We start from the raw sequence: 115,343 nt of genomic DNA on the forward strand, positions 1-115,343 counted from the left end.
TACGAGCGACAAGCAAGCAGGGAACATTAATATATAATCATTATCATTTTTATTTTGAATAATAATTAGGCGGCGCAATTCCATGCCTTGCCGCCCTCTTTCCATATTCCGGATCGATGAAACAAGCCGCAGAAATCGCCTCCCCCGTACATGGCGCCGCACAGCGTGCGCGCCATCACAATCGCCGCGCCGACCTGGTGCGCTGGCTGCGCAAAACACATGGCTGGTTCGGCCTGTGGGGCGCGCTGTTGGGGCTGATGTTCGGCTTCAGCGGCATCTGGCTGAATCATCGCGCCGTGCTGAAACTGCCGCCCGTGGCGCAGCAGCGCAGCAATACGCAGATCAGCCTGCCCGATACGCTGCCGGCCGACCCCGAGTCCCTGGCGCGCTGGCTGCAGCGCGAACTGGAAATGGACAGGCCTCCTTCCATACGCGTGGAACGTGCAAGACCGGTGCCCTGGGCACAGAAATCCGAAGACGCTGCGGCCAAGCCGCTGATGCAGCCGGAACGCTGGACATTCCGGTTCGGCAGTCCGCATTCCAGCGTCACGGTCGACGCCTGGGCGGGCAACCGCTCGGTCAGCGTGCACCGCCTGGACAACGGAGTGATAGGCACGCTGATGAACTTGCACAAGGGCGTGGGCATGAGCGCGCCGTGGATCCTGCTCATCGACACGCTGGCCGGTTCGCTGATTTTCTTGTCGCTGTCCGGCGTGCTCCTGTGGGTACAGACCAATCGCCGCAGGACGGTAGGCACGACGATACTGGTAGTTTCCGCCGTAGCGTTGCTGGCACTCGCCCTGCCCCGCCTTTAGCTTAGGCCGCCGGATCCGTACGGCTGGCGTGGCCGGTTTCGATATGGCCGGCGTAGCGCCGTTCGTAGGCCGCGTCCTGCACTACCGACACGCCTATGTCGTACCAATGGTGGCTGCGGACGATGTCCCAGCGCGTGGTGTAGGTGGCGCCAGGCAGTAGCGTGAATTCGCGCGGCGCTTGCCCGTAGGCCAGATCTTTCAGTACCAGGGACAGGGGCGCTGGCCCGCTGTTTTTCAGTTCCAGCGAGAAGCCGTCTGCGCGCCCGCCCCGCCCTTTCTCTTCTTGCGTGCCGGCGTCGCGCTGGCGGATCCGCAGGTGGCGTGCCGGGCTGTCGGGCCGCAGGCTGCCGCGGTGGATGCGCACATAGCCGTTGGGCCCATATACGCTCCAGTCATAGCTGGCGGCATCGCTTGCGGGCGGCAGCAAGTCTTCCAGCTGCTTGCCGGCCTCCAGTGTGTAGCAACGCGGCGCCAGCCCCGCCGCCCGCGACCGCACCCACAGGCAGACCCCTTGGCGCCCGCGATTGTCGAAACGCAGGCGCAGGCCGTCCCTGCCCGCGGCGACGTCGTCGGCCACGTGCAGGTCGTATGGCAAGGCCCGGGCCGGGCGTGTGCCCGGCTCTTGCGGATGCGGCGCGGCGGCGCCCGCCTCGGGCACGCTGGGCGGCTGCAGGGTATTGCACTGTTCGTCGGCCATGGCCTGGTAGCCGCGGGTATCGGGCAGTGAAGGCGGCCTGCCGTCGTGCCGGGAAAAATCCAGCGCCGCGCCCAGGTCGCCGCAGACCGCGCGGCGCCAGGCGCTGATGTTGGGTTCGCGCACACCGAAGCGGCGCTCGATGAAGCGAATCACCGAGGTGTGGTCGAACACCTGGGAACATACATGGCCGCCCTTGGACCAGGGCGACACCACGGTCATGGGCACGCGCGGGCCCAGGCCATAAGGCAGGCCGTCGGCCTTGTAGCGCGGCTTGTGCTCGGGGTTCACCACCGTGTGCAGTTCGTCGGCCACGGCCACGGTGCTCTTGCCCTGCCCGGGGCCGGCCGGAGGGCTGGGCGGCACCATGTGGTCGAAGAAGCCGTCGTTCTCGTCATAGACCACGAACAGCACGCTGCGGCTCCAGACGTCCGGATTGGCGGTCAGGGCGTCGAGCACCCGCGAGATATAGCTGGCGCCATAGGCCGAAGTCCACTTGGGGTGTTCCGAGTAGGCGGCCGGCGGCAGCAGCCACGATACCTGCGGCAGGCGGTCGTCATGCACGTCGCGCGCGAATTGCTCGAGCGGGCGCGCCGTCATGGCCCGGCGCCGCAGCGGCGAGCCGGCGGGCGCTTCGATGTAGGCGCGGAAATTGGCCAGCACGTTCAGGCCGAAATTACCGTTATAGGGGTCGTACGGGTTCGTGCCCTCTTGATAGACTTGCCACGAAACGCCCGCCTGCTGCAGGCGCTCCGGATAGGTCGCCCATGTCAGCGCCGGCAGGTAGGGCCGCGTCACCGGGTCGTAGTTGTCGATCAGCGGGCCACCTCTCTTGCCGCTCGGGTCGTTGGTGCCCGTCATCAGGAACATGCGATTGGGGTGCGTGGAACCCGGTATCGAACAGAAATAGTGGTCGCAGACGGTAAAGGCATCGGCCAGAGCATAATGAAACGGGATGTCCTGGCGCAGGTGATAGCCCATCGTCATATCGGTCTTGTAGCGCGGCCAGCGGTCGTAGCGCCCGCCATTGAGCGCGGCTTGCGTCTTGCCCCACGAGTGGTTCAGGTCGCCTACGCACTGGGCGCTGGTGGTGTGGGTGTCGAGATGGAACGGCGCAATACTGCCCTGCCCCGGCTGTTGCCGCGGCTGCTGCCACACCGGCGCCCCGCCCGGCAGCTCGACGGGAAAGCGGTCGCCGTAGCCGCGCACGCCGCTCAGGTGCCCGAGATAATGATCGAATGCACGGTTCTCCTGCATCAGCACAACGATGTAGCGCACGTCTTCGATGGTGCCGCGCCCGGCGTGCGCCGGAATCGCCATGGCCTTGCGTATGGATTCGGGCAGCGCATCCAGGGCGGCGACGGACGCCGCGGCTGCGCCGGCGCGCTTGAGGAATTCCCGTCTGCCAGGGTGATTCATGGTGCGGGATTAGGGCCTGCCGGCCCTAAATCTGTTCGTAGTGTTCATAGTGCCTGCCGATGTCCTGCGCCTGGCTTTCGACATTGTCCACGCGTGCGCCAGGCGGCCCGACCAGCAGCCACGACAGCATGCGGTCGACCTGGTCGTGCGGGCCTTGCAGCAGGGTCTGCACCGATCCGTCGGCGTTATTGCGCACCCAGCCGGTGACGCCGAGCAGGTGGGCCTGGCGCACCGCGGCGGCGCGGAAGCCCACGCCCTGAACCCGGCCGGTAATGCGTACGTCCAGGGTCTCGAGGGCATGATCGCTAGTCAGGTTTTTCATGGCGCAAGTATAAGAGTTCGGCGGCCTCGTGTCGCCTCCGGCTCGATGATTTTTCCTGCCGTATTTTCTGGCTGCCGCCGGCCATGCTGCGGTATGCCCAAGGCACCCTGTTCAGGATGACGCGTCGAGCCACAGCAGGCCGAAGCGCCGGTGCTTGTCGGTCCATACCGGGCCGCTGCGCAAACCGGCCCGTGCGGCCAGCGCATGCAGGCCGTCGATCGTGAACTTGTAGGAGTTCTCGGTGTGCAGCGTCTCGCCTTCGACGAATTCGTAGCGCTGCCCACAGACGTGCACCTGCTGCCTGCGCAAGCTCATCAGGTGCATTTCGATGCGCTGCTGCCCGGCGTTGTAGAAGGCGCTGTGCGCAAAACCCGCAGGATCGAAATCTGCGCCCAGCTCGCGATTGGCGCGCTTGAGCAGGTTCAGGTTGAACGCCGCGGTCACGCCTTGCGCGTCGTTGTAAGCGGCGTGCAGCACTGCCGGCGCCTTGACCAGGTCGGCACCCAGCAGCAGCGCGCCGCCGCGCAGCAGCGCTGCCGCCTGCTTGAGAAATCGCAGCGCCTCGTCGGGGCGCAGGTTGCCGATGGTCGAGCCCGGGAAAAAGCCGATGCGCCGGGCGCGGCGGCTGAGCCGGCGCGGCAATCGCAGGCTCTTGGTGTAGTCGGCCACGACAGGCCGGACATCGAGCCCGGGATAGTCCTGCTGCAGGCGGTGCGCCGCGGCGGTCAGATGTGCGCCCGAGATGTCTATGGGCAAATAGCGTCCGGGCAGCCGCATCGCATCGAGCAGCAGGCGGATCTTGGCCAAGGAGCCGGCGCCGAATTCGACGATCTCGGCCCCGGCATCCATGTGCCCGGCGATCTCGGATGCGTGCGCCGACAGCAGCCCGAGCTCGCAGCGGGTCAGATAATATTCGGGCAGCTCGCAGATGCGGTCGAACAAGGCCGAGCCGGCCGCGTCGTAAAAATATTTGGGCGAAAGCTGGCGCGGGCGCTTGGCCAGCGCCGCCGCCAGATCGAGGGCGAATTCCGTGTGTTGTGCCGAGTTTGCGACGGGCTCTTCGGCCAGCTCGGCTTCTTTGAGTTGCGGGTAGCTGTGCATCAATCGTCCTTGGCCAGGCGCAGGCCGGAGAATTGCCAACGGGCCTGCGGAGGGAAAAAATTGCGATAGGTGAGCCGGCCATGGCCAGGCGGCGTGGCGCAGCTTGCGCCGCGCAGCACCAGCTGCCCCACCATGAATTTGCCGTTGTACTCGCCCAGCGCGCCGGACTGTGCGCGAAAGCCCGGATAGGGGTCGTAGGAAGATCGCGTCCACTGCCAGACACTGTCCGCCGCCTGGCTGAAGCCCGGCTCGCCGGCGGCGGCCTCCCATTCGAACTCGGTCGGCAGGCGCGCGTCCGCCCATTGGGCATAGGCGGCGGCCTCGTAGAAGCTGATCTGGCTTACCGGTGCGCCGGGATCCATGGCCTGCAGTCCGCCCAGGCCGAACACTTCCCAGCCGCCCGGCTGCGGCGCGGGGGCATCGTCTTCATTGAGCCAGTACAAAGGCGCGCGCCAGCCTTCGGCCCGCACCCTGGCCCAGCCGTCGGACAGCCACAACGATGCGTCCTGGTAGCCGCCATCGGCGATGAACTCGGCGTACTGGCCGCAAGTGACCAGCCCGCTGTCCAGCAGATAAGGGCGCAACAGCACCTCGTGGCGCGGCGACTCGTTGTCGAAGGCAAATTCGGCGGCCTTGTCGGCGTGGCCGATGGCCGCCACGCCGCCGGGCCGGCTCAGCCAGCGCCGCGGCGGCGTGCGCCCGGCCGCCCGTGGCGACGGCGCCTTGCCCGCAGGCAGATAAGCCGGCCGCCAGGGATTGCACCACAGCACATGCAGAATGTCGGTCAGCAGCAATTCCTGGTGCTGCTGCTCGTGCTGCAGGCCCAGCACCAGCAGGCGTTCGATCTGCGGCCGCTGCGCCGCGGGGCCGTCGAGCAGCAGCTGGCGTACGCCGGCGTCGACATGGCGCCGGTAAGCGTGGATCTCGTCCAGCGCGGGCCGGGTCAACAGCCCGCGGCGCGGCCGCGGATGGCGCGGCCCGAGCGCCTCGTAGTAGGAATTGAACAGGTAGAAGTAGCGCGGGTCGTAGGGCCGGTAGCCGGGGCTGTGCGGACAGAGCACCATGGCTTCGAAGAACCAAGTGGTATGCGCCAAATGCCATTTGGTGGGGCTGGCGTCGTCCATGGACTGCACGCATTGATCTTCGGCCGACAGGGGCGCGGCCAGCTCGAGGCTGCGGGCCCGCACCTGCGCGTAGCGCTGTTGCAGCGGGCTTCGCGCGGTATGCGGCAGGCCCGCAACGGGCATGTAGCGGGTATCGGTATCGGGTGATAAAACATCCGGCATGGCCTGGTCTCCACGATCCATACACGGCCGCAGACGGCCCGGACGGGCGCGTGCCGTGTGCTTTTCCATTAAAACACGCAATGCCTGCTGCGGTTTTTCCATACGTAACCACCTTGATCAGATCGGCGCAAATCCGGCTGCACGCCGATGGCCGCATGCCCACAAATGTCGGGCCGGGTTCTTCACAGCGGCCTGGATCTGGGGCAAACTCGCGGCAGTAGCCCTTCCCCCACATCGCCAGGCCAACCTAACCCATGCACGCGCTGCTCGCCTACATTGCCCTACACCCCGTAGGGGCGCTGCTGGCGGTGTTCCTGGTGGCATTCATGGAATCCATTGTGCTGGTGGGCACGCTGGTGCCGGCCGGCGTCACCATGTTTGCCGCCGGGGCATTGATCGGGGCCGGCGCGCTGGACATGTGGACGACCTTGGGTATCGCGGCGCTGGGTGCGATCGGCGGCGATGGCCTGAGCTACGAGGCGGGCCGCCGCTGGAATGCGCAGATCCGCGCCTGGAAACCCCTGGCCCGCCGCGCCGCCCTGATAGAGCGCGGCGAACAGTTCGTGCGCGACCACGGCGGCAAGAGCATACTTTTTGCGCGCTTCATCGCGCCGGTGCGCGCCATCGTGCCTTTCCTGGCTGGCACGGCATGCATGCCGCGCCTGCGCTTCTACGCAGTCAATATCGGCTCGGCGCTGGTCTGGTCGCCTACCCATATTCTGCCGGGCGTGCTGTTCGGCGCTTCGCTGCAGGTAGCGCGGGCAGTCAGCGGACGCATCGCCGCGCTGCTGCTGCTGACGGTGGCGCTGGCATGGTTCGTGGCATGGCTGGCGCGGCTCGCGGCGCGCGGCGGCGCGCCCGTGCTGCGCGGCTGGCGGGATGCGCTGCTGCGCTGGGCCAGCCGCAGCCCGGCGCCGTACGGACGCCTGCGCCGCTATGTGCGCGCGGTGATAGATCCGTCGCGGCCCGACTCGCGCACGCTGCTGTTCTGGATACTGGTGCTGGGCGGCGGCAGCCTGATGTTCCTGCTTACCGCCCGCGGCGCGGTCACGGCCCATTGGTTCACGGGCATAGACATGTCGGTGCTGAACCGCCTGCAGGCCTTGCGCACCTGGCCGGCCGATCAGGCCATGGTGGCGATCACCGAGATGGGCGGAGTGCGCATGCGCGTGCTGGTGGTGGCCGCCATGACGCTGTGGCTTTGGGTGCGCGGCTGCCGGCGCACCATGCGCTACTGGCTGGCCCTGGCGCTCGCCACGGAAGCCACGATACGCGCGCTCGGCCTGCTGATCGACCGCCCCGCGCCGCTGGGCCTGCCGGCGGGCCTGGCGCACGTATCGTTTCCCAGCGGCCATGCCACGTCCAGCATCATCCTGTACGGCTTCCTGGCCTACCTGCTGGGCCGCAATGCCAAGCCCTACGTGCGCGCCACCCTCGCCGCCTGCGCCACCGCGGCCATCGTGCTGATCGGCGTATCGCGCCTGTACCTGGGCGCCTACTGGCTTTCCGATGTCGTGGCGGGATGGAGCATCGGCCTGGTCTGGCTGGCGCTGGCGATTATTCTTTATACCCGCCGCCAGGTTCATGAATTCATACACCCGCGCGCGCTGGCCGCAACACTGGCCGTAGTATGCGCGGCCGGGATTTCATGGGTTTTCTCGACCCGCTCGACGGCCGATCTGGCGCTGTACACGCCGCCCTTGCGCGTCCAGGCGATCAGCCTGCATCAATGGACGGATAGCGAATGGGACAAATTGCCGGCTTATCGGCTGGAGCTGCGCGCCCATCGCGACGAACGCTTCCTGCTGCAGTGGGCGGATTCCGCGCCGGAGATCGAGCGTGCGCTGCAGGCTGGCGGCTGGCTGGCGGCGCCAGCCTGGTCGGTGCGTAGCGCGCTTACCTGGCTGCTGCCCAGCAGCGACGTGCGCGAACTGCCCGTGCTGCCCCGCTACGACCAGGGCAGCAACGCCGCCATGACGTACCTACGACCCAGCCGCGACGGCCACGGCCGCATAGTGCTCAGATTGTGGCGGTCGAATTATGTGCTGGAAACGCCGCAGCGCCTACGGGAAATTCCCGTCTGGTACGGCGCGTTCTACGACGAGCGCTTCGCCAAGCCGGCGCACCTGTTCCTGCTGGGTATCACCCATGGCGTCATGGCGCCCGAGGCATTCCTGCCGCTGCTGCCTCCGGGCTTGCGGACATTGCGGCGGCCCGACGACGCGTCAGCGCAGTCCCAAGCCCCGCGACAGGCTGCCGCAACAGCCCCCGGCCCCGCGATGCAGCGGCGGGCCAAGCCTCCGGCCGCTGCATCGCGGGGCCGCAGCGTCGAACCGGCACAGAGAGGCACAACGATTTTGGTGATGCCGCAAGAAGCGCAGCAGGGCGTGCATTAGGGTCTGTTCACCCTAACAAGGATGGCAGTTGCGGCCACCCCCGAGGATGAAAGAGGCTTCTTTCACATTAAAAGGGGAGCCGCACTGGTGGGCCCGCTGTAGCCGGGCGCGGCAAGCGGAAAGCCCGGACACGGATCATCAGGCGGGCGGCGCGCTTTGCGGAATGGCTGCGGCGGCCGGGCCGGGCGCGGACTTGAGCCGCTCGCGCCATTGCCGCGGCGAAACGCCGTAGCGCTCTCTGAACATCTTGCCGAAGGATGAGTGATCGGTAAAGCCGCAGGCGTAGGCAAGCACGCCAACCGGAATCTGCGAGCTGGAGTCCTCGATGAGCCGACGGGCGCGTTCCAGCCGCAGCTCGCGCAGCACGGCGTTGACCGTGGTGTCTTGTTCCGCGAAAACCCGATACAACTTGGCACGCGACCAGCCCAGCGCGCGGGCCAGCGCCTCGGCATTGAAATTGGGCCGATGGCCGTGCGTTTCGATGGCCTGCAAGGCCATCGAAAACAGCGCCGGACAGCCATCACGACCGCGGCCCTGCAGCACATTGCCCAGCAGCAGCAAAGCCATATTCATGCAGATATGAAACATGCTGGCAAGATCGGCGCTGCCCAGGCTGGCGGCCTGGCGGTCGAGCAGCTCCATCTGGCTGCGCAGGAATGGAGCCACGCTGCTGTCGTCGAGCGGAGCGCAGGTGCCCAGGCGCTGCAGCCCTCCGCGGAAGGCGCGATGCAGTTCACTGCGCGGCAATCCCAGATGAATCGCCGAACCGGCACTCCAGTGCGGCGCGTACTCGGGGCCCGAGCAATTGAGCAAATACAAGGCGCCTTGCGCGAGATGCACGACGGTATTGCCGCGATCATGCAGTGCCAGGGGGCCCTGGCGAACCAGAACCAGCGCCGCCTGCCCGGAATCGGCAGCGACCGGCGTCGCCGCACCGTGCTTGCAATAAACAACCCTGCCGTAGACGCCCGTCAAGCGTATGCCGCTACCATGGAAGCTATATTCCAGGCTGCCGGCCTCGTGCTCGAAGCCCGCAGCCGGCGCCAGCCCGTGGTTCGCCGCGCCGGGTTCCCGGCGCTCCGCTTCGTGGCCAGGGCCTGTGATATACAGACCTGACACTGTCATTATCTCCTCCGTGCCCCTTTGACCGACGCTGTCGAGTTCGGATAGTGAGAAATCCGCCCTGCGATCCCCGTGGCATGGAAAGCGCCCGCTCAGCAATCCGATGCCAGACCCAAGCTAGTTATAGCGCTTTACAAACGCTTGCGGCGCCTTGCCTATGGCCTGGCGCAAAAATCTTGCGCCGGGCTCCGTCGCTGCATGTGCTTGAAACGTAAAAACCGCAAGCAACGCAGCCAGGCAGGAGGATGATAAAAATAGTAAAAGCCCGGCCTCAAATTTGCCACTGTTTTTTGTCTTTTCCGCCGGGTGCCGGGCGGGTGCCGGCGGCCGGATCCGGCGGGGAACCGGGCGCGGCTGCTCCCAGGCGACGCAATGGCAGGCCGGCCAGCACATTGGCCTCTATGGTTTCGAGCGACATGCGGCGGGTCTCGGGCAGGAAAACCATGCAGACAGCCAGCGACAGCAGGCAGGCCAGCGCGAAAATGCCGATGGTGGCGGGCAGGCCGATGGCCTGTACCACCGTCAGGAAAGTGAAGGCCACCAGGGCGTTGAAGATCCAGCTCACCGCCGAGGCTGCGGCAATGCCCTGTTCACGAATCGCGCTGGGAAACAGCTCGGCCATCAGCACATAGGGCAGCGGCCCCAGGCTGATGGCGAAGGCAATGATGAATACGGCCAGCCCGCACAGCCCCGTCCAGGCCCAGCCCCAGGACGCTGCGGCGACCACCGCTGCCAGCCCCAGCACCATGGCGGCCGAGCCGCCGATGAGCAAAGGCCGCCGCCCCGCCCGATCCACGGCATACAAGGCAACCATGGTGGCCAGAAAGTTCACCAGGCCGAGCCCGAAAGTGGCGGCGAGCGCGGCCGTCCCCGCAGCGAAGCCCAGAGTTTCGAAAATGCGCGGCGCGTAATACAGAATGCCGTCTATGCCGCTCAGGTTCTGCAGCACGAACAGCACACTGCACAAGATCAATACCGGCATGGTGCTGCCGCGCCGCAAATGACTGTCCCGATCCGTTCTGGAACCTGTCGAGCCGGCTGCGGCATTAGCGGCATCGGTGTCGGCGGCACGAACTGCCGCTGCAGCGGTACCAGCGCCATGCGCCGCGCCGGCGGCCGCGGCAATCGGCTCGCCCTGGCCGACCTCGTCCAGCAGTTGCAGGCGCCGCCCGGCCTCGCGGGCCTCTTGGGAGCGGCCGCGCGCGGCCAGCCAGCGAGGGCTTTCGGGCAGCAGCAGCGTACCCAGCGTCGCCAGCACCGCGGGCAGCAGGCCGCAGGCAAGCACCAGGCTCCAGTGCAAATCGGGGGCGAAAGCCAGGGCCACACTGTAGGCGATCAATATGCCCGCGGTAACGGCCAGCTGGAACAAGGCCACCACCCCGCCGCGCCTGGCCGCCGGCGTGGTTTCCGAGGCATACATGGGCACGACCATGGACGAGAGCCCCACCGACAGCCCGATCAGCACGCGCGCGGCCACGAACCATCCGAGATCGGGGCCGCCCCATATGATGGCGTAGCCCGCCAGGGCCAGAACCGCGCATAGCAGCAGCGCCGGCCGCCGGCCGCGCCGCCGGGTCAAGGGGCCTGCCAGCACGGCCCCGGCAAAGCAGGCAAGAATCAGCACGGCCACCAAGCCCTGTTCGCCGTAGATACTAAGTTGGAACACCTGCTTGAGTGTGTCGAGTACTCCGGCGATGGACGTGATGCCGAAGCCGAACAGTACTCCGAAGCAGACCACCAGGAATGAAACCTTGTATAGGGGATCGAATTTCAATTCCGGGTTCCTTGAAAGATTCCGCCACAGGGTGCCAGGCGAGCCTGAATCATTTTGCAATACTAGCGCGCTACTCTGATCGGGCGCGAGATGGCCTTGGCGTGGCAACACTTACCGAGACGCCAAGACCAAAAAAAGAGACTCATAGCCTAACCGCTGGCCACGCGGCGAAAATACACTTTGTGACATTCCTGCACGTAGCCTCGATGGGCAGCGTGGGTTTATTCAACTAATTCGCAGCAATTACCGAGCCCAGGAGGCCAACATGGATGCGGCGCACCTTACAGACACGACTCCCGCGGCGGCGCAAGACGCCGATCGTCTGGCGATAGACGGCGGAACCCCGGTACGCAACCGGCCCCTGCCCTGGGAGTTCCCCGGGGCGCACTGGATAGGCGAGGAAGAGCTGGATCTCGTCACCCGGGTGGTCAAGGCGCGCAGCCCGTTCCGCTTCTATGGCCTGGATGCGCAAAAAATGGTCGACACGCTGGAACAGGAATGGTGCGCGGCGTTCGGGCACCGCCATGCCCTGGGGGTGTCCTCGGGTACGGCCGCCCTGGCCATCGCCATGTGGGCGCTGGATCTCGGCCCCGGCGACGAAGTGCTGGTGCCGGGCTACATGTGGGTAAGCTGCGTGTCGGCCGTGGTGCGCAGCGGCGCCATCCCGCGCCTGGTGGACATCGACGACACCTTCTGCATCGACCCGCAAGACCTCAAGCGCAAGATCGGCCCGCACACCCGCGCCGTGCTGTGCGTGCACATGAGCGGCGCGCCGGGCAACATCGCCGAAATTGCCGCCATCTGCCGCGAACACAAGCTGGCGCTGGTGGAAGACTGCGCCCAGGCGGCGGGCGGCAGCTCCCAGGGCCGTGCGGTCGGGCGCCATGGCGACATCGGCATCTTCAGCTTCCAGCTCAACAAGAACATGACCTCAGGCGACGGCGGCATGGTGGTCTGCGAGGACGACGCCCTGTTCCGCCGCATCGTGGCCCTGCACGACCTCGGCTACCCGCGTACCGATGCCGGGCGCCTGGACACCACCGATGCCAGCACCCAGCTGTGGGGCATAGGCGCGCGCATGTCCGAGCTGGCCGGCGCCATGGCGCTGGCACAGATGCGCAAGCTGCCGGCCATCGTCGCCGCCATGCGCGGCGCCAAATGGCGCATCCGGGAGGCGCTGGAAGGCACTCCGGGGCTAAGCTTCCGGCACGTACCGGATCCGGCCGGCGATACCGGCGCGACGCTGCTCATGGCCCTGCCCGACGAGGCCCGGGCGCGCCGCTTCGTCGAGGCGCTGCGCGCCGAAGGCATCAACGGCCCGCAAGGCAGCCTCACCTGCATCACCATGCGCGAATGGGGGCTGCACTGGTATTCGAATATACCCAGCCTGGTGCACCGCCGCTCCAACAGCCGCGACGGCTATCCCTGGACGCACCCGGCCAATGCCTTCGGCCAGGAATACGACTACGCGCTCGGCGCGCTGCCGCGCTGCGACGACCTGCATGCCCGCGGTGCGCTGATGGCCATAAGCTCCAACCTCGGCGACCAGGACGTCGACGACATCATCCGCGGCATCCGCAAGGTGGCTCGTGCGGTTCTTCCTTGACGCCGCGCCCATGACGCAGATTCCCCTTCTCCAACCCACGCCAGGAGAGCCCTCATGATTTATTTCGTAGCGGCCATAGCCGGCATTGCAGGTATTCTGTTCGGTTTCGACGAGGGGGTGATAGCCGGCGCGCTGCACCTGCTGCGCGCCCACTTCCACATCAGCCCGCTGGACGAAGGGCTGATGACGGCCGCCGTGCCGTTCGGCGCCCTGTTCGGCGCCCTGGCCGCCGGCCCGGCATCAGAGCGCTACGGCCGGCGCGCCATACTGCTGGCCGCCGCGGTGCTGTTCATTATCGGCGCCCTGCTCTCGGGGCTGGCCACCGCGGTCTGGATGCTGAGCGTGTCGCGCCTGTGCCTGGGGGTGGCGGTGGGCATGGCCGCCATGGTCGCGCCGCTGTACATTTCCGAAAGCGCCCCGACGGCGATCCGCGGCATGCTGGTGTCCATCTATCAGTTGGCCATCACTCTGGGCATACTCGGCGCCTACATCGTCAATTTCGCCATGGGCGAGGCCTGGCGCTCCATGTTCATGATCGGCGCCGTGCCCGGCCTGGCCCTGCTGCTGGGCATGCTGGTGCTGCGCGACACGCCGCGCTGGCTGATCCTAAAGGGGCGGCGCAGCCAGGCACAGGCGGCCCTGGCGCGGCTGCGCGGCACCGCGCCGGGCGACCCCGCGATCGAGTCCGAGCTGCGGGCCATCGACCAGGCGGCGCAAAGCGATGCCGGCCACACCGCCCGATGGTCGGATCTGCTGGCGCCCCGGGTGCGGCCGGCGCTCATCGTCGGCATGGGTCTGTTCCTGCTGCAGCAGCTCAGCGGCATCAACGCCGTCATCTACTACGCGCCGACCATCTTCAAAGAGGCCGGCTTCGGTTCCAGCGCCACCCAGATCCTGGCCACGATAGGCATAGGCGTCGTCAACGTCGGCATGACGCTGGTCGGCATGGCGCTGATCGACCGCATCGGCCGGCGCAAGCTGCTGTACATCGGTTTTGTCGGCACGGCGCTCAGCCTGGGCATGATCGCCCTGGGTGCGGCCACCCAGGCGCCCTGGCTGGATATGCTCGCCGGCATCGGCATGGTGATATACATTGCAGCCTTTGCCGCCAGCATCGGCCCGCTGCCCTGGGTGATGATGTCCGAGATCTTCCCCCTGCACGTGCGCGGCCTGGGCATGAGCATTACCTCGCTGGCGAACTGGGCCTTCAATTTCCTGGTGGTGTTTTCCTTTCCGGTGCTGGTGTCCTCCATCGGGCTGGGCGGCGTATTCACGATCTACGCGCTGGTCTGCGTGGCCGGCCTGGTGTTCACTGCCAGGCTGGTGCCCGAGACCAGCGGCATGTCGCTGGAAGAAATCGAACGCCACCTGATGTCCGGGCGCCCCTTCCGCCAGCTCGGCACGGCGGCCGCGCCGCAGCCGGCCGGCGGCGCCACGGCTTCCGACGACACCTACGACACCGCGCAGCATGCGGCGCTGGTCGATGCCCTGATCCTACTCAGTCCTTATCACTCCAGCCTGCAGCCCATGGCAGCGGACATCGCCCGCATCGCCCAGGAAAACTGGCAGATCCGCGCCGCCCTGCAGGCGGTCTCGGCACGCTGCGACTTCGGTCACTCGGGACGGCTGCGCCGCGCCGACCTCGGCGCCGAGGCCGACGCGCTGTTTTCCTTCCTCGATCACATCTACTATGCATCGTCCAAATTCCTGGGCTCGGTGCAGGAATGGCCTCTTGGAGAAAAGCGTGGATAAAACACCCGAGTGCGAGGTATGCATTGTCGGTACTGGAGCAGGTGGCGGGCTGCTGGCCTACGAGCTGGCACGCGCCGGCGTGCGCGTCGTCTCCGTCGAGCAAGGGGAAATGCTGCCCGCCGACCAGTTCAAGACGGTCATGCCTCCGGGCTCGAGCAAGGATTTCGGCATAGGCCCGGGCACGGTATGGCCCAGCGACCCGCACGACAGCCTGTTCATCCACCCGCTGTTTGCCGATGGCGCCACGGGCTCGACCGCCCGGCCGGCCGGCGGCTTCCAGCACTTCCAGGTGCTGGCCGTCAACGGCCTGCAGAATCTCTGGAACGGCGTCAGCGTCAGGTTCTCCGAAACCGACCTGGCAGGCTGGCCGCTCGACTATGCGGCGCTCGCGCCCCACTACAGCGAGGTCGAGCGCCTGATCACCGTGTGCGGCACCACGGAAAACATCCCCGAGCTGCCCGACGGCGTATACGTGCCGCCCAAGCCGCTGCGGCCGGCCGACCAATTGATCGTGCAGGCAGTGCGCCAGCTCAATGACCCCGACTCTCATGCCATTCCCAACCGCAAGGCGATCAACACGCGCGGCGGCATGGCCACGTCCTGCATCTCGACCGGCGTCTGCACCTCGGGCTGCCCGGTGGGCTCGGTCTACAAATTCTCGGCGCGCCTGCTGCCCGAAATCCAGAACCTGCCCAACTACGAACTGCGCACCGGGGCCAAGGTGCTGCGCGTGCTGCGCGAGGCGGGCGACAACCAGGCTTCGGGCATCGAATACCTGGACACGCACACCGGCCAACGCCACACCCTGCGCTCGCGCATCGTGGTGCTGGCGGCCGGCGCCGTCGAGACCCCGCGCATTCTGTTCAATTCCGCCGACGCCGCCGCCCCGGGCGGGCTGGGCAACGGCAACGACCTGCTGGGCCGCGGCCTGCAGGACAACCCCAAGGTGGTACTGTCGACCTCGCTGCGCAAGCTCTGGGGCAAGCACCGCGACTATGACATCGGCTACGGCGACCTGCTGATCCTGATGTCGCGCGGCAAGCTGCCCGACGGCTCCACCTTCCCTTTCATCGGCCACGCCATACACGGCATTCCCGACGTGCCGCATTATCTCGGCTCGATGAAGGCTTTTCCCGCCTTCGTCAAAGAACGGCTGGCGCGCATGATGTTCCACAGCTACGTCACGCTGGGCCTGTTCTGTGCCGGCGAGGCCACGCCCGGCAACCGCGTGCGGCTGGCCGACAGCGTCGACAAATACGGCGTGCGCCAGGTTCAGGTCGATTTTTCCGTACCAGAATCGGCGCAGGCCAGCATGGACTCGATGATGGCCTGGGGCCGCAAGATCCTGCGCTCGGCCTCGGCCACCCTGATGCACACCACCCGCGACAACAGCGGCACGGGCATCCACTACGCGGGCACCACGCCGCTGTCGGGCGACCCGGCCAAGGGCGTGGTCGATGCAAGCCTGCAAAGCCATGAAGTCGCCAATCTGTACATTTGCGACGGCGGGGTCATCCCGACGCTGCCGGACAAGCACCTTACGCTGACCATCATGGCCCTGGCGCACCGCCTGGGCGGGCACCTGCAAGAAAAGATTCGGGTGTAGGATATCGCGGCGGGCCCGGCCGTGCACATGGCCAAGCCCGCCTACGCGCTGCCCTGCGATGCCGGCAGCCCGATCCGAACCAGGTGGCACGCCGCGGCCAGGCCCAGCCCGCACGGGCCTGGCGGCATGCCGTCCAAGGAGCCCTCGCCATGCCACGCAAAACCGCCAGCGACTTCCCGCCCGCCGTCCTCAAGCTTTTCGATTCCTACATCCACGGCATCATAGGCCGCCGCGAATTCCTGGAACGCGCCGCGCGTTTCGCGGTGGGCGGCTTCACGGCCGCCGCCATGCTTGAAAGTCTCAAGCCCGATTATGCGCTGGCCGAGCAAGTGCCGCGCAACGACCCGCGCATCCACACGCAATATCTGAGCTATGAGTCTCCCAAGGGTTCGGGTACGGTGCGCGGCTACTTCGCGCTGCCGGCGCACCCCCAGGGCAAGCTGCCCGGGGTGCTCGTGGCCCACGAGAATCGCGGGCTGACCCCCTATATCGAAGACGTGGCGCGGCGGCTCGCCCTGGCCGGCTTCGTAGCCTTTGCGCCGGATGCGCTGACCTCGGTCGGCGGCTACCCGGGCAATGAAGAACAGGCCATCAAACTGTTTGCCGGCCTGGATCCCGCCAAGCGCATGGAAGACTTCGTGGCCGGAGCGAAATACCTGGAAGGCCGCCCCGAATGCACCGGCAAGATCGGCGCCGTGGGCTTCTGCTATGGCGGCGGCGTGGTCAATATGCTGGCGGTGCGCCTGCCCGAACTGGCCGCCGCGGTGCCGTTCTACGGGCAGCAGCCCAGCGCCGCCGAAACCGCCCATATCAAGGCGCCGCTGCTGTTGCATTATGCGGGCCTGGATCAGCGCATCGACGCCGGCTGGCCCGCCTACGAGGCGGCGCTCAAGGCCCATGGCGTGCGCTACCAGGAATACATGTACCCGGGTGTGCAGCACGGCTTCCACAACGACACCACGCCGCGCTACGACCAGGCGGCCGCCACGCTGGCCTGGTCGCGCACCATCGAGTTCCTGAACAAGTACCTGCGATCCTGAACGCTCTAGCGCAGAAACTTCTTTTCGATTTCGCGCATGTGCGCATCGCCCTGCAGGGCGATGATGTCTTTCACGCTGGGCAGCGCGGCGTCCACGCCCTGGATGCCGCCGTCGCGGCGGATCTGCGCAAACACGCTGCGCATGGCGCCCACGGCGGCGCGGATGGCATGGTTGCCGTAGATCACGATGCCCACCTTGCCGGTGGCGGCGATATCCGCCTCGGTCAGCTGCGGATAAGCAGTGGGCACCAGCACCAGCGGAATGCGCCCCGACCAGCCCGCTATGAAGGCAAGAATTTCGTCGGGCGTCTTCTGCTTGGAATGGATCAATATGGCATCGGCGCCCGCCTCTTGGTAGGCGTGGGCGCGCTTTTGCGCTTCTTCCTGGCCCAGGCCGGCGATAAGGGCCTCGACCCGGGCGATGACGACGAAGCCCGGGTCGCGCCGCGCCTGAGCCGCCGCCTCGATCTTGCCCTGGAATTCTTCGATGCGCACCAGTTCCTGCCTGCCGTCGGCACGCAGGCTGGTGTCCTTGGGAAAGGTCTTGTCCTCCATCACCACGGCCGAAGCGCCCGCGGCCTCGTACTGGGGGATGATGTAGTTGACGGTTACCGCGTTGCCGAAGCCCGTGTCGATGTCGGCGATCAGCGGCGTGTCTACGGTGGCGGCGATGGCCCGCATCATCTCCAGGTGCGTGCCCATGGGCAGGATGCTGGCGTCGGGCACGGCATGGCTGGCCGAAAGCTCGAAGCCGCTGCCCCAGATGCCATCGAAGCCGGCCTCTTGCGCCAGCCGCGCCGCCATTGGGTTGTGCGCTGCCATGGCGGTGAACAGGCGGCCTTGCGCGAGGGCCTGTCGCAATGTCTGGTTCTTGTTGGTATTCACTGCTGCTCCTGATGTGAGGCCGCTGCGCGGCGGGCGGCGCGATATGCACTGCATGCCCCGAGGCCGAGCGCCACAAGCCATGTACCTCTGGCTACATGCCCCGGGGTACGCCCCTGAGCGACGCGCGGCGGACTGCGCGCTCCGGATTATGCGCCCCGGGCTACGCGCCGCGAACGTTTACATGGAAAGCAAAATGATATCGCCAGCCTCGGGCCATGGCTACCCGGCAGCACGCAGCCGGCAGCGCACGGCCGGCGACGCGCGGCAAAAAGAAACCGGCACCGTCCCCGAGGAACGGCGCCGGCTGGCGCCCGTGCACCTTGCGGCCTGCGGCCGCATGGGCTCATCGTGTCAAGCGCGCCCGGCGGCTACGGCATGCGCACCGGGTCGCGCAAAACTTAGTTCAGCGTAATGTGGCGCTCGCGTATCACGCCGCCCCACTTCTGCTGCTCCTGGTCGATGAAGGTGCGGAACTGCTCGGGGGTGTCGCCCATAGGCTGCATGCCCAGGGAATTGAGCTTGTCCGCCACCTGCGGGTTGGCCAGTGCCTTGCGTATCGACGCGCTGAGCTTGTCGACGATGGCCTTGGGCGTGCCGGCGGGCACCACCACCGCCTGCCAGGTGTAGGCGGTAAAGTCGGGCAACCCGGCTTCGGCGAAGGTCGGCACATCGGGCAGCGCGGAACTGCGCTTGGCCAGCGGTATGCCCAGCGCGCGCAGCTTGCCGGAACGGATCAGGGGCGCCGAGGCCGACAGGTCGGCCATCATGAAGTCGACCTGGCCGCCTATGACGTCCTGCAGCGCCTGCGGGGTACCCTTGTAGGGCACGTGCGTTTCCTCGCCGTGGATCTTGGCCAGGAACAGCTCGGCGGCCAGATGATGCGGGCTGCCGTTGCCGACCGAGCCGAAGCTTAGCTTGTTGGGGTTTTTCTGGATGTAGCTGACGAGTTCGGCCAGGTTCTTCACCGGCAGGTTGGGACGCACCACCAGCACCATGGGCAGGCGCACCAGCGTGCTGACCGGCGTGAAGTCCTTGTTGGGGTCATAGGCCAGCTTGGGGTACAGGTTCGGGTTCAGCACCAGCGTACCCTGGCCGGCCGTCATGACGGTGTAGCCGTCAGGCGCCGAACGGCGCAGTTCCTGCGAGGCAATAATGGTGGCCGCCCCCGGCTTGTTCTCGACCACGATGCTGGCGCCCAGATCCTTGGACACCAGTTGCGCCACCAGGCGCGTCGAGACATCGCTGCCGCCGCCGGCCGTGTATGGCACCAGCCAGCGGATCGGGTGATCGGGCCACGCCGCCTGCACCGGCGCCGCCAGGGCCGCGGCCCCCGCCGCCAGCGATATGCCGCCACACAATTTCAACAGCGTACGGCGCAGATTTCCCCTGGGCTTCATATTGTTCACATTGAGCTCCTGTATGCGCACGGCCGCTGAGCCGGCCATGCATAAAAAATTAACACATTAATCATTAAAGTTAACATATTAATTAAAACTTGGGTACCGGGTGTTATCCCGGGGTTCGATCCGGGAACCATACAGGCCCGCCTGCAACACGACGCCGGCCGCCGGCCGCGGGGCGCTATCATTGCGTACTGGCGCGCCGGCCCATCCAGGATCGGGGCCGCGCGCCCTCTTTTCCGCCGCGATCCCGGTGCAACGAATAGGAGCCCGCATGGAAGGTGCGAGCGTGCTGTGGCTGGCCCTGATCTACCTGACCGCCGGCGTCATTGCCGTACCTTGGGCGCAGCGCCTGGGCCTGGGCTCGGTGCTGGGCTACATCGCCGCCGGCGTGATCATCGGGCCGTTCGCGCTGCACCTGGTCGGCGACCAGACCGGGATCAGGCATTTCTCGGAATTCGGCGTGGTGATCATGCTGTTCCTGATAGGCCTGGAAGTGCGCCCTTCTTTGCTCTGGAGCATGCGCGGGGCGTTCTTCGGCCTGGGAACCAGCCAGGTCGTGGCCACCGGCCTGGCGCTGGCCGGCACGGCCATGCTCTTCGGCCTGCCATGGCGCGCATCGCTGGCGCTGGGCTTCATCCTGTCGCTGTCGTCGACGGCGATCGTGCTGCAGATATTCGAAGAAAAAGGCTTGCAGCACACCACGGCCGGCCGGGCAAGCTTCGGCATATTGCTGTTCCAGGATGTCTCGACGATCCCGATGTTCGCCGCCCTGCCGCTGCTGGCGCTGAACACCGCGACGGCGCCCGCCGCGCAACAGGGCCAGGGCTCGGGCCTGCTCGAGAGCTATCCGGGATGGGTGCACGCGCTGGCGGTGCTGGCGGCGGTGGCCGTGGTGATCGGCGCCGGCCGCTATCTGGCGCGGCCCGCGTTCCGCTACATCGCGCGCACACGCTCGCGTGATATCTTCACTGCGGCCGCGCTGCTGCTGGTCATCGCCGTGGCGCTGCTGATGGAGACCGTGGGCCTGTCGCCCGCGCTAGGCGCGTTTCTCGCCGGCATGGTCATGGCCGACAGCGAATTCCGGCGCGAGCTGGAAGGCGACATCGAACCGTTCCGCGGCCTGCTGCTGGGCCTGTTCTTCATCTCGATAGGCGCCAGCATGAATCTCGGCCTGATCGCGACCCGGCCACTGGCGCTGGCCGCCTGCGTGCTTGCGTTGATCGTGATCAAGGCCGCGGTGGCGTTCTGCGTAGCGCGCGCATTCCGCATGGGCGGCCGCGCCGCGGGCTTGACCGCCGTGGCCCTGGCACAGGGCGGTGAATTCGCCTTCGTGCTGCTGGGCATTGCCGCGGCGTCGAACATCCTGACGCCCGACCAGGTTGCGCTGGCCACCGTCACCGTGGCGATTTCCATGGCCCTGACCCCGCTGCTGCTGATCCTGTATGAACGGCGCTGTGCCGCCGGGCTGTCGTCCGCCCCAGAGCCCGAGAACGAGGCCTTCGACGACACGCCCGACGTCATCGTCGCCGGCTTCGGGCGTTTCGGCCAGATCGCGGCGCGCCTGCTGCTGGTCAACGGCTTCAAGACCTCCACGCTCGAGGCTAGCGCCGAACAGGTGGAGCTGGTGCGCCGTTTCGGCCGCCGCGTCTACTACGGCGATGCGACCCGCCTGGATTTGCTGGAGGCCGCGGGCGCGGCGCAAGCCAAGGTGCTGGTGGTGGCCATAGACGACCGCGACCAGGCCGAAAAACTGGTCGAACTGGCTCGGGCTCATTTCCCGAACCTGCAGATACTCGCACGCGCCTACGACCGCAGGCACGCCTACCGGCTGCTGGACAAGGGCGCCGAGGTGGTGGAACGGGAAACCTTCGAGGCCGGCTTGACCCTGGGCGCGGAAGCCCTCAAGGCGCTGGGCTTCAAGAGCGTGCAGGCGGCCCGCGCCGCGCGCCTGTTCCGGCGCCACGACGAGAACATGTTCCGCGCCTTGGCGCCGCTTTGGCGCGACGAAGAGCGCTTCGTGGTGGCCAGCCGCGAGAGCAGCGAACGCATGAACGACCTGCTTGCCGCCGATATCCAGGAAATGCTGCAGGAATCCAGCGCCAAGGACGCGCCGCCCGCGGATTCCGCCGCCGCAGTCTAGAAGCGGGGTCAGGCCTTGTTCGACACCAGCATGGCCACGCCCAGGCCCATCACCAGCGTTCCGCCCACGGCCCCGACCGCCTCGTTGCGCCGGCGCGAGCCGCTCAGCCAGTTCCGGGCCCGCGTGGCGGCCAGGGCCCATACTATATCGGTGCACAGGCCCACCGCCACCGGCACGATCGCCAGCAGCAGCATCTGCGCCGTAAGATGCCCGGCTTCCGGGTGCACGAACTGCGGCAGGATCACGGCAAATACGATCAAAGCCTTGGGATTGGTCAAGCCCACCCAGTAGCCCTGGCGCGCGGCCAAGGCCAGGTCGCGCGTGCCGCCGGCGCCGGCCAGCCCTGGGCCGATGGCCTTGCGCTCGCGTATCGCCTTGTAGCCCAGCCAGATCAGCACCAGGGCGCCCGCGATTCTCAAGGCGGACAGAAAGGCCTCGGACTCGCGCAGCACCAGGCCGACGCCGCAGGCGACCAGCACCGCCACCGTATAGACGCCCAAAGAATTGCCGGCGACCGTAGACAGCGCGCTCGCCCTGCCGTAGCTGAGCGCCCTGCCGACAATGAACATGACGCTGGGCCCGGGCACCACGATCAGCACGATGCAGGCCAGCGTGATGGACAGGATCTGGTCGACACTGACCATGCAGATCTCCTTAGTGTCTTCTATTTAGCCAACGCCGCCGCCCCGGTCTCGGCCTTGGCCGACAGCACCGGCGCCTGGAAGGGCCCACTGGGCACGATGCCCGGCGGCAGGCTGTTGAAGGACTCGCCGCCGTCCGCGGCGGGCGCCGGCAGCAGCCTGGGCGCATGCCATTTTCCGCCACTGCGGGCCCACAGCCAATAGTCTTGCCTCGAACCGGCGCTGCGTCCCGCCACATAAAGCGTATCGCCTATGGTGCGCAGGGCGGGGGCGGAAGCAATACCCGAACCGAGGCTGGTGACCGCGCCGCCTTCCAGCAGCCACACAGAACCGTGCTCGCGCGCCAGCGCCGCAACCACCACCGCACCCATCGGGCTCAGGCCTATGGCCGGGCGCCCCACATAAGCGATGCCCATATCCTCGGGCGCGCGCCAGGCTTGGTCGGGGGTGCCGGCACGCAGCTGCGTCAGGCCCAGCATGTGGCCGGAACGGCCGTCGCGCGCGTACAGTTGTATGAGCCCGCGGGCATTGCGCCGCGCGGCCAGGCCGCCCGACACCGTCACGCCGCGGATGCGGCTCCACGCCGCCCAGCGCCCGCTGCCGTCCTGCGCTTGCCAGGTAGCCCACAGCCCGCCCTTGCGGTCGGCGGCGAAAACGGCCGGATCGCCGTTGGCGTCCAGCGCCAGCGCCGCGTCCCGCAAGGCGTCGGCAAGAACGGGCAGCCGGCTCCAGCGCCACGGCTCTACAGCGTCGGCCTGCTGCCGAACGGCATAGTGGAAGGCGCCGTCGTAGCCCATGGCCAGCAGTGTGCTGCGGCCCGCGGCGCTATGCGCCACCAGCGGCAGCTCGACCAGACGCGGCCCGGCCAGCATCTGCCAGGCGGCCCAGTGTCCGCCGGAAGCGCGCGCCCGCGTCCATAAGCGCCCGTTGGCGCCGCGCACCAGGATCTCGACCGTGCCGTCGAACCGATTGTAGATGGTGGAGCTGCCCGCCACGCGCCCACCCAGCGCGAGCCAGCGCCCCAGACGCGAATCGCGCACATTGGCCGCCGAGTTGATCTCGCCGGTGGCGCACAGCACATAGCCGCCGGCAGGCTCCGCGGCCAGGGCCGGCGCCAGGGTGTGGCGGATCACGTAATAGGTGCGGCCCACCCAGGACAGCGCCGGGCCCAGAGGCTCCTTGCAGCCGATCGGGCCCTTGGCACAATAGCGATAGTCGTCCCAGGCGTAGTGGCGGAAGGCGCCGGTCTTGCCGGCCACCTCGGCCAGGGTCAGGTTGCGGTGGCGCTCTTGCGTCGGGTAGTCGACATAGGCGACTTCGGCATACGTGCCCGGCGCCCGCGCCATGGCGGCGCGCACCAGGCGCGCGCTGGCGATATGGTCGGGGTGGTCGTGGCCCACGCAGCGCCAGCACAGGCGGGTGTACGGAATGGCGACGGTGTCATCCATGTGCCGGATATCGGTGGGACGATAATCGCTTATGATCGCCGCCAGCGTATCCACCAGCCCCGCCCGGTCATAGGTTTCCACATAGGGGCCCAGCGATTGCGCGGTCGTGCCCGGCTCCGACTCGGCGCGGCTGAGCGGCGTCAGGCTGCCCCAGCCCTTGCCCAGCCACGGATCCTTCAGGCGCATGTATATCATCGAGACGCGCGGATTGCCGTTCAGGAAGACGTGCGCCAGATGCCGCCCATCCAGCGCCAGCACATCCTCGGTCCAGCTGTTCGGGGTGCCGGCGATATAGGCATAGGCGGCGCGCACGCCGCGGGCGCGGCCCATCATGTAGCCTATGCCCTCGCCGCGCTCGGCCGCGGTCAGGTAGACCACCTGCACGCAGCCGCCGGCATGGATGGTGGCCTGGATGTCGGGATTCATGAACAGCAGGTCGTCGTCCTGGTGGGCGACGAACACCAAGTCCCGGATGCCGTGGCAATCGGCGGCGGCCTGGGCCGCCCTGGCGGAAACGTGGATACAGACACAGGCCAGCGCGCCGCAGCAGGCGGCGAGCCATCGTCGAAGACTCACAGGAATCCTTTGTGATCAGCGCAGCCGCAAGCACGCCGCGGCACGGGCGGGCGCGCTTGCGGCCTGTATGGCGCGCGCCCCGCAAGCATGGAAGATGCGGCGGCTGTGATTTTATGCCTAAGCGGCGCGCTCGGGTATCAATCCGTTACGGGCCGCTTTGCCAAAACCCGGTGCTACGGCAAAAAAGCAACACACGCCGCCCGCATGGGCCAGGCGGCCAACGGCAACTTCGGGGCTCAGGCAATACCCGACGCCACGCGGGCCCGGACGGTGGCATATCGCCCTCGGGCGCCGCGCGGTATTTCAGCGCGGCAAGGGCTGCACGTGAGCCTCTGGCGTACCCGACCAGCTCAGCTGGTAGGCGGCGGCACGCCGCACGTTGCCGACCAGGGCCGGGCGGAAGCAGGCCAGATTGGTGCCTCCGGGACGCCGCACGCTGGGGTAGACAATGCCCATGGAGCCGAGTTCCAGCAAGTATTCCGCCAGGGCCTGGGAGGCGATATAGCTGCCCGGATCCAGGCAGTCGGCACAGGCTGCAGCGTTGCGCAGATCATGGAAGTCGCTGCTGAAGTCCGCCAGCAGCGCCTGGTAGCTGACCGTATCGTGGAAGTAGTCGATTTCCTGGTATTCCACGGTTTTATGGAATATGACCTCGGCCAGCGCCGTTTCGATCTCGAAAGAGCAGTACCAGCAGCCGCGCTCGCCGCTGTTGAAGCGGCTGCCTTCGGGGCGCGGATAGGTGTAGGCGGCGTTGATGATGCGAAAATTCGGCACGCCGAACACCAGCTCGTCCACGCCTATGCCGGGCAGGCCGCCGCGCTCGCCGGCCAGGCGTTCGTTGGTGGCGTTGTCCAGGTCGAACAAATCGGCCAGATGCGCGGCGTCATCCGACAAGGGCTCGAGCACCGAGTCTTCCTGGTCGGCGAAGCGCGAAGGCAGCAGCCGGCAGGTGTCGTAGCGGCGCAGCAGGACGGTGGGCGGTGTATGCACGGGGCCGCTACAGGCCGCCGCGGCGGGCGTCGAGCAGCTTGCGCACCATCTGCATGGCCAGTATGCCGCCTTCCTGCATATAAGCCAGGGGCGTGCGGCCGGCAAAGACCGCATTGCGGTTGGGCAGGTTGACCCAGCGGTCGGCCAGATCGTCGCCGTACAGAATGTGCAGCGCCTTGTAGATGCCGATCAGGTAGGAAATGCGGGTGATGCGGTCGACCTCGAGCACGCGCGCGGGCTTTTTCTTCCATTCGTAGAAGGCGCTAGCCGACAGGCCGCCCAGCAGGACACAGGCGTCTTCGTCGCGCAGCGACCAGGCGCGCGCCAGCTTGAAGAACCCCTTGAGCGCGGACGCCGACAGGCGCTCGCGCGCCTCGCGGGTGTTGAGGTCTATTACCTTGGCCGGCTCGAACCGGCTGACCGGGTATGCATAGGCAAGGTTCATGGTGATTTCTCCGTATGTGGATATATTACACTCCATATCTGGAGAAATAAAGCCTGACCCAGCGTGTGCGTACCCGCCGTCAGGGCCGCGCCAGGAGCACCACGCCGGCTATGATCACCGCACAGCCCAGCAGGCGCCCCGGCCCCACTTTTTCCTTGAGGATCAGAAAGCCCGCCAGTGTGCCTATCATCAGCGACATTTCGCGCAGCGGCGCGATCTGGCTGACTTCCCCGCCCTGGCGCAGGGCGTACAGCACCAGAATATACGCCAGCGGAGACAGCAGCCCGACGATGAGCGCCGGCAGCCATTTGCCGCGCATGCGTTCCCAGTACAGCCTGCGCCGCACCCAGGCGTCCGGCGCCATCATCATGGTGATCGTCAGGCCGGTGCACCAGTCGAGCACCACCGGCGAGATGCGCAGGTTCTTGACGCTGTAGGCATCGGCAACCGTGTAGCAGGCGATCAGCACGCCCACCAGCAGGCCCCAGCGCACGCCTGTCCAGGCACGCGGCTGCTTGAAGATACTCAAATTGCCTTGCGTGGCGATGAGCAGCACGCCGCCCACCACACAGAACATGCCGGCCACCTTGCCGACCGAGGGCGTGTCGCCCAGCCATAGATAGGCGCCCGCACTGGCCAGCAAAGGCCCGGTGCCGCGCGCGATCGGGTACACCACGGACAGATCGCCCACTTGGTAGCCGCGCTGCAGGCACAGGCCGTAGCCCAGGTGGATGACGGCGCTGAGCACGATGAAGCCGACCGCCGCGACGCTCCATACCGTGGCGCCGACCCACAGCTCGTACACCACCCACGGCGCCAGCAGCAGCGTCGAGCAAACCCGGTAGCCGAGCACGAATGCGGCGCCGCCCGAAGACGCCCGCTTGGCCAGCAGATTCCATGTAGCGTGGAATACCGCCGACAGAAAAATCAGCGCAAAGACTTGGGCGGACATGCCGCGGCGCGATCGCTGCGGCTACAGGATGTCTTGCAGCACGTCCGCGGGGCGGCACAGCCGCGTGCCGCGCCCGGTTACGACAAAGGGCCGGTTGATCAGCACCGGATGCTCGAGCATCGCCGCGACAAGCCGCTCGTCGTCGACAGCCGGATCGTCCAGCTTCAGTTCCTGGTACAGCGCCTCTTTGCTGCGTACCGCCTGGCGCACGCTAAGCCCGGCATCGGCGATCAACCGCAGCAGCTCGTCGCGGCTGGGAGGCGTTTTCAGGTATTCGATGATTTCGGGGTTTTCGCCGTGTTCTTGAAGCGCCTGCAGCACGGTGCGCGAAGTTCCACAGCGGGGGTTATGGTAGATGCGGGTCATGGATTCGGGGCGTAAATTGCTTTTAATGGATATACAATGGATAGCATGGCAGCCGGCCTCGCCGGCCCATGAACAGCGGCCCGGCGGCGGGTGTCGGCATACGGGCGGAGCAGCAGGCAGGCCAAGTGCAACGCAAGCCTCATAGTAGCCCAATCCGCTGCGCGCCATCGGGAAGCCGCCATGGATTCACGGCGGGCAAGGCTCGGCGCTGGCCGGCAAGGCGGCCAGCGCCGAGGCAAGCAAGCCGCGCAGCGCCAGGCCGCTTGCTATTGTTTGCCGCCAGCACGCAGCGCCTGTTAAAGTGTGCGTGGCCCAACCCCGACCTGGCCCAGGGTTTTCAGGTACTCGCCCACGCGCAGGCGAAACAGGCGGCCGGACGCACCGGCAACCTGGTGCGCCGGCATTGCGCATAGGCGCGGCCCCCAAGGATCGTACGAATGAGCCCGATGACAACAACCCGCCCGATGGCCGCCACGGCATCCCGCGCACGGCCAGGCCGCTGGCTGCTGGCGCTCGCCGCAGTCGGCGTGCTGGCCGGCTGCGGCGGCGGCCCGGCCCAGAACATATCCCTGATTCCAGGCAACCAGATCGAGGCGCAGAGCCGCCGCGACGGGCTGTTCGTCCAGCCCGTCAAGTGGCAGCACACCAAGCCGGGCTGCCAGGGAGAGTGTCCCAGCATCAAGCTCGAATCCCTGGTGTTTCCCAGCGTGCCGCGCCTGACGCAGCTGGTGGATCACGCCCTGGCCATGATGACCGGCGTCAATGCAAAGCGCATCCCGCCCTATTCCACGGTGGCGGGCTACGAAGAGTATTTCTGGAAAACGGCGGCGCCGCGCGACTCGACGATGCTGTCGGCCAAGGCGCGCTACCGCAGCAAGTACCTGACCGTGATCGAGCTGGACACCTGGCAGTATCTCACCGGCGCGGCGCATGGGCTTTCCGCGACCCAGTTCCTGAACTGGGACAACAGCCGCCAAGGGGTACTGAGCCTGGATCAGGTGCTGCTGCCCGGCAAGCATCAGGCCTACGTCGAGGCGCTGCGCGCCGCTCACCAGCGCTGGCTTGCGAGCAATCCCGATGCCCGGCACGACCCGGCCACCTATAACAGGCTGTGGCCGTTCCAGCCCAGCGACAACTACGCGTTCAGCGACGACGGGCTGGTGGTGAAATACGATTCGTACCAGATCGCCCCTTATTCCGCGGGCCAGCCCGAACTGCGCATCCCGTATGCGGAACTGGCCGGGATCCTGAAGCCCGAGTACTTACCTTCGGCGTCCCGCTAAGGCCTAGCTGAAGCCAGCTAAAGCAAGTTTGGCTCAAGTGTTTACCGGGTTTTCGTGGCGCTTGCCTAACGAGGATGGCAGTTGCGGCCACCCCCGAGGATGAAAGAGGCTTCTTTCACATTAATGCAATGCTTCGAAGCATGTAAATACCTGAACTGAAAATGTTCTAAAGCCTCGTTAGGGCCGGCACTCGGCGGCGTGCCCGTTGCCGGCCAATACGAGGCCGTGCCCGGCGGCAAGATACGGTTCAAAGCCTGGGTACGCTCAAAGCCTGGGTACGCTCAAAGCTTGGGTACGCTCAAAGCCTGGGTATGCTCAAAGCTTGGGTACGCTCAAAGTCCAGGTACCCTCAAAGCCTGTACGAGGCGGCGGCCCCTGGCTGGCGCCGCGCGCCAGGCGGCGCGCCTGGCGCGGTTTCGGGTTTCAGTTCGGCACCGGCTTGCCGGCATTGTCCTCGGGGCTGAAATATTTGGCCGTCGAGTTCTCCGAGCCTGCCCCCTGCCCGGCAGACGCAGGCTGCGCTTCCTGCTGCGCGGCAGGCGCGGCGCCGGTCGGCGCGACACCGCCGCCGGGCACGCCAGCCTCACCCGGTGCCGTGGCGCCTGCGCCGTCCCCGGCCGGGGCACCGGCCGGCGCCTGCCCCGCCTGCCCGGCCGTATCGCGCGCGTGCTGCGCGGCGCGTTCGGCCAGCGTCTTCTGGATAAGCGCATGCAGATGATCCGCCAGCTCTTCGTGCTTGCCCAGGCGCGCCCAGTCGGCCGCGTCGTGGCCGCCCATGTTCTGCACGATGGGCACCGCGCCCTTATCGAGCAGGTATTGAACGACGGGCTGGCTGCCGGAAAACGCCGCCATCATCAGCGCGGTGGTGCCGTCGGGCGACGGCGCATCGATAATGGCGCGATGCGCCACGAGCATCTGCACAGTGTCCAGGTGCCCTTTCGAGGCAGCGTACTGCAAGGGCGTCCAGCCCAGCCGGTTGACCTTGGCGCCGCGCGCGATCAACGCCTCGGCGCGCCGGGTCTGGCCCACCACCGCCAGATACATCAGCGGTGTCTCGTTATTGATATTGGTGACGTTCACCTTGGTGCGGCGGTCGGCGGCCAGTACGTCGTAGACGTGCCAGGCGCCGTCGCGCACGGCCTGCATGATGGCCGGCTGGCCCTTGGCGGTAACCGCGTTGGGATCGGCGCCCTGCGCGAGCAGGGTCTTGATGTCCCCGGCGCGGTCATTGGCGACGTCGACCCACCAGTCCGCAGGCACCGCGGCTGCGTGCGCGGCCGCACACAGCGCAAGGCCGGCGCAGGCCAGCATAGCCTTGTCCCATTTTGCCCAAACCGTTGCCACATGGGGAATCTTATAAATATTCATAATAATCAATATATTACAAATTAAATTTAAACTACTTTATTTAAAGTGAATTATTTAAAATAAATTATTTAAAGTAATTTCTAGAGAGCAAATCATCAAAGAACAGCCAGCAACGCCAAGCAACAGGCCGGGGATGCCGGCACGTCGGCACGTCGGCACGTCGGCACGTCGGCACGTCAGCACGTCAGCACGTCAGCACGTCAGCACGTCAGCAGCACATGATAAGCCTCAAAGCCATCTGCTAATGAAATAATTTACTTTAGATTAATTTTCTATCTTATTGAATAATTTAAAAAAATTATCAGTGGAATATTTTGCGACTTCGGCTACGGGCATCTCTCGCAGCTCGGCGATCTTTTCCGCCACGTGTATCACTTTTGAAGGATCATTCAGTTTGCCCCGATGCGGCACCGGCGCCAGATACGGGGAGTCGGTCTCGATCAGCAGGCGTTCCAGCGGCAGCTTGCGAGCCACGTCCTGCAAGGCCGCGGCATTCTTGAATGTGACGATGCCCGAGAGCGAAATATAGAAATTCATCTCCATGGCGGCTTGCGCCACTTCCCAGCTTTCGGTGAAGCAGTGCATCACGCCGCCGCATTCGGCCGCCCCCTCTTCCTGCATGATGCGCAAGGTGTCGGCGCTGGCCGAGCGGGTATGGATGATGAGCGGCAGACCGCTGGCGCGGGCCGCGCGTATGTGGATGCGGAAGCGTTCGCGCTGCCATTCCAGCGGCTCGGCCAGGCGAAAGTAATCCAGGCCGGTTTCGCCAATGGCCACGACCTTGGGCGTGCGCGCCAGGCGCAGCAGCTCGTCCAGGGTCGGCTCGGTGATGTCTTCGTAGTCGGGGTGCACGCCCACCGAGGCATGCAGCTGCGGGTGCGCATCGACGATTTCCATCAGCCCGGGCCAATCTTCCAGGTTGACGCTGACCACCAGGGCGCGCCCGACATTGTTGTGCCGCATGCGCTCCAGGATGCTGGGCAGGTCGCGGGCAAGATCGGGAAAATTCAGATGGCAATGGGAATCGACGTACATGCAAGGCTCGGAAGGGGGGCGGAATACGGCCGCCTGGGCTTGCCTCGATTTTAACCCTCAGGCCGTGATTCCATTTTTAAACCGACCCTGTGCTCAGGAACAGGCTCCAAGCCTCGCTCGCCCCCGCCCCAAAGGGCGGGGTTTGCGCCCTGGCTCGCGATCCGCTTGGCTTGCCGTACCGGGTGAGCTGCCTGCGCTGCGCTTACGCGTTCACGATTGAGTTTAGGAATGGAATCAGGGAATCAGGCGCCCGATGCGCAAGCCTGCGCCACGCGCTGCAGCACGGCGTGCGCGAACAGTTTGGCATTGAGCGGGTGCCCCGCCAGCGCACGCTGCTGGCCAAGCCATCTGCCGGTTTCGCCCAGGCTGGCGAGATCCGCATGCTCGGCCGCGCGGCGTATGCCTTGTTCCGCCTGTGGAAAATAGCGCAGGGGCGCGGCGGAGGCAGCCAGCAGCAGATCCAGGAGCAGCCGCTGCAGGGCATCGATCCAGACGGCGGGCGCCTCTTTTTCGAGCTCGTCGGCCAGCTCGCCGATATCGGGCGCATGGCCATGCGCCAGTGCCGCGATCAGGCGTTCCAGCCACTGCGGGCATGCCGCTGTGCGGCTGCGCGCGAGCTCCAGCGCCGCCAGCGGTGCGCCACCCGCCGCCGCCAGCCAGGGTTCGGCCTGAGCCACGCCCTGCCCGGCCAGCCAGGCCAGCGCCTCGTCCCGCGCGGGGACGGCCAGAGGCAGGCGCCGGCAGCGCGATACCAGGGTAGGCAGCAGGCGGTCGGGTGCGTCGGCGACCAGCAGGAAAACCGTGTGCTCGGGGGGCTCTTCCAGCACCTTGAGCACGGCGTTGGCCGAAATCGCGTTGAGCGCCTGGGCCGGATACAGCACCGCGACGCGCCAGCCGCCGCGGTGCGTGGCGGTGTTGAACCAGGAATGCAGGGCGCGCAGCTGATCGACGCGTATGTAGCGCGACGGCGCCGTCTTGGAAGCCGTTGCGGCCTCTTCCTCGGCCTCGCCGCCCTCTTCCACGGCCACGGCATCGGGGCGGATGCGCCGCAGATCCGGATGATTGCCCGCAGCCACCCATAAGCAGGCCGCGCAATGGCCGCAGGCCAGGCCATGCCGGGGCGATTCGCACAGCAGGCTGGCGGCGCCCGCCAGCGCGAACTGCCGCTTGCCCGTGCCGGCCAGCCCGTGTATCAGCCAGGCGTGCGAGAAGCGTTCTCTGCCGGCGAGCCAGGCGCGCGCCGCATCGGTCTGCCACGGCAAGAAGGCGGGAATGGCGCTCATGGGCGTGCGCTCCGCGCCCGCCACCCTGCGGGAAGAGACGCGTGTCTTGCGGGCAGCGGCGCGTATCCCGAGGGCATAAGCGCACGTCCCGCGGACGGCCAGGCGTACGGCCCGTTCATGTACGCTCCCGCCAGTCCCGCAGCAGGGCCTGCAAGTCTTCGGCCAGCTCGCGGCGCACCATCTCGATGGAGCGGGTGGAATCGATGATGTGTATGCGTTGCGGACACTCGCGGCCGCGTTCGTGATAGGCCTGGCGCGTACGCTCGAAAAAAGCGCCGTTCTCGCGTTCGAAACGATCGGGCTCGCGCGCGCCCGCCCGCCGGCCGCGCGCCACCTCCAGCGGCACGTCGAACAGCCAGGTGCGGTCGGGCTGCAGATGGGGATGCACCCATTGTTCCAGCACGCGGATCGGCTCTGCGCCCAGCCCGCGCCCACCGCCCTGGTAGGCGTAGCTGGCGTCGGTATAGCGGTCGCACACCACCCAGTCGCCGCGCGCCAGCGCCGGCTCGATGACCTGCTCTATGTGCTCGCAGCGGGCGGCGAACATCAGCAGGGTCTCGGTCTTCAGGTGCATGGGCTGCTCGAGCATCATGGCGCGCAGCGCCTCGCCCAGCGCCGTGCCGCCGGGCTCGCGGGTGGCGACGACCGGCAGGCCCTGGCCGCGGATCGCGTCGACCAGCCATTGCACATGCGTGCTCTTGCCCGCGCCGTCCAGGCCTTCCAGGGTGATGAAACAACCGCGTCGATTCTGCATCAGCGCCCCGACTTCAGTATGTATTTGGACACCGCCCGATTGTGTTCCGGCAGGTTTTCGGAAAACTCGCTGGAGCCGTCGCCGCGCGCCACGAAGTACAGGTACTTGCTGACCTCGGGCTGCACCGCCGCCATCAGCGAAGCCCTGCTCGGGCTGCAGATCGGCGTGGGCGGCAGGCCGGCGCGCGTATAGGTGTTCCAGGGCGTGTCGGCGTTCAGGTCGGCCTTGCGCAGCTTGCCCTGATAGGCCGCGCCCAGCCCGTAGATGACCGTGGGGTCGGTCTGCAGCGGCATGTGCAGGCGCAGCCGGTTCATGAACACCCCGGAGATGCGCTTGCGATCGGCGACGTTGGCGGTTTCTTTCTCGATGATCGAGGCCAGGATCAAAGCCTGGTACGGAGACTCGATCGCCAGGCCGGGATCGCGCTCTTTCCAGACCGAGGCCAGCAGTTGCTGCTGCGCCTTGTAGGCGCGGCGCAGTATGTCGAAATCGCTGGAGTCGGGCACGAACACATAGGTGTCGGGAAAGAACAGGCCTTCGGGACTGCTTTCCGTGGCGCCCAGGCGCTTGAGCAGCTCGGCGTCGGAAACATCCTGCAGGGTGTGGCGTATCTGCGGGTTGTCGCGCAAGGCCTGGCGTATGCGCTGGTAGGTCCAGCCCTCGACCAAGGTGATGCGTGTCTGGGTCATTTCGCCGCTGGCCATGCGCGCAAGCAGCGTCAGCGGCGTGTCGCCGGGCTCGGTTTCGTAGGCGCCGGCCTTGATCAGCTTGTCGCTGCCGCTGGCGCGGGCAAGCCAGACAAAGGCCTCTTCGTTGATGCGTATGCCCGCCTTGCGCATGGCCTGGGCCACGGCGCGCGGCCGGCTGCCCACCTCGACCAGATAGTCGATGCGCGGCGCGGCAAGCTCGACGGGGCTGTGCGCCCAGTGCCAGGCCGCCCAGCCGCCCGCGGCCACCAGCAGCACGCAGGCCAGCAGCCCGTAGAGGAATATCGATGCGACTTTCTTCATTGTCTCAAGTGTAGCCCGGGCTCGATGCGTGGTCATGGCAGCGCCGATCCGGCAAGCCCGCTATCATAATCGCTGTACCCCTTTGTGTCTTTTAGATGTCTTTCCCATGCCTGCCGATACGAACCTCCACACTGCAAGCGCCATCGGCGCCCCGAACGCTCCTTTCTTTTACTGCGCGCGGCTGCGCGATCTGGCCGTGATCGAGATAGCCGGCGCCGACGCGGTCTCCTTCATGCACGGCCAGCTCACGCAGGACGTGGCGGGCCTGCCCGCCGGGCGCGCGGCGCTGGCCGGCTATTGCACGCCGAAGGGACGCCTGCTGGCCACCATGGTCTTGTGGCACGCGCAGGCAGGCAGCGAACCGCCCAAACTCTACGCCATGGTAAAGGCCGACATCGCCCAGGCCCTGGTGAAACGCCTGTCCATGTACGTGCTGCGCGCCAAGGCCAAGCTGCGCCTGACCGCCACACCGGTCACCGGCCTGCTGCCCCGTGGCGAGGCGCAAGGCCCGCTGCCGGCATCCGAAGCCGCAACAGGGCTCGATACGCCATTGCCGCCCGCGGCCGAGCTGGCGGCATTGCCCGCCGACCCGCAACCCTGGGCCGTAGTGTCCGGCGCCGCGGGCTTTTTTATCGCCGCGCCGACCGCCCCGAACCACGGCCCGCGCTGGTGGTGGATCGCCACCGAGCCGGGCGATGCGGCGGCCGGGCTGCCGCCGGAAGAACCGGGCCAGGCCGGCGCGGATGGCGCCTCGGCCGGCACGCTGGCCGAGGCGTGGCGTGCGCAGGACATTGCCGCGGGCCTGCCGTGGATATCGGCCGCCACCCAGGACATGTTCATTCCCCAGACGCTGAACCTAGACTTGATCGGCGGCGTCAACTTCACCAAAGGCTGCTATCCGGGGCAGGAAATCGTGGCGCGCAGCCACTACCGCGGCACCGTGAAGCGACGCATGGCCGGCGGCCGGGTCGCCACGGCTCTAGCGCAGGCCGCGCAATTGGCCGGCCGCGACACCTACGACGCCCAGCGCCCGGACAGCCCCTGCGGCCGTGTGATCGACGCCGCGGCGAACGCGGGCGCGACCGTGCTGCTGATGGAAGTGCAGCTGGCCAGCCTGGACGACACCGCCTACCGGCTGGAAGCCGCCGACGGGCCGGCGATCGCGCTGCAGGCGCTGCCTTACGAGATCGCCCCGGCCGAACAGGGCTAGGGCTTTTTTTTGGTTCAGGCCTCTACACCCTTCGAGGCATTGCACCAGGCCAGAGCCACGAAAAATCCCTGAACAGTCAAGCTCAAATCGCCCTAGCGCGTTTTTGGTTCAGATGTTTACACCCGCCGCGCCTTTAAAGGCGCGGCATCAGGTATGCCGTGAAAATTCGGTAAACATTTGCACCGAATTTGCCCCAGAACCTGCCCGCAGGCACGAGGCCGCGGCCGCGCTTATTTCTTGTACAGGCCCAGGATGCTCGAGAAATCCAGCGGCCCGTTGCCCGCCGCGCTGTGCAGCGAATACAGGTTGCGCGCCAGCTCGCCCAGCGGCGTCGAGGCCCGCGCATGCAGCGCCGCCTCGGCGGCCAGGCCCAGATCCTTGAGCATCAGGTCCACGCCGAAGCCGCCGGCATAGCCCTTGGACGCGGGCGCCTGCTCCATCACCCCCGGCCAGGGGTTGTACAGCTCGGTGGCCCAGTTGCGCCCCGAACTTTTCGAGATGATGTCCGACAGCACCTTGGGATCCAGCCCATTGGCTACGCCCAGGGCCAGCGCCTCGGCGGTGCCCGCCATCAGGATGCCCAGCAGCATGTTGTTGCAGATCTTGGCGAGCTGTCCCGCCCCGGCCGAGCCGGCGTGAAAGATGTTCTTGCCCATCTTTTCCAGATAAGGCCGCGCCGCCTCCAGCGCCTCGGCCTCGCCGCCGACGATGAAGGTCAGGGTGCCTGCCGCCGCGCCCGCGGTGCCGCCCGACACCGGCGCATCGATCATGCGTATGCCGCGTTCGGCCGCGGCCTGCGCCACCTTGCGCGCCGACTCGGCGGCAATGGTGCTGCACTCGATTACCAGCGTCGTGGGCGCGATGTGCGCGAGCAAATCGGTGTCGCCCAGATACAGGCCCTCTACGTGGCGGCTGGCCGGCAGCATGGTAATGGCCACGTCGGCCCCGGCGACCGCCGCGCGCGCGTCCGGCGCGGACTGCGCCCCGGCGTCGGTCAATGCCTTGACGGCCGCCGGCACCAGGTCGAATACCACCAGCTCGTGGCCGGCCTTGAGCAGATTGAGCGCCATCGGGCTGCCCATGTGGCCCAGGCCTATGAATGCAATACGGCTCATGTTGTCTCCTTGTGTGCAAAACAATGGTTGCGGGCTCGAGCCCGCGGATTGGATAGGCTCGGGCTTGCCTCGGCGCCCTGTCGCTGTTTATCCGGTTTGTGGCCGGGCTTCCAGATCCGCAAGCGGATGCGCCTGCCGCGCCGGCCAGGGCTGCTTAAAGAAGCGCTCTACCCATGCGGGCGTAGCATCGGCCAGCCGCGCCGGATTCCATTTCGGGCTCTTGTCCTTGTCTATGAGCAGCGCGCGTATGCCTTCGCGGAAATCGCCTTCGACGCCGCAGTGCAACGACACAATGTATTCCTGGCGGAAAGCGTCGGCCAGCGACAGCAATTGGCTACGCCGCAACAGCTCGAAACAGAGCCGTGCCGAGCCGGGCGAACCGGCCCGGTGGGTTGCCGCGGCGCGCTGCAGCCACGGATCGTCGGACGCTTGCAGATCGGCGATGTAGGCGCTGATGGCGGCCAGATCCGCCCCGTCGCAGGCGTTGTTGATGGCCTCGTAGTGGCGTTGCAGCGGCCCGGATTCTTGCGCTGCGAGGCCCGCGCCGGCCTCGCGCAGCACGCGGCCCAGCTGTATGTCGGCGGCCCTGCGCTCGCCTGGCCAGTCCAGCGCCCGCAGTTGCTCGAGCACTTGCGGCCACGACGCCGCGGGCAGCACGTAGTCGGCCAGGCCCAGCATGCGCAGATCGCCCGCGCCCAGCTGGGCGCCGCTCAAGGCGAGGAAATTGCCGATGCCGCGCGGCAAGCGGCTCAGCATCCAGGTGCCGCCCACGTCCGGAAACAGGCCGATGGTGATCTCGGGCATGGCGAAACGCGTCGTTTCCGTGACCACGCGATGGCTGGCGCCCATCATCAGGCCAACGCCGCCGCCCATCACGATGCCGCTACCCCAGCACAAGACGGGCTTGGAATAGGTATGGATGTGGTAGTCGAGCCGGTATTCCACCTCGAAGAAGCGGCGCGCATAGGCGTTGTCCCAGGCGCCGCCGGTGTTTTCCTGCATGGCCTGGTACAGCCCGTGCAGGTCGCCGCCGGCGCAAAAGGCCTTGCCACCGGCGCCGGCCAGCACCACCATTGCAATGGCGGCATCGTTTTCCCACAGCGTGAGCTGCTCTTGCAGCAGCTCGCACATTTCCAGCGTCAGGCCATTGAGCGTCTGCGGCCGGTTCAGCGTCGCCACCCCTATGCGCCGCTGCCCTGCGCAGGCCAGCACCTCGAACTGCACCGCGGAATTCATCGTATGTCGGCTCCTTTTTCCAGCACCTGGCGCGCGATGATGACGCGCATGATTTCGTTGGTGCCTTCCAGTATCTGGTGCACGCGGCTGTCGCGCACCAGGCGCTCCAGCGGGTAGTCTTTCAGGTAGCCATAGCCGCCATGGATCTGCTGCGCATCCAGGCAGACCTGGAAGCCCAGGTCGGTGGCCAGGCGCTTGGCCATGGCGCAATACGTGCCGGCCTGCGGGTCTTGTGCGTCGAGCCGGGCGGCGGCCAGGCGCACCATCTGGCGCGCGGCGACGATGTGCGTGAGCATGTCGGCCAGCTTGAACTGCAGGGCCTGGAAGTCCGCCAGCGCGTGCCCGAACTGGCGCCGCTCGCCCATGTAGCGGCGCGCCGCGTCGTAGGCGCCCTGGGCGGCGCCCACCGAGCAGGTGGCGATATTGATGCGCCCGCCGTCCAGCCCCTTCATGGCGAAGGCAAAGCCCTGCCCTTCCGCACCCAGCAGGTTTTCGGCCGGAACCTCGACGTTCTCGAAGCTGATCTGGCGCGTGGACTGGCTGTTCCAGCCCATTTTGTCTTCCTTGCGCCCATAGGTGATGCCGGGCAGGCCGGCCGGCACCACCAGGGCCGAAATGCCCTTGGGCCCGGCGCCGCCGGTGCGCGCCATCACCACCAGCACGTCGGTGTCGCCGGCCCCGGAAATAAAGGCCTTGGAGCCGTTCAGCACATAAGCATCGCCGCGCTTCTCGGCGCGCGTGGCCAGCGATGCGGCGTCCGAGCCCGCGCCGGGCTCGGTCAGGCAATAGGAGGCGAGCTTCTCGCCGCTGCACAGTTGCGGCCCCCAGGCCTGGCGCACGGGCTCTGTGGCCCACGAGCCTATCATCCAGGTGGCCATATTGTGGATGGTCAGGAAGGCGGTGGTCGAAGGGTCGTGCGCCGCCATTTCCTCGAACACCAGCGTGGCATCCAGCCGCGGCAGTCCCAACCCGCCTATGGATTCCGGCGCGTAGATGGCGCAGAAGCCCAGGGCTCCGGCCTGGGCGAAGGCGTCCCGCGGAAATATGCTCTCGGCATCCCAGCGGGCGGCGTTCGGCGCCAGCTCGCCGGCGGCGAATTCGCGCGCCGCCTGGACGAAGGCCTGCTGTTCGTCACTGAGGCGAAAATCCATGGCTTGTCTCTTCCTTGTTCTTGGCGGCCCGGGAGAGCCCGGGGCCGTTCAGTTACGCCGTCCGTGCAGGGCCGGCTGCTGCGTTTTACTATATCATCCGGCGCCCTTCCCGGCGGCCCGTTTATGGGCGGCGCGGCGCCGGCGCGACTCTTGCGGATCGAAATCCAGCGGCCGATAGATTTCCAGGCGATCGCCGTCCTGCAGCACGTGTTCCGGCGCACAGGCGCGGCCATACACGCCGATCGCAGGCAGGCTGGATGCGTAGCCGGGATGGCGGCCAGCGTGGCCGCTGGCCTCGAGCGCCTGGGCGGCAGTGGCGCCGGCCGGCAATTGCAGCGCCACGCGCCACACACCGCCCGGCGCGGCGTATACGACCTCGATATTGATTGTGGCGGCAGCGCCTTCAGCCATAGCGGGACTGGGCGCGCTGCGTGAAAGAGTCGATGAAGCTGGTGGCGATGCGGTTGAATACCGGGCCCACCACGGCCTCCAGCGCACGGCTGGAAAACGCGTATTCCATGGTGTAGATCACCTTGCAGGCGTTTTCCCCCAGGGCCTTGAATTCCCAGGTGCCCTTCAGCGCCGAGAACGGGCCGTCGACCAGATTGAAGGTGATCAGGCGCGGATAATCGTGTTCGTTGCGGGTGCTGAACGACTGCTTGATGCCGGCAAAGCTGATGATGATCGAGGCCTGCATGCCGTGCTCGTCGCGCGCGCGCACCTGGGCGCCGCCGCACCACGGCATGAAGTCGGGGTATTTTTCGACGTCGGCCACCAGGTCGAACATTTGTTCGCAGCTATGGGGAACCAGGACTGAGCGTTGTACAGTGTGCATCGAGCAAGGTTAATCGATAGAATGTCCTGATTTTACCTTCTCCGGACGCAGCACCCCTGCGCAGTACCGTTTATATGAGCATAGTCGAGAACCGCAAGGCCAGCCACGATTACTTCATCGAAGACCGTTATGAAGCGGGGCTCGTGCTCGAGGGCTGGGAAGTCAAGGCCATACGCGCCGGGCACGTGCAGCTCAAGGAAAGCTACGTCATCGTGCGCGACGGCGAGCTGTGGATCATAGGCATGCACGTCAGCCCCCTGCCCACGGCCTCGACCCACATCCACCCCATGAACACCCGCAGCCGCAAACTGCTGCTCAAGGCCGAAGAAATCAGCAAGCTGATCGGCAAGGTGGAACAGCGCGGCTATACCCTGGTGCCGCTGAATCTGCATTACCGCAACGGCCGCGTCAAGCTGGATTTCGGCCTGGGCCGCGGCAAGAAGCTGCACGACAAACGCGACACCGAGCGCAACAAAGACTGGGCGCGCGAAAAAGAGCGGATCATGAAGCACGACACGCGCCGCCGCGACGACTGATACGGGGTTGCGATCGCAAAGATAACGGTGTTGCTTCGCCTTGCCGTACTATTTGTACTGTCTGCGGCTGCACGCCTTGTTCTCTTTGCGATCGCAAGCCCGGATGATTCAAGCCCCTGGCCCGCTGCCCTTGACCACCGCCATGGCGGTGGCGATCAGCCCGCCCATGTCGGCGAGGTTGGCCGGCAGTATCAAGGTATTGCCCTCGCGCGCCACATTGCCGAAAGCCTCGATGTACTGCTGGGCGACCTTCAGGTTGACGGCCTCTATGCCGCCGGGGTGGCGCACCGATTCGGCCACTTGCGTGATCGCCTTGGCCGTGGCCTCGGCCACCGCCAGGATCGCCGAGGCCTCGCCCTGGGCCTTGTTGATCTGGGCCTGTTTTTCTCCTTCGGAGCGCGCGATGAACGCTTCGCGCTCTCCGGTGGCGATGTTGATCTGTTCCTGGCGCCGCCCTTCGGAGGCCGCGATCAGCGCGCGCTTCTCGCGCTCGGCCGTGATCTGAGCCTGCATGGCGCGCAGGATCTCGGCCGGCGGCGTCAGATCCTTGATCTCGTAGCGCAGCACCTTGACGCCCCAGTTCACCGCCGCTTCGTCCAGGGCGGTGACGATGGTGCTGTTGATGATCTCGCGCTCTTCGAAGGTGCGATCGAGTTCCATCTTGCCGATGACCGAGCGCAGCGTGGTCTGCGCCAGTTGCGTGATGGCCGAGATGTAGTTCGACGAGCCGTACGAGGCGCGCATCGGGTCGGTTACCTGGAAGTACAGCACGGCGTCGACCTGCAGCTGGGTGTTGTCGCGCGTGATGCAGACCTGACTCGGCACGTCCAGCGGGATTTCCTTGAGGGAATGCTTGTACGCTACGCGCTCGATGAAGGGAATGACGAAGCCGGCGCCCGGCGAAAGCGCACGATCGAACTTGCCCAGGCGCTCGATGACCCAGGCATGCTGCTGCGGCACGATGGCAATAGTCTTGACCACGACGACAAAGACCAGCACCACCAGCACGATCAGGACTATGGTGGAAATATCGAGTTCCATGCTTATCACCTCTTGAGTGTGCCCCGCGCGCGGCAAGCCCCCGCAGGCGCCGCGTACGAGTTCAATGTGTAGGGTTCTCGGGGCTTAGCAGCAGCGTGGCGCCCTGTACCGCCACGATGCGGTGCGACCCGGCCTGCCTGGCCGCACCTTCTTGCAGGCGCACTTGCCAGTAAGCGCCGCGATACCAGACCCGCGACGTATCGTCGGCCGACCAGGACTGCACGTCCACCACCTGGCCGATGTCGAGATTGACGTCCTGGTTGCTGGCCGCGTCGACTTCCCGCTTCTTGAGCACGCCGGTCTTGCGCAAAATGGCCAGGCCGACCAGGGTAACCAGCGCCACCGCCAGAATCTGCCCCGCCAGCTGCGAACCCAGCAAGGCCGCCACGCCGCCGGCGGCCAGGCCGAAGGCGAACAGCAGCAAATAGAACGTGCCGGTCATGGCCTCGCCTATCAGCGCCAGTATCGCGAACCCGAACCAGAACCACATTGCATCCCCCTGTGCCCAGCACTGCGCGGCCGCGGCCACGCTCCAATCGATTATAGGCGCCTTCGGCATGAGCCCTTCCGCAGGGGCCGCTGCGGTGGACGCCGCGGCTGCGACCGGCTGTTCCTGCTGTGCCGGGTCGCACTGCTCCTGGCCATAGTGCGCCGCCAGCCCACGCTGCCATGCGCCATGGATCAGGCGCCACAACGAATTGCAAAGCGCCGCCGGCATCCACGCCTATTCACGCACATCCACGCGAGTGAATTTACATTAAATATCAATCCGTGCGGCGATACACCCCTATACTTTTCAGCAAATCTTCCGAGCCATGTCTCATGCTAACAAGGAGTTGCCATGTCCGTCCCACGCACCCTGAATCTACGCCCGGCCTGCTGGGCCGCCCTGTTGCTGTTCGGCGCCGCATCGGTCGCGCAGGCGCAGCTGCTGGATTCCGTCAAAGGCGCGCTCGGCGGCCAGCAAGGCTCCAGCGCCTCGGGCAGTTCGGGTGGCGCCTCTTCGCTGCTGGGCGGCCTGGGCGGCAGCCTGGGCGGGCAATCCATGCCTTCGCTAAGCTCGGTGGGCACCGGCAATATCACCGGAGTGCTGACCTATTGCGCCAAGAACAATTATCTGGGCGGCGGCGATGCGTCCAGCGTGCAGAACAAGCTGCTGGGCCAGTTGGGCGGCGCCAAGTCGGCCCAGTCCGACGCAGGCTACCAGCAAGGCCTCCAGGGCATACTGGGCGGCAACAGCGGCCAGAAGGTCGACCTGGGCGGCGGCGGGCTCAAGCAGCAAATCACCGACAAGGTCTGCGAGCAGGTACTGCAGTACGGCAAATCGCTGCTGTGATGTAATTCCGTTTCTAAATCGATCGTGAACGCGAAAGCGAAGCGCAGACAGTACACCCGGTACGGCAAGCGAAGCTGACAAAGTGCACAGTTGATTTAGAAATGGAATTAGCTTCCGCGGCTGTCCCGCCCGATGCGCTTGGGTCTATCGACCCTGCCCGGCATGCGTCGCGTTGGCGCGCATCCCCAACGCCCGCGCTGCCCCGCGGGCACTACTCCGATAGATGCACCCGACGGATGCGCCGATTTCACACAGGTGTGCCAGGCAAGCCAGGCGCCTGGGCTGCGCTCAAGTCAGCTCGAAGCCTTCCAGCTCCAGCAGCGCCAGCTTGCGCGACAGGCCGCCGGTATAGCCGGTAAGCAGGCCCGAATGCGACAGCACCCGATGGCACGGAATGATGATGGTGACGGGGTTGCGCCCGACGGCGGTGCCCACCGGCCGGCCGTGACGCTGCGACAGGCCGGCATCGCGGGCCACGTCACCGTATGAAACCGCCATGCCGTAGGGAATGCGCAGCAGCGCGCCCCAGACACGTTTCTGGAAGTCGGTGCCCGATACTTCAAGGGGCACATCGAAGACCCTGAGCCTCCCGGCAAAATACTCATCGAGCTGGCGCGCCGTCATGTCGAACAGCGCGGCCACGGCCGGCGGCGTATCGGCCTGCAGCATGCGCAGTTCGGCCGCCTTGGGCGCGGCGCTCCGGCTACGCTCGGGCGCTGTGTCGAACAGATCCGCGGTCTTGCCGGGGCGGGCCCTGAAGCCGCGTATGGGCCGGCCTTCATGCTCGCCCCAGGCCGGCCCCCCCGCGGTGGGCTGAACCGCCGGCAAGCCGTCGACCACCGGGCAATCGGACTGCCCCACGAAATACAGTCCGGCCAGGCCAGTGCCGTTCGCGCACAGCAAGATGGGGCCCAGCGGCGAACTGAGCTGCGCATGGAACATTCGATGCTTCTCCATTATGAAAACGCCCGCGGGCATAACACCTTGCGGTATGCCGCGCCCGGCCATGGCCGGGGTTTGTCGTCGCCGCGGCCTGCCGCGAAGTGCCGGCCCGTCGACGCGGCATCTGTCGATGGCTGGCGGCCGTTCAATGCAGCTTGACCCGCGGTGCGCCGCGCTTGATGAGCAGCCGCCCGATGGCCAGCATCGCGGTGCGCAGCCCTCCAAGCAAGGCGAAATGATGCATCAGGTGCAGGCTCATGTACATGAAGCGCGCGAACAGCCCCTCGATGAACAGGCCCTTGCCGGTCAGCACCCCCATGAGATTGCCCACCACGCGGCTATGCCCCAGCGACACCAGCGAACCGTAGTCCTTGTAGCGGAAGGCGCGGCCGCCCTGCGGCAGCGCGGCGCCACGGATGCGGGCCGACAGTTCCTGCAGCAGGAAATCCGCCTGCTGATGGGCGGCCTGGGCGCGAGCCGGCACGAACCTGCCCTCGCCCCAGGCCAGCTCGATGCAGTCTCCCAGGGCATAGACCGACGCGTCGCTGGTGCGCAGGGCGGCATCGACCACCAGCTGGTTGCGCGCGTTGCTGCGCAGGCCCAGGCCGGAGAGAAATGCCGGCGCCTCGATACCCGCGGCCCAGACGCACAGATCGGCCGGATAATCGCGGCCCTCGCTGTCGCTCAAGCCATCGGCCCGCACTGCGGCGATGCGCACTCCGGTGCGCACCTGGATGCCGCGCTCCGTCAGCAGATTATGGGCGGCCGTCGAGATCTTTTCCGGCAGCGCCGAGAGAATGCGCGGCGCGCCCTCCAGCAAGGTGATGTGCAGGTCGCGGGCCGGATCGAAATCGGCCAGGCCGTAAGAAACCACGTCGGCGCAGGATTGCGCCAGCTCGGCCGCCAGCTCGACCCCTGTGGCGCCGGCGCCGACGATGGCTATGTTCAGCCCCCGGCTGCTGCCTTGCGCGTGCGCCAGCTCGCGCAGCAGCCTGAGACGGAATTTCTCGGCCTGGGCGGTGGAATCTATGGCCAGCGCGAACTGGCTGGCACCCGGGGTGCCGAAGAAGTTCGACTTGCTGCCCACGGCCAGTACCAGGGTGTCGTAGGCCAGATCGCGGGCCGGGTACAGTTCTTCGCCCTGCGCGTCGCGCACCGCCCCCAGGCGGATGCTGCGCGCCTGCAGATCGGCGCCCAGCATCTCGCCGCGCACGAACTGGAAGCCGCGGCTCTTGCCCAGCATGAAGTAGGAAAGGCCTTCGCGGTGGATGTCGAGTGTGCCGGCCGCCACCTCGTGCAGCGAAGGCTTCCAGATGTGGAAGGCCGCCAGGTCGACCAGGGTCACGCAGCGCGGCCCGAAACGCCCGCCCAGCTTGGCGGCCAGCTCCAGGCCCCCCGCCCCGCCGCCGACGATCACTACCCTGTGTGCATGAGCTTGCATAAGCCCTACCCCGAGAGCAAAACCGCGCGGCACATGCCGCGCGGCCCCGCCGCAACTTCAGGCGGCGTCTTGCTGCAGCGACTTTTCTTCTTGCGCCAGGCGCTGCCAGGTATCGACCACGGTGTCGGGGTTGAGCGACATCGACAATATGCCTTCGTCGCGCAGCCACAGCGCCAGATCGAGATGGTCGCTGGGCCCCTGGCCGCAGATCCCCACGTATTTGCCGGCGGCCAGGCAAGCCTTGATGGCGCGGTTCAGCATGAACTTGACGGCCTCGTCGCGCTCGTCGAAATCGGCCGCCAGCAGCTCCATGCCGGAATCGCGATCCAGGCCCAGCGTGAGCTGGGTCATGTCGTTCGAGCCGATGGAAAAGCCGTCGAAATACTGCAGGAACTTGTCGGCCAGCAGCGCATTGGACGGCACTTCGCACATCATGATCAGGCGCAGGCCGTTCTCGCCGCGCGCCAGGCCGTGGCGCGCCAGCAGCTTGACGACCTTGTCGGCCTGCTGCAGCGTGCGTACGAAAGGCACCATGATCTCGACATTGGTCAGGCCCATGTCGTCGCGTACTTTCTTCAGGGCCTCGCATTCCATGCGGAAGCATTCTTCGAACTCGGCCGAGATATAGCGCGAGGCGCCGCGGAAGCCCAGCATCGGGTTTTCTTCCTCGGGCTCGTAGCGCGAGCCGCCCACCAGCTTGCGGTACTCGTTGGACTTGAAGTCGGACAGGCGCACGATAACCGGCTTGGGGTGGAAGGCCGCGGCAATGGTGGCCACGCCCTCGGCCAGCTTTTCCACGAAGAAGGCGCGCGGGCTGGCATAGCCGCGCGCCGCCGATTCCACGGCCTTCTTCAGGTCGCTGTCGACGTTGGGATAATCGAGCACCGCCTTGGGGTGCACGTTGATATTGTTGTTGATGATGAACTCGAGCCGCGCTAGGCCGACGCCCTGATTGGGGATCTGTGAGAAATCGAAGGCCAGTTGCGGGTTGCCGACGTTCATCATGACCTTGACGCCGATCTCGGGCATCTGGCCCCAGCGGACTTCTTCGATTTCGGTCTCGATCAGGCCGTCGTAGATGCGGCCCTCGTCGCCCTCGGCGCAGGACACGGTGACTTCATGGCCGTTGTCGAGCACCGAAGTGGCATGGGCGCAGCCCACCACCGCGGGGATGCCCAGCTCGCGCGCGATGATGGCCGCATGGCAGGTGCGCCCGCCGCGGTTGGTGACGATGGCCGAGGCCAGCTTCATGACGGGCTCCCAGTTGGGGTCGGTCATGTCGGTGACCAGCACGTCGCCGGCGCGAACCTGATCCATTTCGGAGATGTCGGCGACGATGCGCACCGTGCCCGAGCCGATCTTCTGGCCGATGGCGCGGCCGGTGACCAGCACTTCGCCGGTAGCCTTCAGGCGGTAGCGTTCCTGCACGTCGTGCTGGCTTTGCTGCGAGCGCACGGTTTCGGGGCGCGCCTGCAGAATGTAGATCTTGCCGTCGATGCCGTCGCGGCCCCATTCGATGTCCATGGGCCGCTTGTAATGCTGCTCGATGATGACCGCGTAGCGAGCCAGCTCGATGACTTCGTCGTCGGTGAGCGAATAGCGGTTGCGTTCCGACACCGGCACGTCCACGGTGCGCACCGCCACGCCGCCGGTGCGCTCGGGGTCGAATTCCATCTTGATGAGCTTGGAGCCTATGCGCCGGCCGATGATGGGGTAGTGGCCGCTGGCCAGGGTCGGCTTGAAGACGTAGAACTCGTCCGGATTGACGGCGCCCTGCACCACGGTCTCGCCCAGCCCGTAGGACGAGGTAATGAACACCACGCCGTCGAAGCCTGACTCGGTGTCCAGCGTGAACATGACGCCGGCGCTGCCGCGGTCGGAGCGCACCATGCGCTGCACGCCGGCGGAAAGCGCTACGTCGGCATGCTGGTAGCCCTTGTGCACCCGATAGGAAATGGCACGGTCGTTGTACAGCGAGGCGAACACGTGGCGGATTTTTTCCAGCACGTCGTCGATGCCCGCCACGTTCAGGTAGGTTTCCTGCTGGCCCGCGAAAGAAGCGTCGGGCAGGTCTTCGGCGGTAGCCGAAGAACGCACGGCGAAGGTGCCCTTGCCGTCGGCGTCGAGCTGCGCGAAAGCCTCGCGTATGGCTTGCTCGAATTGCGCGGGGAACGGTGTGTCGATGACCCATTGGCGGATCTGCGCGCCGGCTTCCGCAAGCGCGCGCACATCATCGGCATCGAGCGCGTCGAGGCGCTGGTTGATGCGCACATCCAGACCCGTGGACTTGAGAAAGTCGCGAAAGGCCTGGGCCGTAGTAGCGAAGCCGCCAGGCACGCGGACTCCGGCGTCCGCGAGCTGGCTGATCATTTCCCCGAGTGATGCGTTCTTGCCTCCTACCGAGTCTACGTCCGACATGCGGAGCTGCTCGAAAGACACTACGTAAGACATAAAGTCACCTTTGAACTATATAAAAGAAAGCGTGTTTGCTCAGCGCACGACGCACCGCCCGCAGATACGAGCCCATGCGCTAAGCAAACCGGCCTTGCCCCGGTCGAAGGCGACTGTTACTCTTGATTCCCTTGGATTGTACCGTTACTTCCACTCCCGCGCCCGCCCACTCACACTCGCTCACATGGCAGCCCCACTCATGCAACGCACGGTGTTCATTGTCTCGGACAGCACCGGCATTACCGCCGAAACATTCAGTCACTCGGTGCTTTCGCAGTTCGAACAATTCGAATTCGAACAGATCCGCATGCCGTTCATCGACAGCGCCCAGAAGGCGTCCGAGGCGGCCCAGCGCATCAACCGCTGCGCCCAGGAACAAAACCAGACGCCGCTGGTATTCAGCACACTGGTCGACCCCGAGATCGCCCTGGTCATCCGCCAGGCGAACTGCACTTTCCTCGACCTGTTCGGCACCTTCGTACAGCACATCGAGACCGCGCTGGGCGTCAAGCCCAGCCATTCCATAGGCCGCTCGCACATGGGCGGCCTGTCCAAGCAATATCACAACCGCATAGAAGCCATCAATTTCAGCCTCGCGCACGACGACGGCCAGTTCGTGCACGGGCTGGAACAGGCCGATGTCATATTGGTGGGCGTGTCGCGCTGCGGCAAGACCCCCACCAGCCTGTACCTGGCCATGCAATACGCTATCAAGGCGGCCAATTTTCCGCTCATACCCGAAGACTTCGACCGCGGCTCGCTGCCAGCCACCCTGGCGCCGTTCCGGCGCAAGCTGTTCGGCCTGTCCATCCAGCCCACGCGCCTGGCCGAGGTGCGCAACGAGCGCCGCCCCAACAGCCAGTACGCCTCGCTCAAGCAATGCCGCCACGAGGTCGCCTCCGCCGAGCGCCTGATGCGCATGGAAGGCATACCGTGGCTGTCGACCACCACCAAGTCCATTGAAGAAATTTCCACCAAGGTGCTGGAAGAAGTCGGCCTGAACCGGCGGGCATACTAGGGCCTGTTAGGGTGAACAGGCCCTAGACCCATCGCCGAGCCCGGCGCTTCACCGCTTGCGCCCGGCGGTGCACCTAGGAAGCTTTTGCCGAAACCCCGCCCGGCTGCCGCCCGATTGCGCTATTACGGAACCTGCACGCCATGCGCCGCAAGGCGCTGGCGGCGCTGCTCGAACAGGCAGACCGCGGCGGCGGCCGACACGTTCAGGGACTCCACCCCTGCCGCCTGAGGAATGAAAACCCTGAGGTCGGCCAATTGCAACAAGGCAGGATCCACGCCCCTGCCCTCATTGCCGAAGAGCCAGGCGCAACGCCCGGGCAGTGCCCGCGCGTACAAAGAGACACCGTCCTGCAGGCTGGTTGCCAGCAGCGGCACCGCCAGCCTGGCGCGCTCGGCCGCCAGATCGACGTGCTCATGGATCGCCATGGCGAAGTGCGCGCCCTGGGCGCTGCGCAGCACCTTGGGCGACCAGGCCGCGGCGCAGCCCGGCGACAGATAGGCCTGGCCCACGCCGGCCGCTGCCGCGGTGCGCAGCAGCGTACCCACATTGCCCGGATCCTGGACGCGATCCAGCCACAGGCAGTCGGCGTCGATGCGCTCGGGGCGCGGCGGGCGCGGCACGTCGACCAGGAAGCACACGCCCTGATCCTGGCCTATGGGCGACAGCGCCCGCATCAGCGCCGGCTCGCAGGTGGCGCAGGCCGCGGCTCCCAAAGCGCCGAACAAAGCGCCGAGTTCGCCGTCCTGCTGCCGCGCCAGCAGCGCCTCGTCGAATAGCGCGTAGCGCGGCGCCCCATAATGCGCCACCCACTCCTGGCACAGGTGCAGGCCTTCCAGCACCGCCTGCGCGCCATGGCGACCCTCGGCCAGGCGCAATAACTGCCGGTATTCCGGATTGCTGCGCGAGCTGATGTGCTTCATATGAAAAACGATCCTTATTCCATTTCTAAATCGATCGTGAACGCGAAAGCGAAGCGCAGACAGTACACCTAGTACGGCAAGCGAAGCTGACCACGAGCCAGAGCGCGAGCCCGCCCTTTGGGGCGGGGGCGAGCGAGGCCTGGTTCATTTCGGCGCCGTAGGCGCCCCCGAATAGTGGCGGAGAGTCTCCGGCCGAGAGGCCGGAACTCTTCACAAAGTGCACGGTTGATTTAGAAATGGAATTAGCCTGCATCGAATGCGTCGGACTGCAGCAGCCCGGCGGCGGACGGCAGCCCGGACTCTGCGCCGGCGCCTTCGGCCTGCTGCCGCGGTATCACGAAAAATCGTTTCACCGGTGCGAAGCTGCGGCGATGGGCCGGGCATGGCCCGTGGGCCTGCAGACGTGCCATGTGCAAGGCGGTGCCGTAGCCCTTGTGCCGATCGAAACCGTAGTCCGGATACTGCTGGTGCAGCAACAGGCAGTCCGCGTCCCTGGCCGTCTTGGCCAGGATCGAGGCCGCCGAAATGGCGGCGATCTTGGCATCTCCCTTGACGATGGCCTCGGCCATGCAGGCCAGGCCGGCGGGCACCTTGTTGCCGTCGATCTGCGCCAGATCCGGCGCGAGCTGCAGTCCGGCGCAGGCACGCCGCATGGCCAGCATGCTGGCCTGCAGAATGTTCAGGCGGTCGATTTCCTCGACGCTGGCGCTGGCCACGCACCAGGCCAGGCTGCGCGTGTGTATCGCGCAGGCCAGCTCTTCACGGCGGGCGGCGCTCAAGGCCTTGGAATCGGCCAGGCCGGCGATGGGCCGCGCCGGGTCGAGTATGACCGCGGCGGCGAATACCGGGCCGGCCAGCGGGCCCCTGCCGGCCTCGTCCACGCCCGCCACCCGCAAGGCCTGAGGCACGCCGAACAAATCACCCTGCCCCATGGCCCGCCTGCTCGAGTATGGCGCGCGCGGCCAGCGCCGGGGTGTCGCGGCGCAGATCCTGATGCAGGGCCGTGAAGCGCCGCGCAATGTCCTGCGCGTAAGGTGCGTCGGTCAGCGCGCGCCAGGCGGCGTCGGCCAGCGCCGCAGGGGTCGCTTCGTCCTGCAGCAGCTCGGGCACCGCGAAATCGCGCAGCAGCACGTTGGGCAGGCCGACCCAAGGCACATAGGGCCTGGCCTGCCCGGATTTCCACTCCATCAGGCGCCGCATGGCCGGCGACAGCACGTACGAGATGACCATGGGCTTCTTGAACAGGGCCGCCTCCAGGGTGGCGGTGCCGCTGGCCGCCAGCACCGCGTCGGCCGCCTCCATGGCGTCCCAGGCAACCGGGCGCGCGGCATCCGCGGCTCCCTGCAGCAGGCGCAGCCCGGGCACCGGCAGGCGCCGCAGCAGCGCCTCGAATTCGGCACGCCGCTGGGCATTGACCATGGGCACCAGCACCACCAGGCCGGGGTCGCGCTGCAGCAGGCGCTGCGCGGCCTGCAGGAAGCGCGGGCCCAGCAAGCGGATCTCGGAAGCGCGGCTGCCCGGCAGCAGCGCCAGCACGCGTGCCCCCGGATCCAGGCCCAGCGCACGCCGCGCCCCGGCCACGTCCGGCTGCAAGGGAATGCGCCGGGCCAGCGGGTGCCCGACATAAGTTACCGGCACGCCTTCCTTGCGATAGATTTCTTCCTCGAAGGGAAACAGCACCAGCATGTGCGAGACCGCGGCCCGGATCTTGTGGATGCGTTCGTAGCGCCAGGCCCATATCGACGGCCCGACGAAGTGCACGGTGGGCACGCCCGCCTGCCTGAGGCGCTGTTCCAGGCGCAGGTTGAAATCGGGCGCGTCCACGCCCACGAACACAGCGGGCCGCTCGCGCAGCCAGCGATTGCGCGCGCCGAAGTAGGTCGAGAGCAGGCCCGGCAGGCGTTTGAAGGCGTCGGCATAGCCGAACACCGTCAGGGCGTGCATGGGGTACCAGGCGTCGAAACCGGCGGCCTGCATGGCCGGGCCGCCTATGCCGGCGCAAACGCAGTCCGGCGCCTGCGCGCGCAGGCCCTCGATGACGCTGGCGGCCAGCAGATCGCCGGAGGGTTCGCCGGCCACCATACCGATGCGCGGGTTCATGGGCAGCCCCCCTGCGGCCGCGCGAAACGAACGGCCCTCTGCCGCTGCGCGGCATCTTCCCCGTGGCAGGGAGCACGCCCTCCGGGCGGCCGCGCGGCCCCGCTCATTGCGCCCGCGCGATGCCCCGCGTCGAGGCTTTGAGGAAATCGACGAGCACCTGCACGGCCTGATGGGATTCCGGATGCTGCTGCTGCAGTTCGGCCATTTGCTCGACGGCCTGTTCGACACTGAGCTGGCGGCGGTACAGCAGCTTGTAGGCGTCCTTGAGCACGCCTATGGTCTCGGCGCTGAAACCGCGCCGGCTCAGGCCCTCGGAATTGATGCCCACCGGGCGGAAAGGGTCGCCCGCGCCGATGATGTAGGGCGGAATGTCCTGGCGTATGGAGCTGGTGCCGCCGATCATGGTGTGCGCGCCGATGCGCACGAACTGGTGCGAGGCCGACAGGCCGCCGACGATCGCCCAGTCGTCGATGTGGATGTGCCCCGCCAGCTGCACGCTGTTGGCGATGACGGTATGGCTGCCGATCTGGCAATCGTGCGCGATATGCACATAGGCCATGATCCAGTTGTCGTCGCCCAGGCGCGTCGTGCCCACGTCCTGTACGGTGCCGGTATTGATGGTCACGTACTCGCGCACGGTGTTGCCGTCGCCGATTTCCAGGCAAGTGGGCTCGCCGGCGTATTTTTTGTCCTGCGGCATGCCGCCTATCGAACAAAAGCGGTAGAAATTGTTGTTCGCGCCTATGCGGGTATGCCCGTCGATCACGCAATGCGGCCCGACGATCGAGCCGGCCCCTATGCTGACGTGCTCGCCGATGATGCTGTATGGCCCCACGGCAACGTCGGCCGCAAGCTGCGCACCCGGCGCCACGATGGCGGTAGGATGAATCAGGCTGCTGGTCATTAATCTTCCAGTACGCGTATGGCGCACATCAGTTTGGCCTCGGCCGCAACCTGGCCATCGACCAGGGCCTTGCCCGAGTATTTACAGATCGTGCGGCTGATGCGCTCGGCCACGACTTCGAGGCGCAACTGATCGCCCGGCAGCACCGGCCTGCGGAACCGTGCCCCGTCCACACCCACCAGGTAGTAGGCGATCTTGCGGTCGGCCGGATTGACCTCGCTGTCGTCCTCGAACGAGAACAAGGCCGCGGCCTGCGCCATGGCTTCGATGATGAGCACCCCCGGCATGACAGGGTGATGCGGGAAGTGCCCGGTGAAGAACGGCTCGTTCATCGACACATTCTTGATCGCCACGATGCTCTTGCCGGGAACCATGTCCAGTACCCGATCCACCAGCAGCATCGGGTAGCGATGCGGCAGCCGATCCATGATTCCCTTGATGTCGAGTTCCATTGTTTTAATCCTGAGAGCAAGAAGTTTTTTTGACGTTGTGTTTTGGGCCTTGCCTTTTTCAGGCGCCGCCGCGGCGGCCGCACTATTGCGGCGTCGCCGGCCCTGATTTTTCGAGCGCGCGCACGCGCTTGCGCAGCTGCGCGAGCTGCGATACGACCGCTGCGTTGCGCTGCCACTGCACGTGGCTGTCGTAGGGGTAGACGCCGGTGTAGCGCCCGGGCCGCGAGACGTTGGACGTGATGGCGGTGCCGCCGGAAACGTGCACATCGTCGCCCAGCACCAGGTGGCCCGAGATCATCGAGGCGCCGCCTATGGTGCAGCGCCGCCCGATATGGGTGGAGCCGGCGATGCCGACGCAGGCGGCCATGGCGGTGTGCTCGCCGATGACCACGTTGTGCGCCACCATGATCTGGTTGTCGAGCTTCACCCCATTGCCGATGACGGTGTCTTCGATCGCGCCGCGATCCACCGTGGTGTTGGCGCCGATCTCGACATCGTCGCCCAGGCGCACCCCGCCGATCTGCGCAATCTTGGCCCAGGCGCCGCTGGACTGGCGCGGGTCGGGGGCGAAGCCGAAGCCGTCGGCGCCCAGCACCACCCCGGAATGGAGTATGGCGCGGTCGCCCACGGCGACGCCGTGGTACAGGGTGACGCGTGCATGCAGCAGGCAATCTTTGCCCAGCCGGGATCCGGCGCCGACGATGCAGGCCGGCCCCAGCCGCGTGCCATCGCCGATACTGGCACCCGCCTCGATGACGCAATGCGGGCCGACGCTGACCTGTTGCCCCAGGCGGGCCGTGGGATCTATGACCGCGCTGGGATGGATGCCGGCGGGCAGGCCGGCCAGGCGGTGCCGGTCGAACCACTGCGCCAGCAAGGCATACATGAGATAGGGTTGGCTGCACAGCACCACGGTGTAGCCGGGCGCCTGGCGGATGGTGCAAAGCTCTTGGTAGGCCTCGGCCGTCATGATGACCGCCGCCGCCTTGCAGGCCAGCAATTCCTCGTGCAGCTTGGGATTGGCAAGGAAACTGATCTCGGCGGGCCCGGCGCCAGACAAGGAGCCCAGCCCGCTTATGGGAATCGAGCCGGCCTGCGACGCACCGAGGATTTCGGTGTCCAGTCCCGCGGTATTTGCCGCCGCCAGCAAGTCATGCAAGGTGGGCGCCCGATCGGGCGGCAGCAATACCGGCATTTAGTTGAGGGCCTTCAGAACCTGATCGGTGATGTCGACACGCGGGCTGACCGTGACCGCGTCCTGGATGATCAGGTCGTAGCCTTGCGACTCGGCGATCTTCTTGATGGCCGCGTCGGCCTTCGAGACGATGGCGGAGAATTCTTCGTTGCGGCGGCGGTTGAAGTCTTCCTGGAATTCGCGGCGCTTGCGCTGCAGGTCGGAATCCATGTCGGCCAGCTTGCGCTGGCGCTTGACGCGCTCGGACTCGGACAGCACGGGAGCGTCTTTGTCCAGCTTCTGGGCCTGGGCGCGCAGGTTGGAGGCGAGACGCTGCAATTCCGCGTCGCGGCTCTTGAACTCGGCTTCGATCTTGGCCTGGGCCGCCTTGGCCGGCTTGGAATCGCGCAGGATGCGCTCGGTGCTGACAAAGCCGATCTTGGTACCCTGAGCCTGCGCCCTGGCGCTTTGGGCTTGCACCACCGGCGTCGTCAGTACGCAGGTTGCCCCGAGCGCTGCGGCCAATACCAGGGCTCGCTGCCCGCGACAGATACCATGCGTGACCGCTGAAACTTTTGATGCAATATGAGACGTCATGAAAACTCTACCTTCCTGGGAAGCCGAGAGAAAAAGGATATTGTGCCACTAAACGATCCACATCAGAAACCGGTGCCGATCTGGAACTGGAATGCCTGTTTGTTGTCGCCAGGCTTGGCATTCAGAGCTCGGCCATACGACAGTTGCAACGGGCCCAGCGGCGACTGCCAGGAAAAACCCACGCCCGCAGAATAGCGCCAGCCGCAGGGATCTTCGATGGAATTGCCCGGGCCGGCCGCGCACTCGCCGCTGCCGTTGGACACCTTGCCGGCATCGCTGAACAGGAACCAGCGCAAGGTGCGGTCGCGGCTGGCGCCGGGGAACGGCAGGTACAGCTGCACATTACCGACGATGCGCTGCGAGCCGCCCAGGTAGTCGTTGGTGTTGGTGTCGTGGGGGCCGAGCGAGGCGCCTTCGTAGCCGCGCACCGAACCGATACCGCCGGCGTAGACGTCCTTGATCACGGGGAATGGCTTGCCGCCGTACGCCTTGCCCCAGTCGACCAGGCCGTTGAAGGCCAGCGTGAAGCTGCGCCCCAGCGGCATGTAGTACTGTTCCTGGGCGCTGAGCATGTAGTACTTCAGGTCGAGGGTCGAGAAATTGCCCGACAGCTTGGTGTAATTGCCCTTGGTGGGCGCCAGCGCGCTGTCGCGGGTGTCCTTGGACCAGCCCAGGTTGAAGATGGCGGCGTTGGTGCTCTTGCCGAAGGTGTTGACGAAATCCTGGTAGGCCGCCGGCGGGTTGTCCATCAGGTCGATGGTGTTGCGCTCGAAGCTGACCCCGGCGAACACACGGTCGAATTCGGAGATGGGCACGCCGAAGTTCAGGCCGGCGCCGATCGCGGTCACCGCGTAGGTGCCGTCGGTGTAGCTGGTTTCGTAAGGCGTGGTGCGGCGGTAGTACAGCGAGGTCGTCTTGCTGATGCCGTCCTTGGTCCAGTACGGATTGGTGTGCGACACCACCGCAGTGCGGTTGATGGCGCTGGTATTGACCTGCAGGGACAGCGTATTGCCGCTGCCGAAGGCGTTGTCCTGGCTGATGCCGGCCGAGAGCATCAGCTTGTCGGTGGTACCGTAGCCCACGCCGACGTTGATCAGGCCGGTGGGCTTTTCCTTGACGTCGACGTTGAGATCGACCTGGTCGGGCGAGCCCGCCACCGGCGCGGTGTGAATCTGGATATCGTTGAAGTAGCCCAGGCGGTCGATGCGGTCGCGCGAAGTCTTGATGCTGTTGGCATCGTACCAGGCGGCTTCCTGCTGGCGCATTTCGCGGCGCACGACCTCGTCGCGGGTGCGCGTGTTGCCGCCGATCTGGATGCGCCGCACATAGACGCGGCGGCCCGGGTCGATATAGAAGGTAAGCGCCGCCTCGTGCTTATCGCGGTCGAGCACCGGGTTGGGGTTGACGTTGGCGAAGGCATAGCCCAGGCCGCCCAGATAATCGGTGATCGCCTTGGCGGTGGCGTTGGTCTTGGCCGCTGAGAAGGTCTCGCCGGCCTTGACTTGCACCAGTTTCTGGATCTTGTCGTCCAGACCCAGCAGGTTGCCGGCCAGCTTCACGCTGCTGAGCTTGTACGGGCGCCCTTCGTGGATGGTGAAGGTGATGTAGATGCTCTTGCGGTCGGGCGAGATCGAGACTTGCGGTGGCTCGGCCGAATATTCGAGGTAGCCGCGGTCGAGGTAATAGGAACGCAGGCGTTCGACGTCGCCCTCGAGCTTCTCGCGCGAATATTTGTCGGTACCCGTATACCACGTCATCATGCCCGGCGTGGTCAGTTGCAGTTCGTCGAGCAGCGTGCCTTCGGAATAAGTCTTGTTGCCGACGATGGTGATCTGGCGGATCTTGGCCACGTCGCCTTCGAAGATGTCGAAATTGACGCCGACCCGGTTACGCTCCAGCGGCGTGATGATGGGGTTGATCTCGACCCCGTACTTGCCCTTGGACAAATACTGCTGCTTGAGCTCGAACACCGCGCGATCCAGCAGCGACTGGTCGAACACGCGGCCTTCGCCGAAGCCGACCTGGCTGAGCGACTGGATCATTTTCTTGGAGTCGAACTCGCGCATGCCGTTGAACGACACCGAAGCGATGGTGGGCCGTTCTTTTACCGACACCACCAGCACATCGCCCTGCTCGTCGATTTTCACGTCGTTGAACAGGCCCGAGGCGTACAGCCGCTGGATGGCCTCGCTGGCCTTGGCCTCGCTGAATTCCTGGCCGACCTTGACCGGCAGGTAGCTGAACACCGTGCCCACGTCGACGCGCTGGATGCCGTTGACCCGGATATCGCGCACCACGAACGGGGAAAATGCGTAGGCCGCACCAGGGGCCAGCAATGCCGCCAGCAATGCGGGCAGAGCGCGCTTGGTGAAGAAGGTTTTGCGGCGTGGCGACATTCTGGAAGATCCTTGGTCGATCAAATGGTGAAGGATTGTACGGCACAAGGCCCTTAGCTGAAAAGGCGGGAGAAGTCGTTGAAAAACGCCAACACCATCAGAGCGCCGAGCAGCCCCAGCCCGACTTTCTGGCCTGTTTCCAGCCAGCTTTCCGGCACCGGCTTGCCGCGTACGATTTCCAGCACGTAATACATCAAGTGGCCACCGTCCAGCAAGGGGATGGGCAGCAGGTTCAAAATGCCGATGCTAACACTGATGAGCGCCAGGAAGCCGAGATAGGCGGCCAGGCCCACCCGCGCCGTTTGGCCGGCGTAGTCGGCGATGGTGACCGGGCCGCTGATATTGCTTAGCGACACCTTCCCCACCACCATGCGCCCCATCATCTTCAGCGACAGCCACGCGGTATCGAAGGTGCGCTGCAGGCCGCGCTGCAGGCTCTGCACCAAACCGTAGCGCACCGTCACCATGGGTAGTTCGCCGCTGAGCATCACGCCGATGCGGCCGATGCTCTTGCCGTCGGCCGATTTGGCAGCCTGCGGCGTAACCGTCAGATTGCGCACGGCGCCGTCGCGCCGCACGGCCAGGGCCAAGGGCTGTCCGGCGTGCGCCTGAATGGCATGCACCATAGTATTGGGGGACGGATCTACCTGGCCGCCCACGGCCAGCACGACGTCGCCGGCATGCAGGCCGGCCGCCGCGCCGGGGCTGTCCGCCGTCACCTCGGAAACCAGGGGCCGGGGTGCGGCCAAGGACAGGCCGGCCTGCTCCATGGGGTCGAGGTCGGTGGTGGAGCCGCTGGCCGCGGGCAGCGTGAGTACGTGCGTCTGGCGCCGGCCATCGGGGGAGAGCACGGCCAGTTCGACGCGGCCGCCGACCGCCAATACGTCCAGCAAGTGCCAGCGCACCTCGGTCCACGAGCGCACCGGGGCGCCGTCGACGCTTTCGATGCGGTCGCGCTGCGCCAGGCCGGCCACGGCCGCCGGGCTATGCGCCGGCGGTGCAGCCAGAACCGCGGCCGGCTCGCGCGTGCCCGCCAGGCCAAGCATGGCGTACAAGATGACGGCCAGCAACAGATTGGCCACGGGGCCGGCCAGCACGATGGCGAAGCGCTGCGCCACGGATTTGCTGTTGAAGGCCTGGGCATTTAGCGCCGGGTCGCCGCCGGCCACGGGGTCGTCCAGCATTTTCACGTAGCCGCCCAGCGGAATGGCCGACAACGCCCATTGCGTGCCATTGCGGTCGACGCGGCTGGCCATCACCTTGCCGAAGCCCACGGAAAAGCGCAGCACCTTGACGCCGCAGCGCCGTGCAACCCAATAATGGCCCAGCTCGTGGAAAGTGATCAGTATTCCGAGCGCAACGACGAAGGCAAGCAAAGTGAAAAGCATGGCGATCCAGTGGCCTCCCGGGGCGGCCGGACGCAGGTTCGCGCCGCGTGCCGGGTGGTGAGCGTCATTTTACATGCACAGGTCGGCCGCGGCGCGGCGCGCCTCGCCGTCCAGCGCCAGCACGGCCTCCAGGCTGTCCAGGGCAGCGCCGCCGCGGCCCGCCATGCGTTCCAGGCAGCCTTCGATGATGCGCGGGATCCGGGTATAGCCCAGCGCGCCCGACAGGAAGCGCGCCACGGCGACCTCGTTGGCGGCGTTCAGCGCGACGCAGGCGCCCTGCCCGGCGCGCATGGCCTCGTAGGCCAGGCGCAGGCAGGGAAAACGCAGGAAATCCGGCTCTTCGAAATCGAGCCGCCCCAGCGCCGCCAGGGACAGCAGCCCCACCCCGCTGTCTATGCGCTGCGGGAAACCCAGGCCATAGGCGATCGGGGTGCGCATGTCGGGCTGGCCCAGCTGCGCCAGGATCGAGCCGTCGTCATATTCGACCATGGAATGCACCATGCTCTGCGGGTGGATCACCACCTGTATGCGATCCACCGGCATGGCGAACAGCCAATGGGCCTCGATGACCTCCAACCCCTTGTTGAGCATGGTGGCCGAATCGACGGAAATCTTGCGCCCCATGCTCCAGTTGGGATGCGCGCAGGCCTGATCGGGCGTGACCGAGTCCAGCAGCGCCAGATCGGTGGTGCGAAACGGGCCGCCGGAGGCGGTCAGCAGCAGGCGCCGCACGCCCGCCGCGGGCTGTTGCGAGACGCTGCTGCGGTACCCCGCCGGCATGCACTGGAAAATGGCATTGTGCTCGCTGTCTATGGGCAGCAGCTCGGCGCCGTGCTCGCGCACCGCCGCCATGAACAGGCCGCCGGCCGCCACCAGCGCCTCTTTGTTGGCCAGCAGCAGGCGTTTGCCGGCCCGCGCCGCCGCCAGTGCCGCCGGCAGGCCCGCGGCGCCGACGATGGCGGCCATGACGGTGGTGACCTGCGGGTCGGCGGCAGTGTCTGCCAGAGACTGCGCCCCAAGGCGGATTTCCGGCAATGGCCGGCCGGCCGGCCAGGCCTGCTCGAAGCGGCGCCGCGCGGCATCGTCGGGCACGATCACGACCTGGGCGCCGCTGGCCCGGGCCTGCTCGGCCAGGCGTTCGATGCGGCTGTGCGCGCTGAGGGCATACACCGACAGGGTATCGGGATGGCGCGCGATCACGTCCAGGGTATTGACGCCGATCGAGCCGGTCGAGCCGAGTATGCAGATACGCTGTGTATTCATAAAATCGAGGCTCCCGTCAGCAGCAGCGCGATGGGAGCCACAGGCAGCAAGGCGTCGATGCGGTCATACACGCCGCCGTGGCCGGGCAGCAGAGCGCTGGAATCCTTCAGGCCGGCACGCCGCTTCAACAAGGACTCGAACAGGTCACCGACGATCGACAGCGCGGCCAGCGCGGCGGCGGCCAGTACGGCCGCCCACCAGGGCATGCGCTGCAGCAGCGCCGCGCCGAAGCTGCCCGGCCACCAGGCGCTGGCCATGACCCACGCGGTGGCGACGACGACGCCGGCGATCGCGCCTTCCCAGGTCTTGCCCGGGCTGACCCTGGGCGCGAGCTTGCGCCTGCCCCAGGCCCGCCCGGCGAAATAGGCGGCGATGTCGGCGCACCAGATCAGCGCCAGCAGCGACACCAGGAACCAGGCTCCGTGCGCGAGGAACATCTGCACCAGCGCGCTCCAGACCGCGACTACCGCCAGCAGGCCGAATACACTCAGGCAGGCGCTGCCGCCGCGCGCAGTGACGTCGCCGCGCAGCACCATGGCGGTGGCACCCAGCACCCAGGCCGCGGACACCAGCGGCACCAGCCAGCGGTTAGATACCTGCAGCAGGGCCTGCGCCCAGGCCGCGGGCGTGCCGCCCAGCCACTGCCGGGCCACGAGGCACAGAACCACGGCCAGCAAAACGCCCAGCGCCACACCGGCGCGGCCGCCCGCGCCGGGCCAACTGAGCCGCAGCCATTCCCACAGCAGGCAGGCCGCCGCCAGGGTCAGCAGCAGCACCAGCGGCCAGGGGCTGGATGCCAGCAAGGCGCCCAGCAACACCGCCAGCAGAACGATCGCGGTGACAATACGTTGCTTGAGCATGGCCGTGCCCCTCAGGCGTCCGTGGAAACCTGGGCGCTGGTGCGCCCGAAACGGCGTTCGCGGCCACGGTACCATTCGAAGGCCGCGTCGAGTTCTTTGGCGTCGAAATCGGGCCAATAGCCGTCGGTGAAATAAAGTTCGGTATAGGCCAGCTGCCAGATCAGGAAATTCGAGATGCGCTGCTCGCCGCCGGTGCGGATGAACAGATCGGGCTCGGGGGCCCAGGCCATGGAAAGGTACTGGGCATACAAGGCTTCGTCGATCGCTTCCGGCCTGGCGGCCAGCTCGGGGCGGGCGCGCAGCAGCGCCTGCATGGCCTGCAGTATGTCCCAGCGCCCGCCGTAGTTGGCGGCGATCGTCAGGTTCAGCGTGGAATTGGCCTCGGTGCGCCGCTCGGCGGCGTGGATCAGCCCCTGCAGCTTGGGCTCGAAGGCCGACAGGTCGCCCACGACGCGCAGCCGCACGCCCTGGCGCTCGAGCTTGTCGACTTCTTTTTCCAGAGTCTGGATGAACAGCCGCATCAGCAGCGACACTTCTTCTTCGGGCCGGCGCCAGTTCTCGGAACTGAAGGCGAACAAGGTCAGGTATTCCACGCCGCGCTGGCCGCAGGCTTCCAGTACGCGGCGCACCGCCTGCACGCCGCGCGCATGGCCCGCAGTGCGGGGCAGGAAACGCTTCGTGGCCCAACGGCCGTTGCCGTCCATGATCACTGCCACGTGGCGTGGCACCGAAACATCGGACGGTATAGACAATGTAGAGCTTGTCACCATGCTGGCAGGCCGGGCACAGGCGGTCGTCAGACCGTCATGATTTCGGCTTCTTTCTGCGCGACGAGCTTGTCGATCTCGGCCACGTTGCGGTCGGTCAGCTTCTGCACTTCGTCCTGGGCGCGACGCTCGTCGTCTTCGGAAATTTCCTTGTCCTTGACCAGCCGCTTGAGGCCTTCATTGGCCTCGCGGCGCAGATTGCGCACGGCGATCTTGGCGTCTTCGCCCTCGCCGCGCACCACCTTGGTCAGGTCGCGGCGGCGCTCTTCGGTGAGCGCCGGCATGGGCACGCGGATGGTCTCGCCCATGGACTGCGGATTCAGGCCCAGGTCGGAATCGCGTATGGCCTTCTCGACGATGGCCACCATCTTCTTTTCCCAGGGCTGCACGTTGATCGTGCGGGCGTCGATCAGGTTCACGTTGGCCACCTGGCTGACCGGAACCGGCGAGCCGTAGTAGTCGACGGTAACGTGGTCGAGAATGCCGGCGTGCGCGCGGCCGGTGCGGATCTTGGACAGATTGACCTTGAGCGTTTCCAGCGACTTGGTCATGCGCGATTCGGCCGATTTCTTGATCTCTGCAAGACTCATTGCAATTCCTTACTCGAACTCAAACGTGAACCAGGGTGCCTTCGTCTTCACCGCCGACGACACGCTTGAGCGCCCCGGGTTTGTTGATGGAAAACACCTTGATGGGCAGTTTCTGGTCGCGGCACAGGGCGAAGGCGGTCGCATCCATGACCTCGAGCCTGCGCACGATGGCTTCGTCGAAACTGATGCGGGCGTAACGGGTCGCACCCGGGTCTTTGTTGGGGTCGGCGCTGTAGATGCCGTCGACCTTGGTGGCCTTGAGCACGATCTCGGCGCCGATCTCGGCGCCACGCAGCGCCGCCGCGGTGTCGGTGGTGAAGAACGGGTTGCCCGTGCCGGCCGCGAACACCACCACCTTGCCCTCTTCCAGGTAGCGCAGCGCCTTGGGCCGGATATACGGCTCGACCACCTGGTCGATGTCCAGGGCGGACTGCACCCGGGTATCGACACCGCGGTGCTTCAGGGCGTCCTGCAGGGCCAGCGAATTCATGACCGTGGCCATCATGCCCATGTAGTCGGCGGTGGCGCGATCCATGCCCTGCGCCCCAGGCGCCACGCCGCGGAAGATGTTGCCCCCGCCAATGACGATGGCCAGTTCGACTCCCAGCGCGGCGACTTCGGCGATTTCTTCGGTCATGCGCAGGATGGTCGCACGGTTGATGCCGAAAGCATCGTCTCCCATCAGCGCCTCGCCCGACAGCTTGAGCAGCACGCGCTTGTACGATCTGGTTGTCATTGATAGCACCCCGGAAATTCGAACCAACGAAAGTGTAAGCCAGAGTCGGCGCGCGTGTCAGCGCACCGCCGCGGGCAGAGGCCCGCGCGCCGGCGGTCACACCTGCCGGCCCGGCGCGAACCTAGGGGCCTGTTCACCGAACCGGCCCCAGTGGCAGACGCAGGCCTCAGGCGTTGCCGGCTGCTGCCGCGGCCACTTCGGCGGCGAAATCCTCGACCTTCTTCTCGATGCCCTCGCCCACCACGTACAGCGCGTAGCGGCTGACCGCGGCGTTCTTTTCCTTGAGCACCTGGGCCACGGTCTGCTTGTCGTTCTTGACGAACGGCTGGTTCAGCAATGTGACTTCCTTCAGGAATTTCTGCACCGAGCCCTCGACCATCTTGACGACGATCTCGGCGGGCTTGCCCGATTCGGCGGCCTTCTGCTCGGCCACCGAGCGTTCGGCGTCGATGTCGGCCTGTGCCACGCCGCCGGCATCCAGCGCGCGGGGCTTGGTGGCGGCGATATGCATCGCCAGGTCTTTGCCGAGCTCGGCGGGGCCGCTGAATTCGACCATCACACCGATCTTGCCGCCATGCACGTAGCTGGCCAGCTGCTGGTCGGTGGCATAGCGCTGGAAGCGGCGCACCGAGATGTTCTCGCCGATCTTGCCCACCAGCGCGGCGCGGGTGCTCTCGACCTTGCCCTCGCCCAGCGGCAGCGCGTTCAAGGCGGCCAGGTCGGCCGGGTCATTCTTGGCCACCAGCTCGGCCAGCTGGTTGACGAAGCCGATGAAGTCGTCGTTCTTGGCGACGAAGTCGGTTTCGCAGTTGACTTCGACCAGCGCACCCTGCTTGGCATCGGCCGAAATGTACAGGCCCACTAGGCCTTCGGCCGTGATGCGGCTGGCCGCCTTGCTGGCCTTGTTGCCCAGCTTCACGCGCAGCAGTTCCTCGGCACGGGCCATATCGCCTTCGGCCTCGGTCAGCGCCTTCTTGCATTCCATCATGGGCGCGTCAGTCTTCTCGCGCAGTTCCTTGACCATGGTTGCGGTAATTTGAGCCAATTCGATTCTCCTGTTCAATAATTGCGCGCCCCGGACGGGCCGGGGCATAAACACATGGGGAGCCGGGCCGCGTGCAACGCGGCCGGCGTCATACCGGGCAGGCCCGGCCGGATGCGTTTACTCGCGCTCTTCGTCGACTTCGACGAACTCTTCGCTGCCTTCGGCGATTTCTTCCACCAGGCCGTTCAGGTTCTGCTCGCGGCCTTCCAGCACGGCGTCGGCAATGCCGCGCGCGTACAGCGCAATGGCCTTGGCCGAGTCGTCGTTGCCCGGGATCACGTGCGCGATGCCTTCGGGAGAGTGGTTGGTGTCGACCACGGCGACCACGGGGATGCCCAGGGTGCGCGCCTCGGCAACGGCGATCTTGTGGTAGCCCACGTCAATCACGAACAGGGCGTCGGGCAGCGTGTTCATGTCCTTGATGCCGCCGATCGCCTTGTTGAGCTTGGCCAGTTCGCGTTCGAACATGAGTGCTTCTTTCTTACTCATGCGTTCGGTGGCGCCCTCGGCCTGCGCGGCTTCCATTTCCTTCAGGCGCTTGACCGAGCTCTTGACCGTCTTGAAATTGGTCATCATGCCGCCGAGCCAGCGGTTGTCCACGTAGGGCATGCCGCAGCGCTGCGCCTCGGCCGCCACCAGCTCGCGCGCGGCGCGCTTGGTGCCGACGAACAGCACGGTGCCGCCACGAGCCACCAGTTGGCGCACGAACTTGGTCGCCTCCTGGAACTTAGCAACGGTTTGCTCGAGGTTGACGATATGGATTTTGTTGCGCTGGCCGAAGATATAGGGGGCCATCCTGGGGTTCCAGTAACGAGTCTGGTGACCGAAGTGCACGCCCGCTTCCAGCATTTCACGCATCAAAGACATAGTATTCTCCTAGGGTTGAGTCTTGCGCCAGGCCGGGATTGGTACAATGACCCAACACCCCGGACGGCCAGGCGCGCGATTTGCCGCGAATCAACGCCAAAATTTGCATTGAATCCCACGGCTGGTTTGGCTGCGTTAGGCTGTAGCAGCTACTGGCACCAATGGCCAGCACAGCAACTACTTGCCTGCAGCATTTACTTTACTTTTTACCTACGTTTTTGCCCGCATTTTTGCCTGCAGCTTTTGCCTGCAAGCTTCTGCCCGCAGTTTTTGCCCGCATGAAGCCAAGCATCAAAGGCCAGATTAAAGACCAATCAAAGCACCGATCAATGCCTAAGCAGCACAATCAAAGCCTAAGCCAGCAAAAAGAAAGCCTATAATTCTACTATCTTTTTCGATCATCCTTCAAGCCGCCTTCCCATGAGCAGTATCGTTACCGATCCCGAAGACCTGAACAAAATGCGCGCCGCCTGCCGGGATGCGGCCAAAATCCTCGATTTCCTCACGCCGCACGTGCGCGCCGGCATCACCACCGGCGAACTCGACCGCCTGTGCATGGACTACCTGACCAACGAACTGAAGGTCGAATCGGCCACCGTCGGCTACGCGCCGCCGGGCTATCCGCCCTTTCCGGGCTCGATCTGCACCTCGGTCAACCACGTAATCTGCCACGGCATCCCGGGCGACAAGGTGCTCAAGAATGGCGACATCATGAACATCGACGTCACCATCATCAAGGACGGCTGGTTCGGCGATACCAGCCGCATGTACTACGTCGGCGAGCCCTCCATTCTGGCGCGCCGCCTGACCGAGATCACCTATGAATGCATGTGGCTGGGCATACAGCAGGTGCGGCCCGGCGCCACCCTGGGCGACGTCGGCCAGGCCATCCAGAAATACGCCGAGGGCAAGGGTTTCTCGGTGGTGCGCGAATATTGCGGCCACGGGGTGGGCCGCAAGTTCCACCAGGATCCCCAAGTCCTGCACTACGGCAAGGCCGGCACCGGCGTGAAGCTGGTGCCCGGCATGATTTTCACCATCGAACCCATGATCAACGCCGGGCGCAAGGACATCCGCCAGCTCGCCGACGGCTGGACGGTCGTGACCCGCGACCATAGCCTATCGGCCCAATGGGAGCACAGCATCCTGGTCACCGACGACGGCTACGAGGTGCTCACCGTGTCCGACGGCATGCCCCCTCCTCCCGCCTTCATCAATCCGGCCGCCGCCCACTGAAGCACAAGGCCGCGTGGCTCATGCGGGCTTCCTCGTCCTCCCTGCTGGCGCTGTTGCGCGAAAACCTGCAGCGCAAGCGCCGCGAGGCCATCGACCAGTTCCGCATCCACCTGCGGCCTGAACTGCTGCTGACGGCGCTGCGGCGCGCCACCGACCAGGCGGTGCGCGAAGCGATCAAGCTGCATCCGCTGCCGGCCCATGCCAGCCTGGTGGCCGTCGGCGGCTACGGGCGCGGCGAACTCTACCCGTATTCGGACGTCGACGTCCTGATATTGCTGCGCGACCCTCCGGGCCAGGCCGATACGCGCCTGCTCGAGGCGCTGGTGGCCGCGCTGTGGGATCTGGGGCTGGATCTCGGGCACAGCGTGCGCACCATCGAAGACTGCCGGCGCGAGGCGGCCGGCGACATCACGGTCGAGACCGCACTCATGGAGGCGCGCTGGCTGGCCGGCAGCAAGGAACTGCTGCAGGCCCTGACGCACGCCATGACGGAACAAATGGACGCGCAGACCTTTTTCCAGGCCAAACGCGCCGAGATGCAGCAGCGCCATGCGCGCCACCAGGACACGCCCTATGCGCTGGAGCCCAATTGCAAAGAGGCGCCGGGTGGCCTGCGCGACCTGCAGGTTATTCTCTGGCTGGCCCAGGCCGCCGGCCTGGGGCATACCTGGAAGGAAATCGCCCGCGCCCAGCTGCTGACCGCGGCGGAGTACCGCTCGCTGCGCAAGGCCGACCTGGCCTTCAAGCGCCTGCGCATCGAGCTGCACCTGCTTTGCGGCCGGCGCGAAGACCGGGTGCTATTCGACCTGCAGCCGGCGCTGGCCGCGATCTACGGCTTCACGGCAACCAAAACGCGCCGTCCCAGTGAGATCCTGATGCAGCGCTACTACTGGGCGGCGCGGGTGGTGAACCAGCTCAACACCATCCTGATGCAGACCTTCGAAGAGCGCCTGTTCCCGCAGCCCGATGCGCCGGTGCACCGCATCGACGATGATTTCTGCATGGTGCAGAACCGCCTGGAGCTCTGCCGCGAGGACGGCTTCGAGCGCAAGCCCACCATGCTGCTGCGCGCCTTCCTGGTGATGCAGGAACGGCCCGAACTGAGCGGCCTGTCGGCGCATACGCTGCGCGCCATGTGGCATGCGCGGCGCCGCATCGACGCGCAGTTCCGCAAGAACCCCGTCAATCGCCGGCTGTTCCTGCAGATCCTGCAGCAGCCGCGCGGCATCGTGCACGCGCTGCGGCGCATGACCATGCTGAACATCCTGCCGCGCTACCTGCCGGTGTTCCGCCGCATCGTCGGCCAGATGCAGCACGACCTGTTTCACGCCTACACGGTGGATCAGCACATCTTGATGGTGATCCGCAATCTGCGCCGCTTCACCATGCCCGAGCATGCCCAGGAATATCCCTTGGCCAGCCAGCTCATGGCCGGGGTGCAGCGCCACTGGCTGCTGTACGTCGCGGCGCTGTTCCACGACATCGCCAAGGGCCGCGGCGGCCATCACTCCGAACTCGGCGCCCGCGACGCCTACCGCTTCTGCATCGAGCACGGGCTGGACGAGCAGGACACCGCGCTGGTGGAATTCCTGGTGCGCGAGCACCTGACCATGTCGGCCTACGCGCAGAAGCGCGACCTGAGCGACCCCCAGGTGGTGCGCGAATTCGCCGCCATCGTGGGCGACGAGCGCCGCCTGACCACGCTCTACCTGCTGACGGTGGCCGACATCCGCGGCACCAGCCCCAAGGTGTGGAACTCCTGGAAAGGCAAGCTGCTGGAAGACCTGTACCGCCAGACCTTGCTGGCGCTGGGAGGCTCGCAGCCCGATACCCGCACCGTGCTCAGCCAGCGCAAAGAAGCCGCCGCCGCCGAAATCCGCCGCATGGGGCTGCGCGACGAAAGCCGCGAGGCCTTCTGGAGCGAACTCGACGTGGCCTATTTCCTGCGCCACGAAGCCTCCGAGATCGCCTGGCATACGCGCCACCTGTACTACCGCGCCAACAGCCCCGAACCCGTCGTCAAGGCACGCATCGCCGGCAGCAGCGAAGGCTTGCAGCTCATGGTTTATACGCGCGACGCCCAAGACCTGTTCGTGACCATTTGCGGCTACTTCGAGCGGCGCGCACTCAGCGTGCAGGACGCCCGCATCCACACCACGCGCCACGGCTGGGCGCTGGACAGTTTCGTGGTGCTGCCGCCCGCGCACGAAAAAGATTTCCGCTCGCAGGCCGCACTGATCGAGCACGAGCTGCCCGAGCTGCTCGCCGGCGCCGCGCCCCTGCGCCACGCCGCAGCGCCGCCGCGGCGCGCCGGCTCGCGGCGCGCCCGCGTGTTTCCCATCGTGCCCAACATCGAGCTGCAGCCCGACGAGAACAGCACCTCGTGGCGCCTGTCCATTACCGCCTCCGACCGGCCGGGGCTGCTGTACGCGCTGGCGCAGGTCTTTGCCGAGCACGGCATCAACCTCAAGATGGCCAAGGTCATGACCCTGGGCGACCGCGTGGAAGACGTCTTCATCATCGCCGGCAGCGCCCTGGGGCACCCGCGCCTGCAGCTGCGCTTCGAGCGTGCGCTGCTGTCCACGCTGGACGAATCAGGGGCCTGATCGCGGCGGCTGCGGCGGCGCTTGACCGCGCCAGGCTGCGCGGCAAGCTCGCCGACATGGCCGAAGCGCGGCGGCAGCGCCGCAGGCCTGCCTGCCCGGGCAGTGTATGATTTGAGCTTCCACGGGCCGCCCGGCCCCGACAGGGCGCCGGTTCCCATCGCGCCCGTTCCCATTTCCTATCACTAGCCGTCCCGATGAACCAACCCTCTTCCAAGCTGCTGCACGGCATTGCGCTGCTCAGCATACTGGCCGTGTGCGCGGCCCTGGTTTCGCAGCACGTATTCGGCATGCGCCCATGCGCCTGGTGCGTGATGCAGCGCCTGATCTACCTGGCAATCGCCGTCTGCTGCTGGCTGGGCCTGCTGCTGCGCCGCTGGCGCCCGGCCGAGACGCTGGCCACGGTGGCGGCGGCGGCCCTGGGCATATGCGGAGTCATGTCGGCCTGGTACCAGTACAGTGTGGCTTCGAACATGTTCTCTTGCGACCGCACTTTCGCCGACAAATTCATGGTGGGCCTGGGCCTGGACGCCCACCTGCCCTGGCTGTTCGGCATATTCGCGTCGTGCGCCGACGCGCGCGTCAAGGTACTGGGGGTCGAATACGCCATCTGGAGCCTGATCCTGTTCGTGCTGCTGACCCTGGCTGCGCTGCGGGCGCTGGCGCGCCCGCGCCGCGCCTGATCGAACCGCCGCAAGCCGCGCCCGCTATCCGGGCGGCAACGTATCAGGCGTCGTCGTCGCCGGCGGCGGCGCGCGCGGCTTTTTCGGCCTTAGCCTCGCCGCGCGTGCGGCTCAGGCGGTCGAGGTAGGCGGCATCGATGTCGCCCGTGATGTACTGGCCATTGAAGCAGGACGACTCGAAGCCCGTAAGCGCCGGGTTCAGGTCGCGGATCGACTGCTCGAGATCCGCCAGGGACTGATAGACCAGGCCGTCGGCGCCGATTTCCCGCGCCACTTCCTCGGGCTCGCGGCCGTAGGCGATGAGCTCCGACTGCGTGGGCATGTCGATGCCGTACACGTTGGGAAAGCGCACCGGCGGCGCGGCCGAGGCGAAGAACACTTTGTGCGCGCCGGCGGCGCGCGCCATGTCGACGATTTCGCGGCTGGTGGTGCCGCGCACGATGGAGTCGTCGACCAGCAGCACGTTCTTGCCGCGGAACTCCATATCGATGGCATTGAGCTTCTGGCGCACCGACTTCTTGCGCACCGCCTGGCCGGGCATGATGAAGGTGCGGCCCACATAGCGGTTCTTGATGAAGCCTTCGCGATAATTCAGGTTCAGGCGCGCCGCCAGCTGCATCGCCGCCGGACGCGACGAATCGGGGATGGGCATGACCACGTCGATGTCGCCCAGCCGCAGGCTGCGGGCCACATTGTCGGCCAGGTACTCGCCCATGTTCAGGCGCGCGTCATACACCGAGACGCCATTCATCAGCGAGTCGGGGCGGGCGAAATACACGTATTCGAAGACGCAGGGCGTGAACAGCGTGCCGGCCGGCGCGCATTGCCGGCTGGCGAGCTTGCCGTCGAGATCGATCCAGATGGCCTCGCCGGGCTCGACGTCGCGCACGAAGTTGAAGCCGCAGCCGGCCAATGCCACCGATTCAGAGGCCAGCATCCATTCCACGCCCTCGTCGGTTTCCTGGGAGCCCAGGCACAGCGGGCGGATGCCGTGGGGATCGCGGAACGCCACCATGCCGTAGTGGGCGATCTGGGCGATGACGGCGTAGGCGCCCTTGGCGCGGCGGTGCACGGCCTCTACCGCCCCGAACACCGCGTTCTCGTCCAGGGACACGCCATTGGCGGCCAGCTGCAGCTCGTGGGCGAAGACGTTGAGCAGCACTTCGGAGTCGGAATTGGTGTTGATGTGGCGCCGGTCGATCTTGAAAAGCTCTTCGCGCAGTTCGCGCCAGTTGGTGAGGTTGCCGTTGTGCACGAAGGTGATGCCGAACGGCGCGTTGACGTAGAAAGGCTGGGCCTCTTCGACACTGTCGCTGGAGCCCGCGGTGGGATAGCGCACTTGGCCCAGGCCGCTGAACCCGGGCAGCGAGCGCATATTGCGCGTGCGGAAGACATCGCGCACCAGGCCGTGGGCCTTGTACATATTGAAGAAATTGTCGAACGACGTGGCGATGCCGGCGGCGTCCTGGCCGCGATGCTGCAGCAGCAGCAGGCTGTCGTAGATCAACTGGTTGACGGGGCTGCAGCCTGCAACCCCAACGATTCCGCACATTTGTTCCGGTTTCCTGTGTAGACGATCTGTAGACGATCAATACGGCAGCCACGAGGCCAGCGAAGGCGGCAGCAGCAGCTTGGCCTGCTGCACCCCGCGCACGGCGGCGGGCGCCAGCCGCGCGTCGCGCCACCAGGGTTCTTTGGGCAATTCGGTATAGCCGGCGGCCGCCACCAATATGAGCACGATCAGCAAGCCGCGCAGCAGCCCGAACAGCGCGCCCAGGCCGTGGTCGGCCGGCGTCAGCCCGGTCTTGCGTATCAGAGTGTCGAGGGTCACGTTGAGCAGGCCGAGCAGCAGCAGCACCACAATAAATACCGCCCCATAGGCGGCGGCGGTACGCAAGAGTTCATTTTCCAGATAGGGGCCGAGCCACAGTGTAACCCGCGGCCCCCACCAGATGGCGGCCACGAAGGCCGCCATATAAGCGATCAGCGACAGAATCTCTTTGACGAGCCCGCGCAGCAGCCCCAAAAATGCCGACACCACGAGGATGCCGAGCACTATGTAGTCGAAGCTGGTCACTTACTGGAAATGAAGCCGTTGTCGTAGCCCAGGGCGCGCAGGCGCGCCTGTGCTGCCTGGGCGGCATCGCGCGTGGGGAAAGGCCCGACACGCAGCCGGTAGGTGGGCTTGCCGTTGACCGTACCCGTCTGGACATAGGCGTTGGTGACCCCGGCCGCCACCAGCTTTTCGCGCCGGCTCTGGGCGTCTTTGTCGGCCGTGTAAGAAGCGATCTGCAGCACGAAATTGCCGTGTGCCGCGGGCGCGGGCGCGCTCTGGGCGGGTTTGCGGCCCTCGAGCAGCGCGATGGCCACGGAACCGTCGTCGGTGCGCGGTTCGGAGTCGCCCTTCTTGGCGCGGGTTTCATGGCGCGGCTCGGGCTTGGCCTCGGGTTTGGGCTTGGCAGCCGAGTGCGCTTCGGGGCGCGCCGGCGGCTTGGCCCGGCTGGCGTCTTCGCGAGCCACGGGCGGTTCGGGTTTGGCGGCGGGCGGCGCGTCATCGACCGGGCCGGGCGCCGTGTCGGCGGGCGCCTGCGCGGCACCGCCCTGCTCTACCGTGCCCGCGGCCGGCGCACCGGCTTCAGGGGTGGCGGCTGCAACCGTGGTGCCGTCGGAAGGCTGCAAGCCGGAACCGGTTGCGGCGCCGCCCTGGCTGGAGGCCGGAGGCACCACCGCCGGCACCGCCAGCGGCGCATTGGCCTGCTTGGGCGCGGGCGTGGAATCCAGCAGCATGGGCACGATGATGACGGCGGCAAGCACCAGCACCAAGGCACCGATCAGGCGCCGGCGGGCACGGCCGCGCATTTCCTGTGCCAGAGCTTCGCTGGAGGTTCGCGTTACGGGGCGGCGGGGCGCGGCGGCGGATTCGCTGCGAGAAAACAATCCCATGGGCGGCAACCTTTATGGACAGGCTGTGCGCCTGCCCGCGTGAACATTGATCAGCGTCCAAGCTCCTGCAGCACCGGGCCGACCGTGGAAAAGGAGCCGAACACGAGAATTCTATCACCCTCGGTCGCGCGTTCACGCGCCGCAGCAAAGGCGAGCACCGGATTTGCAAAACTTGAAACAGTCACCGGGTCATCGCCCTGGGGCGGCAGCAGGCCGCGCATGATTTCGGCCAGTTGTTCGCCGGTGGCGCCGCGCGGGCCGTCGATGGTGGCGAAATACCAGTGATCGACGCGGGTAAGGAACTTGGACAGCACGCCGGCAATGTCCTTGTCCTTGAGCATGCCCACCACCGCATGGGTGTAGGGGTAATACGCCATGCCGCCCAGATTCTGCGCCAGAGCCGAGGCGGCGTGCGGATTGTGCGCCACGTCCAGCACTACGGTGGGCCGCCCCGGCAGGATCTGCAGGCGGCCGGGCAGCACAGCCTGGGACAGCCCCAGGCGCACGGCCTGTTGCGGCACCACCAGCCGATCTTCCAGGGCCTCGAGCGCGGCCAGCGCGGCACTGGCGTTGAGCAACTGGTTGGCGCCGCGCAGCGCCGGGTAGGCCAGGCCGGCACGGCGCCGCGAGCGCCCGCCGTAGGCCCATTGCTGGCGGTCGCCGGAATAGTTGAAATCCTTGCCGAAGCGCCACAGGTCGGCGCCTATGTCGCGCGCATAATCGACCAGGCTCTGCGGCGGCATGGGGTCGGCGCAGATGGCGGGACGGCCGGAGCGGAAGATATGCGCTTTTTCGTAGCCGATTTTTTCGCGCGTGTCGCCCAGCCACTCGGTATGATCGAGGTCGACGCTGGTGACGATGGAGCAGTCGGCGTCGATCAGATTGACGGCGTCGAGCCTGCCTCCCAGCCCGACTTCCAGTACGGCGATGTCCACCTCGCGCTGCTCGAACAGCAGCAGCGCCGCCAGTGTCGTGTATTCGAAATAGCTCAGGGAAATCTCGCCGCGGCCATTTTCAATGCGATCGAACTGCGCGATGATGGCGGCGTCGTCGGCGTTCTCGCCATCGACGCGGATACGCTCGTTGAAATCGATCAGATGCGGCGAGGTATACATGCCGACGCGGTAGCCGGCCGCCTGCAAGATGGCTTCCAGCATGGCGCAGGTCGAGCCTTTGCCATTGGTGCCGCCCACCGTGATCTTCACGCAAGGCAGGCGCAGTTCGAGCCGCTCGGCGACGGCGCGGACGCGCTCCAGGCCGAGTTCTATGGGTTTGCGATGCAGGGATTCCAGATAGGCGAGCCATTCCTGCAGAGTGGCTGCGGCGGTGGGTTTGGGCAGGGACATGAATCGGGTTCGGAAGAGAAAGGCCGCGGCGCGGCCACGCGGGCGCGCAAAAAATGCGGGTCTGGGGCGAGCCGAGGAAGACAGACGCAAGTGTAGCTCAGCGCGCCCCGGCGGTCTTGCTTCACCGCGGGGCACTCAGGGATAAAGCGTGGCGGCGGGCGGTGCGAGCCTGTCCGCAGCCCCGCCCAGAACATTTCCGGCCGTCCGCAGGAAAGCAAAACGCGCCCCGGGGCACGGAGTCCCCGGGGCGCGCCTGGACTGCCGGCCCTACTGCTGGCCCTACAGCCGCGCTACTTGCGCCGCGCGGGCGGCAGGTCGGTGCAGCTGCCTTCGGCCACTTCGGCCGCCATGCCTATGGATTCACCCAGCGTCGGGTGCGGGTGGATGGTCTTGCCGATATCGACGGCATCGGCGCCCATCTCTATGGCCAAGGCAATTTCGCCGATCAGGTCGCCGGCGTGGGTGCCGACGATGCCGCCGCCCACGATGCGATGGGTTTCGGCGCTGAACAGCAGCTTGGTGAAGCCTTCGTCGCGTCCGTTGGCGATGGCACGTCCCGAGGCCTGCCACGGGAACAGGCCCTTCTCGACGGCTATGCCTTCTTTCTTGGCTTCTTCCTCGGTCAGGCCCACCCAGGCGACTTCGGGATCGGTGTAGGCCACCGCCGGAATCACGCGCGCGTCGAAGTAGCTCTTCTGCCCGGCTATGACCTCGGCCGCGACGTGGGCCTCATGCACGGCCTTGTGCGCCAGCATGGGCTGGCCGACGATGTCGCCGATGGCGTAGATGTGCGGCACATTGGTGCGCATCTGCTTGTCGACTGCGATGAAGCCGCGCTCGTCGACCTGCACCCCGGCCTTGTCGGCCGAGATCCTGGCGCCGTTGGGCCTGCGCCCTACGGCCTGCAGCACCAGGTCGTAGCGCTGCGCTTCTTTGGGCGCCTTGGCGCCCTCGAAGCTGACCCAGATGCCGTCGTCACGCGCCTCGGCCCCCACCGTCTTGGTGTTGAGCATGATGTGGTCGAAGCGCCCGGCGTTCATTTTTTCCCAGACCTTGACCAGGTCGCGGTCGGCGCCCTGCATCAGCCCGGAGAGCATTTCCACCACGTCCAGGCGCGCGCCCAGGGCCGAATACACCGTGCCCATTTCCAGGCCGATGATGCCGCCGCCGACGATCAGCATCTTCTTGGGGATCGAGGCCAGTTTCAGCGCGCCGGTCGAATCGACGATGCGCTCGTCCTGCGGCAGGAAGGGCAGCTTCACCGATTCGCTGCCAGCGGCGATGATGGCGGACTTGAAGCGCACGGTCTGTGTCTTGCCTTCGGCCGTGACGGCCAGGTGCTGCGGATCGGCGAACTGGCCGTCGCCGGTAAGCACCTTGACCTTGCGCGCCTTGGCCATGCCGGCCAGGCCGCCGGTAAGCTTGGCCACCACGCCGTCCTTGAAGCCGCGCAGCTTGTCCAGGTCGACCTGCGGCTCGGCGAAGGACACGCCGTGCGAGGCCAGCGACTTGGCTTCTTCGATGACCGATACCGTATGCAGCAGCGCCTTGGAAGGAATGCAGCCGACGTTCAGGCAGACCCCGCCCAGGGTCGGGTAGCGTTCGACCAGGACTACGTTCAGGCCCAGATCGGCCGCGCGGAACGCGGCGGAATAGCCGCCGGGGCCGGCGCCCAGCACCAGCACGTCGCATTCTACGTCAGCGCTGCCGGTGTAGCTTGCGGCCGCGGGCGCGGCGGCCGGGGCCGCAGCGGCTGCCTTGGCGGGCTGCTGCGCCGCAGGCTCGCTGGCCTTGGCCGGCTTGTCTGCCGCGGCCTCGGCCGCCTGCCCGGCGGCCTCGACCGTCAGGATCACCGAGCCCTTGGAGACCTTGTCGCCCACCTTGATCAGGAGTTCGCGCACCACCCCGCCCTGCGAGGCCGGGATCTCCATCGAGGCCTTGTCGGACTCGACGGTGATCAGGCTCTGCTCGGGCTTGATGGTATCGCCAACGGCCACCAGCACCTCGATGATTTCCACCTCGGAGAAGTCGCCGATATCGGGCACGGTTATGTTTTGTGTGCTCATGCGCGGCTCCTAGAGGATGATGCGGCGGAAGTCGGCCAGCAGCCCGGCCAGGTAGGCGTTGAAGCGCGCTGCAGCAGCGCCGTCGATCACCCGGTGGTCGTAGGACAGCGACAGCGGCAGCATGAGCCGCGGCTGGAATGCCTGGCCGTCCCACACCGGCTGGTGCGACGAGCGCGAAACCCCGAGGATCGCCACTTCGGGGGCGTTGATGATGGGCGTGAACGTCGTGCCGCCGATGCCGCCCAGGGACGAAATCGAGAAGCACCCGCCCTGCATCTGCGCCGGCGACAGCTTGCCGTCGCGCGCCTGGCGCGCCAGCTCGGAGGTTTCGGTGGCGAGTTCGAGCACGCCCTTGCGGTCGGCGTCGCGGATCACCGGCACCACCAGGCCGTTGGGCGTGTCGGCGGCGAAGCCGATGTGGTAGTACTGCTTCAGGATCAGTTCGTCGCCGTCGAGCGAGGCGTTGAACTCGGGGAACTTCTTCAGCGCCGCCACTACCGCCTTGATCAGGAACGCCAGCATGGTGACCTTGATGCCGGCCTTCTGGTTCTCTTTGTTGAGCTGGACGCGCAGCGCTTCCAGCTCGGTGATGTCGGCGGCTTCGTTGTTGGTGACGTGCGGGATCATCACCCAGTTGCGGTGCAGGTTCGCGCCCGAGATCTTCTTGATGCGCGACAGCGGCTTGGCCTCGACCGGGCCGAACTTGGTGAAGTCGACCTTGGGCCAGGGCAGCACGCTCAGGCCGCCCGCGGCAACGGCGCCGGGCGCGGCGGCGGCCGCGCCGCCCGCCAGCGCCTGCTTGACGAAATTGCGCACGTCGTCCTGCGTAATGCGCTGTTTGGCGCCGGAGCCCTGCACCTGACGCAGATCGACGCCCAGCTCGCGGGCGAACTTGCGCACCGAAGGCGAAGCATGCGGCAGGTTCTTGCCGGAGGCATCGGCTTCGGGATACGAGGCCGTGGGCGAGGTGTGCTGCACCGGCGCGGAGGCCATGGCGGCGGCCGGCGCGGCCGCGGGCGCAGCGGCCGGAGCCGGTGCGGGAGCCGGGGACGGAGCCGCCGCCGCAGGAGCCGCTGCCTGCGCTGGCGCAGGTGCCGCCGCGGCTGCCGGCTCGGGTTTGGCAGCCGGCGCAGGCTCGGCCGACCCCGCCGCGGCTTCGAGCTCGAGTATCACCGAGCCTTCGCTGACCTTGTCGCCCACTTTCACCTTGACGGCCTTGACCACGCCCGCCGCGGACGAGGGTATTTCCATGGAGGCCTTGTCGGACTCCACCGTGATCAGGCTTTGCTCGGCCTTGACCGTGTCTCCGGCGCCGACCAGCAGCTCGATGATCTCGACCTCGCTGAAATCGCCTATATCGGGAACCTTGACTTCAATCACGTCGCTCATGTGGATCTCCCCCTGTTCCTCAGGCGTGTTGCGGGTTGGCTTTGTTGACGTCGATGCCGTATTTCTTGATCGCCTCGGCAACCTTCTTCAGCGGCACCGCGCCTTCGTCGGCCAGCGCCTTGAGCGCCGCCACCACCACGAAATGGCGGTTGATCTCGAAGTGCTCGCGCAGCCTGTAGCGGAAGTCGGAGCGGCCGAAACCGTCGGTGCCCAGCACCTTGAAGCCGCGGCCCTTGGGTATGTACGGCCGGATCTGGTCGCCGAAGGCCTTGATGTAGTCGGTGGAGACCACGATGGGCCCCTTGGTGTTCTGCAGCTGGCGCGTGACGTAGGGCTGCGGCGCCTCGTCGTCGAGCGGGTTGAGCGTCTGGTGGCGCTCGCAGTCGATGCCGTCGCGGCGCAGCTCGGTGAAGCTGGTGACGCTCCAGACGTCGGAGCCCACGCCCCAGTCGTCCTGCAGCAGGGTCTGGGCCTCGAGGACTTCGCGCAGGATGGTGCCCGAGCCCATGAGCTGCACCCGCAGCTTGCCCTTGCCGACGGACTTGAATTTGTACATGCCGCGCACTATGCCCTCTTCGTCGCCGGGGGTCAGGCCCGGCTGGGGATAGTTCTCGTTCATGACGGTAATGTAGTAGTAGACGTTTTCCTGGTTCTGGATCATGCGCCGCAGGCCGTCCTGCATGATGACGGCCAGCTCGTGGGCAAAGGCCGGATCGTAGGCCACGCAGTTCGGGATCAGCGAAGCCTGGATGTGGCTGTGGCCGTCTTCGTGCTGCAGGCCCTCGCCGTTCAGGGTGGTGCGCCCGGCCGTGCCGCCCAGCAGGAAGCCGCGCGCCTGCATGTCGCCGGCCGCCCAGGCCAGATCGCCGACGCGCTGGAACCCGAACATCGAGTAATAGATGTAGAACGGGATCATGATGCGGTTGTTCGTGGAATACGACGTGGCCGCCGCCATCCAGGAACTGAACGCGCCCGCTTCGTTGATGCCTTCCTGCAGCAGCTGGCCGTCGGCCGTCTCGCGGTAGTACATCACCTGGTCTTTGTCGACCGGCGTGTACTTCTGCCCTTCAGGCGCATAGATGCCGATCTGGCGGAACAGGCCTTCCATGCCGAAGGTGCGCGACTCGTCGGACAGGATGGGCACCACGCGCGGCGCCAGTTCTTTGTCGCGCAGGATCTGATTGAGCACGCGCACGAAAGCCTGCGTGGTGGAGATTTCGCGCCCCTCGGCGGTGGGCTCGAGCACCGCCTTGAAGGCTTCCAGCTTGGGCGCCTGCAGCTGTTCGTCGGCGCGCCGGCGGCGGTGCGGCAGATAGCCGCCCAGGGCCGCACGGCGTTCGTGCAGGTACTTCATTTCGGGCGAATCCGCAGCCGGACGGAAGTACGGGATTTCGTCGATCTTGTCGTCGGGTATGGGAATATTGAAGCGGTCGCGGAACTCGCGCACCGATTCCACATTGAGCTTCTTCTGCTGGTGGGTCGGGTTCTTGGCCTGGCCGACCTGCCCCATGCCGTAGCCCTTGATGGTCTTGGCCAGGATCACGGTGGGCTGCCCTTTGTGGTGCGAGGCCGCGTCGAAGGCCGCATACACCTTGTGCGGGTCATGGCCGCCGCGGTTCAGGCGCCAGATGTCTTCGTCGCTCATGCGGCTGACCATTTCCAGCAGCCGGGGATCCTTGCCGAAGAAGAATTCGCGCACATAGGCGCCGTCATTGGCCTTGCAGGCCTGGTATTCGCCGTCGACGGTTTCTTCCATGACGCGGCGCAGAATGCCTTCTTTGTCGTGCGCCAGCAGCGGATCCCAGTAGCCGCCCCAGATCAGCTTGATGACGTTCCAGCCGCTGCCGCGGAAGTCGCCTTCGAGTTCCTGGATGATCTTGCCGTTGCCGCGCACCGGGCCGTCCAGGCGCTGCAGATTGCAGTTGATGACGAAGATGAGGTTGTCGAGCTTTTCACGCGCGGCCAGGCTGATGGCGCCGAGCGATTCGGGCTCGTCCATTTCGCCGTCGCCGCAGAATACCCAGACCTTGCGCTTGCTGGTGTCGGCCAGGCCGCGCGCATGCAGGTATTTGAGAAAGCGCGCCTGATAAATGGCCATCAGCGGCCCCAGGCCCATGGACACCGTGGGAAACTGCCAGAAGTCGGGCATCAGCTTCGGGTGCGGATACGAAGACAAGCCCTTGCCGCCCACTTCCTGGCGGAAATTGTCAAGCTGCTCGTCGGTAAGATTGCCTTCAAGATAGGCGCGGCCGTACATGCCGGGCGAGGAATGGCCCTGGAAGTAGATCAGGTCGCCGCCGTGCTCGGCGGTTTCAGCGTGCCAGAAGTGGTTCTGGCCGCATTCGATCATGGTGGCCAGCGAGGCGAAGGAAGCGATGTGGCCGCCCAGGCTGCCGCCGTCGTCGGGATGGTGATTATTGGCCTTGACCACCATGGCCATGGCGTTCCAGCGTATATAAGAGCGGATGCGCTCTTCCAGCACCAGATTGCCGGGATGCGGCGGTTCCAGCCCCGGCGGGATGGTGTTGACGTAGGCCGTGTTGGGCGAAAACGGAATGTGGGCGCCGGAACGGCGCGCCAGGTCGACCAGACCCTCGATCAGGTCATGCGCGCGCTGCGGGCCTTCGCGCTCGAGCACGGCCGCCAAGGCGTCGAGCCATTCTTTGGTTTCCAGCGCCGCGTCGTCGGCGACCTCGGTGCTTGCTTGGACTTGATCGGGCGAGGACATGCGGGAGTCTCCTTGGATGCTTGCCATGATTCGGTGCGGCGATCGACCGCGCGAGATTGCACTCGGTAGCGGCGGCGGGTGAACGGGTAAACGATAAGCCGCGCGCCTCTACAACCTAAGCTATTCTAGGAAAGAGTCCAGGCCCAGGCAAGTAAAATTTCACTTTATGATATTAATTTTCATAATGCGGAAAGAATAGCCTATAGCGCCTGCTCTCGCCACACAGACTAAAATACCGGCAGCCCGTTGAATCGATACGCCGCGAGATGCCGCCGTGCTTGCGCCACGGCGCCTGCGGGCCGATTGCGGCGACTCGGCAGACCCGGCATCCCGATACGGCTTATGGCAAGTCCATCCAAGAAAACCCTCATCCCCACGACGTTCTACGACCAGGCCAAAAGCAGCCGGCGCGGCTTCTACTGGCTGACGCCGGTCATCGTGCTGGTGCTGTATCTGTGCGTGATGGGCGCATTCATCTGGCTGCAGCGGCTGCACAACGACAGCGTGATGTTCGTCACCATCGACCAGGAAACCCGCCAGCAGCGGCTCATCATGGTGGTGATAGCGCTGTCCTGCGTGATCGTGCTGAGCCTGCTGGCCCTGTGGCGCTACACCCGCTACCGCACGCGGGCCGAGGCCGCGCTGATTGCCGAAACCGGCTTCCGGCGCGCCATGGAAAACTCCATGTCGACCGGCATGCGGGTCTTCGACATGCAGGGCCGCATCGCCTACGTCAACCCGGCGTTCTGCCGCATGATAGGCTGGAACGAAGCCGACCTGATCGGCCGCACCACGCCCTTTCCCTACTGGCTGCCCGGGCGCCACGCGCAGCACCAGGAAACCCTGGATATTCTGCTGGCCGGCCGCACCCCCAGCAGCGGCCTGGAAGTCGAGGCGCAGCGCCGTGACGGCTCGCGCTTCACCGCGCGCATGTATGTCTCGCCGCTGCGCGACCCGAAAGGCGAGCAGATCGGCTGGATGACATCCATGACCGACATCACCGAGCCCAAGCGCATCCGCGAGGCGCTCACCGCCGCGCACGAGCGCTTCATGACGGTGCTCGAAGGCCTGGACGACGCCATCTCGGTGGTGGCCGACACGCCCGACGGCCTGGAACTGCTGTTCGCCAACCGCACCTACCGGCGCTTCTTCGGCGCCCAGTCCAACGGCCACGGCGAACTGCTGGGCGGACGCCTGGGGCGCTTCACCGACGAAACCGTGGAAGTCTTTTCCGAATCGGCGCAGCGCTGGTTCGAGGTGCATCACCGCATACTCGCCTGGACCGACGGGCGCCGCGTGCGCATGCAGGTGGCGCGCGACATCACCGAACGGCGCAAGCACGAAGAGGCCTCGCGCGTCCAGCAGGAAAAAATCCAGCTCACCAGCCGCCTGACCACCATGGGCGAGATGGCCTCGTCGCTGGCCCACGAACTGAACCAGCCGCTGACCGCGATCGCCAACTACAGCATGGGCGCGGTGGCGATGATCAAGGCCGGCAACATCCAGCCCGAAATATTGCTCAGCGCCCTGGAAAAGGCTGCCAACCAGGCCGAGCGCGCCGGCAAGATCATCAGCCGCATCCGCGAGTTCGTCAAACGCAGCGAACCGCGCCGCCAGCGCGTGCCGGTCACCCAAATATTGGAAAACGCCATCGGGTTCGCCGAGATCGACGCGCGCAAGCGGCAGGTGGTAATCGAAAAAACCCTGCCGCAACCCATGCCGGAAGTCATGGCCGACCCCATTCTGATCGAGCAGGTATTATTGAACCTGCTCAAGAACGGCATCGAAGCCATGGAGAAAAGCGAACACCGCATCTTGCGCGTAGTGGTCACCGACGCGCAGTCGCTGGTCGAGATCGCGGTCATCGACCGCGGCCACGGCCTGCGCGACCCCGAGCGCCTGTTCGAGCCCTTCTACAGCACCAAATCAGAGGGCCTGGGCATGGGCCTGAACATCTGCCGCACCATCATCGAATCCCATCACGGCCGCCTCTGGGCGGCAGCCAACCCCGAAGGCGGTACTATTTTCCGCTTCACACTGCCGTGCGCCGCGCCACAAGCAGCGGGCACGCCCGAGCATTCCCAGGAGTTGCATGCATGACTACACCCCAAGCCCCCGGCACCATATACATCGTCGATGACGACGAGGCAGTGCGCGATTCCCTGCGCTGGCTGCTCGAGGCCAACGGCTACCGCGTACGCAGTTTCGGCGCCGCGGAAGAATTCCTCAACGCCTACGACCCCGACCAGGTCGGGGTGCTGATCGCCGACGTACGCATGCCCGGCATGAGCGGGCTGGAACTGCAGGAAGAGCTTCTGGCGCGCCGCGCACCGCTGCCCGTGGTGTTCATCACCGGCCATGGCGACGTGCCGATGGCGGTGTCGACCATGAAAAAAGGCGCCGTGGACTTCCTGGAAAAGCCCTTCAACGAAACCGACCTGCGCACCATCGTCGCCAATATGCTGCAGCAGGCCAGCGAGCGCGTCAGCCAGGCGCAGGCCCAGAAAAGCCACCAGGCCGTGCTCAGCCGCCTGACCACGCGCGAGCAGCAGGTGCTGGAACGCATCGTGGCCGGGCGCCTGAACAAGCAGATCGCCGGCGACCTGAACATCAGCATCAAGACGGTGGAAGCCCACCGCGCCAACATCATGGAGAAACTCGAAGTGACCACCGTCGCCGACCTCATGAAGATCGCCCTGGCCAAGGCCGAGGGAACCGTATGAGCACGTCTGTCCTGCCGGCCGCACATGGCGGCTCTTCCCATCAGCAGGCCGCGCAGCGGGCGCAAGACGGCCAAAGCGCCGGGCTCGGCCGCATCATAGACGGCAAGGCCCTGTCCGAGGCGATCCGTGCCGACGTGGCGCGCCGCGCCCAGGCGCTGGCGGCGCGCGGCGTGGTGCCGGGGCTGGCGGTCGTGCTGATAGGCGACAACCCCGCCTCGCAGGTCTACGTGCGCAACAAGGCCGCGGCCTGCGAAAAGGCCGGCCTGAATTCACGCGTCTTGCGGCTGCCGGCCGACACCTCCGAGCAGGCCCTGCTCGAGGTCGTGCAGGAACTCAACCGCGACCCGGCCGTGCACGGCATCTTGGTGCAGCTGCCGCTGCCGCCGCACATGGACGCGGCCAAGGTCATAGAAACCATTGCCGCGGCCAAGGACGTGGACGGCTTCCACGTCAGCAACGCCGGCCTGCTGATGACCGGCAAGCCGCTGTTCCGGCCCTGCACGCCCTACGGCATTATGAAGATCCTCGAATCCGAGCAGGTCGCCCTGCGCGGCGCGGAGGCGGTCGTGGTGGGCGCCAGCAATATCGTCGGCAAGCCCATGGCCATGCTGCTGCTGGCCGCCGGCGCCACCGTCACCCTGTGCAACTCCAAGACCCGCGACCTCGGCGCCCAGACGCGCCGCGCCGACGTGCTGGTGGTGGCCACCGGCAAGCCCGGCATCGTCACCGGCGACATGGTCAAGCCCGGTGCCACCGTCATCGACGTGGGCATCAACCGCAACGCCGAGGGCAAGCTGGTCGGCGACGTCGACTTCGAATCGGCGCGCAAGGTGGCCGGCGCCATCACGCCGGTGCCGGGCGGGGTCGGCCCCATGACCATCGCCATGCTGCTGGTCAACACCCTCGAGGCCGCCGAGCGCAGCCTGCAACACTGAGCCCTGCCCCGGCCCGGCGTGCTGTTTGAACTTTGCCCGATGCCGTCCGGTCAATACCATTAAATCCCCTGAACCAAGCAGACGGGCCGCCTGCGGCGCCCCGGGACATCCCGGGCGCCTCGCGGCCCGCGCGAATCGCCATACGCCATGCTCCCGACATCCAATCCCCTGATGGTTCCGGCCGACGCGCCGGTCGACTACGCCGCCGTCCAGCCGGCGCACATCACCCCGGCCATAAGCGCGCTCATCGAAACCGCGCGCGCGGCCGTGGAACGCGCCGCCGACCCGGCGCTCGAGCCAGACTGGGACACGCTGGTCGCATCGGTCGAAGACGCCGGCGAACAGCTGTGGCGCGCCTGGTCGATCGCCGGCCACCTGAACGCCGTGGTCAATACCCCCGCCCTGCGCGAGGCCTACAACGCATGCCTGCCGCTGGTAACGGAATTTTCCACCTGGCTGGGCCTGCACACCGGCCTGTACGCGCAGTATCAGCGCCTGCACGACAGCGCCGCTTTTCATGAGCTATCGGCAACCCGCCGACGCATCGTCGAGCTGGCCCTGCGCGACTTCCGTCTGAGCGGCGTGCAGCTGCAAGGCGCAGACCGCGAGCGCTACGCGCGCATCTCGGAACAAGAGGCCCAGGCCTCGCAGAAATTCTCCGAGAACGTGCTCGACGCCACCGACCACTGGTCGCTGCACATCGAAGACGAGGCGCGGCTGGCGGGCATACCCGAGGACGTGCGCCAAGCGGCGCGCCAGGCCGCCAGCGAGGCAGGGCTGGCCGGCTGGAAGCTGAACCTGAAGATGCCCTGCTACCTGCCGGTCATGCAGCACGCGCGCGACCGCGCCCTGCGCGAGGCCATGTACCGGGGCTATGCCACCCTGGCTTCGGAACAAGGCGGCGATCCGGCACTGGACAATTCGCCGCTGATCGAACAGCTGCTGGAGCTGCGCGCCCAGGAAGCAGCCCTGCTGGGCTATGGCGATTTTGCCGAGCTGAAGCTGCAGACCCGCATGGCGGACAGCTCCGCCCAGGTGCTGAGCTTTCTGCGCGAGCTGGCGGCGCGGGCCCGACCCTACGCCGAACGCGACTTGGCCGAGCTGCGCGAATTCGCCGCCCAGAGCCTGGGGCTGCAAGCCCTGGAAATGTGGGACGTGCCCTATGCCAGCGAGCGTCTGCGCGAAGAACGCTACGCCTATTCCGAGGAAACGCTCAAGCCCTACTTCACCGAACCGCGCGTGCTGCAAGGCTTGTTCGGCCTGATCGAAACCGTATTCGGCGTGCGCGTGCTGCCCAGCCCCATGCCCTTGTGGCACCCCGACGCGCGCGCCCTGCGCGTCGAAACGCCGGAAGGCGAGCTGCTGGGGCATTTGCTCATGGATCTGTACGCCCGCGCCGGCAAGCAAAGCGGCGCCTGGGTCGACAGCGAGCGCAGCCGCCGCCGTGCCGGCCAGCGCCTGCGCACTCCCATCGCCTACCTGACCTGCAACTTCTCGGCCCCGCAAGGCGGCAAGCCGGCGCTGCTGACCCACGACGACGTGATCACGCTCTTCCACGAAAGCGGCCATGCCTTGCACGCCCTGCTCTCCGAGGTCGACGAGCCGGCCGCCGCGGCCTTCGCCAGCGTCGAATGGGACGCCATCGAGCTGCCTTCGCAATTCATGGAGAACTTCTGCTGGGAATGGTCGGTGCTGCACTCGCTGTCGGCGCACGTGCAAAGCGGCAAGCCGCTGCCGCGCGCGCTCTACGACAAGCTGCTGGCAGCGCGCAACTTCCAGAGCGGCATGCAGACGGTGCGCCAGATCGAATTCTCGCTGTTCGACATGCTGATCCATGGACGTGGCGCCGCGCTGCACATCCAAGGCGTGCTCGATGTGCTGGATCAGGTGCGCAAAGAGGTTGCGGTGTTGTTTCCGCCGCCCTGGCAGCGCTTTCCGCACAACTTCTCGCATCTGTTCGCCGGCGGCTACGGCGCGGGCTACTATAGCTACAAATGGGCCGAAGTGCTGTCTGCCGACGCCTACGCGCTGTTCGAGGAGCACGCCGGCCGCGCCGCAGACGGCACGCGCAACACGCTGGATCCGGAAACCGGCCGGCTGTTCCGCAAAGAGATACTGGCGGTGGGCGGATCGCGCCCCGCGGCCGAGTCGTTCCGCGCCTTCCGCGGGCGCGACCCGAGCATGGAGGCGCTGCTGCGCCACAATGGCATGAGCCCGGCCGGCCTATAATCGAGGCGACAGCCCCCGGCTGAGCGGCGCCTGCCGGCGCCCATTCTCGGCGGCGCCCGGCAGCGCGACGCCCCTCTACATATGAACAGGCCCCAGTCATGAATAACCACGGTCTGCGCTGGTTGCGCAACGCGATGCTGATCGCCCTGCTGGGCTTTGCCGGCCTGGCCTGCGCCGCCGACAGCGCCATCCACAACGTACGCGGCTTCCTGCCCGATCTGCGCTTCACGCTGGAAGGCGCCGGCAACAAGACGGTCACCCAGGCGAACTTCAAGGGCAAGACGGTCGTGCTGTTTTTCGGCTACGCCAGCTGCCCGGACATCTGCCCCACCACCATGGTGCAGCTGTCGCAGGTCATGCATAAATTAGGGGCCGAAGCCAAGAACGTGCGCATCGTCTTCGTCAGCGTCGACCCGCATCGCGACACGCCCGACAAGCTGCAGGCCTATGTAGACGCCTTCGACAAGCATGCCATCGGCCTGACCGGCACCGAAAAACAGATCGCCGACGTGGCGCGCCGCTATCGCGTGGCCTACCAGATAGAAAAGCCCAAGCCGGGCGAAGGCGACAACTATGTGGTGTCGCACAGCCGCGGCATCTACATCTTCGACGCGCAGGGCCGCGCCCGCCTGCTGGCCGCCGACAGCGAGTCGGTGCCGGCGCTCACGCACAGCCTGCAGACGCTGCTGGCGCAAACCGGCAAGGCATCGGCGGGCTGAATTTTCAAGGCTGCGGCGCAACGCGCCGGCCTGGTGCCAGCCTCCCGGAACCGCCGCGGCGCCCCATATCCCGTGCATCAGCGCCAATGAAAGGCCGCGCTACGTATCGCTCCAGATGCGCAGCAGATTGTGGTAACAAGCTACTAGGCTGCGCCGCGCCTGTACGTCGCCGCCGGTCGCACCCAGGCGCTGAATGGCATTGTCCATTTCGAACAACAGCGCACGCTGCTCGTCCGAGCGCACCAGGCTCTGCACCCAAAAAAAGCTCGCCAGGCGCGTGCCGCGCGTCACGGGCCGCACATGATGCAGGCTGGTCGCCGGGTACACCACCGCATGGCCGGCCGGCAGCTTCACCGGATGCTCGCCGTAAGTGTCCTCGACTACCAGTTCGCCACCCTCGTATTCTTCGGGATGCGTGAGAAACATGGTGACCGACACATCGGTGCGCACCCGCAGGCCATGGCCGGGCATCAGGCGTATGGCACCGTCCACGTGGCTGCCGAAATGCTGGCCGCCGGTGTAGCGGTTGAACAGCGGCGGATACGCGCGATTGGGCAGCACGGCGCTGATGAACAAAGGGTTGCGTTCGAGCGCGCCCAGCACGAGGTCGCCGAGTTCGCGCGCCAACTGCGAGCCTTCCGCGATCTGCTGATTGTCTTTTACCGGCGCGCCGGTGTAGCCGGCCGTGGCCCGGCCGTCGACCCAGGCACCGCCGCCCTGCTCGAGCCTGGCGCGCACGGCCGCCACCGTCTCGGAGTCCAGCACATCGGGAATAGAAACGATCATTGCACAGTCTACCCAGAGCTCGTTCAGAAGCGATAGTCGAGCGTGGCAAGGAAAGTACGGCCTATGCCCGGCACCGCGCGGCCACCGTCGGATTGAATAATGCCGTCATAGTAGCGTTTATCGGTCAGGTTGAGGGCATTGAGGCGTATGTCGTATTTCGCCGCGTGGTAGGCGACCATCGCATCCCAGCGTGTGTAGCCCGGCACCGTCACCAGATCGTTGTTGGCCGCGTAGCGCGAAGACATGTAGGTGGGGCCGCCGCCGATTTCCCAATGCGGCGCCACCTTGTAGGTGCTCCACAGAGTGAAGGTGTTGCGCGGCGTGTTCGCCACCGTGTTGCCTTCGGTGCCGTCATAGGCCTGGCGGATCTCGCTGTCCAGATACGTGTAGCCGCCATAGACCTGCCACTTCTTCGTGATCTGTCCCGCCACGCCGACCTGATAGCCGCGCACCCGGATCTTGCCTTCTGCCGTGTAATTGCCGTCGACGTCCTTGATGGCCGCGTTCTTCTGGTTGATCTGGAACAGGGACTGCGTCACCGACAGATTGCCGCCCAGCAGCGCCCACTTGCTGCCGATCTCGAACGACTCATTGGTGGCCGGCTCCAGCGGTTCGGTCTGGCCGCGCGTCAATGTCAGCGCTTCCAGGGATGGGTCGAACGATGTGCCATACGACACGTAATAAGATTGCCAGTCGGTCGGCTGGTAGATCACGCCGCCCCGCACGCTGGTGTAGGTGCTGGTCTGCGAGAAGTGCTCCGGGCTCGTCGTGCTGTTGTCGGTCGAGGCGTCGTAGCGATCCCAGCGCAGGCCGCCCACCAGCTTCCAATGCTGGCCCAGCGACATGGTGTCGTTCAGGTACAGGCCCAGCGAGTCCGCCGTCGCGTCGGCGCGGTTGCCGGCCACCGTGGTGGTGCCGGCGGCTCTGCCCGCATATGCTGGATCGGCCAGGGAAACAATGCCCAGAGTGCCGCTGGGCAAGCCCGGCGCGGTCGAGGTGTAGCTCTGGTTGCTATAGGTTTCGTGGCCGACGTCCACGCCGGCAATCACGTCGTGCTTCAACCAGCCCTGCCCGAACTTGCCCTCGACATCGGTGGAGTTGTAGAAGGAATGGTCGTCGATGGTGCGATCCTTGCTGGACAGCTTGACGTACAGTTGCGACATGGGCAGCGAGGTGTAGTTGCCGTTGGACAGCGCCTCCGAGGTGGCCGAGGGCCCGGTCAGCACGCTAGCCGGATTGCTCTCGCGCGCATCGGTGCCATAGTGGCTGTATTGCGTCTGGTTGCGCAGCGTGATGCCGTGATCAAAATGATGCTCGATGCGTGCCGACAGCGTCTGCACGTCCTGCACCGTGCGATCGTCGGTAAAGCCGTAAAACTTCGATTTGTCGACCGGGGCCGGCTCGCCATTGAGCGCCGGCACGCCGTAGTCGGGTTGGTCGCGGTTGTGCTGGATCAGGGCCGAAAGCGTGATCTCGGTGGGCGTCCCGATACCCAGGCGCAGCGTTGGCGCAAAGCCGTAGTCCTGGTTCTTCATGACGTCGCGGGTGCTGCCGATGTCCTGGCCGAAGCCATTGAGGCGGAACGCTGAGGTGTCCGACAGCGGCTGATTCACGTCGAAGCTGGCGCGATAGTGGTCGTCGGTGCCCACCGTGGCCGAAACCGAGGCCGCCTGCTTGAGGTTGGCCTGCTTGCTGACCTGATTGATCACCCCGCCGGTAGAGCCGCGCCCGAAGTATAGCGAAGATGGGCCGTACAGCACATCGATCGATTCCAGATCGAAGGTATCACGATAATATTGGCCGCGGTCGCGGAAGCCGTCCAGATAGATATCGGTGCGCGCGGCGAAGCCGCGCAGATTGATGTTGTTGCCGATCTGTCCGCCCTCGGCGCCGCCGATGGTGATGCCCGGCACATTGCGCAGCGCGTCCTGAAACGAGGTCGCGCCCTGCGATTGGAGCAGTTGCTTGTTCACCGAGACGACAGCCTGCGGTATGTCCATCGGGTCGGTAGGCACCTTGGCGCCGACGCTGGACTTGTCGGACTGGAATCCGGATTGCTCGGGCCGCAGGCCATACACGTTCACCGCTGGCAGTTGCGCCACGCCCGGGGGCTGCCCCTGCTGCCCCTGTGCGGAAGCGCCCGTGCTCTGCGCCGCAGCAGTCTGGGCCATGGCCGGTACGGCCGCGGGCAAGGCCAGCGCGGCCATGCAGGCGCCGGCCAGCGGATTCAATTTGAACATAATGATTCCCTATCTATCAGGCCTGCACGCCGGTGGAGTGCGGCCGCCCGGTAATCCGGCCACCCGGAAGCCATGCCTCCTGCTCTCGAGGGTGTCGCGCAACGACAAGCGGGGGTATGGGCGAGCGAGGCCCGGACAGTAGCGGCCGCAAGCACCGCTATGGGTGCCACGGGTAGGCCTTGTTATTTAATTAATGAGAATAGTTATTATTAATATCTTTAAATGATTTCTCAATAAGTTTTTCGGTAAATTGCTAAAACGTTGCTTTTTCCCATAAATACCGTGTTTTAGTGGCATCATACGGGCACTTATGTTCAGTTTGATGTAATTAAATATTCAGCATATGGTCAGAAATAGCTGATTCCGCTTCCAAATCAATTGCGAATGCGAGCGTGAAGTGCCGGCCGCCAGGCCGGCTTCCATACGCCCCTCGCCGCCGCGGCCGCCACTGGAGCTTCCTACCCTGGGAAGGTCTACACTGGTGGCTCCACCATAGAAACCATGCGATCCGAGATGAAGATGAATACCAAGACCGAGTTCCTGATACCCGACATGACCTGCGAACACTGCGTCAGAACCATCACCTCTGCGGTACAGCGGGTGGCGCCGGGCGCCTCGGTAAAGGCGCAGGTCGACACGCACCACGTCACGATCCAGGCGACAGCCAGTGCGGCCGCCGTCGAGGCCGCGATACGGGCCGAGGGATACCACCCCGAAGCCGTGGCGGAAGCCTGATCCGCGGGCAACGCGGGGGCGGGCCGCGCACTGCTATACAGCTCCCCTTTTAGAGCAAGTTTGGCCCGGATATTTACTGAGTGTTCCCGGAACTTGTCTGGCGCAATGCTTCAAAGAGTGTAAATATCTGAACTGAAAACGCTCTAAGGTCAACAGGCCTTGAGCCAAGGAAATCGCCATGAATATCGGCCAGGCGGCCGCCCGCTCGGGGGTGTCGGCCAAGATGATCCGCTATTACGAAAGCATAGGCCTGCTGGAGCCGAGCCGCCGCAGCGCCTCGGGCTACCGGCAATACGGCGACAAGGATCTGCACGCGCTGGGCTTCATACGGCGGGCGCGCGAACTGGGCTTTCCGCTGAAGCAAGTGGCGGCCCTGATGGCGCTATGGCACGACAAGTCGCGTGCCAGCGCCGAGGTCAAGCAGCTGGCCGAAACGCATATCGCCGAGCTCGAGCACAAGGCGCAGATGCTCAAAGAAATGGCGGCCACACTAAGAAACCTGGCCGATCACTGCCACGGCGACGAACGGCCCGACTGCCCCATACTGGAAGGCCTGCAGGGCGGCGCCGAACCGTGCCATACGGATTCGTGATCAGGAAGTTAACGGCGCTGCTTCGCCCTGCCGTACTCGCTGCATTGCCATACGGCTTCGCGCCCGGCTCGCCCAATGTCCGTGCCGTTTTGATCGTAAACCCGTGTCAGGCACCGCTCCATTCCGTGACGAACTGCCGGTAATCCGAGCGCTGCGGCGCGGGCCCAGCGTCGATTGGGGTGCCGATCGCCAGGTAACCCATGTAGCGGTAGTCGAGGCCGTCGAAGCCGAGGGCCTCGTTGACCTCGTCCACATACGTACCCAGGCCGGTGCTCCAGTACGCCCCGTAGCCCAGCATATGGGCCGCATCGAGCATCTGGGTGACCGCCGCCCCGGTGGCCAGCATGCGCTCGGCCTCGGGGATCTTGGTATTCGTATGATCCAGCCTGCAGGCCAGCGCGATCAGCAGCGGCACTTCCGCCAGCCAGCGGCGCGTGTTGGCTTCTTTTTCCGGCGTCATGGGCTTGCCCGCCGCCTTGCTGGCGCCTATGGCCAGGTCGGCCAGGCGGCCGATCGCCGCGCCGCGGATCAGCGCAAAGCGCCAGGGCTGCAGGTGCCCGTGATCGGGAGCCGTCATGGCCGCCCGCAGAATCAGATCCAGATGCTCGGCGCTGGGCCCGGGAGCGCGTACGAACTTCACCGAGCGGCGCGTCAGCAGGTAATCAATGGGAGACATGGGCATTGAGCAATCCTATACATGGAGTTTTGCGTGCAGGGACTGCAAGGCGAAGCAATGCAGTCATCGCTGCGCATAATCGAGCGGCTTTGCATGCGGAGCGAGGACAAGGCGCGAAGCCGCTGACAGTACGCATAGTACGGCAAGGCGAAGCAACGTAGTCATCGATCCGCATAATCGAGCGGCTTTGCATGCGGAGCGAGGGCAAGGCGCGAAGCCGCTGACAGTACGCATAGTACGGCAAGGCGAAGCAACGCAGTCATCGCTCCGCATGCAAAGCCGCTTAGGGGCGACAGGCGGCTACCAGCAGAGCCTTCATGTCGCGCACCGCCTTTTCCCAGCCGTCGAAGACGGCGCGTGCGACGATGGCGTGGCCTATGTTGAGCTCGGACAAGCCCGGCAGTGCCGCTACGGCTTGCACGTTGCCGTAGTGCAGGCCGTGGCCGGCATTAACCCGCAGGCCCAGGGCCAGGCCCTGCGCGATGGCGCCGCGTATTCTTTCCAGCTCGCGGCTGGCCACGGCCGCATCGGCCGCAACGCCAGAGGCCGCCACGGCACTTGCCGCCACGGTATCGGCCACCACGGTATCGGCCGCGACGATATCGACCGCCGCGGTATCGACCGCCGCGGCATATGCTCCGGTGTGCAGCTCGATGACCTGGGCGCCGGCGCGCTGCGCGGCCTCGATCTGCCGCGCATCGGCGTCGATGAACAGCGACACGCGGATCCCTGCCTCGCCCAGCACGGCCACGGCATGGCGCACCGCCTCGAAGTGCGCCAGCACATCGAGGCCGCCCTCGGTGGTGAGCTCGGCGCGATTCTCGGGCACCAGGCAGACGTCGTCCGGCTTGACCTCGCAGGCTATGGCGAGCATTTCCGGCGTAATGGCGCATTCAAGGTTCATGCGGGTGCGCAGCCGGGCGCGGATGGCGCGCACGTCGGCGTCCTGGATATGGCGCCGGTCTTCGCGCAAGTGCAGCGTGATCAGGTCGGCCCCGGCGTCTTCGGCGCGCAGGGCCGCCTCGAGCGGGTCGGGATAAACAGTCAGGCGCTGCTGGCGCAGCGTCGCCACGTGATCGATATTTACGCCTAATTCCATCTTTGTTCCTGCCGATGCCGCGGCTCTCTGGTGTCCACAGCCAGGGGAGGTTCGCTTCCTCAGCCCCGGCTCAGGCACCAGGGCCTGTTGACGCTAGCATAGCATCATGAGGCCGAAGTCTTTTGCGGCGCGGCCGTGGCGGGCGCGCCGCCGGCCTGGCCCGCGGGGGCTTGCGCAGCGGCGGCCGCCGGGGCGCCGCTGTTTTCCAGCCAGCCGCCGCCCAGCGCCTTGTACAGGTTCACGCGGTTGACCAGCGAGTCCAGGCCGGCCTGCAGGAACGAGCTCTGCACCGCATACAGATTCACCGCGGCGGTCTGCACCTGCAGGAAGCTGTCGACGCCGCTCTTGTAGCGTATCTGGGCCAGATCCAAGGCCCGCTGCGACTCGGTCTGCTCGGAGCGCAAGGCGTCGAGCTGGCTGGAATACGTCGCCTCGCCGGCCAACGCGTCGGCCACTTCGCGGAAGGCGGTCTGTATGGCCTTCTCGTACTGCGCCACCGCGATCTTCTGGTTCGCCTTGGCCAGATCCAGATTGCCGGCCAGGCTGCCGCCGGCGAACAGGGGCTGGGTGATCGTGGGCGAGAACGACCACATGCCGTTGCCCGCCTGGAACAGTCCGCTCAGGGCGGGACTGGCCAGGCCCAGCAGCGCGGTAATGGAAATATTCGGGAAGAACTGCGCCCTGGCCGCCCCGATATTGGCATCGGCCGCCTTCAGATTGTGCTCGGCCTGCATGATGTCGGGCCTGCGCTCGAGCAGATCGGACGGCAGCCCGATGGGCACCGCCGACAGCATCTGATCCCTGCCGAACACGGCGCCCGCCGGCAGATCCGCCGGGATGGGCTCGCCCAGCACCAGCTGCAGGGCATTGCGCGCCTGCGACTGGGCGCGCAGCGTGGCCTGCAGGTCGGCGCGCGAGGCGTCGAGCTGCGCCTTGGCCTGGGCGACGTCCAGCGCCGACGCCACACCATTATTGAATGTGGACTGCACCAGGTCGTAGGTGCTCTGGCGCGACTGCATGGTCTTGCGCAGCAGATCGGCCTGCTGTTCGGCGCTGCGCAGATTGAAATAGGCCTGCGCCACTTCGCCGATCAGGCTGATCTGGACGGTGCGCTGCGCCTCTTGCGTAGCCAGGTACTGTTCGTAGGCAGCCTTGGTCAGGTTCTTGATGCGGCCGAAGAAATCCAGCTCGAAGGAAGATATGCCGACGCCGGCCTGCAGCGAGCGGCTCATGCGGGTGGAAGCGCCGTTGGCGCGCCGCACCGATTGAGAGCTGCTGGTGATGGTGCTGCTGCCCTGCAGGCCTATGGTGGGCAGGCGCGCGCCGGCCTGGATGCCGTACTGGGCTTGCGCGGCCAGCACGTTCTGCACGGCGATGCGCATATCGCGGTTGTTCTCGAGCGCAATGCCGATCAGGGCCTGCAAGCGCGGATCGCGGAAGAATTGGCGCCAGCCGAGGTCGGCGGTGTGCGCGACCTGCGGCGTGGCCGCGGCCGCGCTTTGCGTGCCTTCGCGTGCGGCGCCGGCGGCGGCCTGCTGCAGGTCGGGGTACTGCTGCGCCACGGGCGCGGCGGGACGCTGATAGTCGGGCGCAAGCGAGCATCCGGCCAGCATCAGAGCCGTGGCGGCCGACACGCCCGCATAGCGGAAAGAACGCGGGCTCATGGCTGTTCCCCGTCGGTAGTGTGCGAGGCATCGGGTGATTGCGCCGTGCCGTTGTTCAGTTCCGGATGCGGCGCCGGCGCGTGCGGCGCGTGCGCGCCCAGCACCTTGACCTTGGTCTTGAACAGCTTCAGCACCACCACGAAGAAGGTCGGGACGAACAAGACTGCCAGCGGCGTGGCCGCCAGCATGCCGCCCAGCACGCCCAGGCCCACCGCGTTCTGGCTGGCCGCGCCGGCCCCGGTGGCGATGGCCAGGGGCACCACCCCCAGGATGAAGGCGAACGAAGTCATCAGGATCGGCCGGAAGCGCAGCCGCGCCGCCTCGATGGTCGAATCGATAAGGCTGTTGCCGTCGGCGTACATGTCCTTGGCGAACTCCACGATAAGAATGGCGTTCTTGGCCGCCAGGCCGATGACTGTGACCATGCCTACCTGGAAGTACACGTCGTTGGACATGCCCATGCCATAGATCAGCGCCACGGCCCCCAGCATGCCCAGCGGCACCGCCAGCATCACCGACAGCGGAATCGCCCAGCTTTCGTACAGGGCGGCCAGCACCATGAACACCACCAGCATGGCCAGGCCGAGCAAGATGCCGGACTGGCTGCCGGCCTGCCGTTCCTGGTAGGACAGGCCGGTCCACTCATAGGCGAAGCCCGGCGGCAGCTTGGCCACCAGCGCTTCCAGATGCTCCATGGCCTGGCCCGTGGAATAGCCCGGCGCGGCCGAGCCGCCTATGCGCAGCGATTCATAGCTGTTGTAGCGCACCACCTGCACGGGGCCCTGAGTCCATTTGGCCGTCACGAACGAGGACAGCGGCACCATGGTGCCCTGGCCGTTGATGGCATTGAGCTTCATGATGTCGTCGATGTTCATGCGGTGCTTGGCATCGGCCTGCACCCACACGTTCTGCACCCAGCCCATATTGGTGAACTTGGCGACGTAGGCCGAGCCTATGGCCGCGGAAATCACATTGGCCGCCTCGCTGAAGCTCACACCCAGCGCCGCCGCCTTGTTGCGGTCTATGGACAGCATCAATTGCGGGCCGGGCCCCAGCCCCGTGATGTGAGTCTGGGACAGCGCCGGGTCTTTGGAGGCCATTTGCAGCAGCTGCTGCGCCGCCGCCATCAAGGCATCGTGGCCCGCACCGCCGCGGTCTTCCAGGCGCATGTCGAAACCCGAGGCATTGCCCAGCGAAGAGATGGCCGGCGGCACCACCGCGAACACCATCGAGTCGGGCAGGCCGAACAGCAGTTTCTGGGTGGCGCGCGAGGCGACGGCCTGGGCCGAGTTGGCCGCGCCCTTGCGGTCTTTGAAGTCCTTGAGGGTGACGAAGGCGATGGCCGAATTCAAGCCGTTGCCATTGAAGCTGAAGCCCTGCACGGTGATCATGTTTTCCGTTTGCGGCTGCTTCCTGAAATAATCTTCGACCTTCTCGATGACTTCGAGGGTGCGGTTGGCGGTAGAGCCGGCCGGCAGCTCCATGTTGACCGCGATGTAGCCCTGGTCTTCGATGGGCAGGAAGGACGTGGGCAGGCGCAGGTAGATCCAGCCCAGCGCCACCAGTATTACCAGGTAGATGAGCATCATGCGGCCGCCGCGCTTCAGGCTGCGGCCCACCCAGCCCTCGTAGCCCTTGGTGGTGCGCTCGAAGCCGCGGTTGAACCAGCCGAAGAAGCCCCGCTTGCCCTCATGGTGCCCTTTCGGTATGGGTTTCAGCAGCGTGGAGCACAGGGCGGGCGTGAAGCTCAGGGCCAGGAAGGCCGAGAACAAAATGGATATGGCCATGGCCACCGAGAACTGGCGGTAGATCACGCCCACCGAGCCGTTCATGAAGGCCAGCGGCAGGAACACCGTGGTCAGCACCAGGGTGATGCCGACGATGGCTCCCGTGATTTGCGGCATGGCCTTCTTGGTGGCCTCTTTGGGCGACAAGCCGTCTTCCACCATGATGCGTTCGACGTTCTCGACCACCACAATGGCGTCATCGACCAATATCCCGATGGCCAGCACCATGGCGAACATGGTCAGCACATTGATGGAAAAGCCCAGCGCCAGCATGACCGCAAAGGCGCCCAGCATCGCCACCGGCACCACCAGCGCCGGGATCAGCGTGTAGCGCACGTTCTGCAGGAACACGAACATCACCACGAACACCAGCACCATGGCTTCGAGCAGGGTTTCTAGCACCTGCTCGATGGACAGCTGCACGTAGGGCGAGGTGTCGTAGGGAATGCTGTACGTGATGTTGTCGGGGAAGTACTTGGACAGGCTTTGCAGCTCTGCCCGCACGGCCACCGCGGTGGCCAGCGCGTTGGCGTCGGGGGTAAGCGACAGCGCAAAGGCCGCGGTCGGCTTGCCATTGAGCCGGGCGCCGAACTGATAATTGTCGGCCCCGACCTCGATGCGCGCGACATCGCGCAGGCGCACGCTGGAGCCGTCGACATTGGAACGCAGCACGATGCTGCCGAAATCCTTGACCGTCGCAAGCTGGCCGTTGACCAGGATCGGCGCGGTCACGCGCTGCGTATCGGGATTGGGCGGCGAGCCGATGATGCCGCCGGAGATCAGCACGTTCTGCGCCGCGATGGCGGACTGCACCTGCGCCATGCTGAGCTGGTAGCCGGCCAGCTTGTCGGGGTCGACCCAGATGCGCATGGCGCGCGGGGCCGCGAACAGCTGGAAATTACCCACCCCGGACACGCGCGAGAGAGGGTTCTGGATATTGCGGGTGATGTAGTCGGCCAGCGCCGCCTGATCCAGCGAGCCGTCTTTGGACGAGACGGTGACCACCATCAGGAAGCCGGGGTTGGTCTGGGCGACTTTCAGGCCCTGCTGCACCACTGCCGCGGGCAGGCTGGAGGTGACGTTCGAAATACGGTTCTGCACGTCGACCTGGGCCAGGTCGGGATCGATGCCGGGAGCGAACGTGGCCGTGATCTGCGACTGCCCGTAGGAATCGCTGACCGACTCGTAATACAGCAGGCCCTTGGCGCCATTGAGCTGATTCTCGATGACGCTGGTGACGGAAGTGGCGACGTCCTGGGCCGAAGCGCCGGGATACGAAGCCGTGACGTTGATTTGCGGCGGCGCCACCTGCGGGTACTGGGCCACCGGCATGTTGGGAATAGCCAGCAGGCCGGCCAGGGCGATCGCCAGCGCGACCACCCAGGCAAAAATCGGTCTATCGATAAAAAATTGCGGCATAAATGCTCACTCTACAAGCGCTGCGACGACGACTGAAAGGCGATGGCGCAAGCTGCGCTCAGCCCTTGGCGCCGGACGGCGCGGCGGCGGGCTTGTCCGTGGCGGCGGGCGCCTTGTGCGCGTCCGGCCCCGCTGCCGCAGGCGCGGCGCCCTGCGGCTTGCCTTGATTCCAGGGCATGGGCTGTACCGGAGCGCCCGGCCGGATCTTCTGGAAGCCCTCGACCACCACCACGTCGCCGGCGTGCAGGCCCTTGTAGATTACCGACTTGCCCTTGACCTCGGGGCCGACCTGCACCATGATCTGCGCGGCCTTGCCGTCCTTGACCACATACAAGGCGCTGAGGCCCTCGGCGGTGCGCTGCAGCGCCTGCTGCGGCACCAGCAGCGCCTGCTGATCCACGCCCTCTTCGATGCGGGCCTGTACGTACATGCCCGGCAGCAGGATCTTGTCGGGGTTGGGGAACACCGCGCGCAGATTCACCTGGCCCGTGTTGGGATCGACCGTGACGCCCGAGAACAGCAGTTCGCCGCTGTGGTCGTACAGGGTGCCGTCTTCCAGCACGACCTCGGCCTTGGCCCTGCCAGAACTGGTTTGCTTGAGCTCGCCGCTGGCCAGGGCGCGCCGCAGGCGCGACAGATCGGTGGTCGACTGGCTGAAGTCGACATAGACGCGGTCGAGCTCCTGCACGGTCGCCAGCTGGGTGGCGCTGCTGGCGCTGACCAGCGCGCCTTCGGTGACCAGCGATTTGCCGATGCGCCCCGATATGGGCGACACCACGCGCGTATAGCCAAGGTCGATATCGGCGGACTCGAGCGAGGCCTGGGCCGCGGCGACCGCCGCATTGGCCTGGCCGGCCTGGGCCAGCGCATTGTCGTAGTCCTGGCGGCTGATGGCGTTGACCTTGATGAGCTGCGCATAGCGCTGCGCCAGCAGGCGCGCACTGCGGGCGTCGGCCTGGGCCTTCTTGAGCTGCGCATCGGCCTGATCGCGCGCCGCCTTGTAAGGCGCCGGATCGATGGTGAACAGCAGGTCGCCTTCTTTGACGTCGCTACCTTGGGTAAACGCCACCTGGGTGACGATACCGTTCACGCGGGCACGGATTTCCGCGTCTTTGATGGCCTCGACACGTCCGGGTAATTCAGTATAGATGGCCGTGTGCTGCGGCTGTACCGTGACGACACTGACCGGAACTTTCATGCCGCCCTCCGCCGGTTTCGGCTTCTCGCCGCAGCCGGCCAGCGCCAGCGCGATGATCGATGAAATTACGGCAACCCGGGCTTTCCGCCGCAACGACGGATGGACTATCGGCATTTATAAAACTCCCATTCTGCACCGCGCCACGATAAGCGCTGCGGGAAGGATCCTGTCTTTTTGTAAACGGCGAGTATAAAGCCAAATTGCCCCCAACAAAATGAAATTCGGTGCTATTACCCCCTTATTTCATTGAACTGGGATAGCGAGCCGGCGCCCCGGGCGCGGCAGCGGCGGCCCGGCGCAGGCCTTCAGCCCAGCAGCAGCGCGTCGTCGGACAGCTTTTCGCCGCGCACGCGCTCGAACATGGCAAGCAGGTCGGGCACGTCCATGCCCTTGCGCTCGTCGCCGGACACGTCCAGCACCACATTGCCCTGGTGCAGCATGACGGTGCGCTGGCCCACGTCCAGCGCCTGGCGCATGCTGTGCGTGACCATCATGGTGGTGAGGCGGCTTTCCTCGACGATGCGCACGGTAAGATTCAGCACGAAATCGGCGGTGCGCGGATCGAGCGCGGCCGTATGCTCGTCCAGCAGCAGTATGCGCGAGGGCTGCAGCGCCGCCATGAGCAGGCTCACGGCCTGGCGCTGCCCGCCCGAAAGCAGGCCGATACGGTCGCTGAGGCGGTTCTCCAGGCCCAGTCCGAGGATCGCCAGGCGCTCGCGGAACTCCTCGCGCATGGGCTTCCTGACCGCCAGCGACAGCCCGCGGCGCCGGCCGCGGTTATATGCCAGCGCCATGTTCTCTTCGATACTGAGGTTTTCGCAGGTGCCCGCCATGGGATCCTGGAACACGCGCGCCACTTGCGCGGCCCGGGCCCACACGGGCTTGCGCGTCACGTCGCGGCCGCTGATGAGTATCGTGCCACTGTCTATCGCCAGATCGCCCGAGACCGCGTTCAGGAAGGTCGACTTGCCCGCGCCGTTGGAACCGATCACGGTGACGAACTGGCCTTCGGGTATGTCCAGCGACATGCCGCGCAGCGCCCGGGTTTCGATGGGCGTGCCGGCGTTGAACGTGATGTGGATGTCTTTTGCGCTCAGCATGTCGGTTTCAACGCCCCCTCTTGCCGCGCAGCCGCTTCTTGAGCAGCGGGATCACCAGCGCGATCGTCACCAGCACCGCGGTCACCAGGTTCAGATCCTGGGCCTGCAGGCCTATGAAGTCGGCATTCAGCGCCAGCGCGATGAAGAAGCGGTACAGCACGGCGCCGACGATCACCGCCAGCGTGATGATCACCAGGCGGCGCGAAGGCATTACGCTCTCGCCTACGATGACGGCGGCCAGGCCGATGACGATGGTGCCTATGCCCATGGATATGTCGGATCCGCCCTGCGACTGCGCGAACAAAGCCCCGGCCAGCGCCACCAGCGCATTGGAAATGGCCATGCCGCCCAGGATCATATTGCCCGTGGCCACGCCCTGCGAGCGCGCCATGCGCGGATTGGAGCCCGTGGCGCGCATCGCCAGCCCCATCTGCGTCGAGAAGAACCAGTCGAGAATGAACTTGATCGCGATGACCAGCACCAGCAGCAACAGCGGCCGCGCCACATAGTCGCTCAGGCCCGGCGGCTGCAGTACGGTGAACACCGTGGCGTTGTTGATCAGCGGCACGTTGGGCTTGCCCATGATGCGCAGATTGATGGAATACAGGGCGATCATCATCAGGATGCTGGCCAGCAGATCCATGATCTTGAGCCTGACATTGAGCCAGCCGGTGATGGCGCCCGCCAGGGCGCCGGCCAGCGTCGCCGCCAGGGTCGAAGAAAATGGATCGACGCCGGCGCTGATGAGCGTGGCGGCCACTGCCCCGCCCAGCGGAAAGCTGCCGTCGACCGTCAGATCGGGGAAATTGAGCATGCGGAACGAGATCAGCACGCCCAGCGCCACCAGGCCGAATATCAGGCCTATCTCGAAAGCGCCCCAAAGAGAATAAATAGACATGAAGGAATCGGATCTGGAAAAGGCCGCCCGCGGCAGCGGGCGCCGGCATCGAGCCCGGCGCCCATGCGCCCGCGGGCCGTCATGCAGGGCCGCTGCGCCGCCGACGGCGCGGCGCGGGCTCGATGCCGGCGCCGGCCGCAAGGCATTGCGGGCTATTGTTTTATTGCACGACCTTGGCGGCCGACTTGACGAACGCCTCGGACAAGGTCACGCCCTGCTTCTTGGCCGCCGTGGGGTTCACGTACAGCTCGAGCTTGTGGCTGGTTTCGGAAGGGATGGTGCCGGGCTGGGTGCCCTTGAGGATCTTCACGACCATCTCGCCGGTCTGGACGCCCAGATCGTGATAATTGACCCCCAGGGCGGCGATGGCGCCGCGCTTGACGCTGTCGGTGTCCGAGGCGATGAGGGGGATCCTGGCATCGTTGCCGACCTTCACCAGCGACTCGTAGGCCGAGACCACGTTATTGTCGGTATTGGTATAGATGACGTCGACCTTGCCGATCAGGCTGCGCGCCGCCGCGCCGACGTCGACCGTGCGCGCCGCGGTGGCCTCGACCAGCGACATGCCGGCCGCCGGCAGCAGCTTGCGCAGGCGCTGCACCACCACCACCGAATTGGCCTCGCCCGGGTTGTACACCATGCCCACGCGCTTGGCCTTGGGCACCACCTGCTTGATCAAGTCGATCTGTTTTTCCAGCGCCAGCGCGTCGGACACGCCGGTAACATTAGTGCCCGAGGGGCCCAGCGTCTTGACCAGCTGCGCGGCGACCGGATCGGTAATGGCGGAATAGACCACCGGTATGGTCTTGGTAGCGGCCACCACGGCCTGCGCCGAAGGCGTGGAAATGGCAACGATGACATTGGGCTTGTCGCCGACGTACTTGCGGGCGATCTGGGCGGCGATGGCGGTATTGCCCTGCGCGGTCTGGAATTGCCATTTCAGGCCAGAGGCCTCGGTGTAGCCCGCCTTTGCCAGGGCTTCCTTGACGCCATCCTTGACGGAATCCAGGGCTGGGTGCTCGACGATGGAGGTCACCGCCACGGACACCGGCTGGGCCAGCGCCCCGCCCTGCACGCCGGCACCCGCAAGGATCGCCGCGCCGAACGCCAATTTGGTGCGTAGAGAAAACTTCATGCCAGGCTCCTTGAACAACAACGGAAAAATGGACAGCAAACCTACCGGGAGAGGATTCCGCGCTGCGCGGGGAAGGCGCGCTGGCCGGCGAACCGGCCGCGGCGCCAAGCCACGCCAAGCATGGGGCTGGATCTTCCTGCCCAGAGCCTTTCCACCCCTAGTAAACAAGGGGGTAAGTCTAGCGCTTTAGCCGCACGCCTGCCGCAAGGGATATCCCTGCTTGCCGCCAGACAGGCCATCGAACCACGGCCCCGGCACAGCCTATACCTGCAGCGCGCCGGCGCCACCCGCCAATAAAGAACGCGCCCAGCGCAGCGCCGGCAGCCCATAGTCCGACTGCACGGCCTCGGCGCGATCCAGAAACTGCCGCACGCTGACGTCCAGCAGCGGCCCCTTGAAGGCCAGCACCACGCGGTTGCCCTCGTCGACTTCGGGCAACTGCAGCACCCTGCCCGCGAAGGCCTCGCGGATATTGGCCAGATTGCGCGGAAAGCTTTCGTGGCTGCCGAACAGATTCACGGTCAGCACGCCGACCTCGGCCAGCGCCGCACGGCAATCCTGGTAGAACTCCAGCGTATCGCGCACCGGCCCGCGCGCCTGCGCATCGTACAGGTCGACCATCAGTGCGGCGCAGCTGCCGAGATTCTCGGGGCGCTTGAGCCAAAGCGCCGCGTCGTCGTGATCGATGCGCAGGCGCGGACTGTCGTGCAAGCGGAAATAGGCGCGGCACACCTGGGTGACCCGCGGATTCCATTCGGCCACCGCGGCCTCGGCGCGCGTGTGCCGCAGCACATAGCGCAGCAAAGAGCCCGCGCCTAGCCCCAGAATGCCCACGCGGTCGCGCGCGCCGGGTTCCAGGAACAGCAGCCAGGCCATCATCTGCTGTGTGTAGGCCAGCACCAGTTCCGAGGGCCTGGCGATGCGCATCGCCCCCTGTATCCATTCAGTGCCGAAGTGCAGGTAGCGTATGCCCTCGGATTCCGACAGCGTAGGCTCGTCGCCGGCGGGCGCGCCGGCGCGCGAACTAGCGCGCCGCATGCCCGACCGTGCGCGGATAGGCTGCCATTAGACGCGCTCGAAGATCGCCGCAATGCCCTGGCCGCCGCCTATGCACATGGTGACCAGCGCATAGCGCCCGCCCACCCGCTGCAGCTCGTACAGGGCCTTGACCGTGATGATGGCGCCGGTGGCGCCTATGGGGTGGCCCAGGCTGATGCCGCTGCCGTTGGGGTTGACCTTGGCGGGATCCAGGCCAAGCTCTTTGCTGACCGCGCAGGCCTGCGCCGCGAAGGCCTCGTTGGCCTCGATCACGTCGAGCTGGTCGAGGCTCAGGCCGGCTCTTTCCAGCACCATGCGGGTGGCCGGCACCGGCCCGATGCCCATGTATTTCGGGTCGACCCCGGCATGCGCGTAGGCCACCAGCCGCGCCATCGGCATGGCATTGCTGGCCTTGGCGCGCGAGGCGCTCATGAGCAGCACCGCCGCGGCGCCGTCATTCAGGCCCGAGGCATTGCCGGCGGTCACCGTGCCGTTTTCCTTGGCGAACACCGGCTTGAGCCCGGCGAAGTTCTCGGCGGTGGCGCCCATGCGCACGTGCTCGTCCTGGTCGAAGATCACCTCGCCCTTGCGCGTCTTCTGCACGACGGGCACGATCTGCTCTTTGAAGCGGCCGGCCGTGATGGCGGCCTCGGCCCGCTGATGCGAGGCCAGCGCCAGCGCATCCTGGTCGGCGCGCGACACACCGTACTTGCGCGCCACATTCTCGGCCGTGACACCCATGTGCATCTTGTCGAACGGGTCGGACAGCGCCCCGGTCATCATGTCGACCAGCACGCTGTCGCCCATGCGCGCGCCCCAGCGCTGCGCCGGGGCGATATAGGGCGCACGGCTCATGCTCTCGGCGCCGGCGCCGATCGCGATGCTGGCGTCGCCCAGCCGTATCGCCTGGGCGGCCGAGACGATGGCCTGCAGGCCCGAGCCGCACAGCCGGTTCACATTGAAGGCGGGAGTTTCCTGGGGCAGGCCGGCATTCAGCGCCGCCACCCGCGACAAGTACATGTCGCGCGGCTCGGTATTGATGACATGGCCGAACACCACATGCCCGACGTCCGCGCCTTCCACTTCGGCGCGGCGCAGCACTTCCCTGACGACCGTGGCGCCCAGATCGCAAGGCGGCACGTTCTTGAGCCCGCCGCCGAAATCACCCACCGCCGTGCGGCATGCGCCCATTACCAGAACTTCTTCCATGGATCCTCCCGTGTGCTCAAGCCCTATTCAACCGCAATATTAAGCCATTTGGGCAGGCAAGCCCGAGCAATCGCGCGCCGCCGCAGCGCCGGAACCTCGCGGGCCGGGCGCTGCCTCACGTCGCGCATTGCCTCAGGTCGCGTGCTGGGTCTGGCGGCGGCGCCGCGCGCGCATGCGGCGGTACGTCTTCAGATTGATCTGGCGGCGCAAGCGCCGGCCTTCCTTGAGGCGGCGCGCATGGGCCGACAGCAGGTCGCCGCGGGTCAGCATGCCCAGCAGCTTGGAGGTGTCGCCCTTGTCCACCACCAGCAGGCGGCCGACATTTTCCATGACCATGTGATCGGCCGCCTCGCGCAGGGTGTGATCCATGGTGATCACCACGGGCGGGCGCACGATCAGCTCGCCCAGGGTGGCCGCCGGCGACCATTTCGGATCGAAGAAAGTGCGCCGGGTCAGTACCCCCAGCACGCGCCCGGACGCGTCCACGATGGGATAGCCCTGGTGCTGGCCGGCCGGGCGGCCGCCGGCGATCCAGTCGCGCACCTCGCCGATGGTCTGGTCGGCCTGCAGGGTCACTACGTCGTGCTCGCACATATCGCGCACCAGCACGCGCTCGAGGTAGTCGGCCTTGTATTCCGAGGGCACGCGCACCCCGCGCCGCGCGATCTTTTCGGTCATGATGGTATTGCGCATGAATACCGCCGAAACCAGATAGGCGGCGGTGCAGGCGCCCAGCAGCGGCAGCAGGCCGAAAGGCTGCGCGGTGGTCTCGAAGGCGAAGACCACGGTGGTGATCAGGGCGCGCGAAGCGCCGGCGAAGATCGCCGCCATGCCGACCAGCGCCGCGATGCGCGGATCCACGCCCAGCGAAGGCAGGTAGGTGGCCAGCAGCATGCCCATGATGGCGCCCAGCGCCCCGCCGATCGTGAACAAGGGCGCCAGCGTCCCGCCCGAAGTGCCGCTGCCCAGGCAAATGGACCAGGAAATGAATTTCATCACGCACAGGTAGCCCAGTGCACCGAGCGCGAGGCGGCCGTTGAGAATGTCGTCGATATTGGTATAGCCCACGCCCAGCGTCAGCGGCGCAAAGTAGCCGACCACGCCCACCACCACGGCACCGATGGCCGGCCACCACATCCAGTGCACGGGCAGGCGCTCGAATACGTCTTCGATGCCATAGACCAAATGGGTGACCCCGACACTGACCAGCCCGATGATGGCGCCTATAAGCACATAGGCGATCAAGGCCTCGCCGCCCGGCGCGGCCAGGTGATCCATCAGGAACACAGGGGTGGATCCGATCAGCAGATAGCGCACCCCGGTGGCCGTCACGCAGGCCAGCGCCACCGGAATCAAGGAACGCGCGCGCAGTTCGAACAACAGCAGTTCCACCGCCAGCGCCACCGCCGAGATCGGCGCCGAGAACACGGCCGCCATGCCCGCCGCGGCCCCGGCCGCCAGCAGCACCTTGCGCTCGCTGGCCGTGACCTTGAGCAGCTGCCCGATCAGCGAGCCGAGCGCCCCGCCGGTGGCGATGATCGGCCCTTCCGCGCCGAACGGGCCGCCCGTGCCGATGACGATGGCCGAAGAGATGGGCTTGAGAAACGTAATGCGCGTGGGAATGCGCGATTCGTTGAGCAGTACTTGCTCCATGGCCTCCGGGATGCCGTGCCCGCGTATGGCCCGCGAACCCCAGCGCGCCATGAAGCCGGCAATCAGGCCGCCCACGACCGGCACCAGTATCACCCACAGGCCCAGATGGGACACCGCATCGGCAGGGGAAGAAAAGTCTGTCGACCAGCGGCCATAGAAGCTGAGATTGGTGATCAGGCCGATCAGCACCATGAGAACCTTGGCCACCACGGCCGCGGCGACCCCCAGCAACAGGGAAATGCCGATGATGCGCAGAACACGCCGATCGATCAGGGTGGAGCGCAGCGGCATGCGCGCCGCATCCAGGCTCAGGCTGAGCTCGGGCGCAACCGGCAGGCCGTCGGTGCTGCCCTCTTCTCGTACGCCGGTGCGGGCCGCTTCTGTAGTGTCGCCGGGAGTGTTTGTGGTCACAGACTTGCCAATGCGTTTTTTCATGATAGCCGAGCATTATCGCATGCGCCGTCTTTAAGAAAGCTGAAAAGCGTCCCGCAAGCCCCTGTTTTTCAAGGCCATATTGCTGTAGCGCCACAGCCGCGCGACGGCCGGCGGCGCGGCTCGGGCCGGCTCGCCAAGGCCTTAGTGCCGATAAATTCATTATTGAAAATCATTATCATTAAGAATAATATTCCGAGTTTTGTGAAAACAGCTTCCCTGACTACACGACAAACAGCTACGCGACAAACAGGCCAAAAGGAAACAAAGTTGAACAGTGAACCGGACGTTGCATATCCGATAAAACCCACCCGCGACGGCCATGCGCCGCAGGCCCGCCAGGCGCTGCGCTGGATGCTGTTGCTGGCGCTGGGCGCCGGCGTACCGATGTGCGCGGGCGCAGCCGATACGGCGGCCTCGCCCGCAAGCGATACCGCGGCCGGCGCCGGCGTGGCGCTGCTGCCCGCCGTCAGCGTGCAAGGTTCACGTGAAGACAGCATGCCGCTGCACCTGCGCGACAAGGTTGAAAGCGGCGCGCTGGGCGATCGTTCGCAACTGGAAACGCCCTACTCCACGACGGTCGTGAGCAGCTCCGACCTGAAGGATCGCCAGGTGACGAAGCTGGGCGACGTGTTCGCCGAGGACGCTTCGGTTACCGACAACAGCGGCGCCTACAGCAGCTGGGCCAGCTACATCACCGTGCGCGGGCTGCCCCTGGACTGGCAGAACGCCTATCGCATAGACGGCAAGCCCTTCCTGAGCTACGCCATTGTCCTGCCCTACGAGCAATTCCAGCAGATCGACCTGCTCAAAGGCTCGTCGGGCTTCATGTACGGCTTCGGATCGCCCGGCGGCCTGGTGAATTACGTCACCAAGAAGCCCACCGACGAGCCGCTGCGCAGCCTCGACATCGGCTATCACTCGAACAGCATCCTGAGCGAACACGCCGACATCGGCGGACGCGCGGGCAGCAACGGCGCATTCGGCTACCGCCTCAATGCCACCCATGAGGAAGGCCGCACCTATAACGACGGTTCGCTTTATCGCAATTCGTTTTCACTGGCGCTGGACGCGCGCCTGAGCGACGCGCTGACCTGGGATTTCGAATCCATTTACCAGGATCGCAAGACCCGCGGCCAGGAGCCTTCCATCTATACCGGCTTGTACACCGATTCCAGCCTGCCCGCGCCGCTGCGCGACACCGACCAGCGCCTGCTGGGCCCGGGCCAGCACCTGGACACGAATTTCCAGTTCTATTCCACCGGCCTGAAGTACCGGCTCGCGCCCGACTGGACGCTGAGCACCGACTTCAGCTACAGCAAGGCCTCGCGTGCGCGCAACGAAGGCATTCTTTACCTGACCGATGTCAACGGCGATTACGACGACTATCGTTCGGACACCCGGGAAAGCCACCAGTTCAACCAGTGGCAAGCCATGCTCGAAGGCAAGTTCGCCACCGGCAGCCTGAAGCACCACGTAGTGGCGGGTGCCTCGTGGCAAAAGCAGGTGAACAACTACAGCGCCAGCAGCTTCTACAGCCAGATCGGCACCGGCTCGCTCTGGGCGCAGAATACCAACGCCTACTACAGCAGCGGCGATTACGGTGTCTACCAAGACAGCGACATCGTGCAACAGGCCTTGTTCGCCAGCGACACCATAGATCTGACCGAGCGCTGGTCGATACTGGGCGGCCTGCGCTATACCAACTATCGCCAGCAAAGCTACACGCCGGCCGGCAGCGTCACCGCACGCTACGAGCAAAACGGCGTGGTCACGCCCACCGTGGCCCTGATGTACAAGCTGCAGCCGCGCACCATGCTGTATGCCAGCTACATCGAGTCCCTGGAACAGGGTGCGACGGTGGACGACATCTACGCCAACGGCGGCCAGATGCTCAACCCGCTGGTCAGCAAGCAATACGAATTCGGCATCAAGACCGAGCAGCAGCGCTGGGCCGCCACCGCGGCGCTGTTCCGCATCGAGCGCGGCGCGCAGTACGCCAACAGCGAAAACGTGCTGGTGCAGAACGGCCTTTCCGTCTACCAGGGCATGGAGCTGGGCGCCTCGACGCTGCTGGGTTCGAACTGGCGCGTGGGCGGCAACATCATGCTGCTGAAGGCCAGCTACGGCAAGGGCTCGAGCTACGACGGCGAGCGCGTCTCGGGCGCACCGCACTTCGTCGCCGCGGCGCAAGTGTCCTACAGCGTGCCGCAGATCGAGGGCCTGACCCTGCGCGCCGACGCCAAGTACACCGGCAGCACCACCCTGCGCCCCGCGGGCGACCTGAAGCTGCCCTCGTACACGGTATTCAACCTGGGCGCCAGCTACGACACGCGCATCGCCGGGCACGACACCACCTTCCGGCTGGCGGTGAACAATCTGGCCGACAAGGCCTACTGGGAATACCAGTACGACAACTACATCAAGCCCGGCGATCCGCGCAGTATCAGCCTGAACGCCTCGGTACGCTTCTGAGGCGGCTTGCGGCCGCAGCCTGAAGCCTCGCGGCCATGTCCCGCGGCCCCCAAGCCATGGCCGGCCCAGGCCCCGTTTTCCACGGCCCAGCCGCGTCAGGGCCCGGCGGCCGCCTGCAGGGCCCGGATCCGCGCCACCGCCGGGTGGTCGGCCAGCGCCGCGTCGTACATCTGTGCCAGCGCGGCCTTGAGCGCGGTGCGCGAGGCGCCGTCCAGGTACACCATGTGCCCCGAGGGATAAAAGCGCACGTCGAGATTGCGGCGCACGGCGGCGTTGGCCAGCGGCATGTCCCGCAGGTCGCACACCGTCTGGTAGAACGGCGTGACGAAATCGTAGTAGCCGTTGACCGACAACACGCGCAGATCCACATTCAGGCTCATCGCCGCGGCGAGATCGCCTGCCGTGTAAAGCACCACCTCGCCCTTGTCGTTCAAGCCCTTCTGGGCGCCGGTAGGATCGATGTGGCCGAAATCCCAGTGCTGGAACGCCTGGTCGTTCAGATCCGTGAAGGCCGAATTCGAGGTGAATTTCAGATCCTGGTTCAGATAGCTGTGCCACATGGCGGTGTACACGCCCGACACCGCCGTCATGGCCGGGTCGTTGCCGCCCGAATTGGGCGATATCTGCGCCGCGATACCGGTGTCGATCGCGCTCACGCGCCCGTCGTAGGCGCCCAGCGCCAGCCCCTGGCTCTTGAGCAGGCCCAGCAGGAAAAGCGACCTGCCCTGCGCATCGCTGGCCGCCAGATCCAGGTGCCAGGCGCGCAGCGTAGCGGCATCCATGCCGGTGTAGGCGCACAAAGCATCCAGTATCGCGGGATCGATCCTGGGCAACTGCCGCAGCGCGGCCGCATAGCGATCCTGCGCGAACGCGCACACCTTGCGCAAGTAGGCATCCAGGCCGCGCGGCCGTGGACGTACGCCCGACTTCTTGTGGTACCAGGCGTCGGCCGCCGCGGTCGGCAGCACCCCGACGGGATTGCCGGACTGGGTGTAGTCCAGTATCGAAGACTGGAGGGTAACGCCGTTGAGATCCACGCCGTCTTCGTGCAGGGCGTACGACAGGACGGCGCTGCGCGCCGTGCCGTACGACTCGCCGTACAAGAATTTGGGCGAGTTCCAGCGCCCGTTGGCGGTCAGGTAGCGCTTGATGAACTGCTTGAGCGATGCGGCGTCCTGATCCACACCCCAGAAGTCCCGGTTCTTCCATGGCGCGATGGCGGCCGAATAGCCGGTGCCCACCGGGTTGATGAAGACCAGGTCGCTTCTGTCCAGCAGGCTGTCGGAATTGTCCTCCATGGCATAAGGCGCCGGCGGCGTGAATCCCGGCATGCGGGTCTTGATGCGCCGGGGCGCGAACGATCCCAGCAGCACAAAGACCGATGAAGAGCCCGGGCCGCCGTTGTAGAAGAACGTGACGGCGCGCTGTTCGGGGTGGGCGCCGTCCAGGGTGAAAGCGACGTAAAAGATCCGGGCGCTGGGCCGCGAGCTGCCGGGATCCACCGCCACCATGTGGCCGGCCGTGGCCGTGTAGGCATACACGCGCCCGCCCAGCTCGACGTGGTGATGCGTAACAGCCGCATTCTCGCTGGTATCGTCGACCGCATCGTCCGGGCCGTTGCCGTAGGCGACAGGGTCGAAACACGGCCTGTCGCCGCGTGCGCCGGCTTGCTGGATCTTGTCCCGCGCCGTGCCCCGCGCCTTGTGCCGTACGCCGTCTTTCACGCCGTCTTCCGCGCTGTCTTTCGCATTGCTTTGCGCGCCGCCGCGCCCGGCGCCTGCCGCGGCGGGGACGCGGGCGCCTTGCCGGGCCTGCCTGCCGGCCGCGGCCTCGCGCAGGGCCGCGGCGACTTCCGTGCCGTCCGGACTGCCCAGGCCGGTGCAGGCGTCCCAGCCCCTGGCGGCCGCGAAATAGCCGTTGTTCCCTTGCGTGATGTCGTTGAACGCCGCCGGCCGCCCGTACAGCACTGCGTTGACGTAGCCCGCAGGCCTGCCGGTCGCGGCATCGCAGCGCGCGAGCAGCGCGGCCCACAAGGGCGCCACCGCGCTGGTGCCCCCCACCACCTCGTCGGCACCGTCCACCCGCACCCGGTAGCCGGTCATGGGGTCGGCATTGCCCGCGACATCGGGCACGCCGCGGCGCGCCAGCGCCGTCGCCGCGCCGGCGCCGTGCACCGTCAGCTTTGCCTGCCAGGCGGGCAGCTCGAACAGATTGCTTACACCGCCGCCGCTCGCTCCGCCCTGCCTGCCGTCGTTCCATGCCACTTCCGGGTGCCCGCCGCCGGCCCGCAGGCTGGTTCCGCCGCAGGCCAGCGCATAGGGGCTGGAAGCCGGGAAGTCCACGTGGTTGGCGCCGTCCTGCACGCCGTCGCCCGCGCCGCTGTCGCCGCTGGCCGCGCACACCGTCACGCCCATTACAGCGGCGGCCTGCAGGACGCGATCCAGGGCGTCGGTCGACTGCTTCGACCATGCCGATTCCGGCCCGCCCCAGCTGATGGAAATCACCGCAGGCTTATGAGTATCGTCATGGACGGCCCGGCTCAAGGCCTGGATGAAGCCGGCATCACTGTTTGCCGCGAAATACAGCACGAGCCTGGCCTCGGGCGCGAGCGAGCCGGCAATTTCGACGTCCAGCATGACCTCGCCATCGGGCCCGCCCGGCTCGCCGGTGGGTGCATGCGGCGAGCCGTCCACCGAGATCACCGTGATTTGCGGCAGCGCCAGGCCCTGCGCGGAAAAATAAGCCTCGGCATCGCTCGCGCCGTAGCCTCCGCCCAGCTCGATCAGGCCTATGCACTGGCCCTTGCCGGTGCCCGCCGGGTAGCGATAGATTTGCGCGACTTGCGATGGAAGATAGGACTCGCGCGCCGTGTGCGGCGCCAGCCGCACGGGCGGCCGCAAGCGGAAGTGCGGGCGCGCCTGCGGCCGGCTGTCGAGCCCGACCACCGCGGCGACCCTGTCCTGCAATGGCTGCGGCAGCTGCAGCGGGCCCGCATGGCCGCGGTAATGCTCGTGCCCATAGGCATAGCCTTGCAGGTCGACGTCGAAGGCCGCGTTGAACTGCCCCACCGTGCCGGACAGCACCACGGCGCCCATGGCGGCATCGTTGCGCAGCACGTCCAGCCCGCACTCGCGCGCGAACTTGGCGACGGCGGCGATGTCTCGCTGGGCGGCTCCGAACCGGCGCGCGAACTGCGCGCGCGTAAGCGGCACGCCGGGCACGGCCCGACCCGCGGCCAGCTCGCCGGCCATGCGGCGCAACTCGTCCTGGTTCCTGCGGCGCAGTATTACGAGGGCTTCGAGGCGCGCACCAGGATCGGCGGCACCCGTGCAGCGCGCGCCCGCCATCTGGGCTCTTTCGCTGCCTGTAAGAGGAAACTTCGCCATGATGTCGACCTCCCGTCAGAGAGTCAGTGCGACGATCGATCTTCGGCTGTTTTCACTGTAGCAAACCCGCCCCGGCGCGCATAGGCATGCAATAGCTTTTTACACATGGCTCTATGACGCGCCCACCCGGCGCCATGCAGCCAAGCTGCGCCGCTGTCCGAATCTGCCTTATCCTCTATCCTAGCCAAATAATGACCATGACATGAGGAGGAGATCGCGTCCATGCTTCTCTCCAGGACTCGCTTCCGGGCCACGATGAGGGCGGCGGGCCGGGCGCTCTTGCATGGCCGCCATCGCGCAGAGGCCCAAAACGCCACGGCGCCCGCCCACCATGCTGCGGCTTCGGGCGCAACGGATGAAACCAGTCTCGCGCGGTCGGTCATGCCGCTGCATCGGGTGCACGCTGCGGAATCGGGGTTCACCCCGCTGTCCGATGGGCGTGCGGCCTTCGCGGCACGCGTCGCGCTCGCCGATGCGGCCGAATCCTTTCTGGATGCGCAGTACTACATCTGGCACGGCGACATGACGGGCCTGCTGCTCTTCGACGCCCTGCGGCGCGCGGCCGAGCGCGGCGTACGCGTGCGGCTGCTGCTCGACGACAACAACACGGTGGGGCTGGATGCGATCATCGCCGGGCTGAACGCCCATCCGAATATCGAGGTAAGGCTGTTCAACGCCTTTACCGTACGCCGCTGGCGGGCGCTGGGCTATCTGACCGACTTCGCACGCCTGAACCGGCGCATGCACAACAAGTCGTTCACCGCGGATCGCCAGGTCACCATCGTGGGCGGGCGCAACATCGGCGACGAATACTTCGAAGCCGGCAACAACGCCCTCTTCATTGATCTCGACATCATGGCAATCGGCCCGGTAGTGGAAGACGTGGCGCACGACTTCGAACGCTATTGGACGAGCGGCTCTTCCCGGCCTGCAGAGCAGCTTGTACGCAAGCCGCGCAGGGCGGCAATCGCCGCGCTCTCGTCCGTCAGCCAGGTGGCCGGCAGGCCGCAGGCCCGTGCCTACACCGAGGCCATCGCCGGGCAGTCGTTCGTACGCGATCTGCTGGCCGGCCGCTTGCGCTTCGAATGGGCTGCCATATCGCTCGTGAGCGACAATCCGGACAAAGGCCTGGGCAATGCGCCGCGCCACACCTTGCTCTGGCCCAGGCTGCAGGCGATTTTAGGCAACCCCGCCAAGGAACTGGAACTGGTCTCGCCTTATCTCGTGCCAACCCAGACGGGGGTCGAAGCGTTTGCCGCATTCGTACAAAAAGGCGTGAAGGTCACGCTGCTGACCAACTCGCTGGAGGCCACCGACGTGATCGCGGTTCATGCCGGCTACGCCAAGCGGCGCAAGCCGCTGCTGGCAGCAGGTAGCGCCCTTTTCGAATTGAAGCACATGGCCTCCATCCCCAAGATCCGCGACAGAGGCTTGACTGGAGGGTCGGGCTCCAGCCTGCACGCCAAGGTGTTCAGCATCGATCGCCAGCGCGTATTCATCGGCTCCTTCAACTTCGACCCGCGCTCCCGAAAGCTCAATACTGAGATGGGATTCGTGATCGAAAGCCCCGATCTGGCGGGCCGGATCACCGACAGTCTCGACAAGCTGCTTGCGACCCATGCCTATCAGGTGCAGATCGGCCGGGACGGAAAACTTGAATGGCTCGAGCACGCCGGCTCGGCAACGGTCGTGCACCGCCACGAGCCAGGCGCCAGCCTGTGGCGCCGAGCCGGTGTTGCAGTGGCAGCCCTGCTACCGATCGACTGGCTCTTGTAGGGTAATGCCAGGGATCCAGGCCTCATCCGGGCCGCTGGCGGCAAAGCACAGTGCTGATACCATAGCCGCATTCACGCAACACGAAGAAAATCGCCCACCAGGCCCAAATTGGGTAGCTAGGTGGGTAGCTAGACCGAAAATTCAGCTTGTGGTGATGTGATAAATATTTGATTAATAAAGCTATTATCAATCTCATGAAACTCGCCACCTGCACTTCGGATTAGTGTCTCAAGTTGCACCAATACGTTCCTAACATGCTGATATCACACAATAACGTCTTGAATATCAGTTTCTGAGCATGCCATGATGTCCCCTGACATCACACCCGCACTGGGTAGCTAGGTGGGTAGCTAGCGGCAATTCCACACGCTAGCTACCCAGGACCGCCTAGCCAGGGGCAGTCTTGGCAAAATCAACGAATAAACTCAACGACATCCAGCTTCGCAACTGGGTGGCTCAACGCAAACCTGTAGCCCGCTCAGATGGAGACGGGTTGACTTTCACCCTTTCCAGTTCTGGTACTGCGACATGGGTACTGCGCTACCGCCTAGGCACTCGTCACAACGGCCAGGCCGTGCGGCGCGAACTCACGATTGGCAACTATCCCGACATCTCATTGCGAGACGCCAGGACACTCGCTGCGAAACACCGTGCAGCCATTGATGCTGGTGACGATCCTGTCATCGCCAAGCAGATCGAGAAAACACGATTTCGATTAGATTGGACCATCCGTGAACTCGTGCAGGACTATCAGGACAAGGTTCTGGTCGAGCCGCACTACGCAGCAACAACAATCGAATACCGAAAGGCTGACTACGAACAAGTCGTCCTGCCACATCTTGGCTCCCGTCCAGCCTCCACCGTTACAGCGATAGACATCGTAGAAATGCTGGTGGCGGCAAACCGCACCTGGACCATCAGCAAGCGCATTCTGACATCCACATCTATGGTCTTCGATCACGCCTGCGGCCAAATTCTAATTCCAGCGAACCCCTGCACGGGCATCCGATTGTCAGCCATTATGGGGCCACGCCCTCAGGTTCGCCAACGCGTCATGTTGCAAGAAGACGAGCTCAGAATCCTGCTGCCGGATATCGACATCATCGGCATCGAGAACGCACTAGCCTTTCGTATCTTGCTCGCCACCTGCGTACGTGGCATCGAACTGGCTAGGGCCAAGAAGGAGCACCTGTTCCTGGATCGCAGGGTCTGGTGGATTCCCGACGAGTCGGTCAAGACGAGAAAAGGATTCCTCGTTCCTATCGCCCCTACCGTCGCTTCATGGTTTCAGATGCTGATCAACCTGTCCGGCGAATCCATCTACCTGCTCCCCGCCCGCCAGGAACGGCGGCGGCGCAACCAACAAGGAGACACCCATGTGGGAGCCACCACCCTTTGGGCGGCCTTTAGACGTGCCTTTGACCGACAGGACATTCCTATCCGCCAATTCACGCCGCATGACACCCGCTCAACCGCCAAGGGACACCTGCGGAACATGGGCGTTTCCAGAGAAATTTCGGAAATCGCACTGAACCATACGCTCAAGGGTATGGAGGCCATCTACGATGTCCGTGAAGAAATCCCCGAACGGCGGCAAGCGCTGGCTATGTGGGCGGAGTTTCTGGTTGCCTGCGAGACAGGGGCACCATCCCCGCAAGCCTCCGCGCCCACGATCAGCAACATCATACAGTTGAAAAAAACCGCAGGAACCCGAGTATGAGACCCAAATTGAGCTTTCTTTCGTCGCGCGTGATGTGTATAATTGGCAGCGACAAGACCCGCCAAGGCTATGTACGAAAGTGCACCCTCAAACCGGCGGGTTACTCATTTCTGGCCCGAGAAACAACAAGTAGAACACGGACGGGCTCGCAATGACACGCCAACACGACCACTCCTTTGCCAAGCCCGCGACAAGCTATGCCGAGCAGGTGGCCATCCTCGAACGACGTGGGATGCGTATCGATGATCGTGCGTCGGCAGAATTCTACCTGCAGCACCTGAACTACTACAGGCTAAGCGCCTACTGGTTGCCCTTCGAGGCCACCCACGCGCCACACGCATTTGTCCCCGGAACCCGATTTGCAGACGCCCTCAATCTATACCTATTCGATCGCAATCTACGTCTGTTGGTACTTGACGCGATAGAACGCATCGAGGTTTCAATCCGAAGCCAATGGGCGTATCAAATGTCCCGCCGACACGGCCCCCACGCCTACCTGGATGCTGGCCTGGCAGCAAACCGAGGTCGCTGGGAATCTGATCTTGCTAAGCTCGAAAAGGAAGTCCAAAGATCCGATGAAATTTTCATTAGACATCTGCTGAAAACGTACTCAGAGAAGCTACCCCCCGCCTGGGCGGTATGCGAGATCATGTCGCTTGGACTGCTCTCGCGCTGGTACGGCAATCTCAAGCCCATGCCAACTCGCAGCGCCATCGCTTCCGTCTACGGCGTCAATGAGAGGGTTCTGGGTTCCTGGCTACACCATTTAACGACGGTACGGAACACATGTGCACACCACGGTCGCCTATGGAACCGGGAATTCACCGTTACTCCACTAATTCC

94 protein-coding genes and 1 pseudogene (1 of these 95 running past the window's edge) are annotated in these 115,343 nt (G+C 65.9%); 28 read left to right on the forward strand and 67 right to left on the reverse strand.

Going from position 1 to position 115,343, the window contains the following annotated elements; genetic code table 11:
• Window positions 1-116 precede the first annotated feature (116 nt).
• A complete protein-coding gene (locus CEY11_RS01480) occupies window positions 117-815 on the forward strand; it encodes a PepSY-associated TM helix domain-containing protein (protein ID WP_088601594.1) in 699 nt (232 codons plus the stop codon).
• Window position 816: 1 nt separating this feature from the next.
• Here the strand turns inward: CEY11_RS01480 and CEY11_RS01485 are convergent, their stop codons facing one another.
• From CEY11_RS01485 to egtB, 4 genes are all read right to left on the reverse strand, one after another.
• Window positions 817-2,928, reverse strand: coding sequence for a phosphocholine-specific phospholipase C (locus tag CEY11_RS01485; protein WP_088601595.1), 2,112 nt, complete (start codon window positions 2,926-2,928; stop codon window positions 817-819).
• 25 nt (window positions 2,929-2,953) lie between these two features.
• A complete protein-coding gene (locus CEY11_RS01490; RefSeq protein ID WP_088601596.1) occupies window positions 2,954-3,250 on the reverse strand; it encodes an acylphosphatase in 297 nt (98 codons plus the stop codon).
• A gap of 111 nt (window positions 3,251-3,361) precedes the next feature.
• On the reverse strand, window positions 3,362-4,351 hold the full coding sequence (gene egtD, locus CEY11_RS01495; protein ID WP_088601597.1) for an L-histidine N(alpha)-methyltransferase: 990 nt from the start codon (window positions 4,349-4,351) through the stop codon (window positions 3,362-3,364).
• On the reverse strand, window positions 4,351-5,598 hold the full coding sequence (gene egtB / locus CEY11_RS01500; RefSeq protein WP_088602003.1) for an ergothioneine biosynthesis protein EgtB: 1,248 nt from the start codon (window positions 5,596-5,598) through the stop codon (window positions 4,351-4,353). Before egtB ends, egtD begins: the two co-directional genes overlap by 1 nt.
• Window positions 5,599-5,891: 293 nt before the next feature.
• Here egtB and CEY11_RS01505 point away from each other — a divergent pair, with 293 nt between their 5' ends.
• The gene (locus tag CEY11_RS01505; RefSeq protein ID WP_088601598.1) at window positions 5,892-8,033 is read left to right on the forward strand and encodes a bifunctional DedA family/phosphatase PAP2 family protein; all 2,142 of its coding nucleotides are present in this window, start codon (window positions 5,892-5,894) and stop codon (window positions 8,031-8,033) included.
• 138 nt (window positions 8,034-8,171) lie between these two features.
• Here the strand turns inward: CEY11_RS01505 and CEY11_RS01510 are convergent, their stop codons facing one another.
• Together CEY11_RS01510 and CEY11_RS01515 are read right to left on the reverse strand one after the other, a co-directional pair.
• On the reverse strand, window positions 8,172-9,158 hold the full coding sequence (locus CEY11_RS01510) for a helix-turn-helix domain-containing protein (RefSeq protein ID WP_088601599.1): 987 nt from the start codon (window positions 9,156-9,158) through the stop codon (window positions 8,172-8,174).
• Window positions 9,159-9,426: 268 nt separating this feature from the next.
• Window positions 9,427-10,929 carry an MFS transporter gene (locus CEY11_RS01515; RefSeq protein ID WP_088601600.1) on the reverse strand — a complete coding sequence of 501 codons (1,503 nt, stop codon included), beginning with the start codon at window positions 10,927-10,929 and terminating at the stop codon, window positions 9,427-9,429.
• A gap of 265 nt (window positions 10,930-11,194) precedes the next feature.
• On the opposite strand from CEY11_RS01515, the gene CEY11_RS01520 reads away from it, so the two are divergent.
• The 4 genes from CEY11_RS01520 (at window position 11,195) to CEY11_RS01535 (ending at window position 16,933) form a co-directional block, all read left to right on the forward strand.
• Window positions 11,195-12,535 (forward strand): DegT/DnrJ/EryC1/StrS family aminotransferase, encoded by a 1,341-nt coding sequence (locus CEY11_RS01520; RefSeq protein WP_088601601.1) that lies wholly within the window; start codon window positions 11,195-11,197, stop codon window positions 12,533-12,535.
• Between the two features lie 54 nt (window positions 12,536-12,589).
• Window positions 12,590-14,287: a sugar porter family MFS transporter gene (locus CEY11_RS01525; RefSeq protein ID WP_088601602.1), complete on the forward strand. Its 1,698-nt coding sequence runs from the start codon at window positions 12,590-12,592 to the stop codon at window positions 14,285-14,287.
• Window positions 14,280-15,893 (forward strand): GMC oxidoreductase, encoded by a 1,614-nt coding sequence (locus CEY11_RS01530; RefSeq protein ID WP_198958812.1) that lies wholly within the window; start codon window positions 14,280-14,282, stop codon window positions 15,891-15,893. The genes CEY11_RS01525 and CEY11_RS01530 overlap by 8 nt, the downstream gene beginning before the upstream one ends.
• 149 nt (window positions 15,894-16,042) lie before the next feature.
• Complete coding sequence (locus tag CEY11_RS01535) at window positions 16,043-16,933, forward strand: dienelactone hydrolase family protein (RefSeq protein WP_088601604.1); 891 nt, start codon at window positions 16,043-16,045, stop codon at window positions 16,931-16,933.
• A 5-nt stretch (window positions 16,934-16,938) separates the two neighbouring features.
• Here CEY11_RS01535 and CEY11_RS01540 read toward each other — a convergent pair whose 3' ends face one another.
• The gene (locus CEY11_RS01540; protein WP_269845241.1) at window positions 16,939-17,817 is read right to left on the reverse strand and encodes a phosphonopyruvate hydrolase; all 879 of its coding nucleotides are present in this window, start codon (window positions 17,815-17,817) and stop codon (window positions 16,939-16,941) included.
• Window positions 17,818-18,215: 398 nt separating this feature from the next.
• Window positions 18,216-19,214 (reverse strand): Bug family tripartite tricarboxylate transporter substrate binding protein, encoded by a 999-nt coding sequence (locus CEY11_RS01545; RefSeq protein ID WP_088602004.1) that lies wholly within the window; start codon window positions 19,212-19,214, stop codon window positions 18,216-18,218.
• 277 nt (window positions 19,215-19,491) lie between these two features.
• On the opposite strand from CEY11_RS01545, the gene CEY11_RS01550 reads away from it, so the two are divergent.
• Complete coding sequence (locus CEY11_RS01550) at window positions 19,492-21,360, forward strand: monovalent cation:proton antiporter-2 (CPA2) family protein (RefSeq protein ID WP_088601606.1); 1,869 nt, start codon at window positions 19,492-19,494, stop codon at window positions 21,358-21,360.
• Between the two features lie 8 nt (window positions 21,361-21,368).
• Here the strand turns inward: CEY11_RS01550 and CEY11_RS01555 are convergent, their stop codons facing one another.
• The 6 genes from CEY11_RS01555 to arsC all read right to left on the reverse strand — a co-directional run bounded on the left by CEY11_RS01555 (window position 21,369) and on the right by arsC (window position 26,778).
• The gene (locus CEY11_RS01555; protein ID WP_088601607.1) at window positions 21,369-22,004 is read right to left on the reverse strand and encodes a LysE family translocator; all 636 of its coding nucleotides are present in this window, start codon (window positions 22,002-22,004) and stop codon (window positions 21,369-21,371) included.
• Window positions 22,005-22,024: 20 nt separating this feature from the next.
• Entirely contained in the window at window positions 22,025-24,025 is a 2,001-nt protein-coding gene (locus CEY11_RS01560; RefSeq protein WP_143322647.1) for a PIG-L family deacetylase, read from the reverse strand.
• A 303-nt stretch (window positions 24,026-24,328) separates the two neighbouring features.
• The gene (locus CEY11_RS01565) at window positions 24,329-25,015 is read right to left on the reverse strand and encodes an RES family NAD+ phosphorylase (protein ID WP_233154672.1); all 687 of its coding nucleotides are present in this window, start codon (window positions 25,013-25,015) and stop codon (window positions 24,329-24,331) included.
• 7 nt (window positions 25,016-25,022) lie between these two features.
• Complete coding sequence (locus CEY11_RS01570; protein ID WP_088601610.1) at window positions 25,023-25,460, reverse strand: MbcA/ParS/Xre antitoxin family protein; 438 nt, start codon at window positions 25,458-25,460, stop codon at window positions 25,023-25,025.
• A gap of 79 nt (window positions 25,461-25,539) precedes the next feature.
• Window positions 25,540-26,412 carry a DMT family transporter gene (locus CEY11_RS01575; protein WP_088601611.1) on the reverse strand — a complete coding sequence of 291 codons (873 nt, stop codon included), beginning with the start codon at window positions 26,410-26,412 and terminating at the stop codon, window positions 25,540-25,542.
• Between the two features lie 21 nt (window positions 26,413-26,433).
• Window positions 26,434-26,778, reverse strand: coding sequence for an arsenate reductase (glutaredoxin) (gene arsC / locus CEY11_RS01580; protein ID WP_088601612.1), 345 nt, complete (start codon window positions 26,776-26,778; stop codon window positions 26,434-26,436).
• A gap of 437 nt (window positions 26,779-27,215) precedes the next feature.
• On the opposite strand from arsC, the gene CEY11_RS01585 reads away from it, so the two are divergent.
• On the forward strand, window positions 27,216-28,061 hold the full coding sequence (locus CEY11_RS01585) for an RsiV family protein (RefSeq protein WP_332888352.1): 846 nt from the start codon (window positions 27,216-27,218) through the stop codon (window positions 28,059-28,061).
• A gap of 423 nt (window positions 28,062-28,484) precedes the next feature.
• On the opposite strand, the gene CEY11_RS01590 is transcribed toward CEY11_RS01585, so the two are convergent.
• The 5 genes from CEY11_RS01590 to mltG all read right to left on the reverse strand — a co-directional run bounded on the left by CEY11_RS01590 (window position 28,485) and on the right by mltG (window position 33,511).
• On the reverse strand, window positions 28,485-29,414 hold the full coding sequence (locus CEY11_RS01590; protein ID WP_408608095.1) for an ankyrin repeat domain-containing protein: 930 nt from the start codon (window positions 29,412-29,414) through the stop codon (window positions 28,485-28,487).
• A 279-nt stretch (window positions 29,415-29,693) separates the two neighbouring features.
• Window positions 29,694-30,464 carry a TatD family hydrolase gene (locus tag CEY11_RS01595; RefSeq protein WP_088601615.1) on the reverse strand — a complete coding sequence of 257 codons (771 nt, stop codon included), beginning with the start codon at window positions 30,462-30,464 and terminating at the stop codon, window positions 29,694-29,696.
• A gap of 242 nt (window positions 30,465-30,706) precedes the next feature.
• Entirely contained in the window at window positions 30,707-31,747 is a 1,041-nt protein-coding gene (gene holB / locus CEY11_RS01600; protein ID WP_088601616.1) for a DNA polymerase III subunit delta', read from the reverse strand.
• Window positions 31,748-31,862: 115 nt separating this feature from the next.
• On the reverse strand, window positions 31,863-32,501 hold the full coding sequence (tmk, locus tag CEY11_RS01605) for a dTMP kinase (RefSeq protein WP_088601617.1): 639 nt from the start codon (window positions 32,499-32,501) through the stop codon (window positions 31,863-31,865).
• Entirely contained in the window at window positions 32,501-33,511 is a 1,011-nt protein-coding gene (gene mltG, locus CEY11_RS01610) for an endolytic transglycosylase MltG (protein WP_088601618.1), read from the reverse strand. Before mltG ends, tmk begins: the two co-directional genes overlap by 1 nt.
• A gap of 232 nt (window positions 33,512-33,743) precedes the next feature.
• Between mltG and ygfZ the strand changes: the two genes are divergently transcribed.
• Window positions 33,744-34,721, forward strand: coding sequence for a CAF17-like 4Fe-4S cluster assembly/insertion protein YgfZ (gene ygfZ, locus CEY11_RS01615; RefSeq protein ID WP_456297767.1), 978 nt, complete (start codon window positions 33,744-33,746; stop codon window positions 34,719-34,721).
• A gap of 230 nt (window positions 34,722-34,951) precedes the next feature.
• On the opposite strand, the gene mmsB is transcribed toward ygfZ, so the two are convergent.
• The 5 genes from mmsB to CEY11_RS01640 form a co-directional block, all read right to left on the reverse strand.
• A complete protein-coding gene (mmsB, locus tag CEY11_RS01620; protein WP_088601620.1) occupies window positions 34,952-35,836 on the reverse strand; it encodes a 3-hydroxyisobutyrate dehydrogenase in 885 nt (294 codons plus the stop codon).
• A gap of 87 nt (window positions 35,837-35,923) precedes the next feature.
• Window positions 35,924-37,072, reverse strand: coding sequence for an enoyl-CoA hydratase/isomerase family protein (locus tag CEY11_RS01625; RefSeq protein WP_088601621.1), 1,149 nt, complete (start codon window positions 37,070-37,072; stop codon window positions 35,924-35,926).
• The gene (locus tag CEY11_RS01630; protein ID WP_088601622.1) at window positions 37,069-38,223 is read right to left on the reverse strand and encodes an acyl-CoA dehydrogenase family protein; all 1,155 of its coding nucleotides are present in this window, start codon (window positions 38,221-38,223) and stop codon (window positions 37,069-37,071) included. Before CEY11_RS01630 ends, CEY11_RS01625 begins: the two co-directional genes overlap by 4 nt.
• Before the next feature lie 93 nt (window positions 38,224-38,316).
• Entirely contained in the window at window positions 38,317-38,634 is a 318-nt protein-coding gene (locus CEY11_RS01635; RefSeq protein WP_088601623.1) for an RnfH family protein, read from the reverse strand.
• Window positions 38,627-39,058: a type II toxin-antitoxin system RatA family toxin gene (locus CEY11_RS01640; protein WP_088601624.1), complete on the reverse strand. Its 432-nt coding sequence runs from the start codon at window positions 39,056-39,058 to the stop codon at window positions 38,627-38,629. Before CEY11_RS01640 ends, CEY11_RS01635 begins: the two co-directional genes overlap by 8 nt.
• A gap of 74 nt (window positions 39,059-39,132) precedes the next feature.
• Between CEY11_RS01640 and smpB the strand changes: the two genes are divergently transcribed.
• Window positions 39,133-39,594, forward strand: a complete 462-nt coding sequence (gene smpB / locus CEY11_RS01645; RefSeq protein ID WP_088601625.1) for an SsrA-binding protein SmpB — start codon at window positions 39,133-39,135, stop codon at window positions 39,592-39,594.
• Between the two features lie 108 nt (window positions 39,595-39,702).
• Here the strand turns inward: smpB and CEY11_RS01650 are convergent, their stop codons facing one another.
• Window positions 39,703-40,635: an SPFH domain-containing protein gene (locus CEY11_RS01650; RefSeq protein ID WP_088601626.1), complete on the reverse strand. Its 933-nt coding sequence runs from the start codon at window positions 40,633-40,635 to the stop codon at window positions 39,703-39,705.
• 61 nt (window positions 40,636-40,696) lie between these two features.
• Entirely contained in the window at window positions 40,697-41,125 is a 429-nt protein-coding gene (locus CEY11_RS01655; RefSeq protein WP_088602005.1) for an NfeD family protein, read from the reverse strand.
• 351 nt (window positions 41,126-41,476) lie between these two features.
• On the opposite strand from CEY11_RS01655, the gene CEY11_RS01660 reads away from it, so the two are divergent.
• Window positions 41,477-41,971, forward strand: a complete 495-nt coding sequence (locus CEY11_RS01660; RefSeq protein ID WP_088601627.1) for a DUF2501 domain-containing protein — start codon at window positions 41,477-41,479, stop codon at window positions 41,969-41,971.
• Window positions 41,972-42,259: 288 nt separating this feature from the next.
• On the opposite strand, the gene CEY11_RS25900 is transcribed toward CEY11_RS01660, so the two are convergent.
• The 3 genes from CEY11_RS25900 to ppsA form a co-directional block, all read right to left on the reverse strand.
• Window positions 42,260-42,928, reverse strand: coding sequence for a methylated-DNA--[protein]-cysteine S-methyltransferase (locus CEY11_RS25900; protein WP_269845242.1), 669 nt, complete (start codon window positions 42,926-42,928; stop codon window positions 42,260-42,262).
• 130 nt (window positions 42,929-43,058) lie between these two features.
• Entirely contained in the window at window positions 43,059-44,354 is a 1,296-nt protein-coding gene (locus tag CEY11_RS01670; RefSeq protein WP_088601628.1) for an NAD(P)/FAD-dependent oxidoreductase, read from the reverse strand.
• A 57-nt stretch (window positions 44,355-44,411) separates the two neighbouring features.
• Complete coding sequence (ppsA, locus tag CEY11_RS01675; RefSeq protein WP_088601629.1) at window positions 44,412-46,805, reverse strand: phosphoenolpyruvate synthase; 2,394 nt, start codon at window positions 46,803-46,805, stop codon at window positions 44,412-44,414.
• Between the two features lie 184 nt (window positions 46,806-46,989).
• Here ppsA and ppsR point away from each other — a divergent pair, with 184 nt between their 5' ends.
• Window positions 46,990-47,823: a posphoenolpyruvate synthetase regulatory kinase/phosphorylase PpsR gene (gene ppsR, locus CEY11_RS01680; protein WP_088601630.1), complete on the forward strand. Its 834-nt coding sequence runs from the start codon at window positions 46,990-46,992 to the stop codon at window positions 47,821-47,823.
• 122 nt (window positions 47,824-47,945) lie between these two features.
• Here ppsR and CEY11_RS01685 read toward each other — a convergent pair whose 3' ends face one another.
• The 16 genes from CEY11_RS01685 to rpsB all read right to left on the reverse strand — a co-directional run bounded on the left by CEY11_RS01685 (window position 47,946) and on the right by rpsB (window position 63,882).
• Window positions 47,946-48,743 (reverse strand): TrmH family RNA methyltransferase, encoded by a 798-nt coding sequence (locus CEY11_RS01685; protein WP_088601631.1) that lies wholly within the window; start codon window positions 48,741-48,743, stop codon window positions 47,946-47,948.
• Window positions 48,744-48,985: 242 nt separating this feature from the next.
• Window positions 48,986-49,675, reverse strand: a complete 690-nt coding sequence (rnhB, locus tag CEY11_RS01690) for a ribonuclease HII (RefSeq protein ID WP_088601632.1) — start codon at window positions 49,673-49,675, stop codon at window positions 48,986-48,988.
• On the reverse strand, window positions 49,662-50,843 hold the full coding sequence (gene lpxB / locus CEY11_RS01695) for a lipid-A-disaccharide synthase (protein ID WP_088601633.1): 1,182 nt from the start codon (window positions 50,841-50,843) through the stop codon (window positions 49,662-49,664). The genes rnhB and lpxB overlap by 14 nt, the downstream gene beginning before the upstream one ends.
• A 103-nt stretch (window positions 50,844-50,946) precedes the next feature.
• Window positions 50,947-51,747, reverse strand: a complete 801-nt coding sequence (lpxA, locus tag CEY11_RS01700) for an acyl-ACP--UDP-N-acetylglucosamine O-acyltransferase (protein WP_088601634.1) — start codon at window positions 51,745-51,747, stop codon at window positions 50,947-50,949.
• Entirely contained in the window at window positions 51,747-52,199 is a 453-nt protein-coding gene (gene fabZ, locus CEY11_RS01705; protein ID WP_088601635.1) for a 3-hydroxyacyl-ACP dehydratase FabZ, read from the reverse strand. The genes lpxA and fabZ overlap by 1 nt, the downstream gene beginning before the upstream one ends.
• An 82-nt stretch (window positions 52,200-52,281) precedes the next feature.
• A complete protein-coding gene (lpxD, locus tag CEY11_RS01710; RefSeq protein WP_088601636.1) occupies window positions 52,282-53,394 on the reverse strand; it encodes a UDP-3-O-(3-hydroxymyristoyl)glucosamine N-acyltransferase in 1,113 nt (370 codons plus the stop codon).
• On the reverse strand, window positions 53,395-53,970 hold the full coding sequence (locus CEY11_RS01715; protein ID WP_088601637.1) for an OmpH family outer membrane protein: 576 nt from the start codon (window positions 53,968-53,970) through the stop codon (window positions 53,395-53,397).
• 62 nt (window positions 53,971-54,032) lie between these two features.
• A complete protein-coding gene (gene bamA, locus CEY11_RS01720) occupies window positions 54,033-56,366 on the reverse strand; it encodes an outer membrane protein assembly factor BamA (RefSeq protein ID WP_088601638.1) in 2,334 nt (777 codons plus the stop codon).
• 53 nt (window positions 56,367-56,419) lie between these two features.
• A complete protein-coding gene (rseP, locus tag CEY11_RS01725; RefSeq protein WP_088601639.1) occupies window positions 56,420-57,754 on the reverse strand; it encodes an RIP metalloprotease RseP in 1,335 nt (444 codons plus the stop codon).
• A 69-nt stretch (window positions 57,755-57,823) separates the two neighbouring features.
• Window positions 57,824-59,017 (reverse strand): 1-deoxy-D-xylulose-5-phosphate reductoisomerase, encoded by a 1,194-nt coding sequence (locus tag CEY11_RS01730; protein WP_088601640.1) that lies wholly within the window; start codon window positions 59,015-59,017, stop codon window positions 57,824-57,826.
• Entirely contained in the window at window positions 59,014-59,877 is an 864-nt protein-coding gene (locus CEY11_RS01735; RefSeq protein WP_088601641.1) for a phosphatidate cytidylyltransferase, read from the reverse strand. Before CEY11_RS01735 ends, CEY11_RS01730 begins: the two co-directional genes overlap by 4 nt.
• Before the next feature lie 11 nt (window positions 59,878-59,888).
• Window positions 59,889-60,647: a polyprenyl diphosphate synthase gene (gene uppS, locus CEY11_RS01740; protein WP_088601642.1), complete on the reverse strand. Its 759-nt coding sequence runs from the start codon at window positions 60,645-60,647 to the stop codon at window positions 59,889-59,891.
• Between the two features lie 26 nt (window positions 60,648-60,673).
• A complete protein-coding gene (gene frr / locus CEY11_RS01745; RefSeq protein ID WP_088601643.1) occupies window positions 60,674-61,234 on the reverse strand; it encodes a ribosome recycling factor in 561 nt (186 codons plus the stop codon).
• Window positions 61,235-61,253: 19 nt separating this feature from the next.
• The gene (gene pyrH / locus CEY11_RS01750; RefSeq protein WP_088601644.1) at window positions 61,254-61,970 is read right to left on the reverse strand and encodes a UMP kinase; all 717 of its coding nucleotides are present in this window, start codon (window positions 61,968-61,970) and stop codon (window positions 61,254-61,256) included.
• A gap of 166 nt (window positions 61,971-62,136) precedes the next feature.
• On the reverse strand, window positions 62,137-63,015 hold the full coding sequence (gene tsf / locus CEY11_RS01755; protein ID WP_198958813.1) for a translation elongation factor Ts: 879 nt from the start codon (window positions 63,013-63,015) through the stop codon (window positions 62,137-62,139).
• A 117-nt stretch (window positions 63,016-63,132) separates the two neighbouring features.
• Window positions 63,133-63,882 (reverse strand): 30S ribosomal protein S2, encoded by a 750-nt coding sequence (gene rpsB, locus CEY11_RS01760; RefSeq protein ID WP_088601646.1) that lies wholly within the window; start codon window positions 63,880-63,882, stop codon window positions 63,133-63,135.
• Window positions 63,883-64,043: 161 nt separating this feature from the next.
• On the opposite strand from rpsB, the gene CEY11_RS24965 reads away from it, so the two are divergent.
• From CEY11_RS24965 to CEY11_RS01775, 4 genes are all read left to right on the forward strand, one after another.
• Window positions 64,044-64,262 carry a hypothetical protein gene (locus CEY11_RS24965; RefSeq protein ID WP_143322649.1) on the forward strand — a complete coding sequence of 73 codons (219 nt, stop codon included), beginning with the start codon at window positions 64,044-64,046 and terminating at the stop codon, window positions 64,260-64,262.
• Between the two features lie 40 nt (window positions 64,263-64,302).
• A complete protein-coding gene (map, locus tag CEY11_RS01765) occupies window positions 64,303-65,118 on the forward strand; it encodes a type I methionyl aminopeptidase (RefSeq protein WP_088601647.1) in 816 nt (271 codons plus the stop codon).
• Window positions 65,119-65,138: 20 nt separating this feature from the next.
• Window positions 65,139-67,724 carry a [protein-PII] uridylyltransferase gene (locus CEY11_RS01770; RefSeq protein WP_088601648.1) on the forward strand — a complete coding sequence of 862 codons (2,586 nt, stop codon included), beginning with the start codon at window positions 65,139-65,141 and terminating at the stop codon, window positions 67,722-67,724.
• Window positions 67,725-67,918: 194 nt separating this feature from the next.
• Window positions 67,919-68,404: a disulfide bond formation protein B gene (locus CEY11_RS01775; protein WP_088601649.1), complete on the forward strand. Its 486-nt coding sequence runs from the start codon at window positions 67,919-67,921 to the stop codon at window positions 68,402-68,404.
• Between the two features lie 43 nt (window positions 68,405-68,447).
• Here the strand turns inward: CEY11_RS01775 and purF are convergent, their stop codons facing one another.
• The 7 genes from purF to aceE form a co-directional block, all read right to left on the reverse strand.
• Window positions 68,448-69,956, reverse strand: coding sequence for an amidophosphoribosyltransferase (gene purF / locus CEY11_RS01780; protein ID WP_088601650.1), 1,509 nt, complete (start codon window positions 69,954-69,956; stop codon window positions 68,448-68,450).
• Window positions 69,957-69,992: 36 nt separating this feature from the next.
• The gene (locus tag CEY11_RS01785; RefSeq protein WP_088601651.1) at window positions 69,993-70,481 is read right to left on the reverse strand and encodes a CvpA family protein; all 489 of its coding nucleotides are present in this window, start codon (window positions 70,479-70,481) and stop codon (window positions 69,993-69,995) included.
• On the reverse strand, window positions 70,478-71,347 hold the full coding sequence (locus tag CEY11_RS01790; RefSeq protein WP_088601652.1) for an SPOR domain-containing protein: 870 nt from the start codon (window positions 71,345-71,347) through the stop codon (window positions 70,478-70,480). The genes CEY11_RS01785 and CEY11_RS01790 overlap by 4 nt, the downstream gene beginning before the upstream one ends.
• A 50-nt stretch (window positions 71,348-71,397) precedes the next feature.
• Window positions 71,398-72,693 carry a bifunctional tetrahydrofolate synthase/dihydrofolate synthase gene (gene folC, locus CEY11_RS01795; protein ID WP_088601653.1) on the reverse strand — a complete coding sequence of 432 codons (1,296 nt, stop codon included), beginning with the start codon at window positions 72,691-72,693 and terminating at the stop codon, window positions 71,398-71,400.
• A gap of 290 nt (window positions 72,694-72,983) precedes the next feature.
• Window positions 72,984-74,759: a dihydrolipoyl dehydrogenase gene (gene lpdA / locus CEY11_RS01800; protein WP_088601654.1), complete on the reverse strand. Its 1,776-nt coding sequence runs from the start codon at window positions 74,757-74,759 to the stop codon at window positions 72,984-72,986.
• A 9-nt stretch (window positions 74,760-74,768) separates the two neighbouring features.
• Window positions 74,769-76,148: a dihydrolipoyllysine-residue acetyltransferase gene (aceF, locus tag CEY11_RS01805; RefSeq protein WP_088601655.1), complete on the reverse strand. Its 1,380-nt coding sequence runs from the start codon at window positions 76,146-76,148 to the stop codon at window positions 74,769-74,771.
• Window positions 76,149-76,167: 19 nt separating this feature from the next.
• A complete protein-coding gene (gene aceE, locus CEY11_RS01810) occupies window positions 76,168-78,876 on the reverse strand; it encodes a pyruvate dehydrogenase (acetyl-transferring), homodimeric type (protein ID WP_088601656.1) in 2,709 nt (902 codons plus the stop codon).
• Window positions 78,877-79,218: 342 nt separating this feature from the next.
• Here aceE and CEY11_RS01815 point away from each other — a divergent pair, with 342 nt between their 5' ends.
• From CEY11_RS01815 to CEY11_RS01835, 5 genes are all read left to right on the forward strand, one after another.
• A complete protein-coding gene (locus CEY11_RS01815) occupies window positions 79,219-80,976 on the forward strand; it encodes a PAS domain-containing sensor histidine kinase (RefSeq protein ID WP_088601657.1) in 1,758 nt (585 codons plus the stop codon).
• Window positions 80,973-81,599, forward strand: coding sequence for a response regulator transcription factor (locus CEY11_RS01820; protein WP_088601658.1), 627 nt, complete (start codon window positions 80,973-80,975; stop codon window positions 81,597-81,599). The genes CEY11_RS01815 and CEY11_RS01820 overlap by 4 nt, the downstream gene beginning before the upstream one ends.
• Window positions 81,596-82,534: a bifunctional methylenetetrahydrofolate dehydrogenase/methenyltetrahydrofolate cyclohydrolase FolD gene (folD, locus tag CEY11_RS01825; RefSeq protein ID WP_088601659.1), complete on the forward strand. Its 939-nt coding sequence runs from the start codon at window positions 81,596-81,598 to the stop codon at window positions 82,532-82,534. The genes CEY11_RS01820 and folD overlap by 4 nt, the downstream gene beginning before the upstream one ends.
• A 147-nt stretch (window positions 82,535-82,681) precedes the next feature.
• Window positions 82,682-84,763 (forward strand): M3 family metallopeptidase, encoded by a 2,082-nt coding sequence (locus tag CEY11_RS01830; protein WP_088601660.1) that lies wholly within the window; start codon window positions 82,682-82,684, stop codon window positions 84,761-84,763.
• A gap of 98 nt (window positions 84,764-84,861) precedes the next feature.
• Window positions 84,862-85,482: an SCO family protein gene (locus CEY11_RS01835; RefSeq protein ID WP_088601661.1), complete on the forward strand. Its 621-nt coding sequence runs from the start codon at window positions 84,862-84,864 to the stop codon at window positions 85,480-85,482.
• A gap of 99 nt (window positions 85,483-85,581) precedes the next feature.
• Here CEY11_RS01835 and CEY11_RS01840 read toward each other — a convergent pair whose 3' ends face one another.
• Both CEY11_RS01840 and CEY11_RS01845 read right to left on the reverse strand, forming a co-directional pair.
• Window positions 85,582-86,268, reverse strand: coding sequence for a Fe2+-dependent dioxygenase (locus CEY11_RS01840; protein WP_088601662.1), 687 nt, complete (start codon window positions 86,266-86,268; stop codon window positions 85,582-85,584).
• Window positions 86,269-86,291: 23 nt separating this feature from the next.
• Window positions 86,292-88,508, reverse strand: a complete 2,217-nt coding sequence (locus CEY11_RS01845) for a TonB-dependent receptor (protein ID WP_088601663.1) — start codon at window positions 88,506-88,508, stop codon at window positions 86,292-86,294.
• 519 nt (window positions 88,509-89,027) lie between these two features.
• On the opposite strand from CEY11_RS01845, the gene CEY11_RS01850 reads away from it, so the two are divergent.
• Together CEY11_RS01850 and cueR are read left to right on the forward strand one after the other, a co-directional pair.
• Window positions 89,028-89,243: a heavy-metal-associated domain-containing protein gene (locus CEY11_RS01850; protein WP_088602007.1), complete on the forward strand. Its 216-nt coding sequence runs from the start codon at window positions 89,028-89,030 to the stop codon at window positions 89,241-89,243.
• Between the two features lie 178 nt (window positions 89,244-89,421).
• Entirely contained in the window at window positions 89,422-89,835 is a 414-nt protein-coding gene (gene cueR / locus CEY11_RS01855; protein WP_088601664.1) for a Cu(I)-responsive transcriptional regulator, read from the forward strand.
• Window positions 89,836-89,941: 106 nt separating this feature from the next.
• On the opposite strand, the gene CEY11_RS01860 is transcribed toward cueR, so the two are convergent.
• The 5 genes from CEY11_RS01860 to CEY11_RS01880 form a co-directional block, all read right to left on the reverse strand.
• Complete coding sequence (locus CEY11_RS01860) at window positions 89,942-90,517, reverse strand: nitroreductase family protein (RefSeq protein WP_088601665.1); 576 nt, start codon at window positions 90,515-90,517, stop codon at window positions 89,942-89,944.
• 277 nt (window positions 90,518-90,794) lie between these two features.
• The gene (locus CEY11_RS01865; RefSeq protein ID WP_088601666.1) at window positions 90,795-91,610 is read right to left on the reverse strand and encodes a pyridoxine 5'-phosphate synthase; all 816 of its coding nucleotides are present in this window, start codon (window positions 91,608-91,610) and stop codon (window positions 90,795-90,797) included.
• Between the two features lie 104 nt (window positions 91,611-91,714).
• Window positions 91,715-93,274, reverse strand: coding sequence for an efflux transporter outer membrane subunit (locus CEY11_RS01870; RefSeq protein ID WP_088601667.1), 1,560 nt, complete (start codon window positions 93,272-93,274; stop codon window positions 91,715-91,717).
• Complete coding sequence (locus CEY11_RS01875) at window positions 93,271-96,480, reverse strand: efflux RND transporter permease subunit (protein WP_088601668.1); 3,210 nt, start codon at window positions 96,478-96,480, stop codon at window positions 93,271-93,273. Before CEY11_RS01875 ends, CEY11_RS01870 begins: the two co-directional genes overlap by 4 nt.
• A 58-nt stretch (window positions 96,481-96,538) precedes the next feature.
• Window positions 96,539-97,678, reverse strand: coding sequence for an efflux RND transporter periplasmic adaptor subunit (locus tag CEY11_RS01880; protein ID WP_233154674.1), 1,140 nt, complete (start codon window positions 97,676-97,678; stop codon window positions 96,539-96,541).
• On the opposite strand from CEY11_RS01880, the gene CEY11_RS25620 reads away from it, so the two are divergent.
• Window positions 97,677-97,871 (forward strand): hypothetical protein, encoded by a 195-nt coding sequence (locus CEY11_RS25620; protein ID WP_233154675.1) that lies wholly within the window; start codon window positions 97,677-97,679, stop codon window positions 97,869-97,871. The genes CEY11_RS01880 and CEY11_RS25620 overlap by 2 nt on opposite strands.
• Window positions 97,872-97,983: 112 nt before the next feature.
• On the opposite strand, the gene CEY11_RS01885 is transcribed toward CEY11_RS25620, so the two are convergent.
• From CEY11_RS01885 to CEY11_RS01910, 6 genes are all read right to left on the reverse strand, one after another.
• Window positions 97,984-98,778 carry an ABC transporter ATP-binding protein gene (locus CEY11_RS01885; protein WP_088601670.1) on the reverse strand — a complete coding sequence of 265 codons (795 nt, stop codon included), beginning with the start codon at window positions 98,776-98,778 and terminating at the stop codon, window positions 97,984-97,986.
• Window positions 98,779-98,785: 7 nt separating this feature from the next.
• A complete protein-coding gene (locus tag CEY11_RS01890) occupies window positions 98,786-99,676 on the reverse strand; it encodes an ABC transporter permease (protein WP_088602008.1) in 891 nt (296 codons plus the stop codon).
• Window positions 99,677-99,836: 160 nt separating this feature from the next.
• Window positions 99,837-100,811 (reverse strand): ABC transporter substrate-binding protein, encoded by a 975-nt coding sequence (locus CEY11_RS01895; protein WP_088601671.1) that lies wholly within the window; start codon window positions 100,809-100,811, stop codon window positions 99,837-99,839.
• 261 nt (window positions 100,812-101,072) lie between these two features.
• On the reverse strand, window positions 101,073-101,849 hold the full coding sequence (locus CEY11_RS01900) for a spermine/spermidine synthase domain-containing protein (protein WP_088601672.1): 777 nt from the start codon (window positions 101,847-101,849) through the stop codon (window positions 101,073-101,075).
• A gap of 27 nt (window positions 101,850-101,876) precedes the next feature.
• A complete protein-coding gene (locus CEY11_RS01905) occupies window positions 101,877-103,058 on the reverse strand; it encodes an acetyl-CoA C-acyltransferase family protein (RefSeq protein WP_088601673.1) in 1,182 nt (393 codons plus the stop codon).
• 132 nt (window positions 103,059-103,190) lie between these two features.
• Window positions 103,191-105,146: a chloride channel protein gene (locus CEY11_RS01910; RefSeq protein ID WP_198958814.1), complete on the reverse strand. Its 1,956-nt coding sequence runs from the start codon at window positions 105,144-105,146 to the stop codon at window positions 103,191-103,193.
• A gap of 351 nt (window positions 105,147-105,497) precedes the next feature.
• Here CEY11_RS01910 and CEY11_RS01915 point away from each other — a divergent pair, with 351 nt between their 5' ends.
• Complete coding sequence (locus tag CEY11_RS01915) at window positions 105,498-107,618, forward strand: TonB-dependent siderophore receptor (RefSeq protein WP_088602010.1); 2,121 nt, start codon at window positions 105,498-105,500, stop codon at window positions 107,616-107,618.
• A gap of 95 nt (window positions 107,619-107,713) precedes the next feature.
• Here the strand turns inward: CEY11_RS01915 and CEY11_RS26030 are convergent, their stop codons facing one another.
• Together CEY11_RS26030 and CEY11_RS26035 are read right to left on the reverse strand one after the other, a co-directional pair.
• The gene (locus CEY11_RS26030; RefSeq protein ID WP_408608096.1) at window positions 107,714-109,342 is read right to left on the reverse strand and encodes a S10 family peptidase; all 1,629 of its coding nucleotides are present in this window, start codon (window positions 109,340-109,342) and stop codon (window positions 107,714-107,716) included.
• A gap of 1,215 nt (window positions 109,343-110,557) precedes the next feature.
• Window positions 110,558-111,004, reverse strand: a pseudogene (locus CEY11_RS26035) (protease pro-enzyme activation domain-containing protein); the annotation flags it as partial.
• Window positions 111,005-111,226: 222 nt separating this feature from the next.
• On the opposite strand from CEY11_RS26035, the gene CEY11_RS01925 reads away from it, so the two are divergent.
• From CEY11_RS01925 to CEY11_RS01935, 3 genes are all read left to right on the forward strand, one after another.
• Window positions 111,227-112,780 carry a phospholipase D family protein gene (locus CEY11_RS01925; RefSeq protein ID WP_088601675.1) on the forward strand — a complete coding sequence of 518 codons (1,554 nt, stop codon included), beginning with the start codon at window positions 111,227-111,229 and terminating at the stop codon, window positions 112,778-112,780.
• Between the two features lie 403 nt (window positions 112,781-113,183).
• Window positions 113,184-114,500, forward strand: coding sequence for a tyrosine-type recombinase/integrase (locus tag CEY11_RS01930; RefSeq protein ID WP_088601676.1), 1,317 nt, complete (start codon window positions 113,184-113,186; stop codon window positions 114,498-114,500).
• A 151-nt stretch (window positions 114,501-114,651) separates the two neighbouring features.
• Window positions 114,652-115,343: the 5' portion of an Abi family protein gene (locus CEY11_RS01935; RefSeq protein WP_088601677.1), read on the forward strand. It continues 211 nt past the right edge of the window; the window shows 692 of its 903 coding nt (coding positions 1-692); its start codon is at window positions 114,652-114,654; its stop codon lies off the right edge, out of view.

Source organism: Candidimonas nitroreducens, assembly GCF_002209565.1.
Classification (GTDB): domain Bacteria; phylum Pseudomonadota; class Gammaproteobacteria; order Burkholderiales; family Burkholderiaceae_B; genus Candidimonas; species Candidimonas nitroreducens.

Excerpts from the sequence above, each read along its gene's own strand:
- CEY11_RS01480 (WP_088601594.1), top strand. The coding sequence starts at position 117 with ATGAAACAAGCCGCAGAAATCGCCTCCCCCGTACATGGCGCCGCACAG.
- CEY11_RS01485 (WP_088601595.1), bottom strand. The coding sequence starts at position 2,928 with ATGAATCACCCTGGCAGACGGGAATTCCTCAAGCGCGCCGGCGCAGCC.
- CEY11_RS01490 (WP_088601596.1), bottom strand. The coding sequence starts at position 3,250 with ATGAAAAACCTGACTAGCGATCATGCCCTCGAGACCCTGGACGTACGC.
- egtD (WP_088601597.1), bottom strand. The coding sequence starts at position 4,351 with ATGCACAGCTACCCGCAACTCAAAGAAGCCGAGCTGGCCGAAGAGCCC.
- egtB (WP_088602003.1), bottom strand. The coding sequence starts at position 5,598 with ATGCCCGTTGCGGGCCTGCCGCATACCGCGCGAAGCCCGCTGCAACAG.
- CEY11_RS01505 (WP_088601598.1), top strand. The coding sequence starts at position 5,892 with ATGCACGCGCTGCTCGCCTACATTGCCCTACACCCCGTAGGGGCGCTG.
- CEY11_RS01510 (WP_088601599.1), bottom strand. The coding sequence starts at position 9,158 with ATGACAGTGTCAGGTCTGTATATCACAGGCCCTGGCCACGAAGCGGAG.
- CEY11_RS01520 (WP_088601601.1), top strand. The coding sequence starts at position 11,195 with ATGGATGCGGCGCACCTTACAGACACGACTCCCGCGGCGGCGCAAGAC.
- CEY11_RS01525 (WP_088601602.1), top strand. The coding sequence starts at position 12,590 with ATGATTTATTTCGTAGCGGCCATAGCCGGCATTGCAGGTATTCTGTTC.
- CEY11_RS01535 (WP_088601604.1), top strand. The coding sequence starts at position 16,043 with ATGCCACGCAAAACCGCCAGCGACTTCCCGCCCGCCGTCCTCAAGCTT.
- CEY11_RS01545 (WP_088602004.1), bottom strand. The coding sequence starts at position 19,214 with ATGAAGCCCAGGGGAAATCTGCGCCGTACGCTGTTGAAATTGTGTGGC.
- CEY11_RS01550 (WP_088601606.1), top strand. The coding sequence starts at position 19,492 with ATGGAAGGTGCGAGCGTGCTGTGGCTGGCCCTGATCTACCTGACCGCC.
- CEY11_RS01555 (WP_088601607.1), bottom strand. The coding sequence starts at position 22,004 with ATGGTCAGTGTCGACCAGATCCTGTCCATCACGCTGGCCTGCATCGTG.
- CEY11_RS01570 (WP_088601610.1), bottom strand. The coding sequence starts at position 25,460 with ATGAACCTTGCCTATGCATACCCGGTCAGCCGGTTCGAGCCGGCCAAG.
- CEY11_RS01575 (WP_088601611.1), bottom strand. The coding sequence starts at position 26,412 with ATGTCCGCCCAAGTCTTTGCGCTGATTTTTCTGTCGGCGGTATTCCAC.
- arsC (WP_088601612.1), bottom strand. The coding sequence starts at position 26,778 with ATGACCCGCATCTACCATAACCCCCGCTGTGGAACTTCGCGCACCGTG.
- CEY11_RS01585 (WP_332888352.1), top strand. The coding sequence starts at position 27,216 with ATGAGCCCGATGACAACAACCCGCCCGATGGCCGCCACGGCATCCCGC.
- CEY11_RS01595 (WP_088601615.1), bottom strand. The coding sequence starts at position 30,464 with ATGTACGTCGATTCCCATTGCCATCTGAATTTTCCCGATCTTGCCCGC.
- holB (WP_088601616.1), bottom strand. The coding sequence starts at position 31,747 with ATGAGCGCCATTCCCGCCTTCTTGCCGTGGCAGACCGATGCGGCGCGC.
- tmk (WP_088601617.1), bottom strand. The coding sequence starts at position 32,501 with ATGCAGAATCGACGCGGTTGTTTCATCACCCTGGAAGGCCTGGACGGC.
- mltG (WP_088601618.1), bottom strand. The coding sequence starts at position 33,511 with ATGAAGAAAGTCGCATCGATATTCCTCTACGGGCTGCTGGCCTGCGTG.
- ygfZ (WP_456297767.1), top strand. The coding sequence starts at position 33,744 with ATGCACGGCCAGCTCACGCAGGACGTGGCGGGCCTGCCCGCCGGGCGC.
- mmsB (WP_088601620.1), bottom strand. The coding sequence starts at position 35,836 with ATGAGCCGTATTGCATTCATAGGCCTGGGCCACATGGGCAGCCCGATG.
- CEY11_RS01625 (WP_088601621.1), bottom strand. The coding sequence starts at position 37,072 with ATGAATTCCGCGGTGCAGTTCGAGGTGCTGGCCTGCGCAGGGCAGCGG.
- CEY11_RS01630 (WP_088601622.1), bottom strand. The coding sequence starts at position 38,223 with ATGGATTTTCGCCTCAGTGACGAACAGCAGGCCTTCGTCCAGGCGGCG.
- CEY11_RS01635 (WP_088601623.1), bottom strand. The coding sequence starts at position 38,634 with ATGGCTGAAGGCGCTGCCGCCACAATCAATATCGAGGTCGTATACGCC.
- CEY11_RS01640 (WP_088601624.1), bottom strand. The coding sequence starts at position 39,058 with ATGCACACTGTACAACGCTCAGTCCTGGTTCCCCATAGCTGCGAACAA.
- smpB (WP_088601625.1), top strand. The coding sequence starts at position 39,133 with ATGAGCATAGTCGAGAACCGCAAGGCCAGCCACGATTACTTCATCGAA.
- CEY11_RS01650 (WP_088601626.1), bottom strand. The coding sequence starts at position 40,635 with ATGGAACTCGATATTTCCACCATAGTCCTGATCGTGCTGGTGGTGCTG.
- CEY11_RS01655 (WP_088602005.1), bottom strand. The coding sequence starts at position 41,125 with ATGTGGTTCTGGTTCGGGTTCGCGATACTGGCGCTGATAGGCGAGGCC.
- CEY11_RS01660 (WP_088601627.1), top strand. The coding sequence starts at position 41,477 with ATGTCCGTCCCACGCACCCTGAATCTACGCCCGGCCTGCTGGGCCGCC.
- CEY11_RS25900 (WP_269845242.1), bottom strand. The coding sequence starts at position 42,928 with ATGGAGAAGCATCGAATGTTCCATGCGCAGCTCAGTTCGCCGCTGGGC.
- CEY11_RS01670 (WP_088601628.1), bottom strand. The coding sequence starts at position 44,354 with ATGCAAGCTCATGCACACAGGGTAGTGATCGTCGGCGGCGGGGCGGGG.
- ppsA (WP_088601629.1), bottom strand. The coding sequence starts at position 46,805 with ATGTCTTACGTAGTGTCTTTCGAGCAGCTCCGCATGTCGGACGTAGAC.
- ppsR (WP_088601630.1), top strand. The coding sequence starts at position 46,990 with ATGGCAGCCCCACTCATGCAACGCACGGTGTTCATTGTCTCGGACAGC.
- CEY11_RS01685 (WP_088601631.1), bottom strand. The coding sequence starts at position 48,743 with ATGAAGCACATCAGCTCGCGCAGCAATCCGGAATACCGGCAGTTATTG.
- rnhB (WP_088601632.1), bottom strand. The coding sequence starts at position 49,675 with ATGGGGCAGGGTGATTTGTTCGGCGTGCCTCAGGCCTTGCGGGTGGCG.
- lpxB (WP_088601633.1), bottom strand. The coding sequence starts at position 50,843 with ATGAACCCGCGCATCGGTATGGTGGCCGGCGAACCCTCCGGCGATCTG.
- lpxA (WP_088601634.1), bottom strand. The coding sequence starts at position 51,747 with ATGACCAGCAGCCTGATTCATCCTACCGCCATCGTGGCGCCGGGTGCG.
- fabZ (WP_088601635.1), bottom strand. The coding sequence starts at position 52,199 with ATGGAACTCGACATCAAGGGAATCATGGATCGGCTGCCGCATCGCTAC.
- lpxD (WP_088601636.1), bottom strand. The coding sequence starts at position 53,394 with ATGCCGGTATTGCTGCCGCCCGATCGGGCGCCCACCTTGCATGACTTG.
- CEY11_RS01715 (WP_088601637.1), bottom strand. The coding sequence starts at position 53,970 with ATGACGTCTCATATTGCATCAAAAGTTTCAGCGGTCACGCATGGTATC.
- bamA (WP_088601638.1), bottom strand. The coding sequence starts at position 56,366 with ATGTCGCCACGCCGCAAAACCTTCTTCACCAAGCGCGCTCTGCCCGCA.
- rseP (WP_088601639.1), bottom strand. The coding sequence starts at position 57,754 with ATGCTTTTCACTTTGCTTGCCTTCGTCGTTGCGCTCGGAATACTGATC.
- CEY11_RS01730 (WP_088601640.1), bottom strand. The coding sequence starts at position 59,017 with ATGAATACACAGCGTATCTGCATACTCGGCTCGACCGGCTCGATCGGC.
- CEY11_RS01735 (WP_088601641.1), bottom strand. The coding sequence starts at position 59,877 with ATGCTCAAGCAACGTATTGTCACCGCGATCGTTCTGCTGGCGGTGTTG.
- uppS (WP_088601642.1), bottom strand. The coding sequence starts at position 60,647 with ATGGTGACAAGCTCTACATTGTCTATACCGTCCGATGTTTCGGTGCCA.
- frr (WP_088601643.1), bottom strand. The coding sequence starts at position 61,234 with ATGAGTCTTGCAGAGATCAAGAAATCGGCCGAATCGCGCATGACCAAG.
- pyrH (WP_088601644.1), bottom strand. The coding sequence starts at position 61,970 with ATGACAACCAGATCGTACAAGCGCGTGCTGCTCAAGCTGTCGGGCGAG.
- rpsB (WP_088601646.1), bottom strand. The coding sequence starts at position 63,882 with ATGTCTTTGATGCGTGAAATGCTGGAAGCGGGCGTGCACTTCGGTCAC.
- CEY11_RS24965 (WP_143322649.1), top strand. The coding sequence starts at position 64,044 with ATGGCCAGCACAGCAACTACTTGCCTGCAGCATTTACTTTACTTTTTA.
- map (WP_088601647.1), top strand. The coding sequence starts at position 64,303 with ATGAGCAGTATCGTTACCGATCCCGAAGACCTGAACAAAATGCGCGCC.
- CEY11_RS01770 (WP_088601648.1), top strand. The coding sequence starts at position 65,139 with ATGCGGGCTTCCTCGTCCTCCCTGCTGGCGCTGTTGCGCGAAAACCTG.
- CEY11_RS01775 (WP_088601649.1), top strand. The coding sequence starts at position 67,919 with ATGAACCAACCCTCTTCCAAGCTGCTGCACGGCATTGCGCTGCTCAGC.
- purF (WP_088601650.1), bottom strand. The coding sequence starts at position 69,956 with ATGTGCGGAATCGTTGGGGTTGCAGGCTGCAGCCCCGTCAACCAGTTG.
- CEY11_RS01790 (WP_088601652.1), bottom strand. The coding sequence starts at position 71,347 with ATGGGATTGTTTTCTCGCAGCGAATCCGCCGCCGCGCCCCGCCGCCCC.
- folC (WP_088601653.1), bottom strand. The coding sequence starts at position 72,693 with ATGTCCCTGCCCAAACCCACCGCCGCAGCCACTCTGCAGGAATGGCTC.
- lpdA (WP_088601654.1), bottom strand. The coding sequence starts at position 74,759 with ATGAGCACACAAAACATAACCGTGCCCGATATCGGCGACTTCTCCGAG.
- aceF (WP_088601655.1), bottom strand. The coding sequence starts at position 76,148 with ATGAGCGACGTGATTGAAGTCAAGGTTCCCGATATAGGCGATTTCAGC.
- aceE (WP_088601656.1), bottom strand. The coding sequence starts at position 78,876 with ATGTCCTCGCCCGATCAAGTCCAAGCAAGCACCGAGGTCGCCGACGAC.
- CEY11_RS01815 (WP_088601657.1), top strand. The coding sequence starts at position 79,219 with ATGGCAAGTCCATCCAAGAAAACCCTCATCCCCACGACGTTCTACGAC.
- CEY11_RS01820 (WP_088601658.1), top strand. The coding sequence starts at position 80,973 with ATGACTACACCCCAAGCCCCCGGCACCATATACATCGTCGATGACGAC.
- folD (WP_088601659.1), top strand. The coding sequence starts at position 81,596 with ATGAGCACGTCTGTCCTGCCGGCCGCACATGGCGGCTCTTCCCATCAG.
- CEY11_RS01830 (WP_088601660.1), top strand. The coding sequence starts at position 82,682 with ATGCTCCCGACATCCAATCCCCTGATGGTTCCGGCCGACGCGCCGGTC.
- CEY11_RS01835 (WP_088601661.1), top strand. The coding sequence starts at position 84,862 with ATGAATAACCACGGTCTGCGCTGGTTGCGCAACGCGATGCTGATCGCC.
- CEY11_RS01840 (WP_088601662.1), bottom strand. The coding sequence starts at position 86,268 with ATGATCGTTTCTATTCCCGATGTGCTGGACTCCGAGACGGTGGCGGCC.
- CEY11_RS01845 (WP_088601663.1), bottom strand. The coding sequence starts at position 88,508 with ATGTTCAAATTGAATCCGCTGGCCGGCGCCTGCATGGCCGCGCTGGCC.
- CEY11_RS01850 (WP_088602007.1), top strand. The coding sequence starts at position 89,028 with ATGAATACCAAGACCGAGTTCCTGATACCCGACATGACCTGCGAACAC.
- cueR (WP_088601664.1), top strand. The coding sequence starts at position 89,422 with ATGAATATCGGCCAGGCGGCCGCCCGCTCGGGGGTGTCGGCCAAGATG.
- CEY11_RS01860 (WP_088601665.1), bottom strand. The coding sequence starts at position 90,517 with ATGCCCATGTCTCCCATTGATTACCTGCTGACGCGCCGCTCGGTGAAG.
- CEY11_RS01865 (WP_088601666.1), bottom strand. The coding sequence starts at position 91,610 with ATGGAATTAGGCGTAAATATCGATCACGTGGCGACGCTGCGCCAGCAG.
- CEY11_RS01870 (WP_088601667.1), bottom strand. The coding sequence starts at position 93,274 with ATGAGCCCGCGTTCTTTCCGCTATGCGGGCGTGTCGGCCGCCACGGCT.
- CEY11_RS01875 (WP_088601668.1), bottom strand. The coding sequence starts at position 96,480 with ATGCCGCAATTTTTTATCGATAGACCGATTTTTGCCTGGGTGGTCGCG.
- CEY11_RS25620 (WP_233154675.1), top strand. The coding sequence starts at position 97,677 with ATGCCGCCCTCCGCCGGTTTCGGCTTCTCGCCGCAGCCGGCCAGCGCC.
- CEY11_RS01880 (WP_233154674.1), bottom strand. The coding sequence starts at position 97,678 with ATGAAAGTTCCGGTCAGTGTCGTCACGGTACAGCCGCAGCACACGGCC.
- CEY11_RS01885 (WP_088601670.1), bottom strand. The coding sequence starts at position 98,778 with ATGCTGAGCGCAAAAGACATCCACATCACGTTCAACGCCGGCACGCCC.
- CEY11_RS01890 (WP_088602008.1), bottom strand. The coding sequence starts at position 99,676 with ATGTCTATTTATTCTCTTTGGGGCGCTTTCGAGATAGGCCTGATATTC.
- CEY11_RS01895 (WP_088601671.1), bottom strand. The coding sequence starts at position 100,811 with ATGAAGTTTTCTCTACGCACCAAATTGGCGTTCGGCGCGGCGATCCTT.
- CEY11_RS01900 (WP_088601672.1), bottom strand. The coding sequence starts at position 101,849 with ATGCGGCGCGCTAGTTCGCGCGCCGGCGCGCCCGCCGGCGACGAGCCT.
- CEY11_RS01905 (WP_088601673.1), bottom strand. The coding sequence starts at position 103,058 with ATGGAAGAAGTTCTGGTAATGGGCGCATGCCGCACGGCGGTGGGTGAT.
- CEY11_RS01910 (WP_198958814.1), bottom strand. The coding sequence starts at position 105,146 with ATGAAAAAACGCATTGGCAAGTCTGTGACCACAAACACTCCCGGCGAC.
- CEY11_RS01915 (WP_088602010.1), top strand. The coding sequence starts at position 105,498 with ATGCTGTTGCTGGCGCTGGGCGCCGGCGTACCGATGTGCGCGGGCGCA.
- CEY11_RS01925 (WP_088601675.1), top strand. The coding sequence starts at position 111,227 with ATGCTTCTCTCCAGGACTCGCTTCCGGGCCACGATGAGGGCGGCGGGC.